The sequence below is a fragment of the Exiguobacterium sp. s28 genome, from assembly GCF_018618135.1.
Lineage (GTDB): Bacteria > Bacillota > Bacilli > Exiguobacteriales > Exiguobacteriaceae > Exiguobacterium > Exiguobacterium mexicanum_A.
Window position 1 is genome coordinate 167,716 of record NZ_JACSLL010000003.1, and the last position, 103,945, is coordinate 271,660.

The window sequence follows — 103,945 nt, forward strand, 5'->3', positions numbered from 1 at the left end:
TCGAGCATGAGGTTCAAGTAATGGACCCCGCAGTTACTCGCGGTCGTCAACGTGTGTCCTTTCGCGTGGAGCGCCTCGAGCATCTCGTAAATCCCGTCGAACAAGACGTGTTGGCCTTCCATCGCTCGTTCGAGCGTCTCATGACGAAGTTTGCGAATTTGGCGGATCTCCTCGATTGTCGCCTCCGGGATGACGTGCTCCCAAAATGCGTTACCGGCCAATCCGTATCCCGATCGGACCGCGTCCTCGCTCGGTTTCGGTAAATGTGGAAGTTGCTCTAACGCCTCGTGGATTGCTTGCGTCATCGGTCCGGTCGTGTCAACGAGCGTCCCATCGATATCAAATAAAATGACTGCCATTGTTCTGGTCCCCTCTCTCTTTCCTATGCTCCTACCGTAGCAGAATCCCCTCAATTCCGAAAGCGGAAACGTCACACGGCAAATCTCACCTCTAAAAGTGAAATTCAGAGTCCATAAAAAAACGGCTGAACAAATGTTCAACCGAGAACTGTCAGCCACGCCAGAAACTCATACCGCCTTTGACCGAGTAGACGTCCGTATAGCCCGCGCTTTTCAACATGGCCGCGGCCCGTTGACTTCGCATCCCGCTTTGACAGATGACGTAGACCGGACGTTCTTTATCTTTCGGATATTGGGCACTCGCATTCCCGAATCCCGATAACGGCACATTTTTTGCTTGCTTGATATGCCCGCCCCGGTATTCGTGTGGTTCGCGAACGTCGAGCAGTTGAATGTTTCGCTCTTCGGCAATCTTCCGTTTCAATTCATCCGTCGAAACTGTTTTGACGCTGTTTCGCTTCGTCCACCAAAAATAAATCAATCCGATCACTACTGCGACAAACAAGAAATCAAGCATAGTCACGCCTCCGTTAGGTATAGTTTAGTTAACCCCATTATACCCCCTATGGTATATAAGTCAACGCGAACGCTCGCAAAAAAAAGCTGTGCCTCGGGGCACAGCTTAGAAGTCGAGCAATGAATCGGTTTTCGGTTTGTCTTCCTCTTCTAAAGGAATCCCGAGAAACGCTGCCATCTGCCGATCAAGCGGGGGTTTCGCCTCGGTCGGTTGGGCCACGGGAGCCGCAGTGGGCTGCGTTGGAGCCGAATCGGCGAGCAACAGCTCGCAATACCCCATCAGTTTGGCCAAATGGCGCTTCTGGGTTTCTCCGCTCGACTGTTCAATTTGGCTCATCACTTGTTTCATTTGCGTGATGACCTGCTGTTCTGTAATCATACGTCGCACACATCCTTTACCGTTCCATTCTGAGGCAAATGAGGGCCTGGCCGCAAGTCCGGTGCTCGTCAGACCCGTGTCTCCTCACGCGTCTTGAGCCAGGATTGGAACGCCTCAAAGTCGAACCTGACTTGATTGGCGTAAAATTGGGACCAACGCGAGATTTGACGAATGAATAGCGGTCGCGACGCCCCGATGGCAGCCGCAATCCGTTCACTCGCCTCGTAGTCGAGCACGTTCGCATCCGCATCCGCTCGCGCATGAATTTTGGCCGTGATCTCCGCCTGTACTTTCAACGTCTCGATGAGCGATTCCTCATTCTTGATGTGCTTCGCTTTCACTTTCCGCTTATACGGTGACCGCTGACGGACGTAGTATTCATTCCCATCAATCGTCAAGTAGCCGAGATACGGGTCACGACTGTGCACCATGGCACGCTGGGCCGCGATGACGCGGGCCCCTTGATGGGACAGCCCGTCCTCAAACAATGGATGCGTCGGCAAGAAGAGAGACGGGACAGCTGATTGCGCCTGCTTCATTTCGAGAATGATATCCTCGTCATGTTCAGCGTCCGCACCTTCAATCAAAATATAATACCGTTCGAGCCCGATTGAAGCGGTACCGCTCTCCCGTTTGATGGCGATGTCTTTAATCTCATAATGGTCGGCGTGGTGACGATGCTTTTCCGACAAGGATGCCAAATAGTCAGGCCATGCCTGTTTGATTTGTTTGGCAGTCTTCGGACTGACCGGGACGAGGTCGTCACTTGTCGCGAAGTAACGCTCCTCATCCCGGACTTCCGTTCGCTCCGCCATGAATGCGTCTTTCTTCTTCTCTGCCTTTTTAATCACTTTCTTGATCGCTTTGCACGTGTTCGCTTTCGTGAATTGAACATCTTCATCCTTCCCATTCGCATAGCGTTCCATCGCACGCGCGTATGTCTCTGCATACGTCTCAATGGCTCGCCTCGCATCAAATCCTGACTCCGCGGCAAACAAATCGACCGAGATCGCCATGCGAAGGACGTCAAACAAATAAGACCCGAGATACGCCTCGTCAAAATCGTTCACATCATAAATGATGGTTCCGGCCCCATCTTCGAACACACCGAAGTTTTCAAAATGCAAGTCCCCTTGAATGAACGTCGGATGAGACGCGTCGGTATCGAACGCGAGCGGTACTTTCGCAAAGTCATAATAGAACAAGTGGGAGCTCCCCCGGAAAAACGAGAACGGGGTCGCACTCATCTTGTTGTACTTCTCATCTCTAGCCGCTTCAGACAAGTTTCGAATCGATTTGTCGTAGTAATCCAAGACGGTCGCGAGCGTCTCACGACGGATCTGTTGTTTGACGGATGTGAACATGACCTTCTCCCCTTCACGCATCGAATAAGTGCTTGTACTCTCCATAACCTGCAGACTCTAACTCTTCTTTTGGAATGAAACGGAGTGCTGCCGAGTTGATGCAGTAGCGCAGACCCCCTAGTTCTTTCGGGCCGTCATCGAATAAGTGACCGAGGTGACTGTCGGCTCCCTTCGAGCGGACTTCAGTCCGAACCATATGGTGCGTCGTGTCCATGTTCATGTCGATACGCTTTTCCTCGATTGGACGGGCGAAGCTCGGCCAGCCGCAATTCGACTGGAACTTGTCGCGCGACGTGAAGAGCGGCGTACCATCAATCACGTCGACATACAATCCTTCTCGTTCCTCGTCCCAATACTCATTTTGAAACGGGGGCTCGGTCCCGTTCTCTTGCGTGACTTTATATTGGATTGGCGTCAAGCGGTCTTTCAGTTCTTTCTGAATCTTCTTGTCGCTCCACGCCTCTTTCACAAACTTGGCACGGCCTGAACCGACCCGATACATTTCGTAGCGGAACGGATTTTTCTTATAGTAGTCTTGATGATAGTCTTCGGCTTCCCAAAACGTTTTCGCGGGACGGATCTCGACTTCGATCGGTCGGTCGAATCGGCCTGAGTCCTCGATCTCTTGCTTTGAACGTTCCGCCGCTACGCGCTGTTCTTCCGAATGATAGAAGATGGCCGGGCGATACGACTCACCGCGGTCATTGAATTGTCCGCCGCCATCGGTCGGGTCGATTTGACGCCAATAGATGCGTAACAGTTCCTCGTATGAAATGACTTCCGGGTCAAACGTGACCTCGATCGCCTCAAGGTGACCGGTCGTCTCCGAACAGACTTGTTGATAGGTCGGGTTGTCGACGTGCCCGCCCGTGTAGCCGGAAATGACGCGCTCGACCCCTTCGTATTTATGAAACGGTTTGACCATGCACCAAAAACAGCCTCCCGCAAATGTAGCTTTTGCCATAATAAATCCCTCCTTACTATGTAGTGTACCCAAAAAATCTCGTCGACAACAAAAAACGAGAACCACGAACGTGTTCTCGTCTTAGTCTTCTTCGACCTGATTCATGTGCCGCATCACTAAAAATAAGATGACGCCGACGATAAGCGCCCCGAGCACGGTCAACGCCATATTCCCTCGAGCCGATAATGTATAAAAGATGGCCAACCCGATCAAGATGAGCGCGATCGGAATAAACGCTCGCTTAAAATGATCCCAATACCGCACGGACAGTCCCCCTTTCTTTCTATCATACCAAATTTGTTTGCTATGATAGAGAGGAAGATGATGTTTCATTTCGAAGGAGGCACTTAGTATGGAGGTTGAACGGTTATGGGCCAATCGCCCGACACTGATGTGGGAAGACCGGATGAATGAAGGCGATGACGTGTATACCGTCGAGATCATCTTTGCCGTTGACGCCGCGCTCCGACGGTACGTGACCGCATTGACACATGCAGACGGAACGGAAGCAAGCGTCTTGGCAGCGGTCCGCGACGTCGTGTTGCGCTTGAACGAGCTCGATGCCGAGCACGACCATTTCATCGAGACGGTTGAGCGTGAGGAACTGTACGATTTCATTCAAGCCGGGGCAATTCTAGCCGGTTATGAGACTGACGAGGACGTGACGGAAGATTGGCGCGACTGGTGAACACATTGCACTCCTCCATAAGCAGTCAACGCTGTTTGAATATGCTAAACTGAAACTAATTATTTCCATTTCACGCAAGGGGATGCAGCCATGCTAACCATCATCAACTCGTTTTTTCTGAACTTGTGTATCCTATTCACCCTCTTCACGATCTCATTTCTTCCGTTCCGCAATCGTCCGCGTCTGACACCGAAATCACCGTTGAAAGGTCGAATCCTGCTTGGCGTCCAGACAGGGATCGTCGCCTTGATTTTACTCGCAAACGCACTGCCGCTCGAAGGGATTTTGATCGACTTGCGCTCCATCCCCATCTCGCTTGCCGTCTTGTTCGGCGGGTGGGTCAGCGGGGTTGTCGCTGCCGTCATCTTTCTGACCGCCCGATTTTTCATGGTGACCGACGGGGCGTATATCGGCTTTTATTTGGCGGTCTTGACGATGATTGGACTCGTCCTTCCCATCAGTCTATTGCGGCTAAAACTCGATAACACTCGCAACACGTTACTCGTCTTCACGACGATCAGTGTCACCGTCTTCGGTGCGGCCATCTATTATGCGTTGCCGCTCGAACTGTTCTATCCTGTCATTCTCGCCTACGTCGTCATGGCGTACGGCGGCGCCTGTGCCGCGTATCGTTTGCTCCAAGAGTTGCGTCGTCATTTCGAGAACGTCCAACATCAGCAACAACTCGCCCGGACCGACGCGTTGACCGGCATCGCCAACCGGCGTCTATTGAACGAGGCGATGGCCAACTTGAACGTCGAAGCCAAAGAATACGCCTTGATCCTCGTCGACATCGACCACTTCAAGCGCGTGAACGACACGTACGGTCATGACGTCGGGGACGACGTCTTACGGGAGCTCGGCATGTTGCTCGTCGCCGAGAGTGAAGAGCGTCATCTCGTCGGCCGCTTCGGCGGAGAAGAATTTTTAATCATCATGCCGAACGCCAATCGAGATGAAGTGACTCACCTCGCTGAATCTATACGAGAAAAAGTCTCGACGTTCCCGTTCGAGACGAGTGCGGGGACGCTTCATATCACCGTTTCGCTCGGGGCCTGCCATTCGAACGACATCGAAGTCGACAGCGTGTTGAAACATGCCGACGAAGCGTTATACCACGCAAAGGAATCGGGACGAAATCGATTCATTCTGGCGTCGTAAAGCGCCTCATGTTCGCAAAAGATTGCGATTTTCCGCAGTTTTCCCGCTTTACTTTCAACTAGTGAATCGGTACACTAGGCTAGACTTTGATTCGACTATCCTTACAGTGATCATAGATTTGGACAGAAAAAGGGGAAACACATTTCATGACAGTATTGTTATCACTATTCGGTTTGATGTTTGTGGGATCGTTCATCCTCGACTATCAACGTGGCAAGACGTTCCGGCAGTCGCTCTTCGGGGGAGTCGATACGATGAAACGGAACTTGTTTATCTTTTTACGCACGTCCCTCTCGATGATGATTTTTATCGGTCCGCTCCTACTCATCTCCATGTTCGCCTTCTCAGAACTCGTATCGTTCGAGACGGTCGCCGCCTTCATGATTGCCGTGCTCAGCATCGGGTTCGCGGAACGCATCATCGGGATGATCGTCGCACCGCTCGTCCGGACGTTCTGGCACCAACGCGGAAAATTGATGCCGCTCTATCTTGATGCAGGTCTTTATATTTTCTTGCTGTCGATTCTCATCCTCGAGTTCTTGATGAACATTCCAGGTGTTGAACTCGGTGCTTCTGCCATCGCGGTATTTTATGCGTTCGCGCTCTTCTATACTCGTTACTTGTTCAGCTTACTTCGCTTCACGCTTCGTAAGGGCGTACCGTCGAGCTGACAACGATCCGCAAACAGTTTGGTTTGCGGTTTTTTTGTACAATTTACTAATTGACAATGAGAATCGTTATCACTTATACTTTAGTTGTAGCTCCCAAAGCTTGACGTAAACGTTCCCCAAACCAATACGTCACGTGGATTCCCCTCCACGACACTCTTTTTGAAAGCAATGCGACAACCCCCATTTGTTGCACCCAAATTTGCCATCCAAAAAAACGAGCGGCTCTCCGACGGAGCCGCTCGTTTTTTCATGCAAAGATATCTTGTTCGATTTGTTTCAATCCATAAAACACACCGTGTGCCTGCATCAGTTCATCATACGATCCGGTCTCGACGATGCGTCCGGACTCCATGACGATGATGTGATCGAAACGTTCGAGCCCAGTCAGACGATGGCTGACCATGACGAGCGTCGCTTCATCGGCTTGACGCAAAATCTCGGCGAATACGTCCGCCTCGGTCCGCGCATCGAGCGCCGATGTCGCTTCGTCAAGTATCCAGAGCAATCCATTCTTCAACAAGGCTCGGGCGATGGCAAGACGTTGCCGCTCGCCGCCCGATAAGTTCGCCCCTTTCTCAAGGACGGGCTCGTCGAGCGAGAAACCGAGGCGGACACTCGCGAGCGCCGCTTCCATCTCAGCGTCCGAGAAATTACCGGCGAGCTCCAAGTTCTCTCGCACCGTCCCGAAGAAGAAGTGGTTCTCTTGAAGGACGACGCTGGCTTCACGCCAGACCGATGCTTGGGTCACATCGTCCAACCGCTGTCCATTCAATCGGATCTCACCAGACTCAGGTCTGACAAAAGCGAGCAACAGTTGAAGTAGTGTCGATTTTCCTGAGCCGCTCGGTCCGACGATAACGGTCTTTGAACCGCCTCGTAACGTCACGTCGACGCCGCTCAGCACGTCACGGAACGTGTCCGGGTAGCGATAGCTCACGCGTTCGAACGATACGTCAGGTGCTGTCTCGAGCGCTACGTCGGTACGGGCCGACTCGGCAACGACAATCGCTTCACTCGGCTCGACCACTTCGAGCAGTCGATCGGCCGCTTGCTTGCTGTCGGCATAGTGACCTGGGAAGACTGCCATCGGTGTCGCGTTCTCAAACGCAGTGAGCGACATCATGATGAGCATGGCCAAGAAGAGGCCATTTAATTCCCCGTCGACGACAAGATAGGCCCCGATGGCCAAAACACCCCATGAGACGAGTAAGGACGCCGCCACGACGAGCGAGGAGTTGAAGAACTGGTTCGTCACATCTCGTTTTTGGGCATCGGCGTAGCGGTCGCTCTGTTCAAGCAGTTCGTTGCGCGTTTGACCAAGCCGATGGTGCAACAACAGGTCGCGATAGCCGTACATCATCTCCGTCATCCCACTCGACAGGTCTCCTCGCAAGGTACGGAGTTGCCGGTCATGCTTGGCACGGACACGGGCGAAGAAGGCCGGGATCAAAAAACCGGTCACGAAGACGCCGAACAAGATCCAAACGCTGACCCAGACCGAGAAGTATGTGACGAAGAAAATCGTGCTCAAGAAGACGAGTACCAAGATAATCGGCGGGTAGAACACCCGTAAAAAATAGTTCTGCAAGCTCTCGACGTCACCAACGACGCGAGCGAGCAAGTCCCCACTCCGATATTTGGCAAAGATGCTCGGGACGAGCGGCTCGAGTTGACGATAAAATCGGACCCGGAGTTCGCTCAAAATCGTGAACGTCGCCCGGTGCGAGGCGAGACGCTCCTGATAGCGAGCACTCGCCCGAATCACACCGAACAGTTTAATCAAAACGACGGGCACCATGAGCGCATACAGCGGCGGCACGAGCCCAGCCCGTGAGACGAGGTATCCGCTCGCCGCGAACAAAGCGACGGCTGCGATGCCAGCGACATAACCAAAGAAGATCGAGAGGATGATATCCTTTTTCTCTCGCATCATCCATTTCGTGATCGTCCAAAGGGAATTCATCCTCTCACCCCTTTCTGTAGCGTGAATAAGTCAGCGTATTGCGGAACGCTGAGCAGTTCGTCATGTGTGCCTTGGGCGACGAGACGCCCTTCGTCCATGAACCAAATCGCATCGGCTTGTTTGATCGTATGCAGACGATGCGCGACCGTGACGAGCGTTGACTCACGTGACAACTCATCGATTGAGCGCCGAACGATTTGTTCGGTCACTAAATCAAGTCCGGTCGTCGGTTCATCGAACAAGATGATGCCGGGACGTTTCAAGAAGGCCCGGGCCAAGGCGAGCCGCTGCCGTTCACCTCCGGATAAGCCGTAACCCCCTTCACCGAGTTCGGTATGAAGACCGTTCGGCAACTGAGCGATGACATCGTTCAGTCCGGCTGCCGTCGCCGCCTCGAGGATGCTCGCTTCGTCCGCCGCCTCACCGAGGGCGATATTATCGGCGACGGTGCCGGCGAACAAATACGGATTTTGTGAGATATAGCCAATCGTGTCATACCATGACGTATCGGTGTACGTCTCGAGCGGTTCACCGTCCACGAGGACACGTCCGCTGTCAGGTTTGACGAGCCCCGATAACACGTTCAAGACGGTTGTCTTCCCGGACCCGCTCGCCCCGACGAGCGCCATGTGGGAACCGGCAGGAATCATGCCGCTTAAAGGCTGGAGCGTGAAACGCCCCCCTTCATAGGCGAATGATGCTTCGTCGAGCTCGAGGTCGGGTGTCCGGCTCGTCAACGTCCGGTCGCCCCACTGCAGACGTTCATCCGGTGCGTCGAGCGCCTCGAAAATACGATCGGCCGCCCCCATGCTGCCGCGTCCGGTATGGAACGCACCGCCGAGGTCTTTAATGGCCAAATAGTATTCCGGAGCCAAGACGAGAATCAAAAAGCCGGAGAAGAACGTCAAGTTCTGCCAGACGACCATTTGCAGCGCCACTTCGAGCGCCACGACCCCTGTGCTGAGCATCGAGATGAACTCGAGCATGAGACCCGATAAGAACGCCGTCTTCAAGACGACCATCGTCGCGTCGCGGAAGTCGAGACTGCTCTTTTCAATCGCTTGCGCCTCACGCTCGGTCCGACCGTATAGTTTCAATGTCGTCAATCCTTGCAACACGTCCAAGAACTTTCCGGAGAACTGGTTCATCTTCTCCATCTGTTGTTCGGATTTTTTCTGCGTCGCAATCCCGATGATAATGAAAAAGATTGGGATGAACGGCGCCGTCACCATCATGATGACGCCCGAGATCCAATGTTGGCTGAAGACGACGACGAGAATGAGCAGCGGAATGATCGACGTTTGAATGACTTGCGGCCAATATTGGCTGAAGTAGGCGTCGACTTCATCGACCGCGTCCATGAAGACGCTGACTTTCTTTCCGGACTGGCCGGACAAAGATGTCTCGATCGGATTCGATGTATAACGGTCAAGCAACTGAAACCGGAGTGTCCGTTTCGCTTTCTCCGCTAGACTAGCTCCGATTCGTCCTGACATGTAGCCGAACAAAGCACGCGTGACGAGGGCGAGAATGAGCCAGCCGAGCGCCGGGATGATGCTTTCAAACGATGCATTTTTAAAAAAGACCTGGTCGACGATATCGACGATTAAATACGCCTGCGCCAAAATCGACAATCCGATCATCACCGCGGCGATGACGAGTCCGACGATATGGCGTTTTTCAGCTAAAGCGAGAGCTTGCAGTCGTTTCACTGCGTTCATCCTTTCTATACTATCCAAAACTTTTCTTTGTGAGGATTCTCACTAATTATAACTGATGCACACGACCATGGCGAACGCTTCGCTTAGCCAGACATGCAAAAGACGCCGCGTATATCACGTGGCGTCATACCGTCGTCTGTTCAAAGTATTCGGGATGGCCAATCATCAATTCACGCGCATCGAAGTGAAGCACCTCTTCTTTTCGTAAGCGCGATAAGATGTTCGACACGGTCTCCCGTGACGTACCGGATAAGCGTGAGATTTCAATCGTCGTGAACGGACACCGGACGCGAACCCCCTCTGCTTCCGGTTCCCCGAGGTCTTCAATCAAGTAATGGATCGTGTTGAGCACGCGTTCGGTCGCACTCGGAGTGATGATATCCTGCACCCGTCGTTCGTGCAAGTCGAGAATCCGATTCATCTGTCCGACGATATGGAGTAACATCGACGCGTTCCGAGAGACGAGTTGTTCGAATCGGTCCGTCGGCATATAGATGACCTCGATATCGGTCAACGCCTCCGCCGAATGTTGATAATACGGTTCCGTCATCAAGCCACGATACGGGAACAGTTGCTTCGGTTTCAAGTAGTCCGTATATTGATGGGTCGCCGTCTCGTTGTTGCGCTCGAGCTTCACGTAACCGCTGATTAAAAAGTAGACGCGCTCCCGAGGATCGCCTTCCATGAATAAGAGCTGTCCTTTCCGGTACGTTCGACAATAGACATGGGGCAACAGTGCCTCGAGCTCACGGGCGGTACATTTGGTGAATACATCGAGTTGCCGCAAGTCGTCTACGGTCCATTTCGGTTTCATGTTGAACCCTCCAATCTATCTTGCCTCTCCTTTTAGTATAGTTGGATTCAATTTGAAAACGCTTACAAAATCCAACGATTTTCTGACAAAAAAAAAAGAGGGGCTTTCACCCTCTTCGTCACAGCACGTTATTCAATCGAGCATCAACTCCATGATCGCATCTTGCAGGTCACGGTCGAGTTCAAGCGCGTGCAAATCGAACAGCCATGCCTCGAGCCGCGTCTTCGCTGCCGCCGATCGATACAACTTGTCTTTTAAATCATAAGAAATCTCGGCGCGGTCCAAGAAACGATACAAACGATCGAGCCGGTGATCGTTCGCCGTCAATTCGACCGGGAGAGACACCGTCATCTCTTCATCAATCGGACCGAGTTCGAGGCGCAGTGTCTGGGTCTCTCGATTGTATTCACCAGAACCGGTCACGCCTCGGAGGAGTAACGTGACGTTACGGTCAGACGGCAAGACGGTCCGGTCACCTGTAACGTGAATGTGGAGCTTCCGTTCCTCCCAATCAAGCGTGAACGTCGTCTCAGCGTAAGCACCCGTCTCATAGTCACGGTCCGACCCGTTGTCTTCATAGAGCGTGAACGTATTCGACGCGCCCGGGAAGACAAGAACTTCCAATTCGCCCGGGTTATCCGTATCGTTACGGCCCGAGTAATGCCGTGCCATCGGGATGATTGCCCCTGCTTTCGCGAACACTGCTTGTTCGTCAAGTCCCCGGAACACCCGAACCGACTTCTCTCCCGCATAGCGATGACCGGTAAAGAAATCGAACCAGTCACCTTTTGGTAACCAGACGTTCGTCGCTGCGACGTGGAGCTGTTTATTCATCGGCTCGACGATCGGAGAGATGATGAGTTCACTGCCGAAGTAGTATTCGTTCGGTACTTCATACGCCGCGTCCTCGTCCGGATGTTCATAATACATTGGTAAGATGAGCGGCAAGGCACCCGCGTGGTTCCGCCAGTTCATCGTATAGATGTACGGGATCAATTGATGGCGCAGACGCAAGAACGTCTTCATCGACCGCTCCGCCTCGAGACCGAAGCGCCACGGCTCTTTCCCGTTGAACGTACTGAACGTCGAGTGCAGGCGCATGATCGGACTGAACACACCGAACGCGACCCAACGTGCGGCGAGCTCATCGTCTTTTGAGCCTCGGTAATGGCCACCGATATCGTGACTCCACCAACCATAGCCGATATTGGAAGCGGTCGCCGTAAAGTACGGCTGGAACGCAAGCGACGCCCACGAAATCAACGTGTCTCCCGAGAAACCGACCGGATAGCGGTGACTGCCCGGGCCCGAATAACGGGAGAAGATGATTGGTCGATCGCCATCCCGGGCGATGTCGGCCGCATGATAGTGGTTCAGCATCCAGAGCGGGTCGAGCCCTTCCATTTTCGACGTCGAGCCTTGTTGCCAGTCGATCCACCAGAAATCGACGCCGTCGTCTTCATGCGGATGATGCATCTGCTCGAAATAGGCTTGAATGAAGCGTTTATCGGAAAAGTCGAACGGGATGCGGTCGCCTTGGGACGGATCGATGCCCATCGCCTCGGCCATCGCCACATATTGGTCTTCGAACGCACGCACGCCATCCGCCGGATGCAAGTTCAACGTGACGAGCAACCCTTCTTGCTTGAGCCACGTCAAGAATCCTTTCGGGTCCGGGAACAAGTTCTTATTCCATGAATAACCCGTCCATCCGCTCCCGTATTCTTCCGGGACGTCGGTGACGTGCCAATCCATGTCGATGACGCTGACCGAGAACGGGATGTCCTCTGTCTTAAACCGACGCATGAGTTCTTTATATTCCGTCTCGTCGTAGCGCCAATAGCGGCTCCACCAGTTGCCGAGCGCTTTTCGTGGCAACAGCGGCGTCGGGCCGGTCAATTGATAGAAGTCACGGAGTGCGCGCTTATACTCATGCCCATACCCGAAGTAGTACAAGTCATGGATATGTTTACGCCGCGGTTCGACGAAACGGTCCTCGGTCATGATGAACGAATCAGAGTCATCGATGACGGCATACCCTTGTTTCGAGGCGATGCCTTCACCGAGTTCGGTCGCCCCGTCGACATGGTCGAGCGTTCGCGCCGTCCCTTTCAACGTCCGCTCCGGTCCGTTAAACGTATAGCGGCTATAATACGTACTGAAGTTCCCTTTCACGTCGACGTAAAGCGTGTTCGGCGCGAACGGCCCTTTCGTGTAGTAGAGGTGGACGTGCTCCGTGATGATTTGCAATTCCGTCTCATTCTCAATCACGCGAAACTCTGGGACTGCGAACGCCCGGTTAAAGACGACTTGGGTCGGCCGGTCTTCGAACACCCCATCCTCGGCATACTCCATCCGAATCAGTTGGCTCGTCAGTACCGTGAAGCGATAGCAGCTCCCTTGGACGATTGCCCGATCATCTGCCTGCGGTTTCATTTGTTGCGTATAGACGTTCTCCTCTTCAAATAGACGCATAAGATCGAGCGTTGCCGCTCTTCGTCACTCCCCTTCTTAATTGTGCAAACGTTTACACTCAAAATGATAGCAATGTCTAAATCGACATACAACATTCCTTCCCCATGTCGGACCATAAAAAACGACGAGCAGCCAATTCAGGAAAAAAGCCACAGACGCTGATGTCTGTGGCGTTGAGCTTATTGTTGGAGCGTCGCGGCGAGTCGGACGCGCGTCCCGACCTCACCTCGGACCGCCGCAAGGGCTTGTTCGAGCGACGTGATGACGGCAACCCGGTCGTGTCCTGATTCGGCGAATTGAAGGGCGGCCCGAACTTTCGGCAACATGCTGCCCGGTGCGAACTGGCCTTCGGCGATAAACGTCTCGAGTTGTTCTTTCGTAGTCTCCTCGAGCGCCCGGGCCGACGGTGTCCCGAAATCGACGAACACGTGCTCGACGGCCGTCAAGATGAGGAGCATGTCGGCGTCGACGAGATCGGCGAGTTTCGCAGCGGCAAAATCTTTATCGATGACCGCCTCGACGCCGATATAGCCATCGGCTGTATCGATGACAGGAATCCCCCCGCCGCCAGAGGCGACGACGATGTGCTCATGGGCGACGAGGTCACGGATGACCGCGTGCTCAAGAATCGCCACTGGAAACGGGCTCGGGACCACGCGGCGATAGCCGCGACCGGCGTCTTCTTTGAACACATAACCGGTCGTCCGTTCAAGCTGCTGCGCTTCCGCCTCGTCATAGAAAGGACCAATCGGCTTCGTCGGGTGACTGAAGGCACTATCGTTCGGGTCGACGACCGACCGCGTGACGATCGGTGCGACCGAACGTTCCAAACCACGAGATCTCAGTGCTTTCGTGAGGGCGTTCTCGAACCAATAGCCAATCATCCCTTGTGTCATCGCCCCGCAAACGTCGAGCGGCAAGGCCGGCGTCGCCGGACTGTCCGACGCAGCCTGCTGCAACATCAAATTTCCGACTTGCGGCCCGTTGCCATGGGTGATGATGACCTCAATCCCTTCGGCGACAAGCGCGGCCAGTGATTCCGCCGTCGCCTCAACGGCTCGAATTTGAGCCTCGGCCGTCGCATCTTTACCTTGTTGAATCGCATTTCCACCTAGTGCGATGACTACTCGTTTATTCCGCATATTGGTTTCCCCCGATCAAAAGACTGAGATATTTCCTGAGACGATGCGCACGACGGCCAAGATGGCGAGCGCGGTCAAGACACCGGCCACGATCCACTCCGTCTTCGTCAACGTCTTGATGCCGTTCTCACGTTGCGCCTTGATGTAGAGCAACGTACCTGGTGCGTACAGTAACGTCGTCAAGAGCAGATAGTCGATTCCGGCCGCATAGATGAGCCAAATCCCGTAAATCGAGGCGACGGCTCCGATGATGAGGTCGCGGGTCCGACGTTCACCGGCATTGTAGCCGATGCCGTTCTTCGCGACTTTGACTTGATAGAAGGCCGAGAAGACGTACGGGATCAAGATGGCGCTCGAGGCGAGCGAGAACGCGAAATTATACGCCGCATCCGAGAACAGGAACGTGAAGAGGAACAGCTGGATCAACCCGTTCGTGAGCCAAAGCGCGTTGGCCGGCGCATTGTTTTTGTTCTCTTTCGTGAACCATTTCGGGAACACGCCGTCTTTCCCGGCTACGAATGGGATCTCAGCGGCGAGCAACGTCCAGCCGAGCCATGCTCCGAGAACTGATATGACGAGACCGCCATTGATGAGCATCGCGCCCCACGGTCCGACCGCTGACTCGAGCAAGTACGCCATCGCCGGTTGCGAGGCGTTCGCCACGTTCTCTGGATTCATGAGACCGAGCGACATGACCGAGATGAGCAGATAGATGATGAGCGTCCCGAGCAATCCGATGACCGTCGCTTTCCCGACGTCCGAGCGCTTGCGGGCCCGTCCAGATAAGACGACCGCCCCTTCGACCCCGATGAACACCCATAGTGTGACGAGCATCGTCGAGACGACCTGGTCTCTCACACTACCCCATGAGAAACCACCCTGTCCCCAGAAATCGAACGTGAAATTATCGAGGTTGAAGAAGAATAAGGTGATGGTGATGAAAGCAAAAATCGGTACGAGTTTGGCAATCGTCGTGATGATGTTGATCATCGACGCTTCGTGGATACCACGTAAAATCAACGAATGCACGAGCCATAGCATAATCGAGGCACCAATGATCGAAGCGATGTTTTGACCGCCTTCAAAGATTGGGAAGAAATAGCCGACCGAACTGAACAGAAGCGTCGCATAGGCGACGTTGCCGAGCCACGCGGATAGCCAGTAGCCCCACGCCGAGTTGAACCCGACAAACTGACCGAAGCCGGCACGGGCATAACTGTACACACCACCATCGAGATCCGGACGACGCATCGTCAAATTTTGAAAACTGAGTCCGAGGGCGATAATCCCGATTCCGGTGATGACCCACCCAATCAAAATCGCTCCCGCGTTCGCACCTTGGGCCAAGTCGGCCGCCAAGTTGAAGGCGCCGCCGCCGATCATTGAACCGACGACGAGTGCCGTCAGCGCCCCGAGCCCTAAACGTCGATCTTTCTTCTCTGGTTGCACGCCAGCCGTTCCACTTGAGTCATGCGCTATTTTCGTAGACATTGAACTCATCCCTTTCGTTTAGTACGGGCCGGAGGGGAGATCCCCTCCCATCCGTCAGCGTTCAAGCCATTCGTTCGTGTCGGTGAGCGTCGCGGCCATCACCGCTTTAATCGTATGCATCCGGTTCTCGGCTTCGTCAAAGACGAAGGAGTGACGGCTCCGGAACACTTCATCCGTGACTTCCATCTCGCTCAACCCGTACTCCGCATGGATCGCCCGGCCGACTTCGGTCTCCAAGTCGTGGAAGGCAGGCAGACAGTGGAGGAACATGACGTCCGGATTATTCGTCTTCGTGAGCATGTCCATGTTCACTTGATATGGGTGAAGCAGTTTGATGCGCTCGGCGAACTCGGCCTCTTCGCCCATCGACACCCAGACGTCCGTGTAGATGACGTCGGCGTCGGCGACCGCTTCGTCGATGCTTTCGGTCAACGTGATCTTCGCCCCTGTCTCGGCAGCGACCGAGCGGGCAAAATCGACGACTTCATCCGACGGCCAAAGCGATTTCGGCGCACAGATACGCATGTCCATCCCGACTTTGGCACCACCGATGAGGAGCGTGTTACCCATATTGTTGCGCCCGTCACCAACGTAGACGAAGCGGATGCCAGACAGCTCGCCTTTCTGTTCTTTGACGGTCAAGAAGTCGGCCAAGATTTGCGTTGGATGATACAAATCCGTCAACCCGTTCCATACCGGGACACCGGCGTCTTTGGCCAGCCCTTCGACCGTGTCATGGGCGAAGCCGCGGAATTGGATGCCGTCAAACATACGCCCGAGCACGATCGCCGTGTCGCGCACCGATTCTTTTTTGCCAAACTGGATATCCGATTTCCCGAGGTATTCCGGATGCATGCCTAGATCGATGGCCGCCACAGTGAACGCACAACGCGTCCGCGTCGAAGGTTTCTCAAACAACAGCGCCACATTCTTTCCTTCACAGATTCGATGCGGGACGCCTTGTTTCTTTTGACGTTTGAAGGCGGCCGATAAATCGATCAAATAGTTCAACTCATCCCCTGAAAAATCGTTCAATGATAGAAAATGACGGCCTTTCAAATCAAAGTTGTACGTTGTAGACATGCTCGTTTCCTCCTCGTTAAATGTCTTTGCGGATAATCGGACAGCTCATGCAGCGTGGGCCCCCACGGCCACGCGACAATTCACTCGACATGATCTCGATGACTTCGACGCCTTCTGAGCGAAGCAACTCGTTCGAGACGTAGTTACGGTCGTACGTGACGACGACGCCTGGAGCGATCGCGAGTGTGTTCGACCCATCGTTCCATTGTTCGCGGGCAGCGGCGATCGGGTCTCCGCCCCCACATGGGATCAAGACGATCTCATCGAGACCGAGTGCGGCTTTCAACACGTTCAACAGATCCGTATGCTGGGTGATGTGAAGTTCACCCTCGGCGTTCAACGACAGTTCAAAGATGTTCATCTTGCCTCCTGGCCCTTGGATGAACGGGTGAATCGTGAACTTGTCATGGTCGACCATCGTGAAGACCGTATCGAGGTGCATGAACGCGCGCGACTTCGGAATCTCGATGGCGATGACTTTCTTGAACGTGCCGCCGTTTTTCAACAAGTTGAGAGCGACCCGTTCAATCCCTTGGGCCGTCGTCCGCTCGGAAATCCCGATGGCGACGACTTCTTTCGAGAGAACGAGTTCATCTCCACCTTCCATCGCGAAGCGGTAGTCGCGGTCCGACCAGATCGGGATGTCGTGTTTCGCGAATCGCGGATGATAGCGCATAATATATTGCGTGAACAACGATTCGCGGCGGCGAGCCGGCTCTTTCATCCGGTTGATGGATAGCCCGTTCCCGATGGCTGCCGATGGGTCACGAGTGAAATATAAGTTCGGCATCGGGTCGAGATAGAACGGGTATGTGTCCTCAATCATCTCGTGCAAGTGGCGCCGTTTCTCTGGCTTAATCTCAGACTTGCGAATGCCGGCCATAACGGTTTCAATCAATTTTTCGTTGTCGTAGGCGAGCAAATATTCTTTAAGTGTCTCGTACGAGCCGTTGATATTCGATTTTGACTCCGCCAAGATATCGGCGACGAATCGTTCGCGCACCCCTGGCAGTGATAACGTTTCGGCCATCAAATTTTCTAGATAGAGTACTTCGACGCCACGATTTTGGAGCACGCTCGCAAAGTAGTCATGTTCTTTTTGAATGACCGGAAGATGAGGAATGTCGTCGAACAAGAGTCGTTCCAAATATTCTGGGGTCAAATTTTCGAGTTCACGCCCTGGTCGTTTCAATAGTACCGTCCTAAGTTCACCAATTTCTGAATACACGTGGATCGGATGTTTCAGCGTTGTATCCCGTGCGGTTTGTTGATCCGTCATCGATATCATCTCGCTTCCTCCTTGTGATTCGGGTGTGTTTCTACCCTTACATTATCAACTTACCCAATTCCGAGTTGGGCAAGTCCGACGTTTGGACTGTGGTGGATTCCACACTAAAGTGCATAGATGATGACGTGGCATGAATGAACAACCACTCGAGAAACGGTGCGTCCCCTCAAATCGGAGGAGAGAGACGTATACACACTGCATAGATTGTGAAAAAAATTCATAACATTTTTTTGATTTTGTTTGAGCCCGACTAAAGTCGTGACATAATATAGACAAATGATGTGAAAAGGAAGTGAGTCGATGGCAATCGAACGTACAGAACGCGCCCGTCATGAAGCCCAAGTGACAGCGCTCATCCAAAAAGGGGACCCGGTCGATTTCCGCGACGTGTTTCTCACACTCCATCCGGGCGAACAAGCCGACCTCTTCATTGAGCTCGAGCAACCGGGTCGCCAGTTCGTCTACGATGCCTTGTCCCCGGAAGCGTTCACCGACCTATTTGAAAAGCTCGAACTCGATGAACAAGAACAGTTCATCCAAGAGATGCCACGTCCGTTCGCCGTACGCGTGTTGAACGACATGTTCTCGGATAACGCCGCCGACTTGATGACCGAGCTCCCGGACGATTTCATGAACGAACTGTTCGAGTTGATGGACGAGACCGAGGCGACCGAAGTCAAAGACTTAATGCGCTATCCGGATGATACGGCCGGCGCCATCATGACGACCGAGTTTATCGTGTTGAAAGCGGACAAGACCGTCGGTGCGACGCTCGAAGACTTGCGCGAACTTGGACCGGAAGCCGAGACGATCTATTACCTGTATGTCATCGACACCGATCGCCGGCTCGTCGGCGTCGTCTCGCTACGCGATTTGATCGTCTCCCCGCTCGATGTGCAAATTGCGGATATCATGGGCCGACGCGTCGTATCGGCCCACGTCCTCGCCGACCAAGAGGACTTGGCGCGGACCGTTCAAAAATATGATCTATTGGCCTTGCCTGTCATCGACAGCGAGGACCACTTGCTCGGAATTATCACGGTCGACGATGTCATGGATGTCATCGAACGGGAGACGACCGAGGACTTTGAGGAGCTGTCAGCGACAAAAGGATCGTCCGACATCAATATGGGACCGGTCGAAGCAGCGATAAAACGGGCCCCTTGGATTATCAGCCTCATGTTTCTCGGGATGATCACCGCGTCGACGATTGGTGGCTTCGAGGATACACTCGAAGCGATCGTCCTGCTCGCTGTCTTCATGCCGCTCGTCATGGGTTCGGCCGGGAACGCCGCCACCCAATCGCTCGTCGTCGCCGTCCGTTCAATCGCACTCGGGACGATCAATCGAAAGAACGTGTTGAAGATGATTCGCCGTGAGTTCGGGACGGGCGTCTTGCTCGGTCTCGCCTGCATGGTCGTCATCTTTGGGGTCATCACCGTTTTGTACGACAGTGCCTTAATCGGGATGATCGTCGGTCTGTCGATCTTTGCGTCACTCAGCGTGGCGACCATCGTCGGGACGCTCGTGCCGCTCCTCATCAATCGATTGAAACTTGATCCGGCCGTGGCGTCGGGCCCCTTCATCACGACGGTCGTCGACAACCTCGGCTTGATCATTTATTTCACGGTCGCGACTTCGTTGCTACGCTTTTTCTGACACCTGACATCTCAGGTGTCTTTTTTGTCGTGATGTTTATTACAGTTCTTTTACAAAAGAGAAAATGGGAAATAATCATGATTTAGGACGGGTATTCATGAAAAGTACTTATAAATAAGAAGAGATTGAGGGAGGGATATTCGTTGACCATTCAACAAGTTGTTTACATATTGATCACAGGGGCTCTCTTCATGGGTCTCGTCGCATACGTGTCATACCGCATGACGAAAGGAAAAGTCGAGAGTGCCGACGATTATTTCTTGGCTGGACGTGGTCTCACCGGTCTATTCATCGCCGGATCGCTTTTATTGACCAACTTGTCGGCCGAGCAATTGATCGGCTTGAACGGCCAATCGTTTGCCGGCAATATGTCCGCTATGGCATGGGAAGTCACGGCCGGCATCGCCGCCATCATCATGGCCCTCTTCTTACTTCCACGTTTTCTCGGCATCGGAATTTCAACGATTCCCGAGTTTTTGAGCCAGCGGTATGACGAGGACGTCCGCCGCTTGACGGTCCTGTTGTTTTTGTTCGGCTATATGTGCGTCACGATTCCATCGATGCTCTACTCAGGCGGCTTGGCCGTCCTGCAACTGTTTGACGTACCAGCCCTGCTCGGGATCAGCTTCGAGCAATCACTCTGGATGGTCATTTGGTTCATCGGGATTATCGGTGCCGTGTATGCCATTTTCGGAGGACTCCGTGCCGTTGCCGTTTCTGACACGTTGAACGGAATCGGCTTGATTATCATCGGATTCCTCGTCCCGACGCTTGGCTTTATCGCGCTCGGTGACGGCAATCTTGTTGATGGGATGAAGACGATCGCAACCGAGAATCCGGAGAAACTAAACGCGATCGGTTCAGAGAACGATTCCGTTCCGTTCTTGTCCATCTTCACGGGGATGATTTTTGCGAACTTATTTTATTGGGCACTCAACCAATATGTCATTCAACGGGCACTCGGGGCGAAGAACTTGGCCGAAGGTCAAAAAGGAGTGCTTTTCACCGGCTATTTGAAGTTGCTCGTCCCAATCTTCATGTTGCTCCCGGGGATTATCGCATTCCATTTGTATGGCACGAACGTCGACAAGGCCGACCTCGCTTATCCGAGCTTGATTGCCGACTTGTTGCCGATGTGGCTCATGGGCTTTTTCCTCGCCGTCTTGCTCGGTGCCGTGTTCAGCTCGTTCAACTCGCTGTTGAATAGTATCGCTACGCTATTCGTGCTCGATATTTACAAGCCGAAGTTCAAACCGGACGCATCAGACAAAGACTTGATTCGGGTCAGCAAATGGTTCGGGACGTTCGTCGCGCTCGTCTCGTTCTTCGTCGCTCCAAACTTGATGTATGCACCGGACGGCCTTTGGGACTTGATTCGCCGTTTCACCGGCTTCTTCAACATCCCGATTCTCGTCATCGTCTTAATCGGGATGCTCGTGAAGCGGGTGCCGCCGATCGCCGCGAAACTCGTCATCGGCTTCCACGTCGTCACGTATTACTTCCTCGTTTGGGGAACGGAGCAGTGGTTCGGCTTCGACCTCGGCATTAACTTCATTCACATTTACGGGATTTTGTTCGTCCTCGAGACGGCCATCATGCTCGTGTTCGCGAAAGTTCGTCCGATGCAACACATCAATCCGATTCGCATCGACCTCGGTCGCGTCAAACCTTGGCGCCATGCCATCTCGACGTCAATCATCCTGATTGCTTCGATGGTGTTCGTCTACTTCGTCTTCTCACCAATCGGTCTCGCCTATGCGGACGGGATCGTGTCGAGCTGGTTCTGGCCAGCGACACTCGCTTTGGTCGCGACGACGAGCGGGCTCGTCTGGACATCGTATCGCTACTGGTTGCCGCGTTATGAGGCATACTTGAACAATCTCGATACGACAGACACCGAGCGTGAAGAAGAAGCAATCGGTGAATGAACAGCGTCTCCTTTGCCAGTGGCAGAGGAGACATTTTTTTGCCTGGTTAGGGATTGATCGGCCTTGTGCTATGCTAAAAACACTAGACAATCCTCCGGAGGTGCCCGATGAACAAGCTTTTGGACGACCACTTTACTGACCTTCCCATCAAACCTGATTTTTCTGGGTCGGCGCTCGTCATGCGACAAGACGACATCCTGTTCGAACTTCAGCAAGGCTACGCGAATCGGGCCGAACAAATCGAAAATCAAACGTCGACCCGCTTCGGCATCGCTTCAGGCTGTAAGCTGTTCACAGCGATTGCCATCTGCCAGCTCGTCGAACAAGGAAAATTGGCGTTTACGTCGACACTCCGCGAGAGTTTGGACATCGACTTCCCCCGATTTGACCCAGCCGTGACAGTTAAACAGTTGCTCACCCACACGTCCGGCATCCCCGACTATTTCGACGAGTCTGTCATGGACGATTTCGAGGAATTGTGGCGACAGCGTCCAATGTATCACATCAGGCAGCTACGTGACTTTCTCCCGATGTTCCAGCACGAACCGATGCGACAAGAACGGGGCGTGTTCCAATACAATAATGCCGGGTATATCCTGCTCGGCCTCATCATCGAACAAGCGAGCGGGTTGACGTTCTCGGACTATATCGAACGATTCGTGTTCAAACCGGCCGACATGACCGATTCGGGGTACTTCTCCCTCGATGCCTTACCGGCGCACACGGCGCTCGGGTATATCGACAATGCGGACGGCTCGTGGCGGACGAACCACTATTCGATTCCCGTCAAAGGCGGCGCGGACGGCGGCGCGTTCGTGACGGCACAAGATATGGCCAAACTTTGGAACGCCCTGCTCGCTCATCGCCTGCTCGGGGAGGAGATGACGTCACGGTTGCTCACGCCTCACGTGCCAGTGAACGAAACAGGCGCACATTATGGATATGGTCTGTGGATTCAATTGGATGCGAAGCGACACGTCTTCAAATATCATGTCATGGGTTATGACCCCGGCGTCAGTTTTCATTCTGCTTACTATCCGGACACAGACATCGTCTCGGTCGTCTGTTCGAACGAGTCAGATGGTGCGTTCGACCTCATGAAAGCCATTGAAATGAAAGTAGGTGAAGGTTGATGGTCATTCGTCCTTATGAAGAAGCCGATTTTGAACAGATTCAAGCATTGAATGAAGCGGAAGGTTGGAGTCAACTCGTCCGACAACATGACTTGACGAAACAGGCGTGGCGGCAATCGAACGTTGCCTATGTCGTCGAGTCAGAAGGACTGGTGATTGCCTACTTGCGTGGGTTGACCGACACAACCGTGAGCCTGTACGTGTGCGAACTGCTCATCGCGGCCTCGCACCGTCGCCTCGGGATTGGCGAGCAGTTGTTGTCACACGTCCATGCGCTCTACCCCGAAACGCGTCTCGAGATGCTCGCGAGTGCTTCATCCCACACGTATTACGAAAAACTGAACTTCCGTCCGTTTTACGGGTACCGGAAGACGATTCACGAATAGGAGGAACTGTCATGAAACTAGCCATCGTGACCGGTGCATCGCGCGGCCTCGGCCGTGCCATCGCCGAGGAACTATTGAAGCGTGATTATGAGGTCGTCAATTTTTCACGGACGCAGGCGACCGATGCCTCGTTCCGTCACGTCAAGGTCGACTTAGCTGATCCGACAAGCACACTGGCCGCGATTGGACAGATGAAGCCGCTCATCGAGACGGCGACGTCCTTGCTCGTCGTCCAAAATGCGGCGTTGATTGAACCGATTCACCGGGCCGGTCAATTGGATGCTACGCAGCTTATCGCTCACGTCCAAGCCAACTTGCTCGCCCCGATGCTCTTGACGAACGCGGTGCTCGCATACGACTTGCCCGTCTCGCTCATCCATGTGACCTCTGGGGCCGCCAAGCGCCCCATCTCGGGCTGGAGTGCCTATTGTGCGACGAAAGCCGGGCTCGATCATTTCACCGAGACGGTCGCCCTTGAATTGACCGATACGGACGACAAAGTCGCCTTGTTCAATCCAGGCGTCATGGACACCGCGATGCAGGAAAGCATTCGGGCCTCGTCAGAAGACGCGTTCCGTGACGTTGAACAGTTCCGCTCCTATGTGACGGAAGGACGATTGCGCACCCCTGAGACGGTCGCCCGCATCTTGGCGAAACACTTGCTAGACGAGCCGTTCGAGAATGGCAAGACGTATTCGGTGTATGACCTAGACTGATTTTTCACCTGGTATAAAATTCAGCCACCCTTTTTAGGCTCAACCGCCTACACTAGAGACAGATGAAAAGAGAAAGGGTGGCTAAGTCATGAAGACGATTGCAGGAGGATTATTATTTTTCGGCTTGTTCAGTCTCGGATTGTCGTTCACGATGATTGGGGACACGGCGATTGTCGGAGCGATGGTGAGCGGTGTCGCCATCTTATGTAGCGTCGGGCTTTGGTTCGGAGCGACAGAAGTAACGCGCATCCGTGTTGCTCTCCTCGACAGCAAAAAAACGTCTTTCCCCGAATAAGGGAAAGACGTTTTTGGATTCATTGATTGTCTTCTTCTTCGTAATCATCATCAGCATATTCCTCGAAATCATACTCTTCGAAGTCCGCTTCATCGATAAAGATGTCGCGGTCATTGACGACGTGAATCGGACCGTTGGCCACATCGATTCGAATCGTCCATGCCCATGGAATGCGCAATCGGCTATAAACGCCTGTCCAGAATTCCATCGATTCTTGCTCGTATCGTTCGAACTCTGCCAGCAACTCTTTAAAGGTTACCCCTGACAACTGAAAGTTTGAGTCTTGGATTCGCTCGAGCGCATTATGTGTCGCCTCGAGTTCCGCCGCACGTACCATCTCTTCGGCCGTTGCCATCTCAAGAATGGTACCATCCGGTGGCAGAATGTCGTATACGTTAAACAATTCGCCTTCTTCTACTTCTTCATCAAACTCATAGTCGTCGTGCCGCATGCTTCATTCCTCCTCACTCTAGTTGAATCTCTTTCATTGTACCATTCCACTCCCTGTTAGAACGAAACATTCGTGTATATATTTTGGCAGGTAGGGAATCATAACAAAGGAATAGAATACGTATCAGCGAAAGGGGCCAATTGACCATGAACGAATCATTTCAAGCACTCGTCCTCGACAAGACGGATGACCATCTTCACGCCAAGGTGACGGACGTCAAACTCGACGCGCTTCCAAAAGAAGAAGACGGTAACGTCCTCGTCGAGGTTCATTATTCCGCACTCAATTATAAGGACGCCCTCGGTCTTACCGAACCCGGAAAAATTATTAACCAATACCCGTTCATCCCTGGATGTGAATTTGTCGGCAAAGTCGTCGAGTCCGATCATCTCGACTTCAAAGCCGGCGATGAAGTCATCGCCACCGGTTTCGGGATCGGCGAACGACATTTCGGCGGATTCAGTCAATTTGCACAAGTTCCCGGAAACTGGCTTGTAAAACTGCCTAAAGGTATGGACATGCGTGATGCCATCACGATCGGGACACCTGGATTGACAGCTATGCTTTCTATCGATGCGCTTGAGTCCGCTGGCGTTCGACCGGGGGAAGAAGTGCTAGTTACAGGTGCAACTGGAGGCGTAGGCAGTTTTTCGATTATCTTACTTCATAAACTTGGCTATCACGTCATCGCATCCACAGGAAAAACAGACTCCCCTTACTTGCAAGCACTTGGCGTTGACACCGTCATCGATCGACACGAGCTTGAGGGAGCGGTTCGTCCGTTAGCTCGACAGCGGTTTGACGCGGCAATCGATTCGATTGGCGGGGCCACTCTTGCGAATATTTTGAGTCAAACGCGTTATGAAGGTGCCGTTGCAGCTTGCGGACTTGTCGGCGGTTCCGACCTTCCAACAACTGTTTATCCGTTTATTTTGCGCGGAGTCAAATTAATCGGCATCGACTCGGTCATGCAACCCATCGTACGTCGTCTGAAGGCGTGGGAACGACTGGATGAGCTGCTTGATTCTAACGTGCTCAACCATATGATTCATGAGATTCCGTTGCATGACGTCCCTCGCCACGCTGAGGCGATGATGCGCGGCGAACTGAGCGGCCGGACCGTCGTTCGGATCCATGACTAACAAACAGGGCTGAATCCATCGATTCAGCCCTGTCTCTGTATTCTCCATGGTGGTGGAATTATAACGTGAATCCGGCTGGTGCGTCTTTGACGACGACAATCACCTTGCCTTGGTCTAATTTTTTCTCGAGTTGATCCGCTTCGGTCGATGAGAAGCCGAGCTGTTCGAATTGGGCTCGAAGCTCGTCCCCTTTTTTACGGAACACATTTTTCGCGGCTGTCCCTAAGCCGACGTCTGATGCCGATACCGTATTCGCGTCGGCGTTATCGGCCACACGGTCGGTCCGGTCATCGTCATGGGTGACGACATAAATGTGCTTGTCTTCAATCCCTTTCGCTTTCATCGATTGAATGGCGGTCACAACTTCTTCATCATTTGTAAACTCTTTGTACAAAACTGACATGTCTGTTCTCCTCCTTCGATAGCGTTACATTAAGAGTTATTACCCTCTTCTGCAAAATTTACACAGTGAACTACTCACCACTTGCTTGCTTCGCAACCTTAAGTGGGAGCTTCTTGGGAAGACCGTGCTTTGAACAGCCACGGTTATGGGCCAAGCTCGTCGGGCAGTCCCTGCCCTAAAGACATGATATCCTCAGCGAGGCGCAACAGGTTGAGGCTCGCGTTGACGTCGCGGTCGTGGTGCGCGCCGCACGCGGCACACGTCCACTCCCGGGTTTGTAAGTCCTTCCTGCCGCCGTTCTCGCCGCAGCTCGAGCAGACCTGGGTCGAGGCGAACCACGGGTCGGCCTTGATCAGCGTCCGCCCGTGGAACTTACATTTATATTCGAGTTGTCGGACGAACTCGCCCCATCCGGCGTCCCCGATCGACTTCGCCAGGCGGCGGTCCTGCATCATCTCCCTCGTTCGGAGCGTCTCGACCACGACGACTTGGTTCTCGTCGACGATGCGTCGCGACAGCTTGTGGAGGAAGTCATGGCGTCGGTTCCGTACCTGTTCATGCTTTTTGGCCAACAGGAGCCGGGCCTTCTCGCGGTTCCGGCTGCCGGGCTTCTTGCGGGCGAGCGCGCGTTGCGCCCGTTTGAGCCGCGCCTCGGCCTGTCGCAGGTTGCGCGGGTTCGCGATTTTCTCCGTGACGAGCGCATCGTTCGTCATGGTGGCGAAGTGAACGAGCCCGAGGTCAATCCCGATGTTGTGCTCGGCCGGGACCCACGGCTCGTCAGCCTGCTCGACGAGGAGCGACACGAAGAACGTGCCCGTCCTCGTCATCGACACGGTCGCCGACCGGATCTCCCCGTCGAAGCCGCGATGCTGTGTGAACCGGATGAACCCGACCTTCGGGAGCCGGACGCGGTCTCCCTCGATGCGGACCGTGCCGTGCTGGTTGTTCGTCGTGTAGGACGCGCGCGCCTTCCGTCTCGACTTGAACACCGGGAAGCCGGCCGTCCCGGCGAAGAACTTCGCGAACGCCGCGTCGAGGTGCAGCTTCGCGTTGGCGAGCGCGAGGCTGTCCGCCTCGCACAGGAACGGGAACAGCGGCTTGTAGGAGGCCGGCGTCGGCGGTTTCCGCTGCGGCCCGCCGCTCGCCTTCGCCTCCTCGCGGATGGCGATGCGGTCCTCGAGCAGCTTGTTGTAGATGAAGCGGGCGCAGCCAATCGTCTTGACCAGGAACTCGGCTTGCGCCACGGTCGGATGGAGCCGGTATTTGTAGCCCTTCAGCATGTCCGTTCCTCCTTCACACCCGGTATCAGGATGATGCTCGTCTCATTCCGATACCCACGGAGGGGACGAGGAAATCTGACGGAATCGCGAACTTTTGTTCGTTATATTTGTCACAGGGACATTCGAAGGGTTCGCAAGCAGGCGATTCATCACCCACTTTCGCCCGGCCATGCCCCGAGACGCTTAGAGGTGGGCGAATTCTCGCTTAATTATGTAAAAAAACGATGACAATTGTCATCGTTTCGTTAAACGGCCGGTTCTTGGCCTTTTAATTTTTTTAATTCATCGAGCAAAATGTCCGATTCGTTGAATGGAATCGACTCTTGTCCGACTCGTTCGACATGGTCATGACCTTTTCCGACGACGACGATCCGTTTCCCGACGAGCGCTTGTTGCGCTGCATGGCGCAAAGCATCTCGCCGTTCCTCGAACGTCACGTAATGCGTGTTCGAATCAACACCTTCGAGCAATCCATCGATGATGTGCCTCGGGTCTTCCGTCCGCACGTCATGTACCGTCACGATTAAATCGTCTGAATAGCGGCTCGCGATTCGACCCATCTCTGCCCGCTTCGTCGGATCTCGGTCTCCGGCCGCGCTCAAGACGACCACGAGCTCTCGCTCACCTTGCTGAAGCGTCGACAAACATTTTTCGAGTCCGTCCGGCGTATGGGCATAGTCGATATAAATCTCGCCATCTTCCGTATCAAGTCGCTCGAGACGACCTTTTGGAAGCGTGAGTCCTGGCACGTTGGCGATGATGGAGCGCAACATCAGTTCCGACGTCGAGACGAGACCGATGGCCGCAGCCAGGTTGGCGGCGTTGAATGCGCCCATGAAGCGGACCGGCGCCTCAATCGTCAGTGCGTTCATTTTGACGACTACCGTTTGGTCATGCCAAATGACTTGGATATCGGCCGGTACGTCCGCATGCGTGCTATACATGATACGTCGACGGGTCGGGGCAAAGGCGGCCATCGTTTTACTGGCCGGGTCTTCGGCGTTCAAAATAATGGCGTCCCCGTCTGTCGTTTCGACTTGTTCGAATAATCGGGCTTTGGCCCGGGCGTACTCGTCCATTGAGCGATGGTAATCCAAGTGGTCATGCGTCAAGTTCGTGAACGCCGCCGCGTGAAATCGGACGCCTTCGACACGTCCTTCCATCATTGCATGCGAGGAGACTTCGACGACACAGTCGGTCACGCCGGCATCCGCCATCTCGGCCAAAATACGATGTAAGACGACGGCTTCCGGCGTCGTATTTGGTGTTTTTAATGTTTGATCTTTATAACGTGCTCCAATCGTACTGACAATCCCGACCGGCCGTCCGGACAGACGAAATAGATCATATGTCAATGTCGCGGTCGTCGTTTTGCCATTCGTACCGGTGACACCGTAAATACGCATCCGATGTGAGGGGTGGTCATAAAAGGCACTGGCCACCACGCCGGCTGTCCGCTTCGTGTCCGCGACGACAAGGTTCGGCACCTCAAGATCAAGCGGGTATTCCGAGATGACAGCAACCGCTCCTTTGGAGACGGCGTCCTCAGCGAATTCATGTCCGTCCACCGTATAACCGCGGATACAGATAAATAAATTCCCTGGACTGACCTTTCTGGAATCTGTCTCAATTCCGGTCACCCATGGATCGCGTTCGATGTCATCCATCTCATTTTCTAGAATGGCGGATAAACGTTTCGTCCTCATGCTGTGTACTTCCTTTCTCATGGGTGTCGCTAGGTTCGCAAACCTTATCGTCATGGTACTAGATATTAGGCTGTAATGGAGATGACAAATATATTACTTCCCTTTTTACGTGCAATGCAATCGCCCAACCAAAAAATTCCTAGTCCAGGACGGGACTAGGAATGTGTTTCGCTGTCGGTGAACCGAAGTCCTTGCTCATGAAGCGCGGTTTCCAAGATTCGCAGCACACTTGGCCCGACCCCATGTAAGGCCGCAATCTCTTGCTTCGTATACGTGGCCAACTGTTCGAGCGTATCGATATAGGCGGCCTTGAGCGCCCGTTCGGCCGGCGCCGAACATTTCGGAAGTGGTGTCATCCAATTCCCTCCTCTCGTCCTGAATCTCGTTCGATCGTCGGGAGACAGGCGAGGACACGTTCCATACAAAATGTCCGACGGGCCTTCTTGCGTATATCCCACGCGACAAGTCGATCGCCTTGCAGCTTCATCAGTTTGACGCGTCGCTTTGAAATGACCCCGTTCCGATCGATATACACCATTTCCACGACTTGTCCGTTCCGCATCCAACGCATGACCTCTTGCCTCATCTGATCTCCCTCCTTTGTTACCTTTATTATATCGAACATTTGTTCGTAATTCCAGTCTAGAGGTGTGCGTTCGAGCGATTTGCCGTATGCTAGAAGAAATGAATCTTTTGCGAAAGGGGTACGCCCGTTATGACATATGTCATGTTGGCCGTTTTGGCCATCGTCCTATTCATCTCCATGATTTATGCCGCCAAAGCCTTGCCAAATTTGCGAAATGTCTTATTCAACCGCGGCAGCCTGTTCGGCCAAGACACCGAGACCGTCACGTGTCCGAACTGTAAGAAAACGTTCAAACGGTCCGGTGGGAACACCCAGACATGCCCTCACTGTTATACGTCGTTTTAACTACAAAACAGCCAACATTCCGCTCATCAGCGGAACATTGGCTGTTTTTGAATGTGCTCGAATCGGAAAGTAACCGTTTACGTTCACCCTATAAGTGAAATAAGAAGGTTACGTCATTTGCCCGCAACCCAACCACGAGAGAGTCTCATTCTGAAGGAGTCCACCATGTCATTCATATCCGATCACGATTTATACGCACGCATGTTAAACCGCGACACTTCTGCGCTCGAACTGCTGTACGACCGTTATGAGCGCATCCTATATTCACTCGCCCTCCGCTTGACGATGCGAGCCGACTTGGCCGAGGCCGTCCTCTCCGAAGTGTTCACCGAGCTTTGGAAACGTCGTCTGCCGCTCGATTTGACGACCCATCGGCTGAAAACTCATTTGTTCGAACGTGTGGAGACCGCAGCGCTACGTCTAGTCGCGAGCGCTTAAACCCGTCTGCTCTACCGCTCGATGCAACACTTCTAGAATCCCATCCGCATACATGCCCTCGGTGACACGACCATGTTCTCGTTTGGCTTCTTCCGTCCCGTTGCCAAGTACATAGCCGTTGCCGACATACCCCAACATTCCTAAATCGTTCCCACTATCACCGAACGCGTAGACGTGCTCGGTTTGAAACGTATATCGGTCGCACACGTAGTCGACTGCAGCGACTTTCCCCGCCCCTCGTGGAATGAAATCAATATCGTAGGCGCCGTCTGGGTCTCCGGCGAGCGGATTGCAACGACTGACGTTGACGGCGATCTCGAAGTCATCGGCACTCGAACGAATGTGCTCGAGCTCCTGTGCGCTCTCGCCGAAGTAATAATAATTGTGCATCCAGCCGCTTGTGCCAAGATTCGTCTGTGGTTCAATCGTGAGTGTCCGCCCTAGCCTGTCGACGACTTGGGTAACGCGGTCTGAAAAATCATCGGGAAACCGTGACGAATAACCGGGATCGAGCTCCAGTTGCCCGGACGCCGTCACTTGATACAGCTCTGTCCCGAGACTCGCCGCGATTCGATGTGGGAAGTAACGCATCTCGGCCCGCTTCACTTTCTCCATAATCGTCTCGAGCGAACTCCCCGTCACCCACATCGTCGATAAGCGATGCGAGTACATATCGAGAAAATCTTCGAGTTGGCGCAATCGTATTAACTGGTCAACAGAGCAAGCATGCGGGAAGTACGTCTCGTCGAAATCAAAACAGATGAGCGTCCGTCCTTCCTTTGTAAATCGTTTCATCGTCATCCTCCTTGTGTCGCCATACCCCTTCTCGTATAGTAAAAGGAGAAAGGACGTGCAACATGAAAAATCGTTTAAGCCGCTACTACTGTCAGTATAGCGGAATCGTGATCGGGTTCGGACTTGTCTTCGCCTTTTTGTTCGGCATACGGACATATTCATTTTGGCAACAATGGCTCCCGAACGGATTTGCGCTTCTCATCACATTCCTCACAGCAATGCTGTTTAGTTACGTGACGTATCGACTGCTCAGTGCCTTGAATTTGAAACTCTTTCACCGCCTCGGCGACGCGACATCGACATGCTCCCGTTAAACACGGGACTACATAACGACCGTTCACAAAATAGTCACCTCAAATAGGCATCCATTTCACGGTTTCATCCGTTAGATCAATACAAGGGATTCCCTTATGGATAAAGGAGACAGCCATGACTGATATTGAATTGTACGAGCGCGTCAGGCAAAAAGACAAACAAGCGCTCGAGGCACTTTATGATCGCTACGAACGAATCCTGTATGCCTTTGTCATGCAGTTGACGAAAGACCGCGACCTCGCCGAAGAAGCGATGCAGGAAGTATTCATCAAGCTGTGGCGCGGCGGCGGCGTATATGATGACTCAAAAGGAAAATTCAAATCGTGGCTGTTCACGATGAGCCGTCACGTCACGATCGACTTGATTCGCAAACGAAAACCCGACCTGCAACTAGACGAGTCTTACGCTGAAGCCATCCCGTCCCCGGCCCCGTCCGTCGAGACCGAGGTCGAATGGCAAGAAGAGCGAACGCAAATCGAGACGGCGATGGCCGAGCTTCCGGTCGAGCAACAACAAGTCGTCCGTCTCATGTATTTCCAAGGGCTCAGCCAACAAAAGATCGCCGATGCGTGTGGCATCCCGCTCGGCACCGTAAAAGGAAGGATTCGATTAGCGTTGAAACAGTTACGAAGGCATCTATCCCATGATTTGATCGATAAGGAGGTGGAACGATGAACGCTTGTGACCAATTGATTGATTATTTCAACCAGCATTTGACGGAAGACGAACGCATCCGGTTTGAAGCGCATCTCGCGACATGTCAAACGTGTCAAGAAGAGCTCGAACAACTCGAGGCCCTCGTCGGCGGCGTCGCGTTCCTCTCTGAACCGGCTGAACCACCGAGCGGGATGAAGGCACGCATCCTCGACAACGTGTTCGCAGAAGACGATACGGAGACAGCGTCGAAACCAGACGAACCGACCCCGATCACACCGTTCACTGCCACGAAGAAGAACCAGAAGACGCCATGGGGAGCGCTCGCTCTCGCAGCCGCACTCATGCTCTCCTTGATTGGGAACGGCTACCTGCTATTGAACCAAGATGACCCGAGCGGCATCGCCTTGACCGAGACGGTACCGCTCGAAGGCGATTCGGAAGGCGTGGCTTATCTGGCCGAACAGGACGGTGAGCGTCAGCTCATCGTCCAAACGAACGGACTCGATGCGCTCGAAGCGAACGAGGTATATCAAGTTTGGCTCATAAAAGACGACTCCCCGATTCCGACCGGGGCGTTCGTGACGGACGACAAAGGGAACGGGACCGTCATCTATACGCTCGATTCGACCGAATCAGAGATGGACTGGGATACCGTTGCTGTCACGAAAGAACCCGAACGGGGCAACACGGCACCCGAGGGCGACATCGTCCTCATTGCCAGCCTATAAGCAAGGACCGAATGACCTGACGCACCGCGCGTACGTGTCATTCGGTTCTTTTTTCGTTATGATGATAGAAAAGGAGTGGTACATATGCGTCAGCCTAAAATTGGTGTCGTCGGTCTCGGCGGCATCGCTCAGAAAGCGTACTTACCGATTTTAACGAACAGCACGTCGTTCGAACTCGTCGGTGCCTATTCCCCGACCGTCGCCAAACGTGAGGCGATCTGTCGAGCCCACCGGATGGAATCATTCACGGGACTGCCCGAGCTCGCGGCAGCCGTCGACGCGGCGTTCGTCCACAGTTCGACCGAGACGCATTTCGACGTCGTCTCTTATCTGCTCGCAAACGGTGTCGATGTGTATGTCGACAAACCGCTCGCCGCGACAATCGAACAGGTGGAACGTCTCGTCGAGCTGGCCGAGCAGACGAACCGGAAGCTCATGGTCGGTTTCAATCGCCGGTTCGCCCCGATGTATCAGCACGTGAAAGAAGCCGCTCCGTTCCACACGCTCGACTTCGTCAAGCATCGCGGGGACGGATTGCGCGGCCACGACTATCAGTTCACATTGCTCGATGACTATTTGCATGTCGTCGACACGCTCCGGTACTTCGCCGGAAGCGAGTTGCGCTTAGTGACGGGCCAAATCGCGACGACCGAGGCGAACGGTCTCCACTTCGCGCGCCATATCTGGCAAGACGAATACGGACTGCACACGACATCGATGCACCGCAAGGCCGGGACCAATCACGAAGGGCTGAGTGCCATCCGGGACGGACTTCGCGTGACGGTCGATGAGATGGTGACGCTTCAACGGTTCGAGCACGGCGCCCATTCAACGAAGACGTTCGGGTCATGGGACACGCTCCTGACCCAACGAGGCTTCCAAGGGGCGATCGACCACTTTATCTCGGCAGTAACCGAGGATACGGCCATCATGACGGACGGTCGTGAGGCGCTCCTCACACAACAGCTGGTGACGGATTTGTTCGTCTCACACTAAAAGGAGGCGTATCAAATGGATTTCTTTTTCTACATCATGGTCATCGTCGTCGTGTCCATCGCCGCAGACACGTTCAACAAGACACGGAAGGCGCGTTTAGAAGAACTTCGACTCAAAATCGAGCAAGAGAAACTCGCGATTCAGCGGCTCGAACTCGAGATGAAGCGCGACGAAGACAAACTCGATCATCACGGATTTTAAAAAGACGATCGGCCCAGAGCGGGTCGGTCGTCTTTGGTTATAAGATATGGCGCTCCTCAGCTTGACGTGTCTCGCGGACACGCTTTTGCCGTCGTTCGGTGAGTGTCGACCAGGTGACGGCCGTGATGATGCAGGCGGCACCGATGAAGAAGTTGCGGTCGAGCCGTTCGTCGAGGACGAGCCAGCCGAGGTAACCCCCGACGAGCGGTTGGAAGAAGAAAAACAGCGACCCGACGCTCGCATCCATGAGTTCGATCCCTTTGTTCCAAAAGAAGAACGCCCCGGCCGTCGAAATGATGCCAACGTATAACACACTGAGCCACAACACCGTGGTCATATCCGGCAAACCGGATGCGGCCACTTCCATTCCCATGAGCGGCGTCATCAATACGAAGGCGATGCCGATGGCGAACGTCGTGATCGTTAACGACGACATCGTCTCGGAAGCGATTTTCACATAGATGGACATGAGCGCCCACGTGATGGCGGCACCGACCAAGACGAGGCTACCGATGAAATACGTGCCTTCGACGTGCCAGCCGACGACGATGATGACCCCTAGCGTCGCCAACAGAAGTGACCCGATTTTGACAGGTGTGAGCCGCTCTTTCAAGATCAACCGGGCGAAGATCACCATGAACGCCGGCGTCGCCGCCGTCACAAGCGATCCGGTATGGGCATCTGAGAGTTTCGTGCCGATGAATTGAAATGAAATCGAGGCGACATAGCCGACGACGCCGACGAGCGCGATCCACTTCCAGGCGCTCCTGGTAATCTGCTCGCGTCCGAACGCCCACCACATTATAAACAGAACGACAAAGGCGACGGCGTAGCGCATCCAGACGAGCGTGAACGGTTCGATATAGCCGAGCGCATACTTACTGACGACGTACATCCCGCCCCAAATGCTGGCGGCGAGCGTTAAACTGATAGCACCGAGCCATTCCTTGCGCATAGCGTCTCTCCTTTCTGATGCCTAAACAATACGACATTGCCCCCTAATATTCCTGTCTCACTAGTTGTCGAATTGACCGAAATCGCTTACAATAACTCTAATGATGATTGAAAGGAGGGAGAAAGGTGAACTTTGTCGGACGTACGCATTGGTCAACAGAACATTTGTACATTTTGCGTGCGATTTTTCACGATGTCGCGTAACCACAGGACCCGTCTGTCCTTTTTTAGACATTGCTGAAATACGACAAAGCGCCTCTCTTTCTTGCCGAGCGCTTCTTTGCGCTCGGTTTTTTTGATAGGCCTCTACTTTAGGAGGAACCATCTATGTTAATCGAATTACAACATATTCAAAAACAATTCGGCGGCCACGCCGTCTTAATCGATGCCAATCTTCAGGTAAACGCAGGCGAGCGAATCGGGCTCGTCGGACGGAACGGGAGCGGCAAGACGAAACTCCTACACCTCATCGTCGGCGCCGATTCGCCCGACGAAGGGACGATCTATCGAAAACAACGGCTGACGATTGGCTATTTGGCCCAGATTCCTGCCCATCCCGGTAAATCAGGGCGAGACGTACTCTATACCGCGTTCGCCGAGTTGACGAGACTCGGTGACGAGATGCGACGACTCGAGGAACAGATGATCTCAAGTGACGACATCGACTCACTCCTCGAGACGTACGGAGCCCTGCAGATGCGCTATGAGAACGGCGGCGGCTATGCCATCGATTCGAAAGTGAATGCGATGATCGATGGATTACGGCTCACAAGTTTCGTCGACCGCCCATTCGACACACTCAGCGGCGGAGAACGGACCAAAGTCGGGCTCGCCTTGGCGTTGCTCCAAGAGCCGGAACTGCTCATCCTCGACGAACCGACGAACCATCTCGATTTAGAAGCGATGACTTGGCTCGAGTCATTCCTGCGTGACAGTCCGTCCACGCTTCTCCTCGTCTCACACGACCGCGTGTTTCTCGACGCCGTCGCCACACGCATCGTCGAATGTGAGGACGGGGAGTTGGGTAGTTTTGATGGCAACTACAGCGCGTTCGTCGCCCAAAAAGAAAAGAAGTTGCTCGATCAATTCCATGCCTATACGGAGCAACAAAAGAAAATCAAGAAGATGAAGGAAACGATTCGACAGCTAAGACAGTGGGCGAACGAAGGCAATCCACCGAACGAGAAGTTTTATCGGCGCGCCAAATCGATGGAGAAAGCGCTCGCCCGCATCGAGACGATCAAAAAACCACGACTCGAGGCCGTTCAACCGGACATTCAGTTCACGGCTCAGGGGCGGACCGGACGCGATGTGTTCGAGGCGACCGACGTGACGGTCACTTACGACCGGACCGTCTTCGAACACGTCTCGTTCTACGCCGGTCATGGCGAACGCATCGCCATCGTCGGCCCAAATGGGAGCGGCAAGTCGACCCTGTTGAAAGTGTTGCTCGGTCACCTCGAACCGGCGACAGGCGAGGTGCGACGAGCGGAACGGGCCCAAATCGGCTACTTGTCCCAACACATCGACTTTGATGACTCCCATCGGCTCATCGAGGCGTTCCGTGACCGCATCGCTGTCGATGAAGGGAAGGCCCGTCAATTGCTGGCCCAGTTCCTCTTCTATGGCGCGAGCGTCTTCAAACCGGTCAAAGATTTGAGCGGCGGTGAGAAGATGCGGCTCATGCTCGCCATCCTCATGCACGAGGACATCAACGTGCTCGTGTTAGACGAACCGACGAACCATCTCGACATCGAAGCGCGTGAGGCACTCGAAGACGCACTCGACCGCTTTACCGGCACGCTCGTCGCCGTCTCACACGACCGCTACTTCTTGAACAAGCTGTTCCCGATCACGTATTGGCTTGATGGGACAGCGACACATTTCCCGGGAAACGTGTCGTATGCGCTCGAGAAACGGCAACATGAAATGAACGCAGAGGTCGTCGTTCCTAAACCGAAACTCGTGAAACCGAAGCAAGAAACGACTCGCGACACCTCAGTTGATGAAGCTCGCCTGACCGAGCTCGAAGCATCACATCAAGCACTCCTGCACCAGATGAATGAGACGAACGATTTAGAAGAATTAATGACGTTGCAGCAACAAGCCGATGCGCTCCAAGCAGACATCGACACATTGTTGAATCAGTTGCTCGAATCGATTTAATCAAAAACGACGCCCTTAGCGGCGTCGTTTTTGTTCGAACCAAGCTTGGACAAGAAAGCCCGTCACGCCAAGCGCCATCAAAAAATAGGGCACGATACGTGGGACAGCACCCGTTTCCCCCATCATCATGAGGATTAATCCGCTCACGAACGTCCCGAGCCAATATATTTTCGGCATGTCGTCACTCCTCTACAATTTTCCCTTGTAATTTGTCAGAATTTTTCGTAAAATATTTTGAAATTCTTATTTCCAGATATGGAAAGGAGACGCGCTCATGCCAAAACGAAACTGGGAGACGATTCTCCGATTCACCCTCGTCGTCACCATCACGGCCACTACGTTCCTCTACGTCCGCTACTCGACCGAAATTAAAGAACGCGAGCGGGCTTTGGAGCAGTACCTTGCGACTCATTATAACATTTCGGCGGAAACCTATTCGATTGACGGTACCCTTTCCTTAAGCGGCTACGTCTATGATTTGACGTTCGAAGATGAACCTGACGCCGCTTACACGTTTCAGGTCAAACAGGCCGCAGACGGCCATCGTGTGAAGTTTGAACAAGCAGATGGCAAACAACCAGACCGGGTCGCCACGTTCGCCCCATAAGAAAAAGCGCCACGTCTGTGGCGCTTAACGGTGAGCGTTTCTAGTAGAGCGGACTTTCACCCGACCGAGAAAGTTCCCGGCCGACCGTCCCATGCAATCAATCGATACGTGCTAGAAAATGGACGCGGTTCAGAACGCGATTTCGGAGCGTTCGTTCGTCTGAACATCAATCTGGCCCTGCACAGAGACATTGCCTCCAAAACGGCCATGACTGCGTTTCAACGTAATAAGGTTGAAATCCATCATGAACCTCATCATGCCCACCTGTTTTGAAACACCGAGCTTCCTAGACGTTTTGCCTCCCACATATCCTTTTTGTCTGCCCCTCACCTCTCGCGCGAGGTCAGGTGGACGACAGTTTGAATCAGGAGATCACCTAGTCCGCCGGTCTTTCAACCAACTTGTCTCTCGTTTCACCGAGCCGGCCTCAGTCAAACAACGATTGAATCTTCGTTTCATCCGTTGCCCCCTTTCAGCTCAACACGTTGAATGAGGACTACACTAATACATTAACCGTTTTACGTGACATCGAATCCCTGTTCACCATTTCTTCAAAATTTAGTCGTCGATATAATGGTCGAGCGCATAGGCGACGCCATCGTCCTCAACATCCTTCGTGATATGGGTGCTGATGTCTTTCAACGGATCGACGGCGTTCCCCATCGCAATCCTCGTTTCCGCCACTTCGAACATCGAGATGTCGTTCAAATTGTCCCCGATGGCCACAATATCCGCTTGTGGAATGCCGTGATGCTCTGCCAACTGCGTCAAGGCCATCCCTTTGCTCGCATTCGGATGACCGATCTCGATTTTTGTCCAGCCTGCCGTCGTGATCAAAATGTCGGTCCGAGGCTCATACAGTTTCCGGAGCTCGTGCAGTTTGCGCCGATCGAACGAATAGACAAAGACTTTGTACACTTCGTCGGCCTCAAAATCGATGTCCTCGATTGCATCAACATATGTCAGCCCGAACTGTTCGTTTTGAATTTCAATCTCTCGCTCGCCCCATTCCCGTGAGAACGATTGGTCGTGTGGCAACACCTCATCCAACTCGCCCTTCAGTAAATCGGTACCCGAACGGAGTACTTTCACCCCGGCATTCGTATAAAATTCGACGTACGCTCCGTGCTCATGGGCCACATCCCACAACTCCTGTACGACGTCTTTCGGGAGCGCGTGGTAATAAATGCGCTCATTCTCATAGAAAGCGATCGCCCCGTTCCCGGACAAGATTGGACAAGTCAATCTGCTCCGTCGCAGCAACTCTTCGATATCGTGAATCGATCGGCCCGAAGAGATGGCGACCAAATCTCCCTCGGCTTGGCGACGCCGGATTGCGTCTTGGTTCGTTTCTGTGATGACACCAGTTCGAGACAATAACGTCCCGTCTAAATCGATGGCAATCAATTTCATATTCCAATCTCCTTTCAAACACGTCTCATCATTCCATTCCCCGAATTCATCCATCTCAACGCAAGGAAGACACCATTCTGGCATATAGGCGTTTTCCTTTCACGCAAATAGGGAAATATTTATTAGTCCTAAATAATAATTTGTGCGTTTGGAAAGGAGTCCTCATGAACACTTCACCTGAAAAGCCACGCTTGAATCGCGTGTTCTACATTTCGGCGAGTCTCATCGCTCTCCTCGTCCTGTTTGGCGCGATTCGTCCGACGTTGTTCGCGACGATTGCCGGGAACATCTTCAACTTCACGACCCGTTCGTTCGGTTGGTTTTACTTACTTGCCGTCTTTTTGTTCGTCGTCTTCCTCGTCTTCCTCGCGTTCAGTAAATACGGGAAGATTCGGCTCGGGACGGACCAGGACCGTCCGCAATACCCGTTCTTCACTTGGATCGGGATGCTGTTCTCCGCTGGTTTCGGGGTCGGACTCGTCTTTTGGGGCGTTGCCGAACCGATGAGCCATTTCATCACCCCTCCGTATGCGGATACGACCGAGCTGACCGTCGAAGGAGCTCAATTGGCCATGGCATATTCCTTCTTCCATTGGGGCGTCAGCCAATGGTCCGTCTTCGCCATCGTCGGCTTGATTATCGCGTATTTCCAGTTCCGCCGAAATGCGGACGGCCTTATTTCGACGAGTCTGTCTCCGCTCATTAAAGACCGGGCTTATAAACAGCCGCTCAATCAAACGATTGATATTTTAGCCGTCATCGCGACCGTCATGGGTGTCGCCACGTCACTCGGTCTCGGTGTGCTCCAAATCAACGGTGGTTTGAACAGTGTCTTCGGGTTGCCGAACACAGCGCTCGTCCAAGTATTGATTATCGTTGTTTTGACCGTCTTGTTTTTGACTTCGACGACGACCGGTCTCGACCGCGGCATCAAATGGCTCAGTAATATCAACCTCGGGACCGCGCTCGTATTGATGGTATTCGTGTTCTTTGCCGGCCCGACCATCTTTATTTTAGAGACGTTCACGCTCGGGTTAGGGGATTACTTACAGAACTTTATCCGCTACAGTCTTCGTTTGCAGCCGTACCAGCAAGGGACGTGGGTGCGTGATTGGACCATCTTCTACTGGGCATGGGCCATCGCTTGGTCGCCGTTCGTCGGTGCATTCGTCGCCCGCGTCTCACGCGGCCGAACGATTCGTGAGTTTATCGTCGGGGTGCTCATCGTGCCACCGTTCATCGCGCTCTTGTGGATTGCCGTGTTCGGCGGAACGGCCCTTCACCTCGACTTATTCGAAGGAACATCGATTGCGCAAGCGGTCGATGCCGATGTGACGAGTGCCTTGTTCGTCACGTTCGCCGAACTTCCGTTCAGCTTTGTTTTATCCGTCTTGTCGATTCTGTTGATTCTTACTTTCTTGATCACGTCAGCCGATTCGGCGACGTACATCATCAGCAGTATGACGACGAATGGTAGTTTGAATCCACCGCTCACTGTCCGAATCGTTTGGGGCATTTTGCTCGGCGGAATCGCCGCCGTTCTATTGATCGCGAGCGGGCTCGAGGGATTGCAGACCGCTTCACTCATCTCCGCCCTCCCGTTCACCGTCATCTTGATTCTGATGGTGTACACGCTGTTCAGTCTATTACGCAAAGAAAATGTCCGTAAAATCAAATAGGAATTGGGGTCGCCTCAAAGGCGGCCTTTTCTTTTGGGGATGCGTCCCTCCATATTGACACGTGCAAAGGCGATTGCTACGCTTTTGTCAGCATGACACGCAAGTCAAAGGGGGAAACGATATGGCTCAAGATTTCACACGGGCGTACGCGGAAACACGCGACGCCAGCGACTCGCTCGCACCATACCGGGGAGAATTTTATTTGCCGCAAGACGGTATTTATATGGACGGTAACTCGCTTGGCCTGTTATCGAAACGGGCCGAACGGACGTTACTCGAATCACTGAGCGATTGGAAAGAGCTCGGGATTGATGGCTGGATGTCGGGACGCCACCCATGGTTCAACTTGTCAGAACAATTGGCCGCACTTAACGCCCCGCTCGTCGGAGCCAGAGCCGAGGAAGTGATGGTCACCGGGTCGACGACGGTCAACTTGCACCAACTCGTCGCCTCATTCTTTAAACCGGAAGGCAAGCGGACGAAGATTTTAGCCGACACGCTCACCTTCCCATCTGACATCTACGCCTTGAAGAGTCAACTCGAGCTCCGCGGACTCGACCCGAGCGAACATTTGGTCCAAGTCTCGAGCCCGGACGGACGCTACTTGAAGGAAGAAGACATCATCGCAGCGATGACAGACGACATCGCCTTGATCGTCTTGCCGACCGTCCTCTATCGCAGCGGACAAATCCTCGATATGGCCCGTCTCGCCAAGGCGGCACACGAACGAGACATCTTGATCGGCTTGGACGCTTGTCATTCGGTCGGCGCCATCCCGCACGCATTCCACGACTGGGGTGTCGACTTCGCCTACTGGTGCAACTATAAGCATTTGAATGGCGGACCTGGCAGCGTCGGCGGTCTATTCGTTCACGAGCGTCACTTCGGGACGACGCCTGGCCTGGCCGGTTGGTTCGGTTCACGCAAAGATAAACAGTTCGACATGGATCATACGATGACGCCGGCCGATGACGCCGGTGCGTTCCAAATCGGGACGCCGCACGTTTTGAGCCTGGCCCCGCAACTTGGTGCCCTCGAGATGTTCAACGAGATCGGGATGGACGCCATCCGCGAGAAATCGCTCGCCTTGACGACGTATATGACCGCACTGATTGACGAAGTGCTCGCACCATACGGCTTCGTTATCGGCAGTCCGCGCAACGAGACACAGCGTGGTGCCCATTTGAGTCTCGAACACCCTGAGGCGGCCCGCATTTGTAAAGCGCTCAAACAGCATCGCGTCATCCCGGACTTCCGGGCCCCGAACATCATCCGACTCGCACCGGTCGCGCTCTACAACACGTTCACCGATGTGTATGATGTCGTGATGACGTTACAGACAATTATGGAAAACAAAGAATACGAGGCGTTCGAGAACGTCCGCGAAGTCGTGGCCTAAGGAGAAACAATATGAGTGAACGGATTGAACACAAAGTCGAGCAATCGATTCAGACAGACTTTTCGAAAGACATGTCGTACGGTGACTATTTGCAACTCGACCCGATTTTATCGAGTCAGCACCGCTTATCGGACCATCATGACGAGATGCTGTTCATCATCATCCATCAGACGAGTGAGCTGTGGATGAAATTGATTTTGCATGAACTGACGGCGGCCGTGACCGCCATCGAGACGGGAGAGCTCGAGCGTTCGTTCAAGATGCTCGCCCGTGTCTCGAAGATTCAACAACAGCTCATCCAGTCGTGGAGCGTCCTCGCGACGTTGACTCCGGCCGAGTATTTGGAGTTCCGCGACAAACTCGGTTCGTCTTCTGGCTTCCAATCGTACCAGAACCGCCAAATCGAGTTCGCCCTCGGCTTTAAGAACGCGCGCACTCTCAGTGTGTACGCCCATGATGAGAAGCTATATCCGCTTCTCGAGTCGTCGCTACAGGCACCGAGCATCTATGACATGACCGTTCGCGAAATGCACCGCCGTGGCCTTGCCATCGATGACGCCGTGCTCAACCGGGACGTCACGAAAGACTGGGAATGGAACGAGAGCGTCGAAGCGGCTTGGGCCGATGTGTACCGGGACGTGGACAAGTATTGGGACTTGTATGAGCTCGGTGAGAAACTGCTCGATATCGGCAGCCAGCAGCAGATGTGGCGCTTCAACCATATGAGCACCGTCGAACGGATTATCGGTCAAAAGATGGGGACGGGTGGATCGTCAGGCGTCAATTACTTGCGCCGCGTCCTCGACCACCGTTTCTTCCCTGAACTTTGGACCGTCCGCACAAAACTGTGAGGAGGACGAACACGATGACATGGATTGATGTTTCGCAACCGCTTGAAGACACGATCACGACATGGCCGGGCGACACGGCATTCTGTTACGAGATCGCTTGGCCGATGGCCGCCAGCGGTTCGGTCAACGTCGGGAAAGTGACGATGAGCCTGCATACCGGGACGCATATCGATGCCCCGTTCCATTTCGACGACGCCGGACAGCGCGTCATCGACCTTGATCCCGGGCTCTATATCGGTCCGGCCCGAGTCATTCATCTCCCTGCCCGCGAACGGATCGAAGCGACGGACTTGGACGGCTTTGACTTGACCGGCGTCGAACGGTTGATTCTCAAGACGGACGGCTGGCCGAACAAGCAGGAGTTCCCGAGCCACATCCCTGAACTCACGCCGTCACTTGCCGATCGTCTCGGCGAACTTGGGATTTACTTGATCGGTCTCGATTTGCCGTCAGTCGACGCAATCGACAGTAAAGAGATGGCGGCGCATCATGCACTCGCCCGGAACGGGGTCCACATTCTCGAAGGTCTCGTCCTCGACCATATCGCCCCTGGTGATTACGAATTGAACGCCGTGCCGCTCCCGATTGTCAAAGGAGACGGCAGTCCGGTGCGCGCGCTCTTGCGTTCGCTCGATTGAACAAACACCCCTTCGCTCGAAGGGGTGTTTTCAGTCTTCCTGCATGACCTCACTCGAACTTTTACGATGGTCGAACCGTTTCGAGATTTGCACTTTGTAAGCCATGTTCGCCTCATAGTCTGTCGAGAACACACCAGCGTACAACAAGTCGAGCAGGCAATGAATCGAATCGTTCGTCGTGAAGCTCCCGATTTTCGAATAGAGGCGCTCACGGGTCGTCAAACGGAGCGTACAATCCGCCTGGTTCGAGATGGCATTCTCCCCTAGACTCGTCAAGGCGAGCACCGGCACACGTTGTTTTTTTAAGTAAGGAATAAGTCCGACCGTATAATCACTTTCTCCCGTATAGGAGATCAGGAGCGCACATGTCGTTTCGTCCGAGTTGGCCGCCTCGAATTCGGCATCGAATTCACAGAGGCTGACTTGTTTGCCGATCCGGTTCATCTTTGACTTGAAGTCGTGACAAAGCAACAAATTATGGATGACAGAAAAGACCTTGATATGGCGCGCTTCACTCAACATCGTTACGGCCTGCTCGTATGCCTCATGATCGAGCAACGACAGCGTGTCCTCGATCGTCATCTGTTTGAGGGCCGCCAGCTTGTTCGCCACAACCATCAAGTTATCCTTAGCCGAGAATGGCTCATTGGCATCGATATCCGAGAAGTGACGATTCAAATACTCGATTTCCTCCAAAAACTGTTCCTTCAACTCGAGCCAACCCGCAAACTCCAGTTTCGTGGCGATGCGACTTAACATCGATGGGTGCGTATACGTCGCCTCGGCGATTTGTTTCATCGTCTTGTCGTGGATCCGCTCCCGCTCGACGAACAAATAGTCGATGACGGCCCGTTCTGATTTAGAGAACAGGTCTTGCTTCATTTTCTCGGTCAATAGCATGTCCGGTCTCCTCTCGTGAATTGAATTCACAAAAATAAATGTCTATATGTTTCTTTTTGTAAACGCTTTCGGAGTTATCTTCAAATCTATTGTGTTCATTTTTCTATATTTTATACTGAATGAGAAATGAGAAGATACATTCAGCGCTGATATTCATTTACACATCTGAGACTATTTTGTGAACATATGAGGAGGAGATTGGAATGACAACGGGAATCAAGCTCGTCACCATCGGGGGCGGCAGCAGCTACACACCAGAATTGATGGAAGGGTTCATCAAGCGTTACGAAGAGTTACCGATTCGTGAGATTTGGCTCGTCGATATCGAGGCCGGGAAAGACAAACTCGACATCGTCGGACAGATGGCGCAACGGATGTGGGACGCTTCTCCGTATGACGTTAAAGTGCATCTGACGCTCGACCGTCGAGAAGCGTTACAAGACGCCGACTTTGTCACGACACAGTTCCGTGTCGGTTTGCTCGACGCTCGCATCAAAGACGAACGGATTCCGCTCTCGTACGGTATGGTCGGCCAAGAGACGAACGGGGCCGGCGGTATCTTGAAGGCGTTCCGTACCATTCCTGTCATCCTCGATATCGTCGAAGACATGAAACAGCTCTGTCCGGACGCCTGGCTCGTCAATTTCACGAACCCGAGCGGAATGGTGACCGACGCGGTCATCCGTTACGGCAAATGGGACAAAGTTATCGGACTGTGCAACGTGCCGGTCAATGCGATGATGGCTGAACCGGAACTGATCGGCAAGAAGCCAGAGGACTTGATCTATTCGTTCGCCGGGTTGAACCATTTCCACTGGCACCGCGTCCACGACGTGAGCGGACAAGACGTGACACGTGACATCATCGACAAGATGTACGACGGCGATTCGGGGATTCCCGCCAACATTCACGACATGCCGTTCTTCCAAGAACAACTGCAACAGATGAACATGATCCCTTGCGGCTATCACCGGTATTACTATCGTGCCGAGGAAATGCTCGCCCACATGCTCGAGGAATATCGGGACCCGGCCGTCGGCACGCGGGCCGAGCAAGTGAAGCAGACGGAAGCGGAGCTATTCGAGCTGTACAAAGACCCGAACCTCGACCATAAACCGGAGCAACTATCTAAACGCGGTGGCGCCCACTATTCGGATGCGGCGTGTGAGACAATCGCCTCGATTTACGCCAATAAGAACACACACATCGTCGTCTCGACGAAGAACAACGGGGCCGTCCCTGACCTCGCTCCAGACGATGTCGTCGAAGTGTCCGCCTATATCGGCGCGACCGGTGCGAAACCAATCGCGTTCGGCGCGCTCGCCCCGGCTGAAAAAGGATGGCTCCAAGTTATGAAGAACATGGAGCTGTGCGTCGAAGAAGCGGCCGTGACCGGTGACTACGGGCTCGCCCTTCAAGCGTTCATCATCAATCCGCTTATCCCGAGCGGCGAGACTGCGAAACGAGTGCTTGATGAACTGCTCATCGCCCATAAAGATTACTTGCCTCAGTTCGCCGATAAAATCGCCGAACTCGAAGCGAGCGGCGTCACGATCAAAGACGAAGTCGTTCAAGCGCTCCGCCCGATTCAACAAGCATAAAAACAGCCGACGCACCTCGAATGCGTCGGCTGTACTCATTATTTGATCAATTCGAGGTCGACCGGGATGTTCTCTTCCACTGTCTCCCCTTTTAAGTAGTTCACAGCAGCTTCGACACCGAGCTTTCCGATTTCGGTCGGTTTTTGCGCGACCGTCGCAGCCATCGTGCCTTCTTCGACCGCCTTGACCGCATCGTCCGTCGCATCAAAGCCGATGACTTTGACGTCTTTCAATCCTGCACTGCTTAACGCCTGCACCGCACCGAGCGCCATCTCATCGTTATGAGCGAATACGGCGACGATGTCTTTGTTGTCTTGGAGGATGTTTTCCATGACCGTCAACCCTTGGGCCCGGTCAAAATTAGCCGACTGTTTGGCAACGACGTCAAGTTTTCCGTCAATCGCTTCGTTGAACCCTTGACCACGGTCACGCGTGGCTGACGCTCCTGGAATCCCTTCGAGCTCGACGACTTTCCCGCCTTCACCGACGAGTTCGACCATATATTCACCTGCGAGCTTCCCACCAGCGACGTTATCTGACGCTACGTGCGCGACCACGTCGCCTGACTCGGCGTTACGGTCGACTGTGATGACCGGGATTCCGGCATCGTTCGCACTTTGAACGGCCGCGCCGACTGCTTCTGAATCCGTTGGGTTGATGAGAATCAAGTCCATCCCTTTTTGAATCATGTCTTCGACGTCACTCACTTGTTTGGCCGCATCGTTTTGCGCATCGGCAACTGTAAGTGTCGCATCGAGTTCAGTTGCTTGCTCTTCCGCACCGTCTTTCAACGCGACGAAGAACGGGTTGTTTAGTGTGGAAATCGAGAGCCCGATTTTGAAGTCCCCGTCTTTTGTCTCTTGCTCCGAACTTGTCCCCGGTTGTTCCGTCGAACAAGCCGCCATGACGACCATTGTCAATACGAGTAGCCAAGCTGTCCATTTTTTCATCTTCCGTTTCCCCTTTCGATGTTTACGCGTTTTGTTTTCGATCGAGCAATACCGCGAACAAAATCACGGCCCCTTTGACGACGAGTTGGAAAAATGACGAGACGCCAAGAAGGTTCAAGCCGTTGTTCAACGTTCCGATAATGAGCGCCCCGATGAGCGTCCCGACAATCCAGCCACGTCCTCCGGCAAGACTCGTTCCCCCGAGAACGACGGCCGCGATGGCGTCAAGTTCATACGACGTCCCGGCCGTCGGTTGGGCCGAGTTGAGACGCGATGTTAAAATGATGCCGGCGAGTGCCGCTAACGTACCCGACAACGAGTAAATCAAGACTTTGACTTTATTGACCCCGATGCCCATCAGTTTGGCAGCTTCCTCGTTGCCGCCAATCGCGTACGTGTGACGACCGAACGTCGTCTTTTTCAAAATGAAGTACAACACACCGAAAGCAATCAACATCGTCACGGCTGGCACTGGGATGATCCAGAAGTAACCGCGTCCGAGCATCTCGAACCATGTAGAGTCGCCTAGACCGGTAATCGGACGACCGTCCGTATAGACGAGCGTCAACCCCCGGTAAATCGTCATCGTCGCCAATGTCGCGATGAACGGCGCGACTTTTCCGTACGTGATGACGGCACCGTTGAACGCACCGAGCACAGCTCCGGCAATTAATCCGAGCGCGATCGCCATGACCGCATGTTGCCCATCGACCATCATGCCCGCAACGAAAGCTGACGAGAGCGCCAGAATCGAACCGACCGACAAGTCGATGCCGCCTGTCAAAATGACGAACGTCATCCCGAACGCGATCAACGCATTGATCGAGACTTGGCGTAATACGTTAAAGATGTTGTTCAATGAGAGAAAACCTGGCTCGAGCGCCGTCACCACAACGATGATGGCGAGCAGACCGAACAACGGCCCAAGTTTTTGCCCCCAACCGAGCTTTTGCGGTCGCCCTAATGCAGTCGCTGCTTTCAATTCCATATCATTGTCCTCCTGTCGCATATGTCATGACTTTTTCTTGCGTCGCCTCGTCTTTCGTTAACGTCCCCGTGACGACGCCTTCTCGCATGACGACAATCCGATCACTCATCCCGAGCACTTCGGGTAAATCGGATGAGACCATGATGATGGCGACACCCGATTCGGCCAGCTCACTCATGATCGTATAGATCTCTTTCTTCGCCCCGACATCAACGCCTCGTGTCGGCTCGTCAAGAATGAGCACGTCGGGCTCGGCGCCGAGCCATTTCCCAAGGACGACTTTTTGTTGGTTCCCGCCCGAGAGCGACTTCACTTTTTGTTCCATCGAATGGTGCTTGACGCGCAGTTTTTTCAAATAACCGTCCGCGAACTGCTCCTCTGCTTGGCGTGAGATGATCGTTCCTTTCGCCCGTTTATCGAGCGTCGGCAACGACAGATTTTCGCGCAATGAGAAATCGAGGAGCAACCCCTCGCCTTTTCGGTCTTCCGTCAAGAAGGCGATGCCGTGTCGAATGGCATCGACCGGCTGTTTGATTCGGATTTCGGTGCCCTTCAATTTGACGACTCCGCCCTTGGCCCGGTCGGCCCCGAACAAGGCGCGCATCACTTCGGTGCGTCCGGCTCCCATGAGTCCCGAGAAACCGACGATTTCACCGGCCCGAACATCGAACGAGACATTGTGGAACCGGTTACCTATCAATCCATCGACTTCAAGGACGACGTCTCCGATGGTCGCGTTGCGATCCGGATACCGTTCGCCAATCTCACGTCCGACCATTTCTTTCACGATTTCTTCAAACGACGTCTCGGCGATGCGGTGTGTCCCGATCGATACGCCGTCGCGGAGGACGGTGATGCGGTCGCATAGTTCAAAAATCTCTTCCATCCGGTGCGAGATATAAATGATGGATACGCCTTGGTCACGCAGCGCCCGCGAAACCGAGAATAGCGCCCGAATCTCTCGGTCGGTCAAGGCGGCGGTCGGTTCGTCCATGACGATGACTTTCGCATCCGTCATGAGCGCCTTCGCGATCTCGATCATCTGTTGTTGTCCGACAGATAATTGTTTGGCAAGCTGATCGACTTCCATGAACACGTTCAGTTCCGCTAAGTACTCGCGTGCCCGTCGCTTCATCTCTTGCTGCTTGATGACACCGAATGGACCGGTCAATTCCCGTCCGAGAAACAAGTTTTCCATCACGGTCAGCTCCGGTAGTATGTTCAGCTCTTGATGGATGAACGCGATGCCAGCGCGCTCGGCTTCTTTTGGATGTTTGAACTGCCGGACGGCCCCATCGATGACGACTTCGCCTTCATCGAGCGGATGAAGCCCGGTCATGACCTTCATGAGTGTCGATTTACCGGCCCCGTTTTCTCCCATCAATGCATGAATTTCGCCAGGTAACAATTCGAAGTCGACGCCTTTCAATACACTGACCGGACCGAACGACTTATGGATGCGCTTCAACTGGATGTGCATCGAACCCCTCCTTAAAAGATGACACCGGCATGTAAAATGACGTTCGCATACGGAGTCGCTTCGCCTGTCCGAATAACGACTTTCGCTTGTTCGACCTCACGCTTGAACACCTCGTGCGAGCACGTCTTCACCGTATCGAACCGTTCGGTCAACGCTTTGGCGATCGGTTCGTTCTCCGTGAACACCTCATCGGCTACGGTGATTTGTTCGATGACCATGTCCGCCTCAACGGCATCTAATACATCGAGGAACGACGGTTCACCAAGACGAAGCGCCAAATCGACTCGCGCCACGCCGTTTGGAATCGGTAGTCCACAGTCCGCGATGACAACCGTGTCCGTATGACCCAAGTCGGCAAAGATTTTCGTCAAATGGCTATTCAAAATCCCATGTTTCTTCATCACACTCGCTCCAATCGTTTCATGACGTCATCTCGGTTCGGCATGCCGCCTTGGGCCCCGAACCCTTCCACGCTCAATCCTGAAGCGACAACGGCGAAGCGTACCGCTTCACGTAACTCGCTTCCTTCCATCAGGGCGGCTGCGAGGGCGCCGTTGAACGTATCCCCTGCCCCCGTCGTATCGACGACATCGGCTTGAATGGCTGGAACGTGCTGAATCGTCTCGCCATCAAAGAAGCGGACGCCGTTGACCCCTTCGGTCACAATCAGTTTGTTCGGATAGCGACGCAATACGTCTTCAAGCGAGACATCGCCGAACAAGTCACGGCACTCATGCTCGTTCGGTGTCACGTATGTCACGTTCGCAAGCAAGGTCTCCGTGAGCACTTGTGACGGCGCTGGGTTCAGTAGAACCGGGATGTTGCGGGATCGACAGTACGCACTCACTTGTTCCACCGTCGCGATCGGGATTTCGAGCTGGAGCAAGACGAACGTTTCTTCATCGAGCAATTGTTCGAGCTCTGTTTCTGTAAAACGCACGTGTTTGTTTGCCGACTGGACGACGACGATTGAGTTATCCCCTTCGGCGAGCACGATGTGCGCCGTCCCGGTCACTTCATTGTCGATAGTTCGTAAGTGAGATGTCCCGACTCCGTTTAGGTCAAAGTTTTGTCGGATGCGTTGGCCGAACTCATCGGACCCGATACAACCGACCATCTCGACTCGTCCTCCGAGTCGGGCGGCAGCCACCGCTTGGTTGGCCCCTTTTCCGCCGGGTACCGTTTGGAACGTCTGTCCGATGACGGTCTCTCCTGCCTGTGGACGTTTATCTGTCGTGACAACTAAATCCATCGATACACTCCCGATGACCACAATTCGGCTCATGTGTCATGCCCCTTTCGTTTCGTCGTCTGTCGTTCCGTCAACGTGACGGGTAACAAGATTTCTTTTGTCATCGTCTCTTTCTTTTCAATCAAATCAAGGAGTCGCTCGGTCGCACGGCGACCCATCTCATAAATCGGTTGCGCGATCGTCGTGAGCGGCGGCGATGTCATCTCACCGAGCTCGATCCCATCGTAGCCGATGATTTGCAAGTCTTCCGGCACACGCACGTTTCGACGCAATGCTTCCTGCAACACGGCGGCGGCAATGACGTCATTGGCGGCGAACACCCCATCGAACGGCCAATGTTCGTCAAACAGGATCTGTGCCGCCGTGAGCGCTTCTTTGAACGCGAAGCTAGAATGCGTCATCCCGACGAGCCGGTCGCCCGCGACATCAAGAAAGCCGTCGGTCCGCCGTTTCACCGTTTGAAGATTCTCTGGACCCCCGATATGGGCCAGCCTCGTCGCACCACAGCTCAACAGCGTCTCCGCCGCCAGGCGACCGCCTTCATACCCATCCGAAATGACGGCATCGATCCCGGATTTGACGATGCGGTCGAGTGCGACCATCGGCAGTTCTAATTTTTCATAATTCGGATTGTCCGAATGGTTCGTCGTGATGATCAGTCCGTCGACATGCATCGTCTGGAGCGCGACCAAATATGTCTGTTCTTTCGCCAGTTGTTCGTCTGTGTTGCACAGGACGACTTGATAGCCATGTTGATTCGCCACATCTTCGATCGCTCGGGCCAGCTGTGGGAAGAACGGGTTCGTGATATCCGGCATAATCAAGCCGATCAAACCCGATGTTTTTGTGAATAAAGAACGAGCGACTCGGTTCGGCGCGTAGTCGAGTTCGGCGATGGCACGTTCGACGGCTTCCCGCGCCTCTGCGCTCACATAACCGTTGTTGTTCATGACACGGGACACGGTCGCGACAGAAACGTTCGCCCGTTTGGCCACTTGTTTGATTGTCGCCATCTCGGCCCCTCCTTCTTTGATAACGCTTACAAAACCATCATAATGTGTAACCGGTTACATATCAAGTGTTAATTTTCCGGCATCCAAAAACGCCCGGCTCATCATTGAGCCCGGCGTTCCTCATACTCGTCTTTCGTCACGACGTAAATGAGGCTCTGCACAGTGCGCCCATCTAAGCGCGTCAACTGCTGAGACGTCGTGAACGCGTACGTGAAGCCTGTCTTTTCGACGACGCGGCGCGACTGGTCGTTGAAGTCGAAATGACCGCACCAGATGCGTTCGAGTCCGAGGTCGTCAAAACCGTGCCGCATCACTTCATGGACGGCTTCCGGGATGTACCCTTGCCCCCAACGGTCCGGGCTGAGGACATACCCGATCTCGCGCTGCCGGTCATGCTGAATCTCAGGGTCCGGTCGGCGGTCGTGCAACCCGAGGCTGCCGATCACCTCACCTGTCTTTTTCAGTGTGATGGCCCAGACGTCTTGGTCTTGCTGGAACAGCCGGATGACGTCACGCGTCTCCTCGACCGATTGGTGCGGCGCCCAGCCTGCTTTCGGTCCGACCCGCTCGTCTTTCGCATAGTGAAACATCTGTTCAGCGTCCTCGAGCTGAAACGCCCGCAACCGGAGCCGGTCTGTATCAAGTTGAATCATCTTGTTCTTCCTTTCTGTCGTTTCCCTCGGATTCGTTCCGGGAATGAATCCATGAGGAGGGATCACGATGCCATTTGATTATGATTTAGATTTTGAAACGATTGATTTCCGCGAACACCCCGAGCTGTATCGAGTCGGACGCGGCGAGCAAGGCGTCCTGCTCGTCGAACCGTATAAAAGTGAGATTCTCCCCCATTGGCGCTTCAAGTCGCCTGACATCGCCAAACAGTCCGCCGATGAAATCATGGAGCTATTCAAAAAATACCGGGCCAACGATGATTTCGTCGGAATGGATATGGCCCGCAAATTCATCCAGATGGGCTATACCCGGGCGAGACGTTACGCCAACTATAAAGGTGGACGAAAATATAAGGACGACGGCGATCTCCACGACCGACAAATCGACGAGGAGAAAGCGGAATCGGCCCGCATCTTCAAAGAGCGATGGGACCAGCTTCGGGCGGACGAGGACTATTTGAAGCGAAAGAAAGCCCATCAGAAACAGTACGGCTGATTATCGGGTCATGACGAGAAAACGGGTCGCCCCTTTTTCAAACGAAGTGACCTGTCGAAACCCGAGCTGCTCATAGAGATGGATGGCCCGCTCATTGAACGCGGCCACCGTCAACCGGAGCGGTTTGCCTTCGTGCGCCGCTTCTTGCATCACCAACCGGACGAACGTACGCCCGTGTCCCCGGCCCGTTCGATCCGGATGCATGCCGAGCCCGAGGTCGACGCATGTGTCATCGTAGACGTATGTATCGTTCGGCACTTGTGCGTACGTGCCGAGACAATAGAAACCGATCAACGCCTCGTCATGGACGGCCTGATACGCCATCAGTTCATCCAGCCCTTCCGCTGAAGCTTCTTGGTTATAGAAATCATACGGTGCCTCGTACGTCCACGCTTGAATCGCGCGGGCGTCTTGCTGTGTCATCGGGCGAATATCCATGACAACCTCCTTTCTCACGTCTCTTTTTGTTCGTGCTCGTCGGCAAACATTCCTGTCTACATCAAAAAAGGATGGGTCGCCCCATCCTCACTTCCGTGTCCACGTCGCCGTGATGTCGACGTCGGCCGCATGCATTAAATTGTGGATTGGACAACGAGCCTCAACGCCTTTTTGGAGCGCCGCAATCCGTTCATCCGATTCGGTCGTATCGAGGACGATGTTGACGTGTACTTTCTCAAAATACGTCCGTACTCCTTCAACGCCTTGGAAGCCGCGCGGGTCGAGCGTTCCTTCGGTCACGAACGTCACCCCGTCATAGTTGAAATCTTGGTCTTGCGCCACGTAGGCAATCATGATTGTCGTACACGACGACAACGCCCCGAGCAAATATTCGAGCGGGTTCGGACCGGCGTCCGTCCCGCCGAGACGTTCCGGTTCATCGACGACGAACGGTTCGAGGTCACGCACATGCACCGTCGTCTTCACACTCGTCGCTTCCCCTTCGGCTCGCATCGTCACTAACGGTTTTTCAGTCATATTGTCTCCTCCTCTATCAAATTGCCATCTTCATTCTCGTTCCCGTTATTTCGGTCCATGTAACACTTCGTCATAAATCGCATAGTCGTTTTTACCGTGTTGCTTGATTTGATACATCGCCTGATCAGCTTTATGAATGAGCGTGTCCAAGTCCGCCCCTTGATCCGGTGCGACACTGACCCCGATGCTCGCTCGAATCGGAATCGTCTCCCGTCCGAGCCGGAACGGCCGCTCCGTCAGCAGCAACTGCAAGCGCTCGACGAACGCAACGATGTCATCTGCATCGACGTTCGGCACATACATATAGAACTCATCCCCACCGACGCGCGAGGCTAGTCCCGCTTCCGGCGTCGCCATCTCAAGCAACTCACCGAGATGAATGAGAAAATCATCGCCGACTTGGTGGCCGTACGTGTCGTTGATTCCTTTAAAGCCGTCGAGGTCGATGACGACAAGCGCGACCGTGTCCGCTTGCAGTAATGCCTGGTCGGCCTGCTCATAAAACGCCCGACGGTTCGCGAGTTTCGTGAGCGGGTCATGATAGGCGAAGAAGCGAATCGACTGTTCGGCTTCTTTGAACGAATGGACGTCTCGAATCAAAATCATGCCGTGTATTTTTTGATCGATATAGACGAAATCACCATCGATGACGACGTACCGTTCTTGTCCTGATTTTGTCTGAATCTTCGTCTCGAACTCGAGAAACTTTTTTTGCGCATGGAAATGTTGGTCGTAATGCGCACTCCATTCGTCCCGCTTTTTCTCGGGCAACAAATCGACAAAACGTTCATTGACGACACGGACCGTATGAAACAATGTGCGCGCGGCCGGATTCGCACTCTCAATCTGTCCCTGATCATCGACGAGCAGAATCGCCGACGGGTTCAAGTTATAGAGCGTGCCATACCGTTTGACGTAAGACGCTAGGAAATCAAGTCGATTCATCGCGACGACGAGCGCGACCGCCCAGACAAGTCCACCGTACATATACGCGTAAGGCGGCATGATTCCGCGGAGCTGGACGTATCCGAAGACGATGTCCCAGACAAGAACGGCGACGGCCGTCCAAATGAGCATGCGCAGCACCCGTTGATGCTCGAAGCGCTCGGACCGCTTAAGGGCATACATCAATAATAGGATCACAAGAAAATGAAACACGTTACCGACGGTCATCGTCGTCAAATAAGACGCGTTGAACTCAGGATAAATCCAGACACCGACTTGGTCGAACCGCTGACTGTTCAAGATGTTCTCTTGACGGATGAACGTCAAGGCGACCGGGACGAGCGGCAAATAAATGGCATACGGATAAATCCATCTCGGTAACTTCGCCCCGACGCCCGTCACTTTGACAATGAAGTGGACCGAACAGACGAAAATCAAAATTCCGGCGTTACCGAACCAATACGTCACGAAGGCCGGACTCGCTTCGATCGGGGACAAATGACGCCCGAACTCGGCCAAGAACAGCATCGCATAACCGAACACGAACAGACTGAGCAACCGATGCTCGACTTGGCGCGGGTTGCGGAGCAATACGTCAAGAGCGAGGTGACTCAATAGAAAAGCCGGAAGCAAGTAAACGGCCATATAGAGAAATAATGCGGTCATGGATAGACCCCTTTCTTCTAACAAATCCATCTCTTACTTTCTCTATCGGTCGAAGCGATTCCTTTGTCGAGTTCACGGACACATCCATACAAAAAGCGAGCGGAACCAAGTCCGCTCGCTGTCGTCATCTCGTTTATAATGTGTCCTCAATCGCCGTGTCACCTTTGACGAGGTCAATCGCTTGATTGTGGGCTGCGTCATGACCAATGAGATGTGCCAAGAAGGCCGCCACGTCTGCACGCGGAATCTCACCCGTCGATACGTCGCCCGTCTTCACTTTGCCGGTACCGGCGTCATCTGTGAGAGCGCCCGGACGGACGATCGTATACGTAAGCCCACTCTCCTCGAGCAGACGATCCGCATGGTGCTTCGCCACATAATATGGTTTCATCTCTTCCGGCCATGCCGAACGATCTTCTGCTTTCAATGCGCTCACCATGACGAACTGTTTCACATTCCCGTTCTTGGCAGCCTCAATGCTTTTCGCCGCGCCGTCAAGGTCGATCAGGAGCGTCTTGTCGGCTCCGGTGCTACCACCTGAACCGGCTGCGAAGACGACCACGTCCATGCCAGACATTGCTTGTTCAAGTGACGAGACGTCACCTTCGAGGTCGCCTAGGACGGCCTGATAGCCTTTTGATGTGAAGTCATCGAGTTGCTCTTGTTTTCGAACCATCGCCGTGACTTGGTGTTTCCCTTCCTCGTGCAATCGTTCCACGAGCTGTTTTCCAATCTGTCCATTCGCGCCTATTACAAATACGTTCATCTGTCTTCCTCCTCGATTTGAATTCAGAGACAAGCGAAACGCCGTGTGGCTATGGCCACATCCGGTGCAGAAGCGATGGCTGAGATGACGGCGACGCCGTCCGCCCCATCTTGCCGAATCATCGGGACATGTTCCGGTAAAATGCCGCCAATCCCCACGATTGGCAGCTCTCGGTACATGGCTCGGACTTGGCGGATGAGTGTCGTCCCGTTCACTGCCCCGGCATCTTCTTTCGAAGTCGTCGGGTAAATTGGGCCAATACCTACATAATCCGCATGCTCGATGGCTGCTGCCACTTCTTCGAGCGTGTGGACCGAGACACCGAGCCACTTATCTGGACCAATCCGCTCCCGAACGATTGCGGCCTCGGCATCGTCCTGTCCGATATGCACGCCGTCCGCATCAATGCGCTCTGCTAGTTCGACGTCATCATTGATGATGAACGGAACATCGTATGAGCGGCAGAGTGTTTGCAACGCTCTCGCCATCGCTTCTTTTTTATCCCCATACAGTGCCTCTTTACCTTTTTCACGAAATTGAAAACATGTCACGCCACATTGAAGTGCCGTTTCCACCGTCTGGAGCATGTCTTCCGCGTTCGCGGTTCCGCAAATAAAGTAGAGCCGCAACTGTTCAGCGAGTGCCCGCCTTGATGGATTCAATCGTCACACCCTCCTCTCCATACGCCACATATGCCCAATGGTTCGTCGGTCCGTGTCCGGCGCCGATCTCGAGGCCATGGGTGATGGCGCTTTGAATGAACCGCTTCGCCGTCACCGCCGCCTCCATGATAGAACGACCTTTGGCAAGTTCCGCTGTAAGCGCCGCCGAAAATGTACAACCGGTACCGTGCGTATCGCTCGTCTGGATGCGCGGGGCCGAGAGAAGGAACACTTCCGACTCCATCATGATCAAGTCTTCGGCAGTTTCACCTTCGAGATGGCCGCCTTTTAAAATAACCGCGCGCACGCCGTACGCTAACATCCGCCGAGCCGCCTCGAGACGATCATTAAACGATCGAATCGTCAACCCGGTCAGCACTTCCGCTTCCGGCACGTTCGGCGTGACGACTGTCGCGAGTGGCAACAAGGAGGTCTTGAGCGCATCGACCGCCGTGTCCTGTAAAAGCGGGGCCCCTCCTTTCGCAATCATGACCGGGTCGACGACGAGTCGGTTGAAGACATGACGTTTCACCCCGGTAGCGACTGCCTCGATGCGCGCCGCATCAAATAACATCCCGGTCTTACATGCTGCGATCGAAAAGTCCGAACCGATTGCATCGAGTTGTTGCGTGATGAGTTCCGGCGACACCGCTTCGACCCCATGCACCCCGCGCGTATTTTGAGCGGTGACGGCCGTCAGAACGCTCGTCCCGAACACCTCTAGCTCTTGAAACGTCTTCAAATCGGCTTGGATTCCTGCTCCCCCGCCAGAGTCCGAACCGGCAATCGTCAATACTTGCGGCCGCATCATGATACCACCTCAATGCGGTCGCTCGGCAACTCGACGGCTGTCATCTTGCCGAGTTCATTCAAGAAATGAACAGGGAAGTCGCCCGGTCCATCCGCCAAAGCGGTAGCCAGTTCGCCGCACCGGGCATATCCGGCGAGCGCTGTCGCCGTGGCCGTCAACGCGTCGGATTCGACCGCGAGAAATGCACCGACGACCGCACTGAGTAAGCAGCCGGTCCCTGTCGTCCGGGTCATTGCTGCGGTGCCGCCTTTGATTTCAATCGTCACATCCCCGTCGCTGACGACATCCGTCTCGCCGGTCACGGCAACGACACAGGTGTAGCGTCGTGCCGCCGCGCGTGCGATGTGATTCAAATCAACCCGCGTTTCCCCGGCGTCCACGCCGCGCGTCGTCGCGTCGAGACCAATCAATGTCGCAATTTCTCCGGCATTCCCACGGATAACCGTCACGCGGACTTTTTGTAGAATCGATTCGGAGACATCGCGCCGGAACGAGGTCGCCCCGACCCCGACCGGATCAAAGACGACCGGCCGACCTGCTTGATTCGCCGCCTGCCCGGCTCGAATCATCGTACGTTCCGTCGTCGCATCGAGTGTGCCAATATTGAGTACGAGCGCATCGCTTAAAGACGCCATCTCGGCCACTTCTTCGACGGCTGACGCCATCACCGGCGCAGCCCCGATGGCGAGCAACCCGTTCGCTGAAAAGTTGGCGACGACGATATTCGTAATGTTATGGATGAGTGGCCGTTCAGCTCTAACTTTGTCCCATAAGTCGCGCTTCATCGTGTCACCCCCGCCGGTAAATCCCACGACTCGAGCGTCCACGCCATTTCCCAAAACGCATGCTCATAATAACAACTCTTCAAGAACAGCTGTTGATACCGGAACCTTTCTTCCGCTGTCGCTTGTCCGGCGAGTACATCGAGTCGTTCGATCTGTTCTTCGACGAGATCGCGGAACCATTCCGAACCATACGTCGCAATCCACGTCGCATAAATCGGATGATCGGGTGTCGCATCTTTCAATCGTTCCCCAATCTCATAATAGACCCAGTAGCACGGCAAAATCGACGCGAGCACGTCGCCGAGCGTCGGACCGGCCTGTTGCATATGGAGCGCATAGGCGTAAGCCGTTGGAGCAGGCTCAAACGTTGCCCACTGTGCCTCCGTCACGTCGAGCAAGGTGAAAAACTCACGGTGCAACGCATGCTCTGCTTCGATGGTATGGAGCGCGTGCGTCAAAAAGCGGCTCGCTACTTCCATGTTCGGGGCGAGTGTCGCCCCTTTCGCCTGCACTTTGGAGAACTGGTTCAAATAGTATGAATCTTGCATGACGTAATGCCTAAATTTCGCCTCGTCGAGTTCACCCGTTCCGAGCTCGCGGACGAACGGATGGTCAAAGCTGGCTTGAAACAAGGCATCTGCCTCTTGTCGAAGATGTGCGGTGAATGTCATTCATGTCTCCTCCTTTGTTATAAAAAAGACGCCGCCTCCCATAACGGAAGCGGCGTCGGATTTACACAAAGTATACGAGAACAATCGGTTCGCCCACTTCCCTACGCTAGCGTGAACTAGATCAGGTTCAAAGGGTCTGGACCTCGTCCATCTCAGCCGCGTCACGCGACTCCCCTAGTGGTAAACATTATGAAATTCGGTCGTCTACGACCACATCATATCAGTCTTTATCTTTGTTGAAAACCCTTTATCGCGAGAAGTGACGGTTCAACAACGTCCCCATTTGGGAGAACCGTTCGGTACCAAGCTTGCGTCGATTCGAGGCCGCGAACACGTAATAATCGACTTTGCCCATGTAATAGATCAAACGCAGGCCGGCCAAGAAGAACGTGATTGTCGTGCTGACGGCAAAGCCGACGCCGTACCAATCGATGCCGCGCGGCAAGAGCAAGAGCGTGAACAACGCATTCAACGTGAAGAACGAGATGTTGACGAACAATGCCCCGCGTCGATCCTCGAAATAGAGCAACAACAACGTCAAGATGAGGATCATCGCGTTCGCGAACGCCGCGAGCGTCGTCATCCGAAAGATTTGACCGATCTCGTCCGGGACGCCGATCCAACTGACGAACACGCCTGCCATGAGGATGGCGAACAACGTCACGACGCCTTGGCTGCGCGCGAGTCGAATCAACTCATTTTTCAGCACCGACGTCATCGTCTGTTTCGCCTTCTCGATTTGATGGAGCGCCCCGCCGTAGTTGATCAATCCATAAAACGTGCGATAGCGCTCATAAAACCGGGTCTCGACGGCGACGATGAACAAGAGCTGCGTCGGGATGATCGTCAAGTAGGACCAAAAGATGGCCGTGTCATAGTACGGATTAAACAAGAAGGAGTCCGCGATGATGACGCGTCCTTCTCCGAACCAGATGATAAAGTTCGTGACCCAAATCCCGAGCACGTACAACACCCCGATGGCGAACAAGTCTGGATAGCGGTCGAAGTATTTGAAGTACGAAAACTCTTTCACGGCATAGCGGAGTGGGAACGTCCGGAGCATCGCGAAGAACAAGCCGAACAACGTCACAATCATCCCGGCCGTGAAGCCGAGCAATAGCTCGAGACTCGACGGATTGGCCATGAGGCGACTAACCGCATAGACACTCCCGACCGAGATGAGTCCGCCGAGCAAGAAGCTATAGGCCACCGCTTGATAATACTTGGCGGCACTCAAGAACAAGAACATGACCCAGATGACATTGATCGTCATGAATAAAACGAACAACGTCAGTTTGTACAGAAAATCGAGCGGCGACAATAGCCAAAAGATACTGTACAGAATCGTCGCGGCGAGGATCGTCACTTTGAGCATCCCGGTGAAGACCGGGAAAATTTCATGCGCTTTCTTCTCGTAAAACAAGTCCGCCACATATCGGGTGACGACGAGCTGTTGGAAGCTGAACAAGATTTGCGAGAAGATGAACGCGTACGAGACCGAGATCATGAAAAGCGTCCGTTCGGCGAGCGATAACGTCGGCATTTGGAACGCCAACCATTGAATCGTCCCGACGACCAAGATGACGATCAACCACGGTCCGGATGTGACGAGGCCCGAGAACGTGTACGCCTTCAACCTGGACGAATAGTAGTCTTCTTGGAACAACTTCTGCAGCTTAAACCCGATGCCCGCCATACTGTTCCCTCCTCGTTTCATAGATGGCTTTGTAGCGGTCCACGACTTGTTGGAGACGATAGTATTGGCGGACCCGCTCCCGCCCGTTCTTACCGAAACGCATCCGCTCCTGCGGATAATCCATCATCCACTCGACCTTGTCCGCGACCGCTTCCGGATGAACCGGGGGCACGATAAACCCGGCTGGACCGAACGGGTCGTCTTCTCGTCCATACAGGAGCTCGGAACAAGCCCCGACATCGGTCGCGACCCACGGGATGCCGGCTGCCATACCTTCAAGAATCGCGAGCGGTTGACCTTCCGAGATACTCGTCAACAGAAGTAAATCAAACTTCGGCAAATAGGCTTGGACATCAACCTTTCCAGCGAGCTCGACATAATCGGTCAGCCCGCTCTGTTCGATGAGCAACCGGCACTCTTCCGCATATTCCTCATCCTCATCGAGCGGTCCCATGATCGTCAGCTTGAACAGACGATGCCGCTCCTGCAAAATCTTGGCGGCGTAAATCATCGTCTTCAAATCTTTGATTGGCACCAAGCGGACGATGGCCCCGATTTGAAAGAGATCGTGCTCCGGACGGTCGACCGTCGCCTGGATTTGTCGATCGGCGATGCCGTTGGCGATAATTTTCGTCTTCTCGCTCGGGGCGCCGATCCACTCCTGATATTCGCGGTTCCGCTCGAACAAGGTGATGATCTCATCGGCCGCGTTATAGGCCTCACGCGACAAATGGTGAAAGAAACGGACCCACCTCGGCTTATACGGCGCTGGAATCCAATACGACTGTAGAATCTCCTCTTCGCGTTCCCGCGAGTAGATGCCGTGCTCCGTCAAGATGAACGGAATCCCTTGCGTCTCTTTCATGTAGGACGCGACCACACCGGCATAACCCGTTGACACGGAATGAACGAGGTCGACTTTCGGGAGCGGTTGATGGAGCACCCGTAAAATCGGAGTGTACATACTCTGCCACATCCAGAAATAGTCGATGAACGAACCTCCGTTCATTTCCCCGGCGTAGGCCGCCTTGACATTTTTCCAAAAGAACTCGCTTGCGAAAAACGCCTGACTTGAAGGCACTTCTTTCCCAAGCAAACGAAGCGCTTGCCGGTTCGGACTTTTCAACATGAGCCAGTCCGATACGTTCTGTTCGTCCTCAGCGCCCCACTTTAATCGCCCTTTCGCCCGCTCACCCAAGTCGCTCAAATACAAGTGGGTGATCCCTGAAACGTTCGGTGGGAACACATATTTCATGTCTTCCGGACGCTTCTCTGTCGGTTGAATCGAAATGATTTCAAACGACACTTCGGGCATCGCCTCAATCAACGTCTGCGTCCAACTTGAGACGCCTCCGCTCACGTATGGATAACTGCCCTCTAATACGAGTCCGATTCTCATTGCGCTTCCCCCTTGATGGCGATTTCAGCGTTCGCCGATGTCAGTTTGACGAGGTAGAGCGGACGGTCGGCTTCCCATTGTTCGACCGTCCCAAAGTCAAACTCTCCCGTCTCAAGTGATTGGCCTGGTTTGAGGCGAATCGTGAAATGAGAGGGGTTGACGAGACCTTCCCCGGCCAAATAGACGGTCGACTCATCAAACGTGACGTTCAAATCAGCTTGTTGGTATGTGATCATCTTTTCGGTCGCATAGTGTTGCGTATATGCCTCGAGGTGCGGATATCGATCCTTCACGTCGTGGACGATTTTGCGAAGACTCGCGAACATCGTATCCCAATCCCGACCGAAGGCCCGGTCGGGGTCGATGACATCATCCGGGTGAATGAAGTGGGAAAACACACCGAAGTTGGCGATTCCATCGACCATTTGGAAAATCGATCCGCGCTCTTCCCCGTAATCGCTTGTCACACGCGGGAAATGGTACAAGTTCGGATGCGTCGCATCAAATTCGAACTCTTGAACGAAGTCCCCGCTCTCCGGCTCCCCGGTGTAGAGCGAAGCAATCGTGCGCAGTTCTGGCAACGCTTCGGCGATCGCATCGACCCCAGTCCGGTTGAGCGCGTTCGACGGCGGGACATATGACTTGAGCGTTTCAGCCGGGAAATAATTCTCAAACACGGACTCGGCTTGAAGCAATGACCGTTTCATCTCGTCTTTATCTTGCCAGGGGATGTACCCGTACGTCGGGTCAATCGGTTCATCGGCCGTGACGAGCGACTGGTGGTTATAGCCATGGAGTCCGATTTCCCCACCGTGGGCGATCAATTTGCGACCGAAGTAGAGCATTGGGAACTCACCCCGTTTGATCAACTGTTCGTCGACGAGCTCCATCTCCTCTTCATACGTCCCAATCATGGCACCCGTGTAAATCAAATCGTCGTCTTTCGCCAAATCGACCATATCTTCCCACCAATCCTCGGCGAAGAAATCTTTGACCGATTTATCGAGCGGGGTCGCGGACACGTCTTTCATTTTCCCGTCCATGACCGGTGCCGGGAAATCATCGATGTACATGAGCTTGATCGCTGCTTGTGCCGTGACGAACGCCGGTGGCATCGTGCCGAGCGTCTGCACGAACAGACCGCGGATCATCTTTTGGTTGGTGATCGTCGTATTCCAATAAAGGACGTTCCCTTCGCCGACGCCGTATTCCCAAAGAATCGGGAATCCTTCGGCCGACAACATGACGTTGGCCTCGTCTGCAATCGCAAAATCGACGACGCTATGGACAAATAAGTCGTCCGGTGGGTTCAAGTCAACGTACCCAGGGAAAATCGTCTCTTCAAAATTTAGACCATACACGTCCGGTACGTACTCACCGATTTCTTCGATGCCGGTCAACGCGTTCCATGCCGGATCTTTAAACCGATTCGCAAAGACGAGGTTCCCGCCTTGTTCGACATAACGTTTCATTTCCACGAACGGCCATCTTGTCGTATCTTCACCCGTGAAAATGATGATGGTGTATGGAGATGGCGCAATCGACCCGACGGCGCCTGGGTTCACTTCGCGAACGTCAAGTTTCGCATACTGCAGACCGTACAGCAGGTTGTCTGCCGTTTCGACCGCCAAATCGCCTTCATCCCGGACGAGATAAACTTGAAGCTGATGCTCACCCGCTTTTGCCGAGGCATCACTCTTCAACTGGTCGATGTTCATCTGTTGCTCGGCGACGTTTGGCAACAACGTGTGTAGCGAGTGGATCCGTAAGTATTGAATCGCACCGACGACGACTAAAAATAAGACGATGAAGAGCGAGAATGAGATTACAGTTCGTTTTTCCATGATGTCGTGTCACTCCATTCTTCAAACAACAGTCGGTACTCATACGGTACGTCCTCCAGTGAGAATTGGGTCTGCATCATAAACATGACCGCCTTCACTTCGTTCCAACGTTCGCGCTCATAATAGTAATTGATCAGCATCAGATGAGCCTCGATGCGTTCCGGGAAATGATGGACGTACTCTTTTAAAATGTTCAATTGCTCTTTGGGGCGCTCTAACGTGAGATAAATCTCGTTCAAGTCTTCGTAAATCCAGGGCGAAGGCGGATAGAGCGTCTTCGCTTTCAATAATTCTTCCAGCCATGCGCCTCGCTTGTCCTTCAACATGACCTCGGTGATGAGTTCACTATGGATCATGCGTTTATAAATCGTCGCAAGCCGTCGAATCGTGTCTGGGTTACCTAAGTCGTACTCGCGTTTGGCGTGTTTCAATTCTTGTTCATATTGATCGATCAAGATGTTCATTGTCGCCGCGGCGTAGTGGACAGTCTCGCTGTCCGTGCTCTCAAGTCCCATCTGCAAATACTTGCCTTGCTGGTCAATCGACTGGTTGACGTGCGTCAAAATCGAGTGTTTGCGGATAGCCGGATCTTTCGAGTTGATGGCGTCGGTGAGCGGTAACAGATGACTGCTGCTGCTCGCTTCATGACGAATCTGTTCATAGTTGACGACCTTGAAGTCGATATAGTCGTCATAGTCTTCAATCAGACCGCTCCGACCGAACCGTTCAGCAAGCCGATACACCGCATAGACGGCAAGTTCGGCCAAAAACGGTAAGAACAGACCGAAGCTGAGGGCCGCCACCGCGACGCCATAATCCGGCGCTTTCATTCGTCGTTTCAACGCGATCAATAATCCGAAGGCGAGCAGTGCATGAACGACATAAATCCCGATCAATACGAGACGAATGGTAGACTCCATCCCGTCACACTCCCTTCTGGATCAAAATCCCTTCGATCCGGTCATAGATCCGTTGACGGTGTTCTTCACTCGTTCCTGGGAGTAAGAGCACCAGCTTATTCTCATCAGGGTCGTACCCGACGACATCGATCTCCCGTAAATACGAATGGACGATGGCCTCGATACTCTCGAGTGAGACAGGCTCATACCCGAGCGGATATTCGAGGACGATGTACGGCTGTCCATGGTGAATCTTCTTTTGTTCTTGGATGGCGACGAGTTCTGTGAACGCTGTTTTCTTATAAAACGAGGTGCCTTTATGCATCTTCTCGTGCTGCTCTTTACGAATCAGGTTCTCGGCATTTTGAATGCGTGTGCCAATCCAGGAGAAGAGGATATTGAGAACGTGCAAGTCATCGGTCGTCAATTTCCGAAGCGGCAACCGTTTGATGACGACGACTTCTCGGGTCATCCCGTCCACGATGATCGGTGCGAGCAACATCGGGTCCGTGTCCTCGTCGTCGAGTTGACGGAGCGTCGTCTCTTGCACTTGGAAGAACCGTTTGAACATACTCGATGCCTCATCGAGAAAAATCGTTTGCGGAAACTCTTTCTTGTCCGTTTGGCGAATCAAGAGGCGCATCGACTTCTGGGAACGGTCGACGTGGTAAATGGCGACGTCACTCGCCAGGAACGTTTTTTTCAATAGGCGAATCGTCTCGCTCCGAATCAATTCTGGATGCGGCAAATCAAGCGATACGGCCAGTTCATACAATTGATTCAAGCTGTACTCGGATTGAAGTAGTTTTTGACGAAGTGTGGTTTGCGAAGTGTTGAGTAAATCGACGGTCTCTTTCAAATACGTGTTTTCATCTTTCAGTTCTTCGTTGCGGAACTGGCTGATTTCGTAACGCTCTCGAAATGAGGTGCTGAACAACCCGACGATGACAGTGATGGCGAAGTAGTAAAACAGTGTAAGAAGTGAGTTTGTATCGTAGAACAACAGGAAGATGTCCCCTCCCATTAGGCCGGTGTATAACACTTTATAGAGGAGCAAAATGCCGAAACTGATTAAGCCGAAAATCGTTCCATACCTGAGCGCGAACAGGATGGCGGCCACATAAAACAAGTTCAGTTCATTTTGAATCGTGCCTAGGCTGAAGAATAAATCGATTCCGATCAATAGCGCGAACACGACAAGAATCTCGACCCATTTGAGCCATGGACGGTCTTGAGCGTACAGAATGATAATCCCCTCCTCATGGATAACATCTCTTCAGTTTTTAATGCGGGATGATCCCCTGCCCTCGGACAGGTATACATAGTCCTTATCTTCCCTTACCCTAATTACCCCCTAAAAATCCCACGTATTGTAATAAGTTGGTTCGTGATAATGGATGAATCCGTTCGCTTCGGCCATATCCCGACTTGTCGCCTCTTCTTGGTCTGAGACGGTGAGGACAGCGATTCCGTATTCGTCTTGAATCGCGTTCATTCGATCGAGCATCTCCATCGACCAAGAGTCGGACGTGATTTCCGTGTAGTTAAAACCTTCCCACATGAAGCCTTCCACGTAAGGCGCACTCGTTCGTTCAAGCGTCTCGATGCCCCAGTTTTGGACGACTGGGACGCCCGGATATGCCTTTTCAATCGCTTGTAAAAAGGCCTCGAGCCCAGCCAGCTGTTCTTCTAAGTCGTCCGGATAATCGAGGTGGACGTCATCGATATCACCGACCGTGTCGAGGAAAATTCCGTCCAGATGTTTATTGATGACTTGTTTTTGAATTTCACGGATTAAAATTTTACGGAAATCGGACGAGCTGATATCCGTCAAATACGAATCCCATTTCGGGAAATAGATGCGTTCCCCGTCCCGATAGAAGAAATCGTCTTTGTCCATTTGGCCGATGAGCGCACGATTCCACGTATCTGCTTCCATCACGTTAATATAGCCGAGCACTTTCGTCCCGTTCGAGCGGATCGTCTCAATCTGTTCCGGCGTATACCAAATCGGTTCGATGATGACGAGGTCGTATCGGGCCATGTCTTCAATGATCGCCTCGGTCGGCATGTTATAAAAAATCTTATAGGAATGGATCTCATCAAAATCAAACGGCTCTTTCGTCGTACATCCTCCTAAAAAGAAGATGAACAATAAGCCGCTCACTAAACATCGTCGCACTCGGACACCTCCTTGTTGAATGAATCCGTCTTGGTGTGAATCGGTCCGTTTGACGGTGAACGATCAGGGAAACAACATAGTATAGACTGTCACAGAAGGGAGAAATGGGCGTGAATTCCATTTTATTGACGATTGCCCTATTATTCGTCGGCTTGAACGTGTTTACCTTCTTTCGGCGCCAAACGTATAGACAGACCGGCTTCGACATGCGCTTGTTCAGCCACTTGTTCGTCAGCCTACTCGGCGTCATGATCGGGTTTGCCTTGATTTACTACGCGCTCTCACGCGATGGCGTCATATTGGTGACGTCACTCGAGATGATGAACGCGGTCGATCCGAACTGGCGCAATCTGCTTTACTTCAGCGGGGTCACGTTGCTGTCTATCGGATTCGGCGACCTGCTGCCAATCGGTCCGGCCCGGTTGTTCGCCTTGCTCGAAGCGGCCATCGGGATTTTGTTGCCGACAGCATTTTTTGTAAAATCGATATACAAAAAAGAAGACTGAAGAAACAGTCTTCTAACGTCCAGTAATCAGCAAATACATGTTGAAGGCGACAAGTCCAAGCGGAAATAAGGCCACGACTAAAATCGGCCATTTTTTCGTCCGGATGCCGACAAATAAAAGTAAACTCCCCACTAGGAGCGCGATGAACGTCGTATACGGATTCAAGCGTCATTCCCCCTTCTATAGAGGGGCTTTTCCCGACTCAACCGAAAACTAATCGTTTGAACACCAAAGCGTCGAAAAGGCGTCACGAATTCGTCGGGCTTCCATCTCCGCAAACGGATATCCGGCTTGGTCGGCCACGCGGCGACTGACACGTTCAAATTGTTCCACCAACGTCGCATGGGCCGTTTCCATCGCTGTCACTTCGACCAAAGTGTATGTATCAAGATAAGCCTGCCATACTTCAGGGGCCAGATGCTTCTCAAGCCCATCCCCGGACTTTCCTCCGTTCGCCGTAAAGTTTGTCGCAAAGCCAACGTCCCATACAAGCATCTGCCGGAGCATCGTTCGCATGATCGTCACATGGTCGAAAGCGTATAACAGTTGACCCCGCTTGATACCTTTGACGACGTAAAGCGACACCCACCAAAACTCGTTCCAACACTGCTCATAGTCGAATCGGCTCGGTCGTTTGATGCGGTACGTGTCATCAGATGGGATCGTTTGACCGGCAATCTCGTCTTTATCAATGAGGACGAGACTGAGTGAGTCAGCGTGAATCGCTTCCTGCACGTCACGCATAGGACGGACGGTCAAATCGACGCGATGACCGGCTGCAAACTGAACGAGAAACGCGAAACGCTCATATTCGTCGCCTCCCGGCACCTCGTCCGGCGTCTGCATAATCAAGACGTCCCCGAGCGGCGCCATCCACGAGCGGTCCTCGATGAACGCGATCACGTCTTCGACGAAACAAGTGACATCGACGTCTTGAAAACGGTCTGGTTTTACGTGCGGATTGACGAGCGACCCGTTCAAGACGAGGACGCGGACGTCTTCCCGCTCCGCGGCCATGGCCGTCAAGTGCTCGAGCACTTGCTCATTGGTCATATGACGTTCGCCCCGAGCGAACGGGCGACTTGGACGGCCTGCATGACGTCAAGCGTCGCTTGTTTCAGAATGACGTCCGAGAAATCGACCCCATCCATCTCGGCCCCTACAAAATCGGCACCGGAGCAATCCGCGTGCTGCAACACGGCGCGGGACAAGACGGCGTTCGTCCAGCGTGATTCTTTCAAATCCGCACCGTATAAATCGGCCTCCGTCAACCGGACACCGGACCAATCCATCTTCCGGAGCGGGGCGTGACGCAGATTGACGAACGACCAATCTCCTTCACGCACGACGACCCCTTCAAACGTGCATGACTCGAACGACGAACCCGTCATCTTGCACTGATCGAACTCGCTCAAAAACAGATTCGCCCCGTTGAACTGACAATTCAGGAACGAGCTGCCGCTGTGGCGCGAGGCGTTCCACTTCGAATCGGTGAAGTCACAGTTGATGAAACGACACTGTTCGGTCTCAAACTCGGTCGCATCGATATAGGTGAAGCGACAGTTCTCGAACGTCGTCTGCGTGAGTTGGATGTCACGGAGCGTCTCGTCGCGGAAGTCCTCGCCTTTATAACTCTCATTTGATTGAAACATGACCTGCCTCCTTGGCGTATACTTGATGTAGCTTAAGGAATGGAGTGATGAAGATGGATATCGTATTTCCGACCGAGCACGGCACGTTCAATTATCGCGTCGCCGGCATCTGGGTCCAGGACGGTCATTTGCTCGTTCATCGGAACGTGAACGATGACTTTTGGGCGTTACCGGGCGGTCGTGTCGGCATCGGCGAAGAGGCCGAGCTTGCCTTGACGCGTGAACTGCAAGAAGAACTCGAAGCGACACTGACGGGAACGACGTTCGCTTTCGTGTCCGAAAATTTCTTCACGTATTTGGAACGCACGGTCCACGAGATTGGCATGTACTTTTATGTATCGGGTGACCTCCCGCTCCGGCATGGAGACTTCCACGGACCGGAAGGCGATCACCTCATCTATCGTTGGCAGCCGCTCGACGCGCTCCGGGACTTGAAACTCTTCCCAGAGACACTCTATGCGTTGCCCCAATCACTGCCGCCCCACTTTATCGATCGCTGAGCTTGATAGAATCGACTTCAACTCGTGCAAGTCTTGAATTTCATACGTCGTCTCGACCGACGCCGCAATCTCGTGCGGATTGTACCAGCACGTGTCGAGCCCATACATGCGCCCGCCGGCGATATCCGCCGTTAGCGAGTCACCGACGATGAGTCCGCGTTCCGGTACCACGTTCGGCACGCGGTCGAACACGTAATCGAAGAACGGTTTCATTGGCTTTTGTGAACCGGTCGCATCCGAGACGAACACGTCTTGGAAGTAAGGGAGCAGTCCCGAGGCTTCGAGCCGCTTGAACTGAGTCTCCGTCACCCCGTTCGTGACGATATAGAGCGGATACTGTTCACTGAGCGTACGGACGAGTTCGAGTGCCCCATCGATGATGTGCACCCCGGCGTGCAAATGGTCGCGATAGCGCTGTTCGACTTCATGGGCATCGATCGTGATGCCGAGCGTGTCGAACAGTTGCGTGTGCCGGCCCATCAAGACGTCTTCCCGTCCGACCTCGCCGCGCTCGAACGCGCGCCATAATCCGTTATTGATCGTCACATACTGTTGTTTCAATTCATCCGTCATCCGAACGTTGTGTGCCGCGAGCAACTGCTCCAAGGCGACGTGCTCGCTCTGTTTAAAGTCTAACAACGTATCGTCGACATCGAATAAAATAGCTTCATATCGTTTCATAATCTGTATTACCCCTCTCTGCCTCTAATGTACAGGAACGGACCGAGAAGTTCAAAACAAGGAGTGAGTCATATGGCTAAACGACCTATCAGCAATCTCGAGTATTCAGGGGAAGAATTCGCGTCATTTTTCTATTTGGCCGATGAGATGTTCGGCATCGATTTTGGTGAATGGTACATGGCCGGCGAATGGACCGACCGCTATCGTTGTTACTCATTGACGTTTTATCGGAATGTCATCTCGAACGTCGGCATGAGCCGGATGACGATCGTGGCTGACGGAACCGCTCGCGAGGCGTATCAGATTGGGACGGTCATGACGGACGAGGACCGACAAGGACTAGGACTTGCCACCCGTATTTTCAAGCATGTGTTCAAACAGCATGACGCCGATGGCTTGCCTTATTTTTTGGCTTGTGACGAAGGGGTTGAACCATTTTACGAGCAACAGGGGTTCTCCGTCCAACTTGAACCGGAGCTATTCGTTTCAGTATCGGGATCTGCGGCTCCACTCGAACATATCGACGTCGATGCCGAACAGTGGCGTCGTTTCAAACTGGAGTCACTCCCGTTTTCACCGCGTCTGTATACGACAGACGACATGCACATTTGGATGTTCCATTACTATCAAGGGATGGACGAGGACGTGTATCGTTTCGATGACGTCCATGTCATTTATATGATTGAACGCTCGCGCTTAAACTTGTATGCCGTGCTGTCGCCGCGACCTGTCGATATGCGTGACGTCGTGGCTCGCCTCTCCTTTGAAGGCATCACCGAAATCGTCTTTAAATTCACGCCCAATCTGGACGGTGTGGAACAACGTCCGTCCCGCGACGGCCAATGGATGATTCGCATGAACGAAGGACAACTCTTCCCGGAAGGTTGTCGCTTCCCTTATTTATCGAAAGCATGAAAAAAACTCGCCTCAGGGGCGAGTTTTTTGCGTATGAAAGGCATTTCCGAGCGCCTGCGCCGCTTCTTTGACGGCTCGTCGCGCTTCCGGAACGTATGCGTAGTAGTTGACGAAGCCGTGGATGAGTCCTCCGTAATTGTGATACGTCACCGGGACACCGAGGCTAATCAATTTGTTAGCGTATGCACGTCCGAGGTCGCGCAGCGGATCATATTCGGCCGTCAACAACGTCGTCGGGGGAAGGTCCCCCAAGTGGTCCGAAAAAATCGGCGAGGCGTACGGATGCATCAATTCCGACTCATCATGGAAGTATTGTTGCTGGAACCACCGGATGAGCCCTTCATCGAGCAGATAACCGTTCGCGTAATCAATCAATGACAGCGGCAAGTTCTCCTCGGTCCCGGTAACCGGGTAAAACAGCAGCTGATGCATGACGAAGGGGCGACCTCGTTCAATCGCCATCAAGGCGCTGACCGTGGCGAGCGTCCCGCCGGCACTGTCTCCGCCGACGGCGATGCGCTCGGCATCGATTTCAAGTTCCGAGGTGTGATCCGCAATCCAAACGAGCGCCTCATAGCTATCGTAGACGGCTGTCGGAAACTTATGCTCCGGAGCGAGTCGGTAGCCGACCGAGATGACGGTGCAGTCAGCCCCGTTCGCGATCGTCCGACATATCGCGTCATGGGTGTCGAGACTGCCCGTGACATATCCGCCACCATGATAATAGACGAGTGCTGGCGCGATCGTTCGACTCGACCGATAGATGCGAATCGGGAGCGAACGGCCTGAGAGCGCGATCAGACGCTCTTCGACATCATGCACGTGCTCTTTATGTTGAAACCGGGTCATCATTGCGTCTTCTTGTCGTCTTAATTCGAACGGATCCAATTGGTCATATGTGGTCGAGAGCTGATTTTGAAACTGGTTCAAATAAAATTGAATCGTCGGATTGACTGGCAACGGGAATCCCTTCTTTCTCTTTTAGGCGTACAGTTGCCTATTCCCAGCCGCGTTACACTCTAAGCAGACGTGAGTGCTTTTTCGGACAACCTGTCTCATTGATTGTCGGCTGCGGCCATGAGATAGCCCAAAGGTAGGGCTCAAGAAGAGAAATAATCCGAAGCGCCCCCGCATCAAACTTGCCCCTTTTGGTTCTTTTTCCACCACACGAACAAGAAAATCCCCATCCCAACGAACAAAATCAGCATCGAGTAAATCAATTGTTGTTCGAGCGGCAAGCTTGTTTGGGCGAACGCGTATTGGGGCCCGAATAAAAGAATCGGGATGATCAGATTGATCCATGTTTTCGTCCAAACCGAGACGATGAGCAACGTGACGACGGCAAGGCCGAGCAACACGAGTTGGCCGGTTGGGCCGAACACAATCGTCGGGGTCTCGACGAAGATGTCGAGTACCATCAGCCCGAGGAATAACGTCATCGGCATCGCGGCGAGCGCAATGTATATCATCCCGTTTTTGAATTTACTTTCTTTCGAGCGGACCGACATGTTGCGGAACGCTTGTGAAGCGGCGAGTAAGAACAGGACAGCGACGAGCGGGAATCCGATCAATTGAACTGTCGAGAACATCATCTCCCCTTGAATGAAATTAGCGATGATGATGTAGGCAAACACGTTCGGGATGATCATCGCGATGATTTTGAAAAACCCTTTCCCATCGAACGCCATCTCACGACCGAGATGCTGCATGTAGGCTTTCGGACTTTGGCCGATGACATCGTCCACGCTTTTCCCTGCCCGTTCCGCCTCCTCAAGGTGATCTTTCAACTCCTCGACGACGTCTTTCACTTCACCTTCCGACTTACCGCTCGACATGAGATATACCGCTAAATCATCCAAAAAATCACGACTCTTTTTTGAAAGTTCCATCTTCATTCCCCTCTCCGAGTACGCGGTCGACGCCGCTTGACACTTCCGCCCAACGTTGTTTGAAGGCCAGCAACTCTTGGTGCCCCGCCTCCGTCAAAATGTAATATTTTCGTTTCGGTCCCCCTGATGGCAACGCCTTTTGGACCGTCTCGACCCACCCTTCTTTCTTCATCCGTAACAGGACCGGGTAAATACTGCCCTCGCTCACCATCGTGAAGCCATACGTCTGCAACTTCTCCGACATCTCATAGCCGTACGTCTCTCCTTTATCGATGATGGCCAACAGGCAACCTTCGAGCAATCCTTTTAACATTTGACTCATCGCCATGGCGTGACCTCACTTTCGTTAAACTAACTTGTTATACACAATAGTAATGGAAGGCACTACCAATTGCAACTACTTTGTAAAACAAGTTAGTTGCGCATCGAGAGGTTTATTTTTTCAAATCAGGTGAATACTTCTTAAGGTGAAGCAAAAAGATAAAGGAGTGTTTGAATATGCATACCGATTTTACAAAGATGTACATTGATGGCCAATGGGTCGAAGGCTCAAGCGACAAATCGATCGATAACACCAACCCGTTCACGGATGAGACATTGTTCTCCATCCGGTCGGCCGACGAGTCTGATCTCGACAAGGCTTATGCCGTTGCGAAAGAAGCACAAACCGAATGGGCGACGATGCTGCCACAAAATCGCCGGGCCTTGATTGAGAAGTTCGCCGAAGTGACGTTGCAGCATAAAGATGACATCATCGACTGGCTCGTCAAAGAGTCGGGCAGCACGCGCATCAAAGCAGAAGGCGAATTTTTAGCCTCGATGGCGATCATCAAGGAAGCGGCGACGTTCCCGTTCCGCATGGACGGGCTCATCAAGCCTTCAATCGTCCCGAACAAAGAGAACCGGGTCTATCGGAAACCGCTCGGCGTCATCGGCGTCATCAGCCCATGGAACTTCCCGTTCCACCTCGCGGTCCGCTCAATCGTCTCCGCCCTCGCGACGGGGAACACCGTCGTCGTCAAACCAGCGACGGCGACACCGGTCACAGGAGGTCTCCTCTTCGCCTCGCTATTTGAAGAAGCGGGTCTTCCGAAAGGCGTCTTGAACATCGTCGTCGGTCGCGGTTCGGAGATCGGGGACGCCATCGTCGAGCACCCGGTGCCAAAACTCATCTCGTTCACCGGTTCGACCGAGGTCGGCAAAGGGATCGCCGAGAAGGCCGGACGCCTGTTGAAAAAGACAGCGCTCGAACTCGGCGGGAATAACGTCTTCGTCGTCTTAGACGACGCCGACATCGACCGTGCCGTGGAATCGGCCGTCTATTCGAAATTCTATCACCAAGGGCAAATCTGTATGTCGACGAACCGAATCCTTGTCGCCGAGTCGATTCACGATGAATTCCTCAAAAAATTCGTTGAGCGAGTCCGTGCCTTGAAGTTCGGCAACCCGAACGAATCAGACACACAAGTCGGGCCACTCATCGATCACGATCAAGTCGACCGCATCCTCGATCAAATCAAGCAGACGGTCGACGCCGGTGCGACGCTCCAGGTCGGCGGCAACGCTGACGGGAACGTGCTCGAGCCGACTGTCGTGAGCGGTGTCACGAACGACATGCCGCTTGCGAAAAATGAGATTTTCGGACCGGTCGCCGTCATTCTGTCGTTCAAGGACGACGCCGAGGCGCTGAAACTCTCGAACGAGTTGCCATACGGACTGAGTGGTGCCGTCCATGGTTCGATTTACCGTGCGACCGAGTTCGCACGCCAAGTCGAGACGGGGATGATTCACGTCAACGACCAATCGGTGAACGACGAGCCGCACTTGCCGTTCGGCGGAGAGAAAGATTCGGGTCTTGGCCGCTTCAACGGCGAGTGGGTGCTCGAGGAGTTCACGACGCTCCAATGGGTATCCGTCATGCACGAACGCCGGGAATACAAACCATTTTTCTCATAAACAGCAAAAAACGTGTTGGTCCGCGAACGGATCAACACGCTTTTTTTAAATTTTTTTCACAAACTCCGACTTGAGTTTCATCGCGCCAAAGCCCTCAATCTTGCAGTCGATGTCATGGTCCCCGTCGACGAGACGGATCCCTTTCACTTTCGTGCCTTGTTTGACGACGAGCGACGTCCCTTTCACCTTCAAATCTTTGATGACCGTGACTGTGTCCCCGTCTTGGAGCACATTTCCGTTCGCATCTTTGATTTGCGCGTCTGCTTCCGCTTCGGCTACCTCGCTCGGCGACCACTCGTAGGCGCATTCCGGACAGACGAGCAAGCTCCCGTCCTCATACACATAAGTTGACTGACATTTTGGGCAATTCGGTAGTTCTGTCATACTGATTCCTCCATTCGATACACTGTTCCCAGTATACCGAAATTTTAGAAGTTCGACAGCTAGCGGTCAGCCTTCTTGCGGAGTCTCGGGGCCTTTCAAATCAAGCTGATAAAACGATAAGTCCAGCCATTTGCCAAACTTGTAGCCGGCTTTTTTTATCGTGCCTGAATGGACGAACCCTAATTTTTCATGTGCTTTGACGCTCGCGATATTGGCGGCATCGATCCCACCAATCATCGTCTTCACTTCCCGTTCTTCACCGATGCGGATGATTTCACGGAGCAATTTATTCCCGATCCCTTTCCCCCGATAGCCGGGATGCACGTACACCGAGTGCTCGACCGTATAATGATAGGCCGGCCATGGACGGAACGGGCCGAACGTGGCAAAGCCCATGACGACATCGCCTTCCTCCCAAACGATGATCGGGAGCCCGGACGCTTTTTTGTCTTCGTACCAAGCGACGCGATTTTGAAGCGTCACCGGCTCGTAATGGTAAACAGCTGTACTGTTGACGATTGCGTCATTGTAAATATGTAAAACGGCTTGAAGGTCGTCTCGACGGCAGTTGCGAATCATGAGGACACCATACTTTCTATAAGTTTTCTTTATTATACTTATCTCAATTTCAAAATACACGTAACGATTTGCTGCCACAAAAAAAGTCAGCCGTTTCGACTGACTTTTTTACCTTAGGCTGCCAAACGGTCACACATCGATGCGCACTCGAAACAGACGCGCGCACATTCCTGACAATGTTCGTGCTTATGTTTCTCACACTCTTGGGCACACGCCTTACAGACGACCGCACAAGCCCGGGCCAGTTCCGGTACGAACGCCGAATCCCGTGTCATCGCCTCAGCGAGGAATGAACAGATTGCAGCGCACTCACGATCGAGTCGGATACAGTCGACCATCATCTTCACGTCATGTTCCTCGAGACAAGATTCAAGACAGTAATTGCACGTCTCCACGCAATCGTGCAACGTTTCCAGTTCGTTCGCATAAATTCGATGAGCCATGTATTCGTCCTCCTTTTGAATGACTACACAACGACAATACGTTACTGTTGTTCCCTAATCTTCAAAAGAAAAACGACCGTCGACTAACGTCTCGGGTCGTTCACGAACGTACGATATAGGTAGGCGACACCGTTCAACCAGCGCTCCGAATACCGCTTCGGCATGAAACGGAGGCGGTAGAGCCGATACATCCGCTTCAAATCTTCCCATTGGTGATCGACTTGTTGCCCTTGTCGGAATCGCGCCAAGTCAATCAAATAGAGTCGGCCGTCCGGCGTGAGGATGAGGTTGCGCAAATGGACATCGGACGGGGTCAACCCGAGTCGCCGGGCCGCTATGAGCGCCTCATCGACTTGCTTGATGTACGCGGGGTCGATCCAAATGCCTTCAATCAAACATTCAAACAGTGTCTTCCCTTCGATATAGTCGATGACGATATAGTTCGGACCCGCTTCGTACAGACCCGGGAATTGTGGCAATCCCTCGAGCTTCCGATAGATCACGGCTTCCTCGGCCGCGATGTGCGTATAGCCAGGGAAAAACACTTTAATGACGAGTCGTGTAGATTTTATGCGGAACACGGCAGCACTGCGCCCGATCCCGTGCAGTTCGAGGTCAGGATGATAGGCGGTCACACGCGTGTCTTGCCCGTGTCGCTCAAACGTGACGCCCGCATATTGTTCATAATGATTCATAGAGCACTCCTCTTTTTCGGTTCATCTCTTTCCTATCATAACTGAAATCACTTTCATTTGACTCGGTCCGCGTCCGTCCGATACGCCCAATAAGTGACGCATCCCCCGATTATCTCTATAATGAAAGCGACAGACAATGAGGAGGAATCAATCATGCAACGTATCGAACTGACAGAAGACTTATCATTCTCACGGATCATCCACGGCATGTGGCGTCTCGCTGAATGGGATATGAGCCCGCAGGAACGTCTCACGTTCATCGAGCAATGTATCGAACTCGGAATCACGACGTTCGACCATGCCGATATATACGGTGGCTATACATGTGAAGGACTATTCGGGGAAGCACTTCGCCTCAATCCCTCACTTCGCGATCAAATCGAGATCGTGACGAAGACTGGCATTAAACTGACAGGCTCTTTCAACCCAGGCCAAACAATCAACCATTATGATACGACGAAAGAGCATATCATCCGTCAAGCCGAGCGTTCACTCAAAGAGCTCGCCATCGACCAGATTGACACGCTGTTGATCCATCGTCCCGATCCGCTCATGGACCCGGACGAAGTCGCTGAGGCATTCATTACGTTACAACGAAGTGGAAAAGTCCGGACGTTCGGTGTCTCGAACCACGTACCGGCAACCCAACAGTTGCTCCAGTCACGCTTGCCGTTCCAACTCGTGACGAATCAGCTCGAACTTTCACCGATGCAACTGAAACACTTCGAAGATGGTTCTGTCGACCTATGCCACGAGAAGCGGATGCTGCTCATGGCGTGGAGCCCGCTCGCCGGCGGTCAACTGTTCACCGAGTCACAGTATGCGCCGCTTCGCGAGAAACTCGAAGACATCAGTGACCGCCATAAAGCGAGCGGTATCGATGCAGTCGTTTACGCATGGCTTTTGAAACACCCTGCCAAGATCATGCCGATCGTCGGATCTGGGAAAATTGACCGAGTCAAGACCGCCGTCGGCGCGCTCGATATCGAGCTCACCCGTGAAGAATGGTTCGAAATTTTGAAGGCAGCCCGCGGCCGCGACGTCGATTGAAGGTAAAAATAAACAAATAAACCCTGATTGGTTCCATCCTTGATTTTTTAAATAGTTTCATCATTTTCAAGAACGTGGCCATTCAACGGTTCATTCGTCAAAAATCGACATGTTCATAAGAGTGAAATTCCATTTCATATCCATAAGTGTAAAACAAGCCCGCTCAGTTCAAGTTGAGCGGGTTTTTTGATTTTTTTTTAAAAAAACACATTAATTTTCCTAAGACTAAAGTCACAAAAAAATGGTGCTAAAATGATGAAAGTTAATCATCAAAGGAGTGCACCCCCGTGAAAAAGTACTTGATTCTTTGTACGTTCGCCATGTTGTTCGTCCTTTTTGGATGTGAAGAAGAACATGCCTTTCGTTTACATACAGCTCCAGAGTACTATCAAGGTCGCGCTACCCTGCCATCAGGACAACAAATCGAGATGACCGAGTCCGATCGGACGAACGTCCTCGATGCTTGTTATCCAGAGGACGCGCTATCCCGTATTCCTGACGGAGAACGTCACTTGATCGGGACGGTCACATTGACCCAACCGCTGATCACGACATCCTCGACCGATGTCTTTCCGACCGCCACTTTTTTTGAAGTGGACAATCAAGCCTACGTTCAATGCCAAGCCGAGACGATCACGTACATGAAACAAATCGACACATTGCCGAACAGTCTCATTGCGTATCGTGACCACGCTGTTCCGTCTTCAGCGACGTCAAAACTGCGAAACGCCCAACCGCACGAACGGCTCCATTTCACAGAAGAGATGACCAAACCGGTCGGCAACGAACCATATCCAAAACGGAGCGGGCTCGAGCAGACGCTCGTTCACGTGACGATGCCGTTCAATGGCTCTTTCGAATTCACGTTCGAATCCCCGGAAACATATGAGACGGTCACGTTGCCGATTAACGAAGCATCGCGCCAACCTTTCCTCTCCCTCGCCTTAGGTACCGAGGTGTCTCAAGATACAAAACAATACGGACTTCATTTGTCATCTGATCAAACCTTATATGGGGAGGCCCTTCGACCGAAAGACGCGAGCTTCGACCGCATGCTTGGCGCTCGTCAGGCGAGCACGCTCCCGACGACGCTCATCCCGAATGAGCGCTATCCTTTGTTCAGCTTTTCATTCATCCGTGACGGGAAACCGCATAAACAAGTCGTTTCAATCACCTATCGAGAAGAAACGTTGCTTCGCGGCGATCGGTTGAAAACGAAGATGCGCCAACAATTTGCCCACCGCCGGCATGTCGTGACACATGACTTGGCGCTGCTCGGAACGGAATCCAAGGACGCATCGTTCTTGCATCACGCCAATGCCGAGGCCGTCCAATTCGTGTTCCAAGCGATCGATCGTTCGAAAGCTGTCGCCACGGCCGGGACCCCGGCCCCGACTCCCTATTTGACCGTTTTCGAGGGTATTTGTGCGCAGACGTTCGATGTCAGCTATAACGGAGACGATGTCTTTTTGACGAATACGTTGACAGGGTCACACTTCAAACTGCTCCGCGCCGATGCCGAACGTTGGCACGACTTATTCAATAAGCAACAGGGCTAACCCCTTTCCTAAAGACAGACCGGTATGAACCGGTCTGTCTTTGCACGTTTTCTAGGCAAAATCAGAAAGCATCCATCGGTCGCTATGCGACAATGACAGCAAACGGTGTAAAGGAGAGGATTCGATGACGAAACGATTCGAGCGCGACGTCGCCACACATTGGCCCGTCGCTTATAAGCAACCTGGATATCCACACGTGCAACAAGGTTGGGTCTTGCCCCCTGAGCGAAAAAACGAGTTCGACCCGTTCATCTTGATGGCCGAGGACTGGTTCAAACGTGGCACGTTCTCGGACCACCCGCATCGCGGTTTCCAAACGATCACCTATGTGATTGACGGACGACTCGAACATATCGACAACCATGGCGGCCATTCGATTTTAGATGCCGGAGACGTCCAGTACATGAACGCGGGCTGGGCGGCCCGACACGCCGAGGAGGCCGTTGCTGATGACTTGATTCATACGCTGCAACTATGGCTCAATTTACCGAAAGCGCTCAAAACGACGACGACGTCTTATCAAAACGTGTACGTCGAAGACGCCCCGGTCGTGCCGATCGACGGTGGACAAGTCCGTGTCTATTCGGGTGAGGTCGCCGGTGCGACAGGCCCGATGGACAGCCTTGTCCCGATCACGATGAGTGAAGTCAGCTTAAAGGAAGGTGAAGTCTATGAGCACGTCATCCCCGTGAATCATAACGCCTTCGTCTATATGCTCGCCGGTTCGGTCGAACTCGGGACGTCCGCGACACCGCTCGAGAAGACGCACGTAGCGACGCTCACGTTCGACGAGACGGCCGAGGGTGAGAGCGGACTCCGCATAAAAGCAACGTCACGCACGAAACTGCTTGTCTATTCAGGCAAACCGATTCGAGAAGACTATATCGCTCACGGCCCGTTCGTCATGAACACCGAGGATGAGATTCGCCAAGCGTTCCGCGACTATCACGCCGGTGTGTTCGGTCCCCCGGCCGTCAAATAAAATAAGCCGCGCCTGAGGCGCGGCTTATTGTTTGTCCGGCATGAGCACCGTCTGTTGTGTCGGAACCCGACCAATCGGGACGGTCCGCTCGACGAGGACGTAGCGTTTCCCGTCCACTTCAAACTTCCGGTCGCCGAGATAATGGGCCGACTTCCCGTCTTCATACAGTTTCGTCAAGATTGCCGGCACATACTCATTCAAATTCGTATAATGCTCGTCTAGCGTCATGACGATGTTGCCTTTGCCATAACCCAACCATTGGTTCGACATGAATAACATGAGCGAAATCGTGCCGATGACGCCGATGACTAAAATGACTGTCTCCATCAAATCCTCCTCATTCCACTTTCAAAAATTGCACATCATAGCGGCGCGCCAAGACGAGCACGAGACCGATCAAGAGTGCTGATGAGATGGCTGGCACAAAGTCCGGTACCGTATCTCCCGCGCTCAAGAAATCGAATGTCCCGTGGAACAGGATGGCCGGTCTCTCCTTTCTACAGCTGCTTCACGACGACTTGACGTTTCGGTCGGAATCCGACCTGTTCATAAAAAGCCGCAGCCGCTTCGTTCACCGACCAATAATCCAATTCGATAGATGGGAACCCGTGCGTGATGGCAAAGCGTTCCACTTCATCCATGATCAAACGTCCATACCCTTTTCGCTTCGCTTCCGGGTTAATACTGATTTGATGCACGTACAGCGTGCGTACTGCTTGCCGAAATGCGTTCGCCTCACTCACCCGCTCTTGAAAACAGACGTATCCGATGACGTCAGCATCGACCTCTGCCGTGAAGAAATGATAATCGTCCCGTGCCATCATCTCCGTAAACGCCGTTTCCATCGCCGCGTGATCGTAAGATGCAAAGAAAGCCGGTGCGAGTTGAAGATGATGCTCATGGACGGGACGGTTCAACGTCGCAATCAATGCCGCATCGTCGGTTCGTCTCAACTGCATCATAACGACCCCGATCCCTCGTTCCCATAGTCTCGTGTCTCAGTGACCCCGTGCGGTTTTTCATACCCGCGCAACGTGTGGTTCGAACTGACCGTCTCTTTCCCGCTCAAACGGCGCTGAATGGGACGGGCCAGCCAGTAACCTCCAAACAGAGAGGCCGGAAAGACGATAAACGCGGTGCCGAGAAAGACATAGAAATAAGACTCCTCGGCTGTTAAGACGAAGTGACTGACTCCGTAACGCAGTCCGAAAAACAAACCCACGAACACGACGGCGACGAAGGCGTACTCGATACACTTGCCAAGAAATTGTTTCATTCCGTTCCCCCCTTAAATAATTACCATTCTTTACGAGGGGAAATGGAAAAAGGTTTCAAATTTGTTTTCTGGATCCATACCATATTGTAGCCGCCCGCTCCGTCGCCGATACCCAATCTTGTTTCCCTTGGATGTAACTTTCGATATCGTCCGGATGTTGACTCGCCAACTGCTGCTTGAGCGCCGCATACTCGTCCCGCACGTCCGGGAATGTGACCAAGTAGTCACGAAAGGCGAGATGCCGGATGACGCCGTCATCCCCGTCCTCGAACATATGGACGTGGAAAGTCCGAACCTCCTCGCCTTTCGCAAAGAAACGGCGTCTCGGGATGCCGTGTTCGCCAAAACTCCGATAACCGAGCGCTTCCATATGACCGATCCAGTCGTCGATTCGCTCGATTTGCCGCACGACCGGCATGATGTCGATAATCGGCTTCGCGTCGAGCCCGGGGACCGACGTACTGCCAATGTGATGAATCGCGACGAGTTCGTCTTCGAACAATCGCTGGAGCTTGGCCGCCTCTTCTTCGAATTTCGTCGCCCATATCGGGTCATATGGGATGACTTCTACTTTTCTCATCGTCCTAATTCCTCCTTCGGCTAATTCGTTCCTTCTCTGTCATCATACCCGTTTTCCGAATCGTTTAGAAACGGACCCCGCCGACGGGAAGGTTTGTCACGACTCAAAATGGGAAATGCTAATACTAATGAAAACAGAACTGGAGAGTGAACCGTATGTTGACACAGAAGCAGATCGATACGTTCAAGGAGCGTCTATTAAAAGAAAAAGCGAAGACCGAAGGATATATGGAAAATCGGGAAGAGGTATACGACGAAGGGGAACTGTCGCACTATGATAATCACCCGGCCGATTCCGGGGAAGAGCTCTTTTTGCGTGAACGCGACCAAGCGCTCACGGAGCTCGATGAAGACTTTTTGAGTGATGTTGACAAGGCACTGCTCGCCATCGAGAAAGGCACGTATGGAAAGTGTGAGGTGTGCGGGGAAGACATCGAGTTGGACCGCCTAGAGGTGATCCCGGAAGCGACACTCTGCATCAAGCATGCGCGTGAACAAGAAGAAGACGAGCATCAGACCGACCGTGAACGCCCGGTCGAAGAAGACGTGCTCAACCCGTCCGAGACAGCCGCCCGCAAACAGCTCGATGGGACGGATGAGCCTGGCCAAAGCACCGACGCGTTCAGTCAAGTCGAGGATTTCGGGAGCTCGGATACGATTGCTGATAGCGAAGGCAATCACGACCCGACGCGAGAATAACGTAGGCCATTGCGTGAGCGGAAGGAGTCCATCTCCTTCCGCTTTTTCATGACCATAAACAGCTGTTTTCCCCATCCTATATCTTCCCTGTTTTCAAGCCACATGATACGATGTGTAAAAATACATCTTAGGAGAATTTATGCATACAAAAGAAACGTTTTCTGAGCTGATTTCCAGCAAACTCAAACTGATTCGGACGGAACAAGGATTATCCCAAGAAGAACTCTGTACGCTCGTCGGTATCTCAAAAAAGACATTGATTCAAATCGAGAAGCGACGCCTGAACGCGAACTGGACGACGACCGTCGCCATCTGCGCCTTGTTCAATCAAAGTCCCTATCTGCACTCATTGATTGGCGACCATCCGATCGAGTTCATCCGCCTCGTCGCGCATACCGATCCAACGTTGGCGACGAAGACGTTGGGCGGACACGTCTGGTGGACGACGATCGAGCATCAAGGGAAATATCGGATTCAACAGAATATGGTCAGTCAACATTACCGGATTCTCGACCACGACGACTTTCGCTGGTTCAGCACGTTCGACCGCGACGAGGCGTTCCAAAAGCTGTTCGAACTGCGAACGACACATGATGAGCAGGCTTGAAGAAATGACACAAAAAATGACGCAACGAATTTCGTTGCGTCAATAAGTGGCTTTAATGGGCGACGCGCCACCGAGTACTTCGGCGACCTCCATCGGGTTGACCGTGTTTCCGGCCGAACTGGATGAGTAGGCATATTCGCCTTTATGCACTTCGAAATGGAGGTGAGGACCTGACGAGTTACCGGTGTTGCCGATTTGGCCGATGCCTTCGCCTTGGAGCAACGCCTGTCCTTTTTTCACTTCGATTTTATGCATGTGCGCGTAGACCGTGGTCCATTTCTGACCATCGATTTCGTGCTCGATGAAGACGTGCTTGCCGTAAGGACCACCTGACTTGACGTCGGTGACCGTTCCGGCCGCGGCCGCGTAAATCGGTGTGCCGACGTTCGCGGCGATATCGAGTCCGTTATGGAACGTGTACCCGAACTGTCCGCTCGCAGCGCCATAGCCTTGTGACAGACGACCGGTCGCCGGCATCATGAACTTCTCAGGCGCTAACGCTGCCGCTTGTCGTTTCAAATCTTTCAACTCGGCGGCCCGATGTTTCAATTGCTTGTAGGCGGCTGAATGGGTCGAGCGGGCCTTCTTGTGCTCTGCGTCCACTTTGGCCTGTTCGTTCTCTAATTTTTCTAACGACCGAGTCGTCGCCGCTTGTTTCTCTTTCAAGTCAGCCTCGGTCTTTTCAGATGCCGCCGCTTCCGCTTTCGCGCTCGGAAGCACAGTCGATAGCACTTGTTTGAACAGGGATGGATCATCCGTCTCGGGATTCAGCGCCGTCTCGTATGACGCGAGTTGCGCGTTGGCACGATCAATCTTCTTTTGTATCGCGTTCTTTTTTGCTTCCACCGCTTCAGCGCGGCGTTTGGCTTTCGCGACCGATTGTTTTGAGGTATGAAGCCGCTGTTCGGTCTGTTCGAGCGATTTCGTCGCCTTGACGAGGTCTTGCGGGGTAAGTTGATCCGCCGATACGGCTGAAGTCCCTGAAAAAATCAGGACGCCTGTACCGACGGTTACGAGTAGTTGTTTCCACATATATTGATAAAAACCTCCAAATAGGATGATTCGCTAGCTATATAAAAAGCTACAAGTGCGAATATAGCATCCATGTTTGAAAAGTTCAATATATGAAGCATTTCATTTGTATGTCGAACATGTCAAAACGGTGAGTCGACCCTCCACAAACTTCACTCAAACTTCATACGTCCTATCGCGGTCACCGTTTTCGTTTCAATACGATTATGACAATACTGAGGGCGGCGCAGACGGTCAAGGCCGGGCCACCGATTAAAAAGAACCGGGTGCTGGCTGATGACAAGTTCGTCGTCAGTCCGAGGATTGTGAACAAATTCCCGACAATCAGCAGCACCATCAGGACGGGCAAGAAACGATGCATCACACGATACCTCCCGGTTTGACCATCTCGAATTGAGCGATGGCGTCCTGCACGAATCCGAGTCGGCGGGCTGCCTCGATCAAGGCCGGACGATCCGAAGTGAGCGTCAGTTTAATCGGACCGGCCGCTGCTGCCGCTCGCAACAACCATTCCGCATCTTCATCCCGACCAAACACATCAAGGAGCAAATCGCCTCGGAAAAGGAGGGCTCCTGTCGTCTCGCCCTCACGGACTCGCACAAGCTCAGCCTGTTGTTGGGTCGTACGAACGTCGACTTGCCAAATCGGTCGGTGGGTCGCAGACGGATAATACGTCTCGAATAGCTCGGTGATCGGTTCCGGTTCGAGCGACGCCTCCGTCTCGGTCGGTACAGATTGGAAGTACATAATTTCTCGAACTGTTTCATAGCCGAGCCGTTCATAAAGCGTGAGTGCTGGTTCGTTCCCTTGGATGACTTCAAGCAGGCGTGTGCCCATCGCTTGTTCATCGAAGCGGCGCATCAACTCGTTCGCGATGCCGAGGTGTCGATAGCCAGGGGCGACCGCCAAGCCACCGCAACGAGTGACCCACCCCGAATCCAGGTGCGCCACGCCGCTCAACATGACGGCAACAGGACGATCGTCCGCATAGGCGACGACGGAACGGGATGGCTGGTTTTGATCGCGGACGAGAAACACCGCCTCAAATCGAGCCTCATCCATGTCAAAATGAATCATATAATCGGAAAAACCATCCATGAAAGCACGGTAAAGATCTGCGAGCGGTGGATTTTGGACATAAGAAATGATTGGTCTCGCCATCGTGCTCAGTTCCTTTCGAGTTAGAGTTCAGTATACTAGAAGAGTCAACTTACACCGAGGAGGAATCCGGATGTCAATCAAACTCGAACCACTCCGTGACGCCCATTGGCCTGTCTTGGAGACATTTTCCCTACCGCTCGACCAAGAGAAATATACGACGCTCCCAACAGATCTCGATTCGCAGTTGCCAGACGGGGTGTACCCTGTCGTCATCACGACCGATGAGCCCGTTGGCTTCTTTCTGCTCCACGACACGGAACGGGTCGCCTCTTACACGGAGGCGCGAGATGCGTTATTGCTCTCGATGTTTTCCATCAATCATCCGGCTCAAGGAAACGGCCACGCCAAAGCGGCGCTCCGTCTCTTGCCGAGTTATGTCCGGGAGCACTTCACCGATAAACACGAGGTCGTCCTGTCAGTCAATCTCAAAAATGAGCCGGCCTTCTCGCTCTATCAAACTGTCGGCTTCGTCGACACCGGCCGCTTGATCGACGGACCGGTCGGACCCCAACGCATCATGTCGCTGCAGGTATAAGTTCGCCGGGTAAGATGCTGTAGACGGCCGTGTCCGTCAAGCGTTTTCCGTCAGCAGACAAGTCCTCGTTTCGGAGCGTGCCTTCCAACTGAAAGCCGAGCCGTTCCGGAATCATTCGACTTCCTTCATTGGTCGACTCGCATTGGATTTCAATCCGCTGGAAGCTGAAGTGGGCGAATCCGAAACGGACGATCGCCTCGACCGCCTCGCTCATATAACCGTGGCCGGTGTGTTCCGTGTGAAGCCAATAGCCGACTGCAGCCTTCCGTACGTCCCAGTCAATTCCAAACAGGCTGACCGTCCCGACGAACGTCCCCGTCTCCCGTAAAAAGATGAGATACCGAAAACTCTCGCCTGTTACATAGAGTCCCTGTGCCCGCTTCAAGTTTTCTTCCGTCTCGGATAACGTCGGCACTTCTTGCGCGAACGGAAGCCAGCGCTTCAGTTCATCATGCGACTCCCGAATCGCCTCGTTGACGATACGGGCATCTTCTCCGGCGCGAGGTGCCCGCAAGTATAACCGTCCGGTCTCAATCTGGAGCGGTGTATCTGTACGTTCAACGTTCATCTCGTCATTCCCCCCTCTTCACTTGCGAAAACACCAAACCAAAAGACTACCTAAACCGAGCACGAGCAATACGTTCAGCAGTTGCCAAATAAAATCAATCATGAGACCCGCCTCGATTGCTTGAAGTCAACTCTTCAAGGCCTGTCAAAACTTGCTCCCAGTAGCTTGTCGGATGGGGCACGAGATCTTGCTTCGTCATGGTCCGCGTCTCCCCTGAGATTGCCGAGATCGACTCAACCTCCGCATGCTTCCCGGCCAAGAGCGACCGGAACGCCGCAAAATCGACCGTGACGACATCGCCCACTTCCGTCTCATCTAATGTAAACGGTTCTCCCGCGTACGCGTAGACATATGTATGGGCGAACTCTCGATCCAAAAATGTCCCTGTCTCGATCACGTCTTCGAAGACGCCGAGCGGAGTCAGTTGATCGAACGTCAGGTCGAGCCCGAGCTCTTCATGAATCTCCCGCACCCCGTCCCGAACGGTCTCTCCGGCCGCCAAATGCCCGGCTGCCGTGATATCGAACAATCCGGGAAAATCTGCCTTCCGATCGCTTCGAAGTTGCAGGAAGAGACGGTCGTGGGCCGTCATCCAACAATGGAACGTTTCATGCCAGTCCCCGTCCCGGTGCACATCGGCGCGTGACTTCAACCCGACTTTCTTCCGCCGGTGGTCTACGACCGTGATGAATTCCATTATCGCGTCACTCCATCCTCTAAAAATGTAATTGTCCCTGACGTCGCATCGAGTTCGACATCGATGCCGATGGGGAACACGTGTGACGGAAACGTATGCCCGATATCGACGTTCGTCAAAATTGGGAAGTCGACGTCTCCGAGCACTTCGAGCAACAGCTCCTCAAACGTGAACGGTGCGCCGGCCGCATCGAAATGTTCATGTTTCCCGATGATGAGTCCATTGATTTGATTGAACACTCCGCCCAGTTTGAGCATACTGAGGGAACGTTCCTCGTCTGCCATCGTCTTGAACGAGTCTTCTAAAAACAGGATGACCCCGTCCATGTCTGGAAAATAGTCCGACTTCAAGAAGCCGGTCATCGTGTTCATGTTCCCACCAATCAACTTGCCACGAACCTGACCTTCTCGGAGAGTGAGCCAGCCATCATTCGGGCGGAAATTTTTCTCCCGGTCCTGCGTCGACCAATCAATCATCTCCTCGGTCCACTCTCGGGGAACGTCGAGTGTATAAGGCGCCGCCCGCTCCAAACAGAGTACCTCTCGCACGTAGCGCTCCCCGTCCGCAAACATCGTCTCGTATTCCCCGAACGACGGGACGATGGCTGGACCGTAGAACGTCGTCACGCCCGTCTCCGTATAGCAGGCGAGGAGGAGTGCTGTGACATCGCTATACCCCATGATAATTTTCGGATGTTGTCGCAACGCCTCGTAATCGATATACGGTAGGAGTGAGTTCGAGTTCGTTCCCCCAATCGTGCTGATGATCGCTTTCACGTCATCATCACGCAGCAGTTCATTGAACTCCTCGGCCCGTTCTCGGATCGAGGCCGAGCGGTATCCTTCTGAACGGTGCGTGCACCGTCCTTCTCGAACGAGAAATCCCATCCGCTTTAGCTGTTCAATTCCTCGCGCATACCGTTCCGGAAAACGGACCGGTGCCGGAAACGAGGGCGTGATGATTCCAATTATGTCCCCCGCCCGTAACGCCAGCGGTTGTTTACTTGTCCCCAACATCATCGCTCCCTCACGTTCGTTTCATTCACTGTACGGGTTCCAAGAGTCGGCTGACAACCTATCCTAAAACAAATCAGGGTCTTCCGAGAGTGTCCGTACCTTTCGAATTTTCTGCGGGCGACCAATCCAACCGAGCACAAGAAAGAAGAATCCGCCCGCCACGATACAAAATAATCCGACCAATCCCGCGATGATGCCATTGAATCCAAACCGTTCTCCGCTCAAGACAAGGAGGAAGGGCGAGCAGGTAAACGCGACACCTAACATCATCAGTCCGCCCCATATGCGTCGCCGCGGAAAACCGATTGTCCACCATCCGAACGCCACCAATCCTGAAATGATCAAACTAACCAGCCCGACTAGAATCATCGTCAGCACCTCCACTCATCAAATTGTCTTGTTTTATTCCGCATCACCGATTCAAATTCCTGTCAAAAGAACCCTATAGGATTCCTGTAATCCGGGTAAATAACTAATGGAAACCATCGTACCGGAATACCGCAGAGGAGGAACATCATGAGGACACGACTCATCTTTGCCCTCGCGTTTATCGGTCTTTGTTTAGTGGCAGTGTATTGGATTAGCACATGGGACGACCATCAAATCGAGGGACGGATTGAGCAAATCGATATCCCGCAATTGATGATTGGTCCGAGTGACGTCTCAGGCAGTGAGGTGAAGTTGCAGACGATTTTAATCAATGATCAGACCCAAGTAACCGGGAGTGCGGACGACGTGCAAGAACTCCGAGTTGGTCAAGTTGTCACGGTGGAGCTCGACCGGGACGCAAAACTCAAGATTGCCGTGTCAATCCATGTAACACCGGATTAAGCGACACGGCTTTTTTTCAGAAAACGAGCATAGTTTTCATAGAACGGTGGAATATGAGAACAGGAAGCTGAAAGGAGCGAATTGAATGATTTCAAATACATTGTTATCGGGGAAAGTCGCGTTCATCACAGGCGCGGCATCCGGAATCGGACGCGCCGCCGTCATCCGGTTCGTCCAGGCGGGGGCGAAAGTCGCCATCATCGACTTAAAATTGGAAGATGCCCAGCAACTCGCGAGTCTGATTGGAGAAGAACGGGCCATCGGCATCAGTGCCGACGTCGGGAACGAAAACGAGATGAAACGGGCGTACGAACAAACAGTCGAACGTTTCGGCCGTGTCGACATTGTCTTCGCGAACGCGGGTCGTAATGGGACGATCACGCCGATCGAGCATTTGGCGCTCGAGGATTGGAACGGTGTCGTCGAGACGAACTTGACGGGCACGTTCTTGACGGTGAAACATGCCATCCCTTACTTAAAGGAACGAGGCGGCAGCATCATCATCACGTCATCCATCAACGGGAACCGTTATTTCAAAAACTTCGGTTTCAGCGGCTATGCGACGACAAAAGCCGGACAGACCGGATTCGCCAAAATGGCTGCAGCCGAGCTCGCCCAGTTCGGCATTCGCGTCAACTCGATTTGTCCCGGGGCCATCGATACGAACATCGATGACTCGACGAACCGAGACGACGCCTTGCTCGAGGAAGTCGTCATCCCGATTGAATACCCGGAAGGGAATCAGCCACTCGCCGGCAAGTCAGGCACGGCCAAACAAGTCGCGGACGTCGTGTTGTTCTTCGCGAGCAACATGTCGAGCCACGTCACCGGTTCCGAGGTGTACGTCGACGGCGCCGAATCTTTGCTTTAACGACAACAGGTCGCCCCGCGGGGCGACCTGTTTATTTGAGGATCGGGCTTTTCATGACCGCTTTCTGATAGAACGGGATAAAACCTAAACGCTCCATATTGCGGCCCGAGGCCGTATCGACTTTCGTTGTGACGGTCACGTACTGACAACCCGCTGCTTTCGCGGCGGCGATCCGCTCCAAGATGAGCTGTGTCTGGTAACCTTTGTTTCGGTAAGCTGGGATTGTGCTCGTCAAAAACAGTTCCCCCATCCCGTCCTGGATAGCAAGAATACCGCCGGCGACGGCCGTCTCGCCTTCGCGGACGAGAAACGCCTGGTTTTCCGGTAACGCGTAGAAGCCTTTTGCGGTATCGATCGTCTCTTGCATGACCGTCCCAGTCTCGGCAAAGCCAGCCGCGATGGCCCGGGCCCATTCGTTCACGTTATCGGCGTGCACCCGTTCGACCGCGTCCGGTTCATCTGATGGGAACACGAACGCATTCACGTCGAGCAACCAGACGTCGAGGAAGTGGTCGAGCGTATAGTTTCGTTCTTGCAGCAACCGAAGGAGCGACATGTCCGCGAGTGGACAGACCTCGATATGTAGGCGGGACACGTTCTTCCCGCGCACCCACTTCTCCATCTGGTGCAAATCGTAAAAACTGGTCGGTCGATTCAACCCGAAGCCGACCGCGAAACTCGTATTGCCCATCCGGAAGACGTGGCCCTTGTTTTCAACAATCAATTCCGAACCTTCATAGGGAGGGGTCTGTTTACGATGCCGAATATAGGCAGACGTCCCTTCCGCTTTGATGCGTTCGATCCGCCTGGCTAGTTCTAAGCGTCTCATCTCATTCCCTCCCTACTAATCTCCCCTGAGTTTACCACACTTCGATTGCGAACAGATTGTGATTCCGTTACAGCCGGACCTCATCGACGACAAATGACGACGATCCTTCGATTTCTTCGATGAAGTGCGATCCGAACAGCATCGCCGGTGTAAAGCTACCTGGAATGACGCGGCCCGATCCGACAAGACGCTTCACGACCTCAAGTGCGCCGTACACGGTGAAGGCATACGTGCTCGCCGTCTTGATGCGAACGATCACTTTGCGACCCGAAGTGTCCGTCGCCTCGCCCCAGACATACGTCGATGATTGCTCCCGCTCCGACTCATCCGGTCCGCTCACGTGCTCATCGACATAACGGAGCAGCTTCCCTTGCACCGCGTCGCTGCCGAGAATCGGACCGAACCAAGATAAGAGACGCGCCCCGTAAGCGTAAGCCGTCGGGACCGGGACCCACGTCGTGATGTTCGGGATGCCCGTCGTATAATAGGCGGTCGAGACATCCCCCCATGGAATCGCAAGTGCCATTTTCTTGCCGCGTCCGAAATCGATGTGACGGCGTTTCGCCCCGAGCGGGAATGGTGTCAGTTCGCCATCTTTCCGTTCGGCACTGCTCGACCCTAGCCCACGGATCGCTGTTTTCAGCGTCCCGCGTGAGATACCGGCGGCCGCCGAGAAGCCAAGGGCTAGATTCGTCGCATCCGGCATCAGCTCTTTCAACTTGCGGGCCACACAGTCGGTCGGGATGACGTCAAAGCCGACACCCGAACAAAGCAACACGCCGGCCTCTTGCGCAAGCTTGGCCCGTTTCTTCGAGTGGATGTATTCGAACACTTCAATTTCCCCGGTAATATCCAAGTAATGCGTCTTCGTGGCGAGGCATGCCTCGACCATCGGCCGACTCGTATCGGCGAACGGTCCGGCACAGTGTAACACGAGGTCGATGTCTTCCAATTGGCGTGTCGCCTTATCGAACGACAAGTTAAAGACGCGCGTCTCACACGCGAGCTCTTTCCCGAGCTTGGCAATCGCGTCCGCACGCCGACCCGCGAGCACCGGTGTCATCCCTTCTTTTACTGCTTGCCGGGCAATCAACTCACCAGTATATCCGTTCGCCCCATAAATCATCCATTTCATCACGATTCCTCCTTCAACTCTACAAACATGTCTTTTCTTTGTTCCCTATCCTGCCAACTTTCACCCGTGTAACCGATGCATCACGTCTTGCATCACACTAATCAAATAAACGATGCCAACAGCCATCACTATGGCACCGACGGGTAGGACGAGACTCGACCATATCTGCCTTGTTCCGAACCGACAGCCCTTATATGTCAAGTAGCGATCAATCGTCCAATATAATAGCGCCGCCCCTAAACTGAGCCAGAGCAAGACGAGCCCGAACCCGATATGTAACCCAAACGAGACGAGCGGCCCGAACCGCTTCGACATCCGGCGTGTCACCCAATCGCTGAACACCGACGTCAACACGCCGTACGTGACGATGACCGGAAAACTGACTGCCAGATAGGCGGCCATCAACATCAATAGCCCATTCACCGTATCGCTCACCCCACCGCTGTCCGGATATTGCGGGATGACGACCCAACACGCCAACAAGAGTGCATAAATCGGGGCCGTGAGCGACGCCGCGACAATTTTCCGAGCCCACACGCTCATTCCCCCTTCTTCTACTCCAACTTTACACGACCCTTAAAAAAAGCGCACAAAAAAACCAGCCTGTTTAAAGGCTGGCCAAATACTTAGTTGTTCGCAGCTTCTGCCGCTTTCGTGCGGACCGTCTGCATCGCTTCTGTCCATGGGACGAGCTGGTCGAGCATGTCGTTGACCGATTGGACTTGTACGTCTTTCGGTGCGAAATGTGTGCCGTTCTCGAAATCTGTAAAGAGCGAGAGCGCTGGGTGGACACGGACGTGGGCGATCAAGAGCTCGCTCAACACGCCGCGTAAGTGTTCCGTCGCACGCGCACCGCCGACCGAACCGTATGAGACGATGCCGGCTGCTTTGTTATGCCATTCGTTGCGTAAGTAGTCGAGGGCGTTTTTGAGCGCACCTGTGATCGAGTGGTTGTATTCTTGGACGATGAAGACGAAGCCGTCCATCTCCGCGATTTTCTCAGACCATGCGCCGGCACCTGTTGCGTCGCCGCCTGGCTCGCCGAGAAGCGGGAGGCTATAGTCTGCGATATCGATGATTTCATAGTTGGCGTCACCGCGTTTGTCCGCGAGTTCTTTCACCCATTCTCCGACTTGCGGGCTGACACGTCCTTCACGAGTCGATCCGAGTACGATTCCAATTTTCAACATGTTAGTTCCTCCTTGTGAGTTGGTTGGTTCCTCTTGTTTACCGAACAAACGATTTAAAAAGCTCATTTCATGCCCTCATATTCTTTCTCAAACGTTTTTGTGCTTCTGACCGTATCAATCGGTCGAACCATCGCTTCAATCTGTTCCCGCTTCGGTTCTAAGAACGGCGGGAGTGACAATTTTTCACCGACCGTCTCATACGGTTCATCGCCCATGAATCCTGGTCCGTCCGTTGCCCATTCGAACAGGATTTGCGGCGCGACTCGTGCATAAGACGATTCGAAGAAGAAGCGGTCGACATAGCCTGACGTCGGTAACCCGAACTGTTGCAAGCGTGCCGTCCATTCATCGAGGACACTGCGGTCATCGACACGGAAAGCGACGTGATGCACGGTTCCGAACCCTTGGCGCGCGACTGGTGACGTTTCGTCATGAATGACGACGACTTGCGCTCCGTTTCCACCCTCACCTCCTTCAAAGAGATGCGCGTCACCTTCTTGCCCGATTTCTTCGAACAACATGACTTGCTCCATCACTTGTTTGAAATACGTAAAGTCCGCGATACGGATGAAGATTGGACCGAGGCCCGTGATGGCGTACTCGAGCGGGACCGGGCCGTTTTGCCACGGTTCGCCTGACGCGACGCCGACGTTGAACTCATCCGAGATGAGCTGGTACGCCTGTTCGTCAAAGTCGACGAACGCGAGCGTTTTCTTGCCGAACTGCTCGGTGATGCCTTCATGCTTCACGCCGAGGCGATTGAAGCGACGTTCCCAATACGTGAGCGCCTCGTCGGTCGGGACGCGGAACGACGTCTTGGCGATCTCGTTCGTCCCGTGCACGCCTTTTGGGATGCCCGGGAAATCAAAGAACGTCATGTCTGTTCCAGCGCTGCCTTTGTCATCGGCGAAAAATAAGTGGTACGTCTGAATGTCGTCTTGGTTGACCGTCTTTTTGACGAGACGCATCCCAAGGACGTTCGTGAAGAAGTCATAGTTCTTCTCGGCGCTGCTCGTAATCGCCGTCACGTGGTGAATACCTTTTACATGGTTCATTAAAATCGCTCCTTCAAAATCTTGATTTCGAGATAATTAATTAAAAAATTTTTGACGCTTCGGCGCGTTTGCCGATCGTCTTCAATTGAGTGATCGTTTCATTTAGTTCGAGTCCATCGAACAACTCGTCCATTCGTTTTTCGTGGGCTGGAAAGATGCATGACATGAGTGTCTGTCCTTCCTCAGTCAGTGCCGCATACGTGACGCGACGGTCGCTCGGACACGCTTTGCGAATCAAGTAACCTTTCGCTTCGAGCCGGTCGACGATATACGTCATGCTCCCGCTCGTCAGTAATACTTTTTTGCCGATCATTTGAATCGGTTGGTCGCCTTTATGGTACAGCAATTCCAGGACCGAGAACTCGGTCGGATTCAGCCCGTACTCGGCGACTTCATGCTTGACCACGTCTTGAATCGATTGCGAGGCCCGAAGCAACACCGTGATGGCTTTTAATGTGTTGGATTGTTTCATCTGTTCCCCTCCTCTGCTGAGAGAAAACAATACTTTAAATTTCATTATCTTTAATTCGAGATAAATATAACACGCTAAATTTGATGGGTCAATCAATTTGTCTCAAAAAAAAAAGACGAGTTGCCTCGTCTTGTCGTTTCAGTCATACGTCTCGTCCAAGTTACGCGCATAAAACGCGATGGCGCGACGATACCGTTTAATGCTGTCATCCGGCTCCGGGCTTGCGAGCAGTTCGAGCAACGTACCGGTCGCCTCACTGTGGCGTCCGAGATTATAATGGGTCATCGCCTGGAACACTTTGAGCGCCCCGATGTCAGGGAATTGTTCGACCGCCTTGGCGAACAACGCCTCAGCGTCCTCATAGCGACCGAGCGCCCGATACGTGCTGCCGAGTCCGATATACGTCTCACGGAGCTCTTCGCCGGCGAGGCCGAGCCGGATTGCCCGTTCATAATGCGGGACGGCTTGCCGTTCTTCTCCGAGCGAATCATAACACCAGGCGCAATGGGCATGGAGGCGCGGATTCTTCTCGTCTTGTCGGAGCAACATGAGTAGCAACTGCTTTGCCCGTTCGAGCTCTCCGTTCTCGCGGAGACGAATCGCTTCGTCGAGCCCTTTCTCCTCTGGGGTTTGAACTTCCAAGTCACTCAAGTCATCAAGCCACGCTTGCAACAATTCGTAATAGCGACCGACATGGACGCCATCGACGAGGGCATGGTGGGCTTGGACCGAGAGCGGCATCGTCATCCGGTCACCGGTCTCCGTGAATTTGCCCCAGGCGATGCGCGGCACCGTATCATGCTGTTGGTCGTGTGTCGGGTGGCTGATGCTCGTGAACGTGACCCAAGGCACGCTCGTGATGTAAAGCAGACTGTCCGGCTCATCGTCGCCGACAACGACTTCCCGTTTCGCTCCGCTCATCCGGGCCGTCACTTCTTCCATGAAGTCCAGAAACGCGTCTTTATACGTTGCCGTGCAAAAATTGAAGACGTCATCATCCATCATGACAGTAAAGGACGGATGCACGACGTCATGCTCGATGACCTCGTCGCCGCGGATGCGGTAGCGAAGCTCCGGGATGGCATTCGCCGTCTTGACGGCACCATACAAGAACAGTTTAAAGAACGACTGGCCGGTCCGTTTGGCGTGCGTATGTAACTTCGTCACATCAACGCTCGCCGTCACGTTGAAATGCGGAGCGTCAAACGCCTTGAAGAATTCGTAGTGCTTCTTGCGCGACCACGTCTCGATATTGATAATTTTCATATTCGTCCCCCTGTTTTTTCTTTCACTGTACCAAAGGGAACAGGCCGTTCAAAGTTTTTGCTTCAATTCGGTATAATGCTCGTTCGCCAAGTCGAAATAGACGAAGTCCCGACGTTCAATCCGGTCGAGCGTCGCATGGAAGTCACGCCAGCCCTGCTCGACGAGCTCCGGCGTCAGTTCTCCGGCCTCCGTCGCTTCCTCGAACTCGTCCTCGTCTTTGCGGACAACGTCCCCGTTCGGGAAGATGAGGATGTCGAGCAACAAGTCGTCCATATACGGGATTCCGTCCTCGTATCCGATCGCTTCGACGATATCGATGTACCATTGAACGATGTGCCCTTCATCATTAAACATGACGGTCACACCGAACGGCTCGTCGTCCGGGAAATATTGGAGCCAGCTGTAACCGGCATCGGCGACGATGAACTCTTCTCCCTTGTGCATCTTATATTGCGGTGCGCGGACCGCATCGATTTGAAACAAGGCGACGGTCCCGGAGAAACGGTCATCATGTACCTCCATTTGCGCGTAGCGATGTTGCAAAATCCGTTCCCAGTCTCGACGATTGGCAAATTTCCGTTTTGGCATATGTCTCTCTCCTTTTGACCCAATTCATACGTAAAGAGTTCGCCAAAATCCGACATTTCCCTGTTCAATCGTACAGATTGTGTTGATTGAACGAGACGAGGTGGCTTTGCTTCAACCGTTTCCGTTCGACCATCCGCGTAAAGGCGTCAGTCGAAATGAAGCGATTGCCCGGGTGAATGGTCGCCAACTGCAACAAGATGAATCGTATGCCGCGCTCGCCTTCTTGAAGCCGGATATGAACCATCGTCCCATCTTCTTCAAAACGATTCAAGAATAACTCAATCTTGCAGTCCTCTTTCAACAAACGTGACGTGACGAAAGCGACTTGGCTGATCAGCGATTCGAAATCATGATGGAGCGTGTAACCGGATGGTCCGTTCAAATCCACGGCGAACGTGAACGTATCGAGCGTCGTCTGTTGAAACACTTTCGACTGCAATCGTCCGAGTTTTGCCGTCGCATACCAGTCGATCTCCTTGACCGGTTCCCCTTCATACGGTTTCGATCCAATCAGCTGCAACGGATTTCGAAGCGGTGACGCCAAGAGTGGTCGTTCCCCGAGCGCTAGCCGCTTCGTCCCGACCGGTGGGTGCAAGAGGAGTGACGGGAGGACGGTCCATTGCGTATCAACCGGCCGCTCATACAAATACGTCCCTAGTCGAAACGGGAGCGTGACGGCGATGACGCATTCCTCAAACGTAGCTGGACCGCGATACCCGGCGCGCACAATCAATTCATGTCGGGCCTGACCGACATCGACCTCATAGTCGAGCACGCTCGGGATCCGGTCATGCGCCGGAAAGCTGATTCCCGAGCTCGCCTTCAAACGAATGCGAAGTGGCAGGCCGATCCGGTCCAACTCGCCCACCCCATCGACAACCAATACGAGCCGACTCTCGTCCCCGACAAACAGCAGTTCTTCGTATTGCGTGAACTGGAGATCGATGTGCCGCTCGAGTTGTTGCCGCGTCCGCTCGAGCATCCAAATCGCACTCGCGACAATGAAACATAGATAGCCGAATCCGTAGACGTACGGGAAAAACACGAGCATGACTCCGCTCACGATATATACGGGCAGGAGCCGTCGCTGTAACCATGCGTGTGTGGAGAGTGTCATCGTCAGCCCTCGACCGGTACGGGGACGGTGTCTAAAATGTGCGCGACGACGTTCGCTTTCGTCGACTTGATGCCGCCTTCAAGTGTTAACGTGATGCGATGGGCGAGCACATACGGCGCCACGGCTTTGACGTCTTCTGGGATGACATACAGCCGGCCGGCCAAATAGGCATAGCTTTGACAAGCACGGAGCAATGCGATCGCGCCGCGTGGACTGACCCCGACCTCGACGGACGCATGGCCCCGGGTCGCATGGACGAGACCGAGCATGTAATCGAGGACATCGTCTTGAATCGCGACTTGTCTCGTCTCAGCCTGCGCTTCTTGCAGCGAGGCGAGTGACGTCACGGCCTCGATTTGTTTGCGGGTCTCGGTCAACACTTGCAACAACAGTTCTCGCTCTTCGGCGGCTTCCGGATAGCCGACCGGAATCGAGATGAGGAACCGGTCGAGTTGCGCGTCTGGGAGCGGGAACGTCCCGGCCGATTCAATCGGGTTCTGCGTCGCGATGACAAAGAACGGTTTCGGCATCGGATACGTCTTCCCGCCGATTGACACTTGTCGTTCCTCCATCGCTTCGAGCAGCGCCGACTGGGTGCGTGGGACGGCTCGATTGATTTCATCAATCAGGACGATGTTTGCGAAAATCGGACCTTGGCGATGGTCAAAGCCTTGCGTCTGCATATTGAAGTAGTCGGTCCCGATGACGTCGGACGGGAGCAAATCGGCCGTAAATTGGATGCGCGAGAATGACCCATCAAAACTGCCGGAGATCGCTTTGGCGAGCAACGTCTTCCCCGTGCCCGGAACGTCCTCAAGCAAGATATGTCCTTCGGCGAGAAGTGCCGTGCAGCAGAGACGAACGACTTCTTCTTTCCCTAAATACACTTCATTCAATTGTTTGATGACCGCTTCGATTCCCATTTCGTTCTCCTCCGTTGGTAGATGTCTTATTCGAAGTTTACCTGTTTATGGTAATATAGACAATAAATAGTCTGAACATTCCGATAAGGAGGGAAAAGATGAAGTGGTCCTCTCGATTTATAGGGTTCCTTGTTGTGACAGCTTGTCTCGTTGTGACGTTCGTCTTTGTCAGTAAGGAGACGTTCAGTTGGTTTCAAACGCTCGAGCATCCAGTTGACGATCCTCTAATAGAAGAGCGTGAACAAGAAGAAGGGGAACCGGACGAGGATGGAATCGATTTAACGACAGTTGGTGAAAGCGAAAAAGGTGGAGCCTTACGTGAAAAGAAAAAAATGTTTGAGTTTCCATTCGGTTTGGGTGGAGGCGATGCACCCGGAGGACTCGGAACACTGTTCGCCATCCTCGCTGCTGCCGGATTGATTGTTTACAGTGTCCGGAAATGGTTGCGTCGTCGACGGCTGGAAGGACTCACGTTCCTTTTTACGGATGACACTTCTACTCAACCATCACACGAAGCGGACGCAACGATCGCTGCACAAACGTTCCCGATGCTCACGAACATCGAACTGAGGGATTGGCTCATCACGTTCAACGCGTCGCTCGCCCCTGAGTTAAAACTTCGGACGAATGAGACGGTCGTCGACTGGTTCGAACGCATCGAGCTGACAGATATCGACGCCTCGCTCTATCATCTGATTCGCTATGGTCCCGCATCCGATCATGACATCCCGTTCGAGCAGCAACAACGATTTCACGAGGCACTCGACCGTTACTTGAAGCGGCAACCCTGAGCGAGAAAGTACCCGGGTTCTCAATGACTGGCAAACATGCTACGCTCATTGATAACAGGAAAAAAATGTAACTTTCTTAGGAGGTTTGATTGATGAAACGCCTAGGCCTACTCGGATTCAGTGTGTTTTTGCTGACCGGGTGCACCGATTCCGTTGAGCAACCCATTGTCCCGGCCGATACAAATGAACCGTCGTCCGAAGACATCACCGCTTGGACGCGAGAAGATTTTAAAGACGTCTTCGACCAATATGAAAAAGTCCCGCCGCTCTTGAAGGCACTCGAGAACGATGGACTCACCCCGTTCCGCGAGACGTTCGAGCACGTCGTCATCGCCGGCGACGGCATCCAGCATACATACGCCGATATTCATCCATTCAAACTCGATGACGGCACGTACGCCACCGTCTATGAGAGCGAGAACGGAGACATCGCCAACGGTCCCGAGTCGGTCGCGCCGCTGTTTTGGCAAGAAGCATCGTTCCTTCAATTCGTCGAAGAAATCGAGAAACGAAAATATGGGACGAGTGCCCCACCGACGGACGTCGTTTTGACCGAAGATGAATTCCAGACGCTCTATAATCGCCATGCCTACACATCCGCGCTCATCGTCGAGCTCGACGAATGGGGCGTACAACTGGCGCGCGATCCGCTCGAGAACGTCATCATCGCGGGAAACGGGGTCAAGGAAGTGAAGGCCGACTTGATCGTCTTTGAAGTCGAAGGCGGCTACGCCATCGTCTACGACCGAGACGGTGAGATCTTCAAAGGGCCGGAGTCGATTGCTCCGCTGTTTTGGAGCGAGACGGATTATGAAAACTTACTTGAGAAGTATGAATGACTTATGGGAAGCGTCGTTTCAAGTCCCGGTACTCGAGTAGCAAATCGAGCCATTGCGCCGGCTTATCGCTCGACTCAGCTACATCGTACCGGTATCTCGTCACATATACATGCCACGACAGGGCACGATAGACGCAACCGAGCTCCTCGGCGATCAATAGATGACGCCAAAGTACGTCCTTGGGTGCGACGCCGCTCCATGCTTCCAAATAAACCGTACGCATCGTTTGAATCTGTTCATACCAGGCGACCTCGTCTTCTTCCGGCAATAAGTCGTACAGCGCGTTCCAAAACACGCGCACGCTGAAAAATGGATGCGTGACGGTCGCGTCGCCCCAGTCGAGGATACACAAATCATTCGTCCGTTCCCGCCAGAAGATGTTGCCGCCGTGCAAATCACCGTGCTCGAGACTCATCGGCATCCCGGTCGCCAGCTCATCGCACATGGCGATCAATTCATCTTGAAGCGCGAGCATGGCCTCGGCTTTGTATCGCTCGAGCCCGGCGCAGAGCTCAGGTAAATACGTGCGGATTTCGTCCTTCAACTTGGCCGGTCGGCGGTCCGGGATGCCGTAAGACAAGCAGGTCTCGATCTGGTCGATCTCCTGTCGTTGCAGCTGTGCGTATTGACGCAACGCCGCTTCGTATCGACTCACGTCCGGCCGTTCACGTAGCGCCTCTCCGCCGATGCCTCGCATGAGCAACCAGTTCCGGGCTGAATCGATGGTGATGACGTCAGGCACGAAATTAGGATGCCGCTCGGCAAGAAACGCCGACAGATTGGCTTCGCCGCGGCTGATGTCGGTCACCGCTTTGGCGTAGTAACGTTCCTCATTGAGCGCGCCAACAAGCAAGTACGTCAAATCGGTATCTTTGATCACGTGCCACCTCGCATTCGGCACGTTTGCCTCAATCCATCGTTCGAACCGTTCACGAAACGATCGGTCACGCCATGGAATTGCCTGTCTCATCTTTTTCACCCTTTCTTTCATCATCTCCTAGGAGGAAACGATATGGACGTTGTATATTACTCATACCCGGTCGATGCCATCTTGTATATGTACTTAGGGGCGACGGCCGTCGTCAGTCTCATCATCGGGCTGCTCGTTTGGCGTCTGTTCAAGCGCCGAGCTGTCGGCTTTTGGACAACGCTCGTTCTCAGCTTTGTCGGGCTGTCGCTCTCGCTCGTCTGGTTTCAAAACGCGTCCGTCGCCGTGTTCATGGGGACACTCCCGTGGCTGATCAATCTCGTCTTCTCCCTTTTGTTGTATGGCCTGTTCGTCGGCATCACCTATGTCACGTTCCGACCACGAAAGCTCGACCGCGTCAAATGACGGTATACTATACTCATGTTAATAAACGACCACTAGGGGAGCCTTCGGGCTGAGACGGCATGCGCCGGACCCTTCGAACCTGATCTGGCTCATACCAGCGTAGGGAAGTGGTGTGGGATTCGTCTGTCTTTCCACGCCACTTTTCCACTTGGAGAAGTGGCGTTTTCATTTTGAAAGGAGACTATCTATGCGTATTCAACAACTCACTTGGATGGCGATGCTCATCGCCATCGCCGTCATCGGTTCCCTGTTCATCTCGATTCCGACCGGTGTCGCCCGTGCCTATCCGATTCAACATATGGTGAACGTCATCGCCGCCGTCACCGTCGGGCCGATCGGGGCCGTTCTCGTTGCGTTCGTGACCGGAATCGTCCGTGTCATGACCGGTACCGGGTCGCTCTTGGCCTTTCCCGGAGGTATGATTGGGGCGCTTTTGGCCGGGGTCTTCTATATGAAGACGAACCGCGTCGCCTTCGCCGCATTTGGTGAAGTCATCGGGACCGGCCTCATCGCTTCGCTCGTCGCCGTCCCGTACGCCAAGGTGTTGATGGGGAGCGAGTTCGGGGCGCTGTTCTTCTTCCCAGCCTTCCTTGCCTCGAGTGTGACTGGGGCCGTGCTCGGCTGGATTGTTTTGGCTCGGGTCAAGCAATTGCGACCACTCACGGCGAAGCGATAAATACTTCCCTCCCACCGATAGTAAATGGTAAAATCAGGATATCAGATATTAGAAGGTCATGTCTTGAATCGATTGACGCTATTACTGGCTGCCACCGCTTGCCTGTTCATATCCGGTCTCTTGTACACGCTTGAACGCATCGCCACGTTCACCCGCTGGAATGCTCAGATTGCGACGGGCACGTTCTCCAGCGAGCCGATGTTCGTCGATGTGCTGCTCCAAAATGTGTTCATCTCGATTTTCGGAGTGGCTGCCATCGTCCTCTTTTTCAAAGCGGGCGACGCTGTTCAAGGCTCAACGACGACGAAAACAGGGACGGCCGACTTATGACGGCTGTCCCTGTTTGACGTGATGCGATGGTTTTACAACTCTAGTGAAGAAGTGTATTTTGCAATACAAATGTGCACAATAATGCAACGAAAAGTACAGAACTTTGCCAGCTGGGTTTTAGTGTTTCGACAACGCATGCG

Annotated in this window: 121 protein-coding genes and 2 riboswitches (1 of these 123 cut by a window edge); of the genes, 42 read left to right on the forward strand and 79 right to left on the reverse strand. The window is 53.4% G+C overall.

Going from position 1 to position 103,945, the window contains the following annotated elements:
* The 6 genes from KNP78_RS05260 to KNP78_RS05285 all read right to left on the reverse strand — a co-directional run.
* Window positions 1-359, reverse strand: the 5' portion of a protein-coding gene (locus KNP78_RS05260; protein ID WP_214753557.1) for an HAD family hydrolase. Its footprint begins 274 nt before the window's first position; only the first 359 of its 633 coding nucleotides appear in the window; its start codon is at window positions 357-359; the stop codon falls past the left edge of the window.
* Between the two features lie 151 nt (window positions 360-510).
* Window positions 511-876 (reverse strand): rhodanese-like domain-containing protein, encoded by a 366-nt coding sequence (locus KNP78_RS05265; RefSeq protein WP_035385631.1) that lies wholly within the window; start codon window positions 874-876, stop codon window positions 511-513.
* A gap of 105 nt (window positions 877-981) precedes the next feature.
* Window positions 982-1,254: a DUF5327 family protein gene (locus tag KNP78_RS05270; RefSeq protein ID WP_029594570.1), complete on the reverse strand. Its 273-nt coding sequence runs from the start codon at window positions 1,252-1,254 to the stop codon at window positions 982-984.
* Between the two features lie 68 nt (window positions 1,255-1,322).
* Window positions 1,323-2,618, reverse strand: a complete 1,296-nt coding sequence (locus tag KNP78_RS05275; RefSeq protein WP_214753555.1) for a DUF2252 domain-containing protein — start codon at window positions 2,616-2,618, stop codon at window positions 1,323-1,325.
* A 13-nt stretch (window positions 2,619-2,631) separates the two neighbouring features.
* Entirely contained in the window at window positions 2,632-3,582 is a 951-nt protein-coding gene (msrA, locus tag KNP78_RS05280) for a peptide-methionine (S)-S-oxide reductase MsrA (RefSeq protein WP_029594568.1), read from the reverse strand.
* Window positions 3,583-3,663: 81 nt separating this feature from the next.
* Window positions 3,664-3,846: a hypothetical protein gene (locus KNP78_RS05285; RefSeq protein WP_138858671.1), complete on the reverse strand. Its 183-nt coding sequence runs from the start codon at window positions 3,844-3,846 to the stop codon at window positions 3,664-3,666.
* An 88-nt stretch (window positions 3,847-3,934) separates the two neighbouring features.
* On the opposite strand from KNP78_RS05285, the gene KNP78_RS05290 reads away from it, so the two are divergent.
* From KNP78_RS05290 to KNP78_RS05300, 3 genes are all read left to right on the forward strand, one after another.
* Window positions 3,935-4,270 carry a hypothetical protein gene (locus tag KNP78_RS05290; protein ID WP_214753848.1) on the forward strand — a complete coding sequence of 112 codons (336 nt, stop codon included), beginning with the start codon at window positions 3,935-3,937 and terminating at the stop codon, window positions 4,268-4,270.
* A gap of 90 nt (window positions 4,271-4,360) precedes the next feature.
* On the forward strand, window positions 4,361-5,431 hold the full coding sequence (locus KNP78_RS05295; RefSeq protein WP_214753553.1) for a GGDEF domain-containing protein: 1,071 nt from the start codon (window positions 4,361-4,363) through the stop codon (window positions 5,429-5,431).
* Between the two features lie 146 nt (window positions 5,432-5,577).
* Complete coding sequence (locus KNP78_RS05300) at window positions 5,578-6,102, forward strand: hypothetical protein (protein WP_138858668.1); 525 nt, start codon at window positions 5,578-5,580, stop codon at window positions 6,100-6,102.
* A 247-nt stretch (window positions 6,103-6,349) separates the two neighbouring features.
* Here KNP78_RS05300 and cydC read toward each other — a convergent pair whose 3' ends face one another.
* The 8 genes from cydC to arcA form a co-directional block, all read right to left on the reverse strand.
* A complete protein-coding gene (gene cydC, locus KNP78_RS05305; protein ID WP_214753551.1) occupies window positions 6,350-8,065 on the reverse strand; it encodes a thiol reductant ABC exporter subunit CydC in 1,716 nt (571 codons plus the stop codon).
* The gene (cydD, locus tag KNP78_RS05310) at window positions 8,062-9,786 is read right to left on the reverse strand and encodes a thiol reductant ABC exporter subunit CydD (RefSeq protein ID WP_214823386.1); all 1,725 of its coding nucleotides are present in this window, start codon (window positions 9,784-9,786) and stop codon (window positions 8,062-8,064) included. Before cydD ends, cydC begins: the two co-directional genes overlap by 4 nt.
* A 124-nt stretch (window positions 9,787-9,910) precedes the next feature.
* Window positions 9,911-10,600, reverse strand: coding sequence for a Crp/Fnr family transcriptional regulator (locus KNP78_RS05315; RefSeq protein ID WP_214753547.1), 690 nt, complete (start codon window positions 10,598-10,600; stop codon window positions 9,911-9,913).
* Window positions 10,601-10,732: 132 nt separating this feature from the next.
* Window positions 10,733-13,075 (reverse strand): glycoside hydrolase family 31 protein, encoded by a 2,343-nt coding sequence (locus tag KNP78_RS05320; RefSeq protein ID WP_214753545.1) that lies wholly within the window; start codon window positions 13,073-13,075, stop codon window positions 10,733-10,735.
* A 179-nt stretch (window positions 13,076-13,254) separates the two neighbouring features.
* The gene (gene arcC, locus KNP78_RS05325; RefSeq protein ID WP_214753543.1) at window positions 13,255-14,217 is read right to left on the reverse strand and encodes a carbamate kinase; all 963 of its coding nucleotides are present in this window, start codon (window positions 14,215-14,217) and stop codon (window positions 13,255-13,257) included.
* Between the two features lie 15 nt (window positions 14,218-14,232).
* A complete protein-coding gene (arcD, locus tag KNP78_RS05330; protein WP_214753541.1) occupies window positions 14,233-15,708 on the reverse strand; it encodes an arginine-ornithine antiporter in 1,476 nt (491 codons plus the stop codon).
* Between the two features lie 54 nt (window positions 15,709-15,762).
* Window positions 15,763-16,791 carry an ornithine carbamoyltransferase gene (argF, locus tag KNP78_RS05335; protein ID WP_214753539.1) on the reverse strand — a complete coding sequence of 343 codons (1,029 nt, stop codon included), beginning with the start codon at window positions 16,789-16,791 and terminating at the stop codon, window positions 15,763-15,765.
* Window positions 16,792-16,807: 16 nt separating this feature from the next.
* Complete coding sequence (arcA, locus tag KNP78_RS05340) at window positions 16,808-18,037, reverse strand: arginine deiminase (protein WP_214753824.1); 1,230 nt, start codon at window positions 18,035-18,037, stop codon at window positions 16,808-16,810.
* 342 nt (window positions 18,038-18,379) lie between these two features.
* On the opposite strand from arcA, the gene mgtE reads away from it, so the two are divergent.
* The 6 genes from mgtE to KNP78_RS05370 all read left to right on the forward strand — a co-directional run bounded on the left by mgtE (window position 18,380) and on the right by KNP78_RS05370 (window position 24,196).
* The gene (gene mgtE, locus KNP78_RS05345; protein ID WP_214823387.1) at window positions 18,380-19,738 is read left to right on the forward strand and encodes a magnesium transporter; all 1,359 of its coding nucleotides are present in this window, start codon (window positions 18,380-18,382) and stop codon (window positions 19,736-19,738) included.
* 143 nt (window positions 19,739-19,881) lie between these two features.
* On the forward strand, window positions 19,882-21,666 hold the full coding sequence (locus tag KNP78_RS05350) for a solute:sodium symporter family transporter (RefSeq protein ID WP_214823388.1): 1,785 nt from the start codon (window positions 19,882-19,884) through the stop codon (window positions 21,664-21,666).
* Between the two features lie 107 nt (window positions 21,667-21,773).
* Complete coding sequence (locus tag KNP78_RS05355; RefSeq protein ID WP_214823389.1) at window positions 21,774-22,799, forward strand: serine hydrolase domain-containing protein; 1,026 nt, start codon at window positions 21,774-21,776, stop codon at window positions 22,797-22,799.
* The gene (locus KNP78_RS05360; RefSeq protein WP_214823390.1) at window positions 22,799-23,185 is read left to right on the forward strand and encodes a GNAT family N-acetyltransferase; all 387 of its coding nucleotides are present in this window, start codon (window positions 22,799-22,801) and stop codon (window positions 23,183-23,185) included. Before KNP78_RS05355 ends, KNP78_RS05360 begins: the two co-directional genes overlap by 1 nt.
* Window positions 23,186-23,196: 11 nt before the next feature.
* Window positions 23,197-23,901 carry an SDR family NAD(P)-dependent oxidoreductase gene (locus tag KNP78_RS05365; RefSeq protein ID WP_214823391.1) on the forward strand — a complete coding sequence of 235 codons (705 nt, stop codon included), beginning with the start codon at window positions 23,197-23,199 and terminating at the stop codon, window positions 23,899-23,901.
* 88 nt (window positions 23,902-23,989) lie between these two features.
* A complete protein-coding gene (locus tag KNP78_RS05370) occupies window positions 23,990-24,196 on the forward strand; it encodes a hypothetical protein (RefSeq protein ID WP_034779520.1) in 207 nt (68 codons plus the stop codon).
* A gap of 19 nt (window positions 24,197-24,215) precedes the next feature.
* Here KNP78_RS05370 and KNP78_RS05375 read toward each other — a convergent pair whose 3' ends face one another.
* Window positions 24,216-24,647, reverse strand: a complete 432-nt coding sequence (locus tag KNP78_RS05375) for a hypothetical protein (protein ID WP_034779522.1) — start codon at window positions 24,645-24,647, stop codon at window positions 24,216-24,218.
* 146 nt (window positions 24,648-24,793) lie between these two features.
* Here KNP78_RS05375 and KNP78_RS05380 point away from each other — a divergent pair, with 146 nt between their 5' ends.
* On the forward strand, window positions 24,794-25,789 hold the full coding sequence (locus KNP78_RS05380; RefSeq protein WP_138858656.1) for an MDR family oxidoreductase: 996 nt from the start codon (window positions 24,794-24,796) through the stop codon (window positions 25,787-25,789).
* A 58-nt stretch (window positions 25,790-25,847) separates the two neighbouring features.
* On the opposite strand, the gene KNP78_RS05385 is transcribed toward KNP78_RS05380, so the two are convergent.
* From KNP78_RS05385 to KNP78_RS05405, 5 genes are all read right to left on the reverse strand, one after another.
* A complete protein-coding gene (locus KNP78_RS05385; RefSeq protein ID WP_029594538.1) occupies window positions 25,848-26,192 on the reverse strand; it encodes a YflT domain-containing protein in 345 nt (114 codons plus the stop codon).
* 143 nt (window positions 26,193-26,335) lie between these two features.
* Window positions 26,336-27,472, reverse strand: coding sequence for an RNA-guided endonuclease TnpB family protein (locus KNP78_RS05390; RefSeq protein WP_214823392.1), 1,137 nt, complete (start codon window positions 27,470-27,472; stop codon window positions 26,336-26,338).
* A 245-nt stretch (window positions 27,473-27,717) separates the two neighbouring features.
* Window positions 27,718-29,178: a UDP-N-acetylmuramoyl-L-alanyl-D-glutamate--2,6-diaminopimelate ligase gene (locus tag KNP78_RS05395; RefSeq protein ID WP_214823393.1), complete on the reverse strand. Its 1,461-nt coding sequence runs from the start codon at window positions 29,176-29,178 to the stop codon at window positions 27,718-27,720.
* A 155-nt stretch (window positions 29,179-29,333) separates the two neighbouring features.
* The gene (locus tag KNP78_RS05400; RefSeq protein ID WP_214796553.1) at window positions 29,334-29,534 is read right to left on the reverse strand and encodes a helix-hairpin-helix domain-containing protein; all 201 of its coding nucleotides are present in this window, start codon (window positions 29,532-29,534) and stop codon (window positions 29,334-29,336) included.
* Window positions 29,531-29,764 carry a hypothetical protein gene (locus KNP78_RS05405; protein WP_029594535.1) on the reverse strand — a complete coding sequence of 78 codons (234 nt, stop codon included), beginning with the start codon at window positions 29,762-29,764 and terminating at the stop codon, window positions 29,531-29,533. Before KNP78_RS05405 ends, KNP78_RS05400 begins: the two co-directional genes overlap by 4 nt.
* A gap of 129 nt (window positions 29,765-29,893) precedes the next feature.
* On the opposite strand from KNP78_RS05405, the gene KNP78_RS05410 reads away from it, so the two are divergent.
* Window positions 29,894-30,109, forward strand: coding sequence for a hypothetical protein (locus tag KNP78_RS05410; protein ID WP_235420224.1), 216 nt, complete (start codon window positions 29,894-29,896; stop codon window positions 30,107-30,109).
* 165 nt (window positions 30,110-30,274) lie between these two features.
* Window positions 30,275-30,547 carry an RNA polymerase sigma factor gene (locus tag KNP78_RS05415; protein WP_214796552.1) on the forward strand — a complete coding sequence of 91 codons (273 nt, stop codon included), beginning with the start codon at window positions 30,275-30,277 and terminating at the stop codon, window positions 30,545-30,547.
* Here the strand turns inward: KNP78_RS05415 and KNP78_RS05420 are convergent.
* On the reverse strand, window positions 30,530-31,342 hold the full coding sequence (locus KNP78_RS05420) for an HAD-IIB family hydrolase (RefSeq protein WP_214796551.1): 813 nt from the start codon (window positions 31,340-31,342) through the stop codon (window positions 30,530-30,532). The two genes, KNP78_RS05415 and KNP78_RS05420, sit on opposite strands and share 18 nt — an antisense overlap.
* Window positions 31,343-31,404: 62 nt before the next feature.
* Between KNP78_RS05420 and KNP78_RS05425 the strand changes: the two genes are divergently transcribed.
* The 5 genes from KNP78_RS05425 to KNP78_RS05445 all read left to right on the forward strand — a co-directional run bounded on the left by KNP78_RS05425 (window position 31,405) and on the right by KNP78_RS05445 (window position 34,239).
* Window positions 31,405-31,656 carry a hypothetical protein gene (locus KNP78_RS05425; RefSeq protein WP_029594531.1) on the forward strand — a complete coding sequence of 84 codons (252 nt, stop codon included), beginning with the start codon at window positions 31,405-31,407 and terminating at the stop codon, window positions 31,654-31,656.
* A gap of 115 nt (window positions 31,657-31,771) precedes the next feature.
* Window positions 31,772-32,332 (forward strand): RNA polymerase sigma factor, encoded by a 561-nt coding sequence (locus tag KNP78_RS05430; RefSeq protein ID WP_214796550.1) that lies wholly within the window; start codon window positions 31,772-31,774, stop codon window positions 32,330-32,332.
* Entirely contained in the window at window positions 32,329-33,042 is a 714-nt protein-coding gene (locus KNP78_RS05435; protein WP_214823394.1) for an anti-sigma factor, read from the forward strand. The genes KNP78_RS05430 and KNP78_RS05435 overlap by 4 nt, the downstream gene beginning before the upstream one ends.
* An 84-nt stretch (window positions 33,043-33,126) precedes the next feature.
* A complete protein-coding gene (locus KNP78_RS05440) occupies window positions 33,127-34,038 on the forward strand; it encodes a Gfo/Idh/MocA family protein (RefSeq protein ID WP_214823395.1) in 912 nt (303 codons plus the stop codon).
* A 15-nt stretch (window positions 34,039-34,053) separates the two neighbouring features.
* A complete protein-coding gene (locus tag KNP78_RS05445) occupies window positions 34,054-34,239 on the forward strand; it encodes a hypothetical protein (protein WP_021065953.1) in 186 nt (61 codons plus the stop codon).
* Window positions 34,240-34,276: 37 nt separating this feature from the next.
* Here the strand turns inward: KNP78_RS05445 and KNP78_RS05450 are convergent, their stop codons facing one another.
* Window positions 34,277-35,194 carry a DMT family transporter gene (locus tag KNP78_RS05450; RefSeq protein WP_214823396.1) on the reverse strand — a complete coding sequence of 306 codons (918 nt, stop codon included), beginning with the start codon at window positions 35,192-35,194 and terminating at the stop codon, window positions 34,277-34,279.
* A gap of 326 nt (window positions 35,195-35,520) precedes the next feature.
* On the opposite strand from KNP78_RS05450, the gene abc-f reads away from it, so the two are divergent.
* Window positions 35,521-37,359 carry a ribosomal protection-like ABC-F family protein gene (abc-f, locus tag KNP78_RS05455; protein ID WP_214823397.1) on the forward strand — a complete coding sequence of 613 codons (1,839 nt, stop codon included), beginning with the start codon at window positions 35,521-35,523 and terminating at the stop codon, window positions 37,357-37,359.
* A gap of 15 nt (window positions 37,360-37,374) precedes the next feature.
* Here the strand turns inward: abc-f and KNP78_RS05460 are convergent, their stop codons facing one another.
* Window positions 37,375-37,536: a hypothetical protein gene (locus KNP78_RS05460; RefSeq protein WP_034779568.1), complete on the reverse strand. Its 162-nt coding sequence runs from the start codon at window positions 37,534-37,536 to the stop codon at window positions 37,375-37,377.
* Between the two features lie 97 nt (window positions 37,537-37,633).
* Between KNP78_RS05460 and KNP78_RS05465 the strand changes: the two genes are divergently transcribed.
* Window positions 37,634-37,966: a hypothetical protein gene (locus tag KNP78_RS05465; RefSeq protein WP_214823398.1), complete on the forward strand. Its 333-nt coding sequence runs from the start codon at window positions 37,634-37,636 to the stop codon at window positions 37,964-37,966.
* A gap of 558 nt (window positions 37,967-38,524) precedes the next feature.
* Here the strand turns inward: KNP78_RS05465 and KNP78_RS05470 are convergent.
* Window positions 38,525-39,379 (reverse strand): HAD family hydrolase, encoded by an 855-nt coding sequence (locus KNP78_RS05470; RefSeq protein WP_138858645.1) that lies wholly within the window; start codon window positions 39,377-39,379, stop codon window positions 38,525-38,527.
* A 164-nt stretch (window positions 39,380-39,543) separates the two neighbouring features.
* Here KNP78_RS05470 and KNP78_RS05475 point away from each other — a divergent pair, with 164 nt between their 5' ends.
* The 4 genes from KNP78_RS05475 (at window position 39,544) to kynB (ending at window position 43,946) form a co-directional block, all read left to right on the forward strand.
* On the forward strand, window positions 39,544-41,058 hold the full coding sequence (locus KNP78_RS05475) for a BCCT family transporter (RefSeq protein WP_214823399.1): 1,515 nt from the start codon (window positions 39,544-39,546) through the stop codon (window positions 41,056-41,058).
* Between the two features lie 121 nt (window positions 41,059-41,179).
* Complete coding sequence (gene kynU, locus KNP78_RS05480; RefSeq protein ID WP_214764454.1) at window positions 41,180-42,457, forward strand: kynureninase; 1,278 nt, start codon at window positions 41,180-41,182, stop codon at window positions 42,455-42,457.
* An 11-nt stretch (window positions 42,458-42,468) separates the two neighbouring features.
* On the forward strand, window positions 42,469-43,308 hold the full coding sequence (gene kynA, locus KNP78_RS05485; protein WP_214753495.1) for a tryptophan 2,3-dioxygenase: 840 nt from the start codon (window positions 42,469-42,471) through the stop codon (window positions 43,306-43,308).
* 14 nt (window positions 43,309-43,322) lie between these two features.
* Entirely contained in the window at window positions 43,323-43,946 is a 624-nt protein-coding gene (gene kynB, locus KNP78_RS05490) for an arylformamidase (RefSeq protein ID WP_214796539.1), read from the forward strand.
* 30 nt (window positions 43,947-43,976) lie between these two features.
* Here the strand turns inward: kynB and KNP78_RS05495 are convergent, their stop codons facing one another.
* Complete coding sequence (locus tag KNP78_RS05495) at window positions 43,977-44,846, reverse strand: MurR/RpiR family transcriptional regulator (protein ID WP_034779583.1); 870 nt, start codon at window positions 44,844-44,846, stop codon at window positions 43,977-43,979.
* A 203-nt stretch (window positions 44,847-45,049) separates the two neighbouring features.
* Between KNP78_RS05495 and KNP78_RS05500 the strand changes: the two genes are divergently transcribed.
* Complete coding sequence (locus KNP78_RS05500) at window positions 45,050-46,447, forward strand: 6-phospho-beta-glucosidase (protein WP_034779585.1); 1,398 nt, start codon at window positions 45,050-45,052, stop codon at window positions 46,445-46,447.
* A gap of 38 nt (window positions 46,448-46,485) precedes the next feature.
* On the opposite strand, the gene rbsB is transcribed toward KNP78_RS05500, so the two are convergent.
* From rbsB to KNP78_RS05535, 7 genes are all read right to left on the reverse strand, one after another.
* Window positions 46,486-47,397, reverse strand: coding sequence for a ribose ABC transporter substrate-binding protein RbsB (rbsB, locus tag KNP78_RS05505; RefSeq protein ID WP_214753485.1), 912 nt, complete (start codon window positions 47,395-47,397; stop codon window positions 46,486-46,488).
* 22 nt (window positions 47,398-47,419) lie between these two features.
* Window positions 47,420-48,385, reverse strand: coding sequence for an ABC transporter permease subunit (locus KNP78_RS05510; RefSeq protein ID WP_034779589.1), 966 nt, complete (start codon window positions 48,383-48,385; stop codon window positions 47,420-47,422).
* Between the two features lies 1 nt (window position 48,386).
* The gene (locus KNP78_RS05515) at window positions 48,387-49,865 is read right to left on the reverse strand and encodes a sugar ABC transporter ATP-binding protein (RefSeq protein WP_214753483.1); all 1,479 of its coding nucleotides are present in this window, start codon (window positions 49,863-49,865) and stop codon (window positions 48,387-48,389) included.
* Between the two features lie 11 nt (window positions 49,866-49,876).
* Window positions 49,877-50,266, reverse strand: a complete 390-nt coding sequence (rbsD, locus tag KNP78_RS05520; protein ID WP_214823400.1) for a D-ribose pyranase — start codon at window positions 50,264-50,266, stop codon at window positions 49,877-49,879.
* Window positions 50,266-51,150: a ribokinase gene (rbsK, locus tag KNP78_RS05525; protein ID WP_214823401.1), complete on the reverse strand. Its 885-nt coding sequence runs from the start codon at window positions 51,148-51,150 to the stop codon at window positions 50,266-50,268. The genes rbsD and rbsK overlap by 1 nt, the downstream gene beginning before the upstream one ends.
* Window positions 51,147-52,130: a LacI family DNA-binding transcriptional regulator gene (locus KNP78_RS05530; RefSeq protein ID WP_214823402.1), complete on the reverse strand. Its 984-nt coding sequence runs from the start codon at window positions 52,128-52,130 to the stop codon at window positions 51,147-51,149. Before KNP78_RS05530 ends, rbsK begins: the two co-directional genes overlap by 4 nt.
* Window positions 52,131-52,231: 101 nt before the next feature.
* A complete protein-coding gene (locus tag KNP78_RS05535; protein ID WP_214823403.1) occupies window positions 52,232-52,783 on the reverse strand; it encodes a GNAT family N-acetyltransferase in 552 nt (183 codons plus the stop codon).
* 67 nt (window positions 52,784-52,850) lie between these two features.
* On the opposite strand from KNP78_RS05535, the gene KNP78_RS05540 reads away from it, so the two are divergent.
* Window positions 52,851-53,297 carry a DUF4385 domain-containing protein gene (locus tag KNP78_RS05540; protein ID WP_214823404.1) on the forward strand — a complete coding sequence of 149 codons (447 nt, stop codon included), beginning with the start codon at window positions 52,851-52,853 and terminating at the stop codon, window positions 53,295-53,297.
* Here the strand turns inward: KNP78_RS05540 and KNP78_RS05545 are convergent, their stop codons facing one another.
* The 14 genes from KNP78_RS05545 to KNP78_RS05610 form a co-directional block, all read right to left on the reverse strand.
* Window positions 53,298-53,735, reverse strand: a complete 438-nt coding sequence (locus KNP78_RS05545) for a GNAT family N-acetyltransferase (protein WP_052090194.1) — start codon at window positions 53,733-53,735, stop codon at window positions 53,298-53,300.
* 87 nt (window positions 53,736-53,822) lie between these two features.
* The gene (locus KNP78_RS05550) at window positions 53,823-54,272 is read right to left on the reverse strand and encodes an OsmC family protein (RefSeq protein ID WP_021065934.1); all 450 of its coding nucleotides are present in this window, start codon (window positions 54,270-54,272) and stop codon (window positions 53,823-53,825) included.
* Between the two features lie 45 nt (window positions 54,273-54,317).
* Window positions 54,318-55,883: a diguanylate cyclase domain-containing protein gene (locus KNP78_RS05555; RefSeq protein ID WP_214823405.1), complete on the reverse strand. Its 1,566-nt coding sequence runs from the start codon at window positions 55,881-55,883 to the stop codon at window positions 54,318-54,320.
* Between the two features lie 133 nt (window positions 55,884-56,016).
* Window positions 56,017-56,649 carry an SDR family oxidoreductase gene (locus KNP78_RS05560; protein WP_034779608.1) on the reverse strand — a complete coding sequence of 211 codons (633 nt, stop codon included), beginning with the start codon at window positions 56,647-56,649 and terminating at the stop codon, window positions 56,017-56,019.
* 23 nt (window positions 56,650-56,672) lie between these two features.
* Window positions 56,673-57,311, reverse strand: a complete 639-nt coding sequence (gene thiE / locus KNP78_RS05565) for a thiamine phosphate synthase (RefSeq protein ID WP_214823406.1) — start codon at window positions 57,309-57,311, stop codon at window positions 56,673-56,675.
* The gene (gene thiD, locus KNP78_RS05570) at window positions 57,283-58,119 is read right to left on the reverse strand and encodes a bifunctional hydroxymethylpyrimidine kinase/phosphomethylpyrimidine kinase (RefSeq protein ID WP_214753467.1); all 837 of its coding nucleotides are present in this window, start codon (window positions 58,117-58,119) and stop codon (window positions 57,283-57,285) included. The genes thiE and thiD overlap by 29 nt, the downstream gene beginning before the upstream one ends.
* Window positions 58,119-58,907 carry a hydroxyethylthiazole kinase gene (gene thiM / locus KNP78_RS05575; RefSeq protein WP_214823407.1) on the reverse strand — a complete coding sequence of 263 codons (789 nt, stop codon included), beginning with the start codon at window positions 58,905-58,907 and terminating at the stop codon, window positions 58,119-58,121. Before thiM ends, thiD begins: the two co-directional genes overlap by 1 nt.
* Entirely contained in the window at window positions 58,904-59,578 is a 675-nt protein-coding gene (tenA, locus tag KNP78_RS05580; protein WP_214823408.1) for a thiaminase II, read from the reverse strand. Before tenA ends, thiM begins: the two co-directional genes overlap by 4 nt.
* Before the next feature lie 81 nt (window positions 59,579-59,659).
* A riboswitch (TPP riboswitch) is annotated at window positions 59,660-59,764 on the reverse strand.
* Window positions 59,765-59,825: 61 nt separating this feature from the next.
* Entirely contained in the window at window positions 59,826-61,274 is a 1,449-nt protein-coding gene (gene pelG / locus KNP78_RS05585; RefSeq protein WP_214823409.1) for an exopolysaccharide Pel transporter PelG, read from the reverse strand.
* Entirely contained in the window at window positions 61,255-62,673 is a 1,419-nt protein-coding gene (gene pelF / locus KNP78_RS05590; protein ID WP_214823410.1) for a GT4 family glycosyltransferase PelF, read from the reverse strand. Before pelF ends, pelG begins: the two co-directional genes overlap by 20 nt.
* Entirely contained in the window at window positions 62,670-64,517 is a 1,848-nt protein-coding gene (locus KNP78_RS05595; protein ID WP_214823411.1) for a DUF2194 domain-containing protein, read from the reverse strand. The genes pelF and KNP78_RS05595 overlap by 4 nt, the downstream gene beginning before the upstream one ends.
* Complete coding sequence (locus KNP78_RS05600) at window positions 64,499-65,437, reverse strand: tetratricopeptide repeat protein (protein ID WP_214823412.1); 939 nt, start codon at window positions 65,435-65,437, stop codon at window positions 64,499-64,501. The genes KNP78_RS05595 and KNP78_RS05600 overlap by 19 nt, the downstream gene beginning before the upstream one ends.
* 4 nt (window positions 65,438-65,441) lie before the next feature.
* Window positions 65,442-66,611, reverse strand: coding sequence for a GAF domain-containing protein (locus tag KNP78_RS05605; protein WP_214823413.1), 1,170 nt, complete (start codon window positions 66,609-66,611; stop codon window positions 65,442-65,444).
* Window positions 66,612-66,770: 159 nt separating this feature from the next.
* Window positions 66,771-67,598, reverse strand: a complete 828-nt coding sequence (locus tag KNP78_RS05610) for a glycoside hydrolase family 191 protein (protein WP_240731278.1) — start codon at window positions 67,596-67,598, stop codon at window positions 66,771-66,773.
* 104 nt (window positions 67,599-67,702) lie between these two features.
* On the opposite strand from KNP78_RS05610, the gene KNP78_RS05615 reads away from it, so the two are divergent.
* Window positions 67,703-68,104: an ion channel gene (locus KNP78_RS05615; RefSeq protein ID WP_251128454.1), complete on the forward strand. Its 402-nt coding sequence runs from the start codon at window positions 67,703-67,705 to the stop codon at window positions 68,102-68,104.
* Between the two features lie 12 nt (window positions 68,105-68,116).
* Here KNP78_RS05615 and KNP78_RS05620 read toward each other — a convergent pair whose 3' ends face one another.
* From KNP78_RS05620 to KNP78_RS05630, 3 genes are read right to left on the reverse strand one after another with little or no spacing between them, the layout of a single operon-like run.
* Window positions 68,117-68,269 carry a hypothetical protein gene (locus KNP78_RS05620; RefSeq protein ID WP_034779628.1) on the reverse strand — a complete coding sequence of 51 codons (153 nt, stop codon included), beginning with the start codon at window positions 68,267-68,269 and terminating at the stop codon, window positions 68,117-68,119.
* Window positions 68,270-68,317: 48 nt separating this feature from the next.
* On the reverse strand, window positions 68,318-69,157 hold the full coding sequence (locus KNP78_RS05625; protein WP_214823415.1) for an aminoglycoside 6-adenylyltransferase: 840 nt from the start codon (window positions 69,155-69,157) through the stop codon (window positions 68,318-68,320).
* Complete coding sequence (locus tag KNP78_RS05630) at window positions 69,154-69,756, reverse strand: pentapeptide repeat-containing protein (protein ID WP_214755978.1); 603 nt, start codon at window positions 69,754-69,756, stop codon at window positions 69,154-69,156. Before KNP78_RS05630 ends, KNP78_RS05625 begins: the two co-directional genes overlap by 4 nt.
* Window positions 69,757-69,809: 53 nt before the next feature.
* On the opposite strand from KNP78_RS05630, the gene KNP78_RS05635 reads away from it, so the two are divergent.
* Window positions 69,810-70,256, forward strand: coding sequence for an NUDIX hydrolase (locus KNP78_RS05635; RefSeq protein ID WP_021065918.1), 447 nt, complete (start codon window positions 69,810-69,812; stop codon window positions 70,254-70,256).
* On the opposite strand, the gene KNP78_RS05640 is transcribed toward KNP78_RS05635, so the two are convergent.
* Window positions 70,227-70,937: a YjjG family noncanonical pyrimidine nucleotidase gene (locus KNP78_RS05640; protein WP_214823416.1), complete on the reverse strand. Its 711-nt coding sequence runs from the start codon at window positions 70,935-70,937 to the stop codon at window positions 70,227-70,229. The two genes, KNP78_RS05635 and KNP78_RS05640, sit on opposite strands and share 30 nt — an antisense overlap.
* Window positions 70,938-71,009: 72 nt before the next feature.
* On the opposite strand from KNP78_RS05640, the gene KNP78_RS05645 reads away from it, so the two are divergent.
* Complete coding sequence (locus KNP78_RS05645) at window positions 71,010-71,852, forward strand: GNAT family N-acetyltransferase (protein WP_214823417.1); 843 nt, start codon at window positions 71,010-71,012, stop codon at window positions 71,850-71,852.
* A 12-nt stretch (window positions 71,853-71,864) separates the two neighbouring features.
* On the opposite strand, the gene KNP78_RS05650 is transcribed toward KNP78_RS05645, so the two are convergent.
* The 3 genes from KNP78_RS05650 to KNP78_RS05660 form a co-directional block, all read right to left on the reverse strand.
* Complete coding sequence (locus tag KNP78_RS05650) at window positions 71,865-72,812, reverse strand: alpha/beta hydrolase (protein ID WP_214823418.1); 948 nt, start codon at window positions 72,810-72,812, stop codon at window positions 71,865-71,867.
* A gap of 173 nt (window positions 72,813-72,985) precedes the next feature.
* Window positions 72,986-73,741, reverse strand: coding sequence for an HAAS domain-containing protein (locus KNP78_RS05655; protein ID WP_214823419.1), 756 nt, complete (start codon window positions 73,739-73,741; stop codon window positions 72,986-72,988).
* Window positions 73,716-74,069, reverse strand: a complete 354-nt coding sequence (locus KNP78_RS05660) for a PadR family transcriptional regulator (protein WP_214709184.1) — start codon at window positions 74,067-74,069, stop codon at window positions 73,716-73,718. Before KNP78_RS05660 ends, KNP78_RS05655 begins: the two co-directional genes overlap by 26 nt.
* 170 nt (window positions 74,070-74,239) lie before the next feature.
* Here KNP78_RS05660 and KNP78_RS05665 point away from each other — a divergent pair, with 170 nt between their 5' ends.
* Window positions 74,240-75,697: an aldehyde dehydrogenase family protein gene (locus KNP78_RS05665; protein WP_214823420.1), complete on the forward strand. Its 1,458-nt coding sequence runs from the start codon at window positions 74,240-74,242 to the stop codon at window positions 75,695-75,697.
* 45 nt (window positions 75,698-75,742) lie between these two features.
* On the opposite strand, the gene KNP78_RS05670 is transcribed toward KNP78_RS05665, so the two are convergent.
* The 4 genes from KNP78_RS05670 to KNP78_RS05685 all read right to left on the reverse strand — a co-directional run bounded on the left by KNP78_RS05670 (window position 75,743) and on the right by KNP78_RS05685 (window position 77,798).
* A complete protein-coding gene (locus KNP78_RS05670) occupies window positions 75,743-76,081 on the reverse strand; it encodes a zinc ribbon domain-containing protein YjdM (protein WP_114165343.1) in 339 nt (112 codons plus the stop codon).
* A 66-nt stretch (window positions 76,082-76,147) separates the two neighbouring features.
* The gene (locus KNP78_RS05675) at window positions 76,148-76,660 is read right to left on the reverse strand and encodes a GNAT family N-acetyltransferase (protein ID WP_214753440.1); all 513 of its coding nucleotides are present in this window, start codon (window positions 76,658-76,660) and stop codon (window positions 76,148-76,150) included.
* Window positions 76,661-76,773: 113 nt separating this feature from the next.
* Window positions 76,774-77,103: a four-helix bundle copper-binding protein gene (locus tag KNP78_RS05680; RefSeq protein WP_034779654.1), complete on the reverse strand. Its 330-nt coding sequence runs from the start codon at window positions 77,101-77,103 to the stop codon at window positions 76,774-76,776.
* 83 nt (window positions 77,104-77,186) lie between these two features.
* Window positions 77,187-77,798 carry a serine/threonine protein kinase gene (locus tag KNP78_RS05685; RefSeq protein WP_034779656.1) on the reverse strand — a complete coding sequence of 204 codons (612 nt, stop codon included), beginning with the start codon at window positions 77,796-77,798 and terminating at the stop codon, window positions 77,187-77,189.
* Between the two features lie 153 nt (window positions 77,799-77,951).
* Here KNP78_RS05685 and KNP78_RS05690 point away from each other — a divergent pair, with 153 nt between their 5' ends.
* The 3 genes from KNP78_RS05690 (at window position 77,952) to KNP78_RS05700 (ending at window position 81,389) form a co-directional block, all read left to right on the forward strand.
* Window positions 77,952-78,848 (forward strand): aldo/keto reductase, encoded by an 897-nt coding sequence (locus KNP78_RS05690; protein ID WP_214823421.1) that lies wholly within the window; start codon window positions 77,952-77,954, stop codon window positions 78,846-78,848.
* Between the two features lie 287 nt (window positions 78,849-79,135).
* Complete coding sequence (locus KNP78_RS05695) at window positions 79,136-80,407, forward strand: hypothetical protein (RefSeq protein WP_371743429.1); 1,272 nt, start codon at window positions 79,136-79,138, stop codon at window positions 80,405-80,407.
* 124 nt (window positions 80,408-80,531) lie between these two features.
* Window positions 80,532-81,389, forward strand: coding sequence for a pirin family protein (locus KNP78_RS05700; protein ID WP_214709180.1), 858 nt, complete (start codon window positions 80,532-80,534; stop codon window positions 81,387-81,389).
* Between the two features lie 24 nt (window positions 81,390-81,413).
* Here the strand turns inward: KNP78_RS05700 and KNP78_RS05705 are convergent, their stop codons facing one another.
* From KNP78_RS05705 to KNP78_RS05720, 4 genes are all read right to left on the reverse strand, one after another.
* The gene (locus KNP78_RS05705; RefSeq protein WP_034779662.1) at window positions 81,414-81,716 is read right to left on the reverse strand and encodes a hypothetical protein; all 303 of its coding nucleotides are present in this window, start codon (window positions 81,714-81,716) and stop codon (window positions 81,414-81,416) included.
* Window positions 81,717-81,886: 170 nt separating this feature from the next.
* Window positions 81,887-82,348, reverse strand: a complete 462-nt coding sequence (locus tag KNP78_RS05710; protein ID WP_214823422.1) for a GNAT family N-acetyltransferase — start codon at window positions 82,346-82,348, stop codon at window positions 81,887-81,889.
* Entirely contained in the window at window positions 82,348-82,665 is a 318-nt protein-coding gene (locus KNP78_RS05715; RefSeq protein ID WP_214823423.1) for a hypothetical protein, read from the reverse strand. Before KNP78_RS05715 ends, KNP78_RS05710 begins: the two co-directional genes overlap by 1 nt.
* Before the next feature lie 55 nt (window positions 82,666-82,720).
* Window positions 82,721-83,245, reverse strand: a complete 525-nt coding sequence (locus KNP78_RS05720) for a GrpB family protein (protein WP_214823424.1) — start codon at window positions 83,243-83,245, stop codon at window positions 82,721-82,723.
* 155 nt (window positions 83,246-83,400) lie between these two features.
* Between KNP78_RS05720 and KNP78_RS05725 the strand changes: the two genes are divergently transcribed.
* Together KNP78_RS05725 and KNP78_RS05730 are read left to right on the forward strand one after the other, a co-directional pair.
* Window positions 83,401-83,943: a TraR/DksA C4-type zinc finger protein gene (locus tag KNP78_RS05725; RefSeq protein ID WP_034779670.1), complete on the forward strand. Its 543-nt coding sequence runs from the start codon at window positions 83,401-83,403 to the stop codon at window positions 83,941-83,943.
* Window positions 83,944-84,082: 139 nt separating this feature from the next.
* Entirely contained in the window at window positions 84,083-84,550 is a 468-nt protein-coding gene (locus tag KNP78_RS05730) for a helix-turn-helix transcriptional regulator (protein ID WP_034779672.1), read from the forward strand.
* A gap of 39 nt (window positions 84,551-84,589) precedes the next feature.
* Here the strand turns inward: KNP78_RS05730 and KNP78_RS05735 are convergent, their stop codons facing one another.
* The 3 genes from KNP78_RS05735 to KNP78_RS05745 form a co-directional block, all read right to left on the reverse strand.
* Entirely contained in the window at window positions 84,590-85,582 is a 993-nt protein-coding gene (locus KNP78_RS05735; protein WP_034779674.1) for a M23 family metallopeptidase, read from the reverse strand.
* A 181-nt stretch (window positions 85,583-85,763) separates the two neighbouring features.
* Window positions 85,764-85,946, reverse strand: a complete 183-nt coding sequence (locus KNP78_RS05740) for a hypothetical protein (protein ID WP_152567766.1) — start codon at window positions 85,944-85,946, stop codon at window positions 85,764-85,766.
* Window positions 85,943-86,743, reverse strand: coding sequence for a GNAT family N-acetyltransferase (locus tag KNP78_RS05745; RefSeq protein ID WP_034779678.1), 801 nt, complete (start codon window positions 86,741-86,743; stop codon window positions 85,943-85,945). The genes KNP78_RS05740 and KNP78_RS05745 overlap by 4 nt, the downstream gene beginning before the upstream one ends.
* Window positions 86,744-86,813: 70 nt before the next feature.
* On the opposite strand from KNP78_RS05745, the gene KNP78_RS05750 reads away from it, so the two are divergent.
* Window positions 86,814-87,278 (forward strand): GNAT family N-acetyltransferase, encoded by a 465-nt coding sequence (locus KNP78_RS05750; RefSeq protein WP_034779680.1) that lies wholly within the window; start codon window positions 86,814-86,816, stop codon window positions 87,276-87,278.
* Here KNP78_RS05750 and KNP78_RS05755 read toward each other — a convergent pair.
* The 4 genes from KNP78_RS05755 to KNP78_RS05770 form a co-directional block, all read right to left on the reverse strand.
* Window positions 87,259-87,846 (reverse strand): GNAT family N-acetyltransferase, encoded by a 588-nt coding sequence (locus KNP78_RS05755; RefSeq protein WP_214823425.1) that lies wholly within the window; start codon window positions 87,844-87,846, stop codon window positions 87,259-87,261. The genes KNP78_RS05750 and KNP78_RS05755 overlap by 20 nt on opposite strands.
* Before the next feature lie 94 nt (window positions 87,847-87,940).
* Window positions 87,941-88,543: an NUDIX hydrolase gene (locus tag KNP78_RS05760; protein WP_214823426.1), complete on the reverse strand. Its 603-nt coding sequence runs from the start codon at window positions 88,541-88,543 to the stop codon at window positions 87,941-87,943.
* Window positions 88,543-89,556 (reverse strand): S66 family peptidase, encoded by a 1,014-nt coding sequence (locus tag KNP78_RS05765; RefSeq protein ID WP_251128455.1) that lies wholly within the window; start codon window positions 89,554-89,556, stop codon window positions 88,543-88,545. Before KNP78_RS05765 ends, KNP78_RS05760 begins: the two co-directional genes overlap by 1 nt.
* 66 nt (window positions 89,557-89,622) lie before the next feature.
* Complete coding sequence (locus KNP78_RS05770) at window positions 89,623-89,928, reverse strand: hypothetical protein (RefSeq protein WP_214823428.1); 306 nt, start codon at window positions 89,926-89,928, stop codon at window positions 89,623-89,625.
* A gap of 147 nt (window positions 89,929-90,075) precedes the next feature.
* Between KNP78_RS05770 and KNP78_RS05775 the strand changes: the two genes are divergently transcribed.
* Window positions 90,076-90,390, forward strand: coding sequence for a hypothetical protein (locus tag KNP78_RS05775; RefSeq protein ID WP_214823429.1), 315 nt, complete (start codon window positions 90,076-90,078; stop codon window positions 90,388-90,390).
* Window positions 90,391-90,475: 85 nt separating this feature from the next.
* Window positions 90,476-91,261 carry an SDR family oxidoreductase gene (locus KNP78_RS05780; protein ID WP_214796485.1) on the forward strand — a complete coding sequence of 262 codons (786 nt, stop codon included), beginning with the start codon at window positions 90,476-90,478 and terminating at the stop codon, window positions 91,259-91,261.
* A gap of 31 nt (window positions 91,262-91,292) precedes the next feature.
* Here KNP78_RS05780 and KNP78_RS05785 read toward each other — a convergent pair whose 3' ends face one another.
* From KNP78_RS05785 to KNP78_RS05830, 10 genes are all read right to left on the reverse strand, one after another.
* Entirely contained in the window at window positions 91,293-92,090 is a 798-nt protein-coding gene (locus tag KNP78_RS05785) for a GNAT family N-acetyltransferase (RefSeq protein WP_214823430.1), read from the reverse strand.
* 67 nt (window positions 92,091-92,157) lie between these two features.
* On the reverse strand, window positions 92,158-93,225 hold the full coding sequence (locus KNP78_RS05790; protein ID WP_214823431.1) for a saccharopine dehydrogenase family protein: 1,068 nt from the start codon (window positions 93,223-93,225) through the stop codon (window positions 92,158-92,160).
* A 60-nt stretch (window positions 93,226-93,285) separates the two neighbouring features.
* On the reverse strand, window positions 93,286-93,762 hold the full coding sequence (locus KNP78_RS05795; protein WP_214823432.1) for a hypothetical protein: 477 nt from the start codon (window positions 93,760-93,762) through the stop codon (window positions 93,286-93,288).
* Between the two features lie 89 nt (window positions 93,763-93,851).
* The gene (locus KNP78_RS05800; protein WP_034779702.1) at window positions 93,852-94,481 is read right to left on the reverse strand and encodes an NADPH-dependent FMN reductase; all 630 of its coding nucleotides are present in this window, start codon (window positions 94,479-94,481) and stop codon (window positions 93,852-93,854) included.
* Entirely contained in the window at window positions 94,478-95,470 is a 993-nt protein-coding gene (locus KNP78_RS05805) for a ring-cleaving dioxygenase (protein ID WP_034779704.1), read from the reverse strand. Before KNP78_RS05805 ends, KNP78_RS05800 begins: the two co-directional genes overlap by 4 nt.
* A gap of 40 nt (window positions 95,471-95,510) precedes the next feature.
* Window positions 95,511-95,942, reverse strand: a complete 432-nt coding sequence (locus KNP78_RS05810) for a MarR family winged helix-turn-helix transcriptional regulator (RefSeq protein ID WP_034779705.1) — start codon at window positions 95,940-95,942, stop codon at window positions 95,511-95,513.
* Between the two features lie 138 nt (window positions 95,943-96,080).
* Window positions 96,081-97,208: a tetratricopeptide repeat protein gene (locus tag KNP78_RS05815; protein ID WP_214823433.1), complete on the reverse strand. Its 1,128-nt coding sequence runs from the start codon at window positions 97,206-97,208 to the stop codon at window positions 96,081-96,083.
* A gap of 48 nt (window positions 97,209-97,256) precedes the next feature.
* On the reverse strand, window positions 97,257-97,796 hold the full coding sequence (locus tag KNP78_RS05820; protein ID WP_029594462.1) for a ribonuclease FAU-1 family protein: 540 nt from the start codon (window positions 97,794-97,796) through the stop codon (window positions 97,257-97,259).
* A 64-nt stretch (window positions 97,797-97,860) separates the two neighbouring features.
* Window positions 97,861-98,913, reverse strand: a complete 1,053-nt coding sequence (locus KNP78_RS05825) for a DUF58 domain-containing protein (protein ID WP_034779711.1) — start codon at window positions 98,911-98,913, stop codon at window positions 97,861-97,863.
* A 2-nt stretch (window positions 98,914-98,915) separates the two neighbouring features.
* Window positions 98,916-99,836, reverse strand: coding sequence for an AAA family ATPase (locus KNP78_RS05830; RefSeq protein WP_034779712.1), 921 nt, complete (start codon window positions 99,834-99,836; stop codon window positions 98,916-98,918).
* Window positions 99,837-99,934: 98 nt separating this feature from the next.
* Here KNP78_RS05830 and KNP78_RS05835 point away from each other — a divergent pair, with 98 nt between their 5' ends.
* Window positions 99,935-100,627, forward strand: a complete 693-nt coding sequence (locus tag KNP78_RS05835; RefSeq protein ID WP_152567768.1) for a hypothetical protein — start codon at window positions 99,935-99,937, stop codon at window positions 100,625-100,627.
* Window positions 100,628-100,719: 92 nt separating this feature from the next.
* A complete protein-coding gene (locus tag KNP78_RS05840) occupies window positions 100,720-101,466 on the forward strand; it encodes a hypothetical protein (protein ID WP_034779717.1) in 747 nt (248 codons plus the stop codon).
* Between the two features lies 1 nt (window position 101,467).
* Here KNP78_RS05840 and KNP78_RS05845 read toward each other — a convergent pair whose 3' ends face one another.
* Complete coding sequence (locus tag KNP78_RS05845) at window positions 101,468-102,436, reverse strand: aminoglycoside phosphotransferase family protein (protein ID WP_034780195.1); 969 nt, start codon at window positions 102,434-102,436, stop codon at window positions 101,468-101,470.
* A 42-nt stretch (window positions 102,437-102,478) separates the two neighbouring features.
* On the opposite strand from KNP78_RS05845, the gene KNP78_RS05850 reads away from it, so the two are divergent.
* The 3 genes from KNP78_RS05850 (at window position 102,479) to KNP78_RS05860 (ending at window position 103,805) form a co-directional block, all read left to right on the forward strand.
* Window positions 102,479-102,799, forward strand: a complete 321-nt coding sequence (locus tag KNP78_RS05850; RefSeq protein ID WP_034779718.1) for a hypothetical protein — start codon at window positions 102,479-102,481, stop codon at window positions 102,797-102,799.
* Between the two features lie 24 nt (window positions 102,800-102,823).
* Window positions 102,824-102,922: riboswitch (TPP riboswitch) on the forward strand.
* A 64-nt stretch (window positions 102,923-102,986) separates the two neighbouring features.
* On the forward strand, window positions 102,987-103,475 hold the full coding sequence (gene thiW / locus KNP78_RS05855) for an energy coupling factor transporter S component ThiW (protein ID WP_034779720.1): 489 nt from the start codon (window positions 102,987-102,989) through the stop codon (window positions 103,473-103,475).
* Between the two features lie 63 nt (window positions 103,476-103,538).
* Entirely contained in the window at window positions 103,539-103,805 is a 267-nt protein-coding gene (locus tag KNP78_RS05860) for a hypothetical protein (RefSeq protein ID WP_034779722.1), read from the forward strand.
* Window positions 103,806-103,945 lie beyond the last annotated feature (140 nt).

What these genes read in the sequence shown, in the direction of transcription:
- KNP78_RS05720 (WP_214823424.1), bottom strand. Translation starts at nt 83,245, where the DNA reads ATGAGAAAAGTAGAAGTCATCCCATATGACCCGATATGGGCGACGAAA.
- KNP78_RS05835 (WP_152567768.1), top strand. Translation starts at nt 99,935, where the DNA reads ATGAAGTGGTCCTCTCGATTTATAGGGTTCCTTGTTGTGACAGCTTGT.
- KNP78_RS05300 (WP_138858668.1), top strand. Translation starts at nt 5,578, where the DNA reads ATGACAGTATTGTTATCACTATTCGGTTTGATGTTTGTGGGATCGTTC.
- KNP78_RS05770 (WP_214823428.1), bottom strand. Translation starts at nt 89,928, where the DNA reads ATGATTCTAGTCGGGCTGGTTAGTTTGATCATTTCAGGATTGGTGGCG.
- KNP78_RS05685 (WP_034779656.1), bottom strand. Translation starts at nt 77,798, where the DNA reads ATGAATCATTATGAACAATATGCGGGCGTCACGTTTGAGCGACACGGG.
- thiD (WP_214753467.1), bottom strand. Translation starts at nt 58,119, where the DNA reads ATGCGGCCGCAAGTATTGACGATTGCCGGTTCGGACTCTGGCGGGGGA.
- KNP78_RS05440 (WP_214823395.1), top strand. Translation starts at nt 33,127, where the DNA reads ATGCGTCAGCCTAAAATTGGTGTCGTCGGTCTCGGCGGCATCGCTCAG.
- KNP78_RS05600 (WP_214823412.1), bottom strand. Translation starts at nt 65,437, where the DNA reads ATGGAGTCTACCATTCGTCTCGTATTGATCGGGATTTATGTCGTTCAT.
- KNP78_RS05475 (WP_214823399.1), top strand. Translation starts at nt 39,544, where the DNA reads ATGAACACTTCACCTGAAAAGCCACGCTTGAATCGCGTGTTCTACATT.
- KNP78_RS05550 (WP_021065934.1), bottom strand. Translation starts at nt 54,272, where the DNA reads ATGACTGAAAAACCGTTAGTGACGATGCGAGCCGAAGGGGAAGCGACG.
- KNP78_RS05315 (WP_214753547.1), bottom strand. Translation starts at nt 10,600, where the DNA reads ATGAAACCGAAATGGACCGTAGACGACTTGCGGCAACTCGATGTATTC.
- KNP78_RS05515 (WP_214753483.1), bottom strand. Translation starts at nt 49,865, where the DNA reads ATGCACATCCAGTTGAAGCGCATCCATAAGTCGTTCGGTCCGGTCAGT.
- KNP78_RS05560 (WP_034779608.1), bottom strand. Translation starts at nt 56,649, where the DNA reads ATGAACGTATTTGTAATAGGCGCGAATGGACAGATTGGAAAACAGCTC.
- KNP78_RS05405 (WP_029594535.1), bottom strand. Translation starts at nt 29,764, where the DNA reads ATGAGGCAAGAGGTCATGCGTTGGATGCGGAACGGACAAGTCGTGGAA.
- KNP78_RS05275 (WP_214753555.1), bottom strand. Translation starts at nt 2,618, where the DNA reads ATGTTCACATCCGTCAAACAACAGATCCGTCGTGAGACGCTCGCGACC.
- cydD (WP_214823386.1), bottom strand. Translation starts at nt 9,786, where the DNA reads ATGAACGCAGTGAAACGACTGCAAGCTCTCGCTTTAGCTGAAAAACGC.
- KNP78_RS05625 (WP_214823415.1), bottom strand. Translation starts at nt 69,157, where the DNA reads ATGACCAATGAGCAAGTGCTCGAGCACTTGACGGCCATGGCCGCGGAG.
- KNP78_RS05635 (WP_021065918.1), top strand. Translation starts at nt 69,810, where the DNA reads ATGGATATCGTATTTCCGACCGAGCACGGCACGTTCAATTATCGCGTC.
- KNP78_RS05265 (WP_035385631.1), bottom strand. Translation starts at nt 876, where the DNA reads ATGCTTGATTTCTTGTTTGTCGCAGTAGTGATCGGATTGATTTATTTT.
- KNP78_RS05680 (WP_034779654.1), bottom strand. Translation starts at nt 77,103, where the DNA reads ATGGCTCATCGAATTTATGCGAACGAACTGGAAACGTTGCACGATTGC.
- KNP78_RS05395 (WP_214823393.1), bottom strand. Translation starts at nt 29,178, where the DNA reads ATGAGGACGAAACGTTTATCCGCCATTCTAGAAAATGAGATGGATGAC.
- KNP78_RS05555 (WP_214823405.1), bottom strand. Translation starts at nt 55,883, where the DNA reads ATGACCGCATTATTTCTCTATATGGCCGTTTACTTGCTTCCGGCTTTT.
- KNP78_RS05390 (WP_214823392.1), bottom strand. Translation starts at nt 27,472, where the DNA reads ATGCTGAAGGGCTACAAATACCGGCTCCATCCGACCGTGGCGCAAGCC.
- KNP78_RS05755 (WP_214823425.1), bottom strand. Translation starts at nt 87,846, where the DNA reads ATGAACGTTGAACGTACAGATACACCGCTCCAGATTGAGACCGGACGG.
- KNP78_RS05450 (WP_214823396.1), bottom strand. Translation starts at nt 35,194, where the DNA reads ATGCGCAAGGAATGGCTCGGTGCTATCAGTTTAACGCTCGCCGCCAGC.
- KNP78_RS05655 (WP_214823419.1), bottom strand. Translation starts at nt 73,741, where the DNA reads ATGGAACTTTCAAAAAAGAGTCGTGATTTTTTGGATGATTTAGCGGTA.
- KNP78_RS05715 (WP_214823423.1), bottom strand. Translation starts at nt 82,665, where the DNA reads ATGAAACAATTTCTTGGCAAGTGTATCGAGTACGCCTTCGTCGCCGTC.
- KNP78_RS05355 (WP_214823389.1), top strand. Translation starts at nt 21,774, where the DNA reads ATGAACAAGCTTTTGGACGACCACTTTACTGACCTTCCCATCAAACCT.
- KNP78_RS05460 (WP_034779568.1), bottom strand. Translation starts at nt 37,536, where the DNA reads ATGCCGAAAATATATTGGCTCGGGACGTTCGTGAGCGGATTAATCCTC.
- KNP78_RS05845 (WP_034780195.1), bottom strand. Translation starts at nt 102,436, where the DNA reads ATGAGACAGGCAATTCCATGGCGTGACCGATCGTTTCGTGAACGGTTC.
- rbsK (WP_214823401.1), bottom strand. Translation starts at nt 51,150, where the DNA reads ATGAGCCGAATTGTGGTCATCGGGAGTGTATCGATGGATTTAGTTGTC.
- KNP78_RS05800 (WP_034779702.1), bottom strand. Translation starts at nt 94,481, where the DNA reads ATGAGCTTTTTAAATCGTTTGTTCGGTAAACAAGAGGAACCAACCAAC.
- KNP78_RS05780 (WP_214796485.1), top strand. Translation starts at nt 90,476, where the DNA reads ATGATTTCAAATACATTGTTATCGGGGAAAGTCGCGTTCATCACAGGC.
- KNP78_RS05595 (WP_214823411.1), bottom strand. Translation starts at nt 64,517, where the DNA reads ATGGAAAAACGAACTGTAATCTCATTCTCGCTCTTCATCGTCTTATTT.
- rbsB (WP_214753485.1), bottom strand. Translation starts at nt 47,397, where the DNA reads ATGAAAAAATGGACAGCTTGGCTACTCGTATTGACAATGGTCGTCATG.
- KNP78_RS05510 (WP_034779589.1), bottom strand. Translation starts at nt 48,385, where the DNA reads ATGGAATTGAAAGCAGCGACTGCATTAGGGCGACCGCAAAAGCTCGGT.
- KNP78_RS05360 (WP_214823390.1), top strand. Translation starts at nt 22,799, where the DNA reads ATGGTCATTCGTCCTTATGAAGAAGCCGATTTTGAACAGATTCAAGCA.
- KNP78_RS05290 (WP_214753848.1), top strand. Translation starts at nt 3,935, where the DNA reads ATGGAGGTTGAACGGTTATGGGCCAATCGCCCGACACTGATGTGGGAA.
- KNP78_RS05615 (WP_251128454.1), top strand. Translation starts at nt 67,703, where the DNA reads ATGGGCGTGAATTCCATTTTATTGACGATTGCCCTATTATTCGTCGGC.
- KNP78_RS05785 (WP_214823430.1), bottom strand. Translation starts at nt 92,090, where the DNA reads ATGAGACGCTTAGAACTAGCCAGGCGGATCGAACGCATCAAAGCGGAA.
- KNP78_RS05705 (WP_034779662.1), bottom strand. Translation starts at nt 81,716, where the DNA reads ATGGAGACAGTCATTTTAGTCATCGGCGTCATCGGCACGATTTCGCTC.
- KNP78_RS05630 (WP_214755978.1), bottom strand. Translation starts at nt 69,756, where the DNA reads ATGTTTCAATCAAATGAGAGTTATAAAGGCGAGGACTTCCGCGACGAG.
- argF (WP_214753539.1), bottom strand. Translation starts at nt 16,791, where the DNA reads ATGTCTACAACGTACAACTTTGATTTGAAAGGCCGTCATTTTCTATCA.
- KNP78_RS05365 (WP_214823391.1), top strand. Translation starts at nt 23,197, where the DNA reads ATGAAACTAGCCATCGTGACCGGTGCATCGCGCGGCCTCGGCCGTGCC.
- KNP78_RS05830 (WP_034779712.1), bottom strand. Translation starts at nt 99,836, where the DNA reads ATGGGAATCGAAGCGGTCATCAAACAATTGAATGAAGTGTATTTAGGG.
- kynA (WP_214753495.1), top strand. Translation starts at nt 42,469, where the DNA reads ATGAGTGAACGGATTGAACACAAAGTCGAGCAATCGATTCAGACAGAC.
- KNP78_RS05470 (WP_138858645.1), bottom strand. Translation starts at nt 39,379, where the DNA reads ATGAAATTGATTGCCATCGATTTAGACGGGACGTTATTGTCTCGAACT.
- pelF (WP_214823410.1), bottom strand. Translation starts at nt 62,673, where the DNA reads ATGAGAATCGGACTCGTATTAGAGGGCAGTTATCCATACGTGAGCGGA.
- arcC (WP_214753543.1), bottom strand. Translation starts at nt 14,217, where the DNA reads ATGCGGAATAAACGAGTAGTCATCGCACTAGGTGGAAATGCGATTCAA.
- KNP78_RS05270 (WP_029594570.1), bottom strand. Translation starts at nt 1,254, where the DNA reads ATGATTACAGAACAGCAGGTCATCACGCAAATGAAACAAGTGATGAGC.
- KNP78_RS05790 (WP_214823431.1), bottom strand. Translation starts at nt 93,225, where the DNA reads ATGAAATGGATGATTTATGGGGCGAACGGATATACTGGTGAGTTGATT.
- KNP78_RS05850 (WP_034779718.1), top strand. Translation starts at nt 102,479, where the DNA reads ATGGACGTTGTATATTACTCATACCCGGTCGATGCCATCTTGTATATG.
- KNP78_RS05815 (WP_214823433.1), bottom strand. Translation starts at nt 97,208, where the DNA reads ATGAAAATTATCAATATCGAGACGTGGTCGCGCAAGAAGCACTACGAA.
- KNP78_RS05700 (WP_214709180.1), top strand. Translation starts at nt 80,532, where the DNA reads ATGACGAAACGATTCGAGCGCGACGTCGCCACACATTGGCCCGTCGCT.
- KNP78_RS05750 (WP_034779680.1), top strand. Translation starts at nt 86,814, where the DNA reads ATGTCAATCAAACTCGAACCACTCCGTGACGCCCATTGGCCTGTCTTG.
- KNP78_RS05690 (WP_214823421.1), top strand. Translation starts at nt 77,952, where the DNA reads ATGCAACGTATCGAACTGACAGAAGACTTATCATTCTCACGGATCATC.
- KNP78_RS05645 (WP_214823417.1), top strand. Translation starts at nt 71,010, where the DNA reads ATGGCTAAACGACCTATCAGCAATCTCGAGTATTCAGGGGAAGAATTC.
- KNP78_RS05825 (WP_034779711.1), bottom strand. Translation starts at nt 98,913, where the DNA reads ATGACACTCTCCACACACGCATGGTTACAGCGACGGCTCCTGCCCGTA.
- msrA (WP_029594568.1), bottom strand. Translation starts at nt 3,582, where the DNA reads ATGGCAAAAGCTACATTTGCGGGAGGCTGTTTTTGGTGCATGGTCAAA.
- KNP78_RS05375 (WP_034779522.1), bottom strand. Translation starts at nt 24,647, where the DNA reads ATGCGGCACGACGACTATGAGTTTGATGAAGAAGTAGAAGAAGGCGAA.
- KNP78_RS05710 (WP_214823422.1), bottom strand. Translation starts at nt 82,348, where the DNA reads ATGCAGTTGAGACGAACCGACGATGCGGCATTGATTGCGACGTTGAAC.
- KNP78_RS05500 (WP_034779585.1), top strand. Translation starts at nt 45,050, where the DNA reads ATGACAACGGGAATCAAGCTCGTCACCATCGGGGGCGGCAGCAGCTAC.
- KNP78_RS05410 (WP_235420224.1), top strand. Translation starts at nt 29,894, where the DNA reads ATGACATATGTCATGTTGGCCGTTTTGGCCATCGTCCTATTCATCTCC.
- KNP78_RS05820 (WP_029594462.1), bottom strand. Translation starts at nt 97,796, where the DNA reads ATGCCAAAACGGAAATTTGCCAATCGTCGAGACTGGGAACGGATTTTG.
- KNP78_RS05745 (WP_034779678.1), bottom strand. Translation starts at nt 86,743, where the DNA reads ATGGCGAGACCAATCATTTCTTATGTCCAAAATCCACCGCTCGCAGAT.
- KNP78_RS05540 (WP_214823404.1), top strand. Translation starts at nt 52,851, where the DNA reads ATGCCATTTGATTATGATTTAGATTTTGAAACGATTGATTTCCGCGAA.
- KNP78_RS05670 (WP_114165343.1), bottom strand. Translation starts at nt 76,081, where the DNA reads ATGACAGAACTACCGAATTGCCCAAAATGTCAGTCAACTTATGTGTAT.
- KNP78_RS05810 (WP_034779705.1), bottom strand. Translation starts at nt 95,942, where the DNA reads ATGAAACAATCCAACACATTAAAAGCCATCACGGTGTTGCTTCGGGCC.
- KNP78_RS05380 (WP_138858656.1), top strand. Translation starts at nt 24,794, where the DNA reads ATGAACGAATCATTTCAAGCACTCGTCCTCGACAAGACGGATGACCAT.
- thiW (WP_034779720.1), top strand. Translation starts at nt 102,987, where the DNA reads ATGCGTATTCAACAACTCACTTGGATGGCGATGCTCATCGCCATCGCC.
- KNP78_RS05725 (WP_034779670.1), top strand. Translation starts at nt 83,401, where the DNA reads ATGTTGACACAGAAGCAGATCGATACGTTCAAGGAGCGTCTATTAAAA.
- KNP78_RS05640 (WP_214823416.1), bottom strand. Translation starts at nt 70,937, where the DNA reads ATGAAACGATATGAAGCTATTTTATTCGATGTCGACGATACGTTGTTA.
- KNP78_RS05805 (WP_034779704.1), bottom strand. Translation starts at nt 95,470, where the DNA reads ATGAACCATGTAAAAGGTATTCACCACGTGACGGCGATTACGAGCAGC.
- kynB (WP_214796539.1), top strand. Translation starts at nt 43,323, where the DNA reads ATGACATGGATTGATGTTTCGCAACCGCTTGAAGACACGATCACGACA.
- KNP78_RS05445 (WP_021065953.1), top strand. Translation starts at nt 34,054, where the DNA reads ATGGATTTCTTTTTCTACATCATGGTCATCGTCGTCGTGTCCATCGCC.
- KNP78_RS05840 (WP_034779717.1), top strand. Translation starts at nt 100,720, where the DNA reads ATGAAACGCCTAGGCCTACTCGGATTCAGTGTGTTTTTGCTGACCGGG.
- KNP78_RS05415 (WP_214796552.1), top strand. Translation starts at nt 30,275, where the DNA reads ATGTCATTCATATCCGATCACGATTTATACGCACGCATGTTAAACCGC.
- tenA (WP_214823408.1), bottom strand. Translation starts at nt 59,578, where the DNA reads ATGACATTCACCGCACATCTTCGACAAGAGGCAGATGCCTTGTTTCAA.
- KNP78_RS05435 (WP_214823394.1), top strand. Translation starts at nt 32,329, where the DNA reads ATGAACGCTTGTGACCAATTGATTGATTATTTCAACCAGCATTTGACG.
- KNP78_RS05675 (WP_214753440.1), bottom strand. Translation starts at nt 76,660, where the DNA reads ATGATTCGCAACTGCCGTCGAGACGACCTTCAAGCCGTTTTACATATT.
- pelG (WP_214823409.1), bottom strand. Translation starts at nt 61,274, where the DNA reads ATGGCGGGCATCGGGTTTAAGCTGCAGAAGTTGTTCCAAGAAGACTAC.
- KNP78_RS05465 (WP_214823398.1), top strand. Translation starts at nt 37,634, where the DNA reads ATGCCAAAACGAAACTGGGAGACGATTCTCCGATTCACCCTCGTCGTC.
- KNP78_RS05295 (WP_214753553.1), top strand. Translation starts at nt 4,361, where the DNA reads ATGCTAACCATCATCAACTCGTTTTTTCTGAACTTGTGTATCCTATTC.
- KNP78_RS05495 (WP_034779583.1), bottom strand. Translation starts at nt 44,846, where the DNA reads ATGCTATTGACCGAGAAAATGAAGCAAGACCTGTTCTCTAAATCAGAA.
- KNP78_RS05530 (WP_214823402.1), bottom strand. Translation starts at nt 52,130, where the DNA reads ATGGCGACAATCAAACAAGTGGCCAAACGGGCGAACGTTTCTGTCGCG.
- KNP78_RS05775 (WP_214823429.1), top strand. Translation starts at nt 90,076, where the DNA reads ATGAGGACACGACTCATCTTTGCCCTCGCGTTTATCGGTCTTTGTTTA.
- KNP78_RS05370 (WP_034779520.1), top strand. Translation starts at nt 23,990, where the DNA reads ATGAAGACGATTGCAGGAGGATTATTATTTTTCGGCTTGTTCAGTCTC.
- KNP78_RS05400 (WP_214796553.1), bottom strand. Translation starts at nt 29,534, where the DNA reads ATGACACCACTTCCGAAATGTTCGGCGCCGGCCGAACGGGCGCTCAAG.
- KNP78_RS05545 (WP_052090194.1), bottom strand. Translation starts at nt 53,735, where the DNA reads ATGGATATTCGCCCGATGACACAGCAAGACGCCCGCGCGATTCAAGCG.
- KNP78_RS05660 (WP_214709184.1), bottom strand. Translation starts at nt 74,069, where the DNA reads ATGGCGATGAGTCAAATGTTAAAAGGATTGCTCGAAGGTTGCCTGTTG.
- KNP78_RS05735 (WP_034779674.1), bottom strand. Translation starts at nt 85,582, where the DNA reads ATGTGGAAACAACTACTCGTAACCGTCGGTACAGGCGTCCTGATTTTT.
- KNP78_RS05425 (WP_029594531.1), top strand. Translation starts at nt 31,405, where the DNA reads ATGAAAAATCGTTTAAGCCGCTACTACTGTCAGTATAGCGGAATCGTG.
- arcD (WP_214753541.1), bottom strand. Translation starts at nt 15,708, where the DNA reads ATGTCTACGAAAATAGCGCATGACTCAAGTGGAACGGCTGGCGTGCAA.
- KNP78_RS05430 (WP_214796550.1), top strand. Translation starts at nt 31,772, where the DNA reads ATGACTGATATTGAATTGTACGAGCGCGTCAGGCAAAAAGACAAACAA.
- rbsD (WP_214823400.1), bottom strand. Translation starts at nt 50,266, where the DNA reads ATGAAGAAACATGGGATTTTGAATAGCCATTTGACGAAAATCTTTGCC.
- KNP78_RS05535 (WP_214823403.1), bottom strand. Translation starts at nt 52,783, where the DNA reads ATGATTCAACTTGATACAGACCGGCTCCGGTTGCGGGCGTTTCAGCTC.
- KNP78_RS05320 (WP_214753545.1), bottom strand. Translation starts at nt 13,075, where the DNA reads ATGCGTCTATTTGAAGAGGAGAACGTCTATACGCAACAAATGAAACCG.
- KNP78_RS05665 (WP_214823420.1), top strand. Translation starts at nt 74,240, where the DNA reads ATGCATACCGATTTTACAAAGATGTACATTGATGGCCAATGGGTCGAA.
- cydC (WP_214753551.1), bottom strand. Translation starts at nt 8,065, where the DNA reads ATGAATTCCCTTTGGACGATCACGAAATGGATGATGCGAGAGAAAAAG.
- thiM (WP_214823407.1), bottom strand. Translation starts at nt 58,907, where the DNA reads ATGAAGCGCGACTTATGGGACAAAGTTAGAGCTGAACGGCCACTCATC.
- mgtE (WP_214823387.1), top strand. Translation starts at nt 18,380, where the DNA reads ATGGCAATCGAACGTACAGAACGCGCCCGTCATGAAGCCCAAGTGACA.
- KNP78_RS05420 (WP_214796551.1), bottom strand. Translation starts at nt 31,342, where the DNA reads ATGAAACGATTTACAAAGGAAGGACGGACGCTCATCTGTTTTGATTTC.
- kynU (WP_214764454.1), top strand. Translation starts at nt 41,180, where the DNA reads ATGGCTCAAGATTTCACACGGGCGTACGCGGAAACACGCGACGCCAGC.
- KNP78_RS05385 (WP_029594538.1), bottom strand. Translation starts at nt 26,192, where the DNA reads ATGTCAGTTTTGTACAAAGAGTTTACAAATGATGAAGAAGTTGTGACC.
- KNP78_RS05730 (WP_034779672.1), top strand. Translation starts at nt 84,083, where the DNA reads ATGCATACAAAAGAAACGTTTTCTGAGCTGATTTCCAGCAAACTCAAA.
- abc-f (WP_214823397.1), top strand. Translation starts at nt 35,521, where the DNA reads ATGTTAATCGAATTACAACATATTCAAAAACAATTCGGCGGCCACGCC.
- KNP78_RS05760 (WP_214823426.1), bottom strand. Translation starts at nt 88,543, where the DNA reads ATGGAATTCATCACGGTCGTAGACCACCGGCGGAAGAAAGTCGGGTTG.